Origin of the sequence: Abyssogena phaseoliformis symbiont OG214 (assembly GCF_016592595.1) — a bacterium.
Lineage (GTDB): Bacteria > Pseudomonadota > Gammaproteobacteria > PS1 > Pseudothioglobaceae > Ruthia.
In genome coordinates this window covers 115,344-223,185 of sequence record NZ_AP012977.1, presented here as the reverse complement: position 1 = coordinate 223,185, position 107,842 = coordinate 115,344, and the positions used below count along the sequence as shown (strand labels likewise).

The window sequence follows — 107,842 nt, the reverse complement described above, 5'->3', positions numbered from 1 at the left end:
TTAGAAAAATTAGGGATTGATTATATTCATGGCTTTGGCAAATTAGTGGATAAAAACACGGTGTCTGTCAATGGTGAAGAATATACCGCTGACCATATCGTGCTTTCTCCAGGTGGTGAGCCATCTATTCCGAATATTGAAGGTGCCAAATATGGCATTACTTCAGATGGTTTTTTTGAATTAGAAGCATTACCCAAAAAAGTAGCGGTTATCGGTGGTGGCTATATCGGCGTTGAACTAGCTGGCGTATTGAATGCACTCGGCAGCGAAGTTGAGATTTTCGGCAGAGCCGATACCTTATTGCGTGGTTTTGACCCGATGATTCAACAAGCCTTGGATAAAGACTATACCGCTCACGGTATTACCCTTCATCACAGCACTACGATTGATGAAGTTTCAGCCGATAAAACGATATTTACTAATCACGGTGAATTCAGTGGTTTTGACCAAATCATTTGGGCAGTTGGTAGAGACCCAATGACGCAACACCTTGGTTTAGAAAATACTGGCGTTAAGTCTGACCAGCACGGTTTTATTCCAACAGATAAATTTCAAGTGACCAATGTGGATAATATTTTTGCACTCGGCGATGCCACAGGCAGAACACCGCTCACACCTGTGGCGATTGCAGCAGGCAGAAGATTATCTGATAGGCTGTATAACAATATGACCGATAGGCATTTAGATTGCAGTAACATTTCCACTGTGGTTTTCTCACACCCACCGATTGGCACTATCGGTCTCACGGAGATTGAAGCCAATAAAGAATTTGATAAAGTCAAAATTTACAAATCAGAATTCACCCCAATGGCAGATGCTTTACTTAACCACAAAACCACCACAGCACTTAAATTAGTCTGTGTGGGTGATGATGAAAAAGTCGTCGGCTGTCATATTATGGGACACGGTGCTGATGAAATGTTGCAAGGATTTGCGGTCGCCATCAAAATGGGGGCGACTAAAAAGCAGTTTGATGATACTGTTGCTATTCATCCGACTAGTGCCGAAGAATTAGTAACTTTAAGATAGTTATCATTTGACAAGGTCGAACCTTGTCAATAAGCTGCTATAAAATGCTATTTTTTTTAACTTAAAATAAAAAATTGTTGATCTAGAGCAATTCAACTAAAGCACTATGAAAATCAGATTTTTTGCATTTTTGTTATTAGGATTATTCTCTTTTAATTCTTATTCCGTTCCTCTTCCAGATTATGTTGACAATATACTTTCTCAAACACCTCATTATGTTTCTTGTGTTACCTCTAGTTATTCTGGTGTGTACGGTTGTTCCGTCGCTGGTACCAGTTGTAAATCGAGTTTTACTGTATTTCCCGATGGTGCTTGGATGAGTCTTGTCTGTTTAAGAGGAACAGGAGGAACAAGTAATAATCAAAAAGGTAACATACAACAATTTTTTTCGTCTAACTATTCTAGAGCTTGCCCAGATGATTATTTTTATTCATCAAGATTAAATAAATGCTCTAACAAAGACTTAGGCCAACATCAAAAGCAAACTGAAAAACAAAAAGGTAAGCCTATCTGCCCTGCTGGCAATCCTTGTGATACACTAGTGGTAATAAATATCAAACTAAGGTTGATTTTGACTTAAGTATTGAACATATACCAAGTTTTACGCGCTATTACAACAGTTTAGATAGCCTCTTATAAAGCCGATGATGGCACTGGGGTATATCAGGCAAACTTTAATCTAGGACATGGCTGGAGTGCTAATATTATCAGTCGCTCTTTAGAGCTTGATATTGAAAATAACACTATTTATGCTATGCGTGGTGATAACAAAGGCTTTGTTTTTAGTAAAAATGATAGTAATAACTGGAATGCAGATACAGATATCACACTCAGCCTTGTTGGGAATAGTGATGGCTACTTGTTTACCGATGTAGATGGCACAACTAAGGGTTACGGGCTAACTGGACAATTATTACAAATTACCGCCAAAAAACTGGCAAAGCCACAACCTATGCTTATAATAGTGGTAACTTAATGGAGAATGTCACTGGACATTATGGACATACACTTGAGTTTAGTTATAATGACAACAACCAACTTACTACACTGATCACGCCTAATAGCCGAGTTTATATTTATGCTTACGATGCAAATAATAATTTTCTGAGTGTTGCTTACCCTAACAGCCCAATAAAAACTTATCACTATGAAAATACCAACTTCCCACATCATTTAACAGGCATTACCAGTAGCAATGGTGTACGCTTTGCGACTTATGCTTATAGTAGTAATGGGCTTGCCATTACTACGCAGCACGCTACCACCACCAACCCTACTGCCCAAGAAAAAATCACATTCAATTATAACAGTGAAACCAAAACCACCCTCACTGATGCTAAAGGCATACAAGAAGTTATTACCTTTATTGAGCAACACAACAGCAAAAAACCTATTAGCAAAATCAACTAAATTGACAATAAAAGCTGCAAAAGACTGGGGACTTTGGCACTGATAACGCACGCATCACGGCTTATGAATACTTAAATACCGCCACCAAAAATCTTTACACCAAAATTACCACGCCTTCCATTTACAGCTCTGCTAATAAAGAAGTGTTGATTAGCCACAATACCAACAACCAACCAACGTAAACAACTGAGCAAACAAACGCAAATGGACTTGTCACTACCTATGGTTATGATGGTAATGCCCGCTTAGTAAATATCAATGCTACTGATGGCGCAACTACACAAACTATCAGTTATAGTTATGATGCCAAACGCAATCAAATCACACAAAACACCTACAACCCAAGCAATACGCTAACAAGGCAACTACAACACAACTATGATATGCGTGACAAGGTTAGCCGAATTAATAGTGGTGGCATCATCACCAATCTTACTCATAATGCCATTGGCCAGCTAACCCAAGCAACGAATGGCAAAAGCAACAGTCAAAGTTTTACCCATGATGTCCTAATGCGTAACACTCACGATAATTTAGCACAAGTAACTGACTTCAACGATAATACCGCTACTTACACCTATGATGACTTGGGCAACCTCAACACGCAAATTAGCCCAGATACGGGTACAACGACTTATACCTATGACAATGGGCAGGCCAATCAACTCACTCAAACTGATGCTAGAAGCATTACCATCACCTACAGCTATGATGCACTTAACCACTTAACCACTTAACCAGTATTAGTCACCTCAATACAACGCTGAATACCAACTTTAACTATGATGATAATACTGATGGGGTCAATGCAATTGGCAGGCTTAACCGTAGCGTAGATAGTAGTGGTACAACAAATTATCGTTATGACAAGTATGGCAATATTACAAACACCACTCATACAATTGACGGTTATAACTTTATCACCCATTATCAGTATAACGCCAATAATGATATCACTCATACCACCTACCAAAGTGGCGTGATTGTTGATTATGTTTACAACAACATTGGGGAAGTGATTGAAGTTGGTTTAACCAATACAAATAACTCTAGAGAAATATTAGCCATAAATATTACCCACTAACCATTTTGTCCAGTAAAGTCCTATACTTTAAGTAATGGACTTGTGCAAACCAACACCTTTGATTTAGGCTATAAACTCAACACACCAACCACCCAAAACATATTTGATAAAAGCTACAGCTATGATTTAAATGCCAATGTTGAGAGCATCAGTGCTACAAGCCTAACACTTGAAAGCTTTAATTGTGACACACTGGATAGACTGATTAGTGCAAATGGCGACTATGGTGATATCAGTTATGGCTATGATGCCAACCATAATCGCCTAACCAAATCTATTCTCACTGACAACAGCAAAGAACAAACACTCAACTATCAAAGCACGAATAATCACATTGATACAGTATCAATAACCAATAGTACCGCACCAACGCTCAGCACTTATCAATATGACGCCCTTGGTAATGTCATTAACAATAAGCGAGTTTAGCTTTGATTATGCTGATAATAACAGACTAAGCACTGTTAGCACTCAAGATGGTGTAGTGGCAAGCTACACTTACAATGCTACTGGCGAGCGTATTAAGAAAACCCTAGGCAATCAAACTTATTATTATCACTACAACCTTGATGGCTTATTGCCTTGGGAGTTTAATACTCAGAATGCAAGCTATACACATTATGTTTACTTACGAGACACAATTCTTGCTAGATTAGTCATTACTAAGACAAACAAATAAACATGGATATTTAAATAATAAATCATGTGCATATTAACAAAAAACATTACTGTCTTTTAGCTTTCTTTTATTTGCTAGTTTATTTAGCATTGCATTTGCTGGTATTACAATTCGTGACAACGCAACCTTGAAGTCACTTAACAACAATCCTGAAAAACTCAAAGACTACATAAATGAACATCAACATGTTCATCTCAAAACTAGAAATGGCGCTTGGACAAAAAATATTGTTTTGCCTAGTGGTGTTGATGAAGGCAAAAAGCTAACATTTGAAGTGAAGTCTTCTTGGGGTGTTAAACTTAATGACGGCATTCAGACACACAACCTAAAAAAAGGCGATAAAACCTCATGGACTTTTACACAGGGTGTTTGGACATCAGATAATGTTACATACTAGTATCCAAGTATATTACTATCATAACAACCACCTAGGCACACCACAAGCATTAACCGATAAAGACCAAACCATCGTTTGGCAAGCCAACTACACCCTTTTGGCACAGCAAATATAACAACAGAGCAAATCACCAACAACATCCGCCTCCCAGGGCAATACTTCGACACAGAATTCGGCGCACCTAAAGTCAGCCATAGCCAAATAAAAGAACCTATAGCTGCTCTTGCAGATTTATGAGATCAAGAAAAATGTGATTTGATACCTACTTTATGCCTAAAACTCCCTTCAAATTTACCGCCGTACAAGGATAATAAGAACTCTTGTAGTCCTTTAACTTCTAATAACTAAAAAAATCATTATGGCCGATATAACAAAAAAATACAATCCTAATTTTTTAGAGTGTTAATTATTTTGTATTTAATCGCTTTATTGATACCTTTTTTTGATGATATGTGGCTTCCTCAAAAAGATTTAGATGTACTTTCTTGGATGGGTTATTGGAGCAATAATTGAGTTGCCATTAGTGACTAATTGGTTCATTTTAATAGCTTGGTCTTTAACATTAATAGGAATGTATTATTTTATATATTTTTCAAGATTGGTTTTTTTATTTTTAACTATTACACTTACTATACTAAGTATTGTAAGTGGACTATCTGTAGTGACAGAAATTGATTTTTTTTGTTTGATGTTAGTAATATTTTAGATGGAACGATATTAGCTATGGCATATGCCCCTGACATATCTTTAATAATTAGGGTCATAATAAAAAAAATTGATGAGTAAATTACACTCTGACCCTAATTATTCTTAAGACTAATATGATTTTCACTTGCCAGTATTGATAAACCCCTATGAACTTCAGGCAAAACTCTAACCATAAACTTACCACTATACTGCTTAGTTGATAAAGGCTCAGGAATTGCTTCATTAGCTTTTTTCACATTGTTATAATACTACTTTTGATATCAAAAATCAATTAATTTGCCATACTTATTTCCTAATCCAAAAATAGGAATAAAAAAATAAAACCCTGCTGGTATAACGGTTTCAAATAAGAAACTAATAGGGATTAGACTTGCGCCACTCATAGGGCTTGATAGGTGTTTTTGTAAGAATACGCCATACCCGACTCAACCATTAACTTGCCAATATTAATATCTCCTTTATAAACACGTACTAAAACACGATGATAATGGTCAATCTCGATAGGGGTAATTAATAATCTTCCGGGTGTTTTTCTTAACAGTTTTTTCAAATACCCTTTGGATAATTGACCACAGTCAGTAGTTTGGTGTTGTATTTTCTTGCAAGTTTGTGTAATTTCTGGTGTGTCAATACCTTTAATACGCATTTTCAAACTATCACTATCAACGATATACAAGGTTTTTTCACTATTTAGTACAAAGTCATCAATAGCAAAGACTCTGCCTATTAGTAACAAATAGAAAATAACTAATTTCATAGAATTAAAGCGGTAAAATTAGCTATTTTATAGCGTAGTAACACTACAATGAATGCATTGGAACAAGTTAGATTTGATGACAAAGGTTTAATTCCAGCAATCGCTCAAGACTTTCAAACAGGGGAGATTTTGATGTTTGCTTGGATGAATCAAGAATCTTTAGCGCTGAGTGTTGAAAGACAACAGGTGGTATATTACTCCCGATCACGTCAAAAGCTTTGGTTTAAAGGTGAGCAGTCAGAACACACACAACTCATTAAAGAAATCTTTACAGATTGCGACAATGACGTTATCCTACTCAAGGTTGAACAAGTTGGAGGGATTGCTTGCCATACAGGTAGAAAATCTTGTTTTTTCCAAAAGTTAGATGAAAATAACTGGAAAACCATTGCTAACATATTAAAATATCCGAAAGATATTTATGGATGATATACTAACAAAATTAGAACAGGTTTTAGAACAAAGAAAATCTGCTAAAGCAGATGAATCGTATGTCTCATCTTTATACAATAAAGGCATGGATGAAATTTTAAAAAAAATTGCTGAGGAGTCTGCTGAGGTGATTATGGCAGCTAAAGATGGTGCCAATGATAAAATCATCTATGAAGTGGCTGACCTTTGGTTTCACACGCTTGTACTGCTTCGTTCTAAAGAGATAAAAGTAGAACAAATAACGAATGAATTATCCAGACGATTTGGTCTGTCTGGTTTACAAGAAAAAGCCAATAGAAACAACTAAACAATAGGAGAAAAAACCATGCTGCCAGGACCGTTTGAACTGATTATCATTTTAGTAATCGTACTACTTCTTTTTGGCGGAAAACGCTTAAAAAACATTGGTGGTGATTTGGGCAATGCCATTAAAGGTTTTAAAAAATCTATAAAAGAAGAGCCAGCCGACCAAATTGACACAAAAGATGATATTGTTGAAGCCAAAATCATTAAAGAAGATACAAAACAAGAAAAATAAACCATGTTTGATGTTGGCTTTTGGGAATTTACCTTAATTGGTATTATTGCACTCATTATAGTTGGGCCAGAACGCATGCCCGCAATTGCTAGAAAAGCAGGCACTTATGTTGGTAAAGCCAAGCGTTTTATTGCCAATATTCAGGATGATATTAGTGATGAACTTGAGATTGACAAACTCAAAGAGCATCTAAATACTGTGGATAAAAAATCTAATATTTTAGAGATTTTTGATGACACGAAAAATACTTTGAGTGACACTAGAAACACCTTTAATGATATTAAAAACAACCCTGATCAAAAATAATGACCAATAAAGAAATGACTTTTGTTCAGCATTTGGTTGAACTTCGCAATGTTTTATTGCACTCGGTTATTGCTATTTTGATTATTTTTATTGGCATCTTCCCTTTTGCTAATGAAGTTTATGGTTTTATTGCAGCACCCATTATCAACGTACTACCTGAAGATACCAACATTATTGCCATTGGTGTCATATCACCATTTTTAACACCATTAAAAATGGCGCTCATTATTGCTGTCTACGTGGCCATGCCCTATCTTTTATACCAAATCTGGTCGTTTATTGCACCTGCACTTTACAAGCACGAAAAGCAAATGATTTTGCCATTGGTTGTCTCATCGACCATTTTATTTTACACAGGACTGTTGTTTTCTTTTTATGTGGTTTTTCCTGTTATATTTGGTTTTCTGTCTAGTGTTGGTCCTAATATTGTTGACTTTACCCCAGATATTCAATATTATCTAGACTTTGTACTCAAAGTTTCTTTTGCCTTTGGTGTGGCTTTTGAAGTACCCATTGCCACCATATTGTTGATTATGTTTGGCATAACAACGGTCGAAAAACTAAAGAGCAACCGACCTTATGTCATTATTGGTGCTTTTGTTTTAGGTATGTTGTTAACACCACCTGATATCATCTCTCAAACCTTAATTGCAATTCCAATGTGGTTGTTATTTGAAGCAGGTCTGATTTTTGCACCATTATTCAAACAAAACAAGCAAGAAACGCCTGATGGACCCTCTCCAAACCCTGGCAAAAATTCTTCAGAAAAAGAAGCGGCTTCAGATGATGACGATTGGAGTGATGATGAAATGGAGGCAGAGATGGAGAAAATTGATGCTGAAATGAAAAAAATTAGATAAAGAATAAAACCCTACTCTAGCAATTCAAAAGCATTAATCACACTTTCAGCCACATCAACAATACGCTTATTTTTATTCATAGCCATTTTACGTAACGACTGGTAGGCCTCTTCTTCATTAACACCCTTGTGTTGTATTAACAAGCCTTTGGCTTTTTCAACTGCTTTACGCTCTGAAAGCTGATTACGTATCGCATCCAGCTCGTCTTTAAGTGCTTGAAACTCTCTAAATCTAGCAATCGCTACATCAATAATGGGTTGCACTCTATTCTCTTCAAGTCCATCAACAATATAAGCATGAACGCCAGATTTAATAGCAGAGCTTGCCATTCCAGGACCTGATTCTTTAGTAAACATAACAATAGGTTTAGGTTTGGTTTTATTAATGTCTGTCAAATTTGCAAATACTTGTTCATCAGGAATATCTGCATTAACAATCACCACATCCGCATGCGTCATTTCATTACTATCTTGTAAGTTTGAGCTGTCACTCATGCGACAAATCACTTCATGACCCTTATCTTGCAAGGCTCTACGTAACATGGCTGAACGCCCTGTATTTTTATCAACTAAGATAATTTTTAAAGCGGTATTCACTTAATACGTGATTTAAAAATAGCTCTATGCACATCACCAATACTCACAATACCAACTAATTTATTGTTGTGAGTCACTGGAATTCTTCTAAAATTTCTAAGCCACATAGTGGATGCTGCTTTAAGGCATGGCATACTTAAATCAATGCTAGCAACAGCTTTAGTCATCAATTCGCCCACTTTAACATTCATGGTATCTTTGTAATTACGCTCCATATTTTCAAAGTCAAAATGCGTATCGCTCATCACCTCGTCTAATTTTGGAAACATATGTTGTAGAATATCTTTTTCAGAGATAATGCCGACTAAATTGTTATCATCATCCACCACTGGCGCGCCACTAATGTGATCCATCACCATAATAATAGCAACGTCTTTGACCAGCTGATCAGGAGTGACTGTTTTTACATTGGTTGACATAATATCTTGAACTTGCATGTTTATACCTCAGTATCTTTTATTAAAACTTTCATTCTACCTGATTTCTTCTAAATTCAAAAAAAAACATAAGGCATTCTGCCTTATGTTTTATTGATAAAAGTTATAACAATTTTTTTATATAAAACCAAACTTGACTAGTAACACAGAATCCTTTAATACATTAAAAACTTTTGCCAATACTAAAAACAACATGGTTCTCGCTATCATCATCTGTTGGTTTGGATTTATTCCAAGCAATGACATAATCAAGTTCGCCCATAGATTTGGCAAGTGTTATAGAATGGTATTTGTTACTATCTTTATAATCGCCATATACTAATGTGGTATCTATGCCTGACAATTCTAAATTATAAGACAATTCTAAATTATCATTTGCGCCATCAATACCCTTGTACTGAGTCAATCCAAAGCCCTTGTAAGATGCGCTCACATAAACTTCCTCAAAACTAGCAGCGGTTGCATTCGGATATTGATAACTGATATAGCCAACTTCATAAGCAACCTGCTTATAATTCATGGCATATGAACCATATAAATCCATTTCAATAGAGGTATCTTTTCCATTAGTGTCTTTAAAACTAACATTTGAACCCCATACCCCAAGTGCAAATCCATTGTTAAAATCATAATCCAATCCACCTGAGATAGTCACTTCTTTCTCATGATTGCTTGCACTATCAACATGTTGTGCCAGTCCTCTCCAAATGTAGTCATTAGCAATAGTAATATTGCCACTAATGGATGATTGTACTTCTTCAGCTAAAGATGAAAAACTCATTGTTGAGGTTAAACCAATTGCTAATAATATCTTTTTTGTCTTGTTTTTCATATTTTTCCTTGTTTTAATTTTAAAAATTTTATTTAAAGTAAGCGCCAAAAACGCTTACTTTTTTGTATTACTTATTATCTTTTATTTGGTAAATTCAGGGTAAGCCTCCAAGCCACATTCTGAAATATCAACACCTGAGAATTCTTCTTCTTCAGAAACTCGAATACCCATCACTTTTAAGTATTAACCACAACACTATTGAAGTGCCAAATACCCAGATAAAGATTGCTCCTGCTCCTTTTGCCCCCCAACTGGCCACTAAATGACACGCCAATATTGGTTAATGGCACTGCTAATAGACCCCATAAGCCAACCACACCATGAACAGAAATTGCACCCACTGGATCGTCAATTTTGAATACTTTATCTAGAGCATTAATCGAAAATACCGCCAAAATACCGCCAATTAATGTCGCTCCTAAAGTGCTCGACGTGTCTGGACCCGCGGTAATGGCCGCCAATCCAGCCAATGCGCCATTAAGTGCCATAGTTAAATCTGCCTTACCCCATAAAAGTAATTTACCCAATAACAATGCTGAGATTACGCCACCTGCTGGCTGCTGCGTTGGTGTTTAAAAATACCATTACTACTGCATTAACACTCTCTTCTCCTTGCTTGCCATTGGCATATTAGCACCAGGAATCGCTCTAGAATTACCTTGAGCATCATATTTACCCTTACGAATACCTAAACTAATACACCAGCCAAAACTGCTGCTGCACCTGCCATATGCACAATACCTGAACCTGCAAAATCAGCAAAACCCAAATCAGCCAATTTAAACAAACCAAAAACTACATCGCCATTCCAAGTCCAAGCGCCTTCCATTGGATAAATCACTGCTGTGAATACAACAGCAAAAGCAAAAAAAGCAAATAACTTCATTCTTTCTGCCACTGCACCTGAAACAATTGACATTGCTGTTGCAACAAAGACGACTTGAAAGTAAAAATCTGCTGCATTTGAATATTTATCGCCCGTACCGTTAATACCATCTAGCAGAATACCGCCCCATACATAATGTCATAACCAACCACCATATACATCATACAAGCAATCGCAAACAGCCCAATATTTTTGGTCAAAATTTCAGCTGTGTTTTTACTACGAACCAACCCCGCTTCTAGCATCGAAAAACCAGCAGCCATCCACATAACTAATGCGCCCATTACTAAAAAGTATCTAGGGCGAATTGCATTTCAATTAATGTATTTTCCATGTTGCCTCCTTATAGTGCTACTGAGCCAGTTTCACCCGTACGAATACGAAGTACTTGCTCTAATGATGAAACAAATATCTTTCCATCTCCAATTTTTCCTTCACCTTCTGATTTAGCAGCGGTGCTAATAGCTTCAACCACGCCATCGACTTGATCTACTGCAATGGCAATTTCTAGTTTAACTTTAGGTAAAAAATCCACCGTATATTCTGCACCACGATAAAGTTCTGTATGTCCTTTTTGACGACCAAAGCCTTTGACTTCTGTGGCTGTAATGCCTGAAACACCAATTTCAGAAAGTGCCTCTCTAACATCATCAAGCTTAAACGGCTTAATAATTGCTGTTACCATTTTCATTTAACTTCTCCTTTTTTAAAAACAAAAAAAGCCAGTCGTTATGCTTGTAAAAAAATACAAACTTAACGACTGGCTTCAATACCTTATTTTCAACTCCGTCATGAAACTGACAAAAAAATACGTTTATTTAAAACTCCTTTCGCAAGAAATCTAAATAAACGTCTGTGTTCTTTGCTAAATACCCGCCTTTAGGTATTAACTGCTGGTAATTATAACCATAAAAACAAAGCAATGCTATTTTTTTTATGAGTACTATTTATTACATAGTTAAATTTTAGATAAATAATCAGCTTCAGTCATCACTACTACGCCAAGATTTTCAGCATCTTGGATTTTATTTTGTCCAACTTTATCACCAATAACTAAGTAATCTATTTTGGCACTAATGGAAGTTGAAACTTTAATACCAATTGACTTAGCGTGTTTTTTCATGTCGCCTCTTGAATGGCTCATTTTGCCAGTAAAAACAACCTTTTTATTAAATAGTTCATGTGTTAATGTTTGCAAATCTTTGGTTAGTATGGTTGTTTCCAAATTAAAACCATATTGATATAATTGATTAAATTCATCAGCAATAGAAGCCAACCCTTGTACAATTATTTGCGCTGTTAACTCAGCAAAGCCATCAATATTAGCTACTTGTTCTAAATTTAAATCAAAAATATCATTCAAATGATGGGACTTTAAAAGGTTTTCACAATTACCCAAGCCCATTCGATGCACGCCAAATGCTGCTAAAAAACGCCAGTCTTCAACCTGCTCACTAACAGAGCGGTTTAGTTGGCTAATAAGATTCATACTGGTTTTTTCGCCAAACCCCATTGCCACTAAATACTCTACATTTAAGGCATAAATTTGTGAAACTGACCTAATATCATGCGCATATAGCTTTTCAATAGTAGCAATACCAAAACCGTCATTATTGGCCAATATCTTAAAAAAATAGGTCATTTTTCCAACAATTTGAGCGGGGCAACTTTTACGATTAGTACACATTAGAAAGTCTGATTCCCAGACAAGTGGCTTGTCGCAACTTGGACAATTATCAGGAATGTCAACAGGCATAGGTTTTAATACCGATATAATTTTAGGAATAACCAACCCAGAGCGAGTTAGCTCAACCACACTGCCCGCACCCAAGCCTTGCTCTTTCACCAACCCGTAATGATGCCCTGTTGCACGTACAATGGTTGCACCACTCAACAAGGTAGGTTCTAGCTCTGCTACTGGGGTTATTTTTCCACTACGCCCTACTTGAGGTGTCACGCTGAGCACTTGGACTTGTGCTTTGTCTTTGTTTTCTTTAAAGGCAATTTGCCAGCGATGGAATTTTCGATTAGCACCCATTTGAGTTTTTAAATCAGCATTAATTACCTCAAAAACCACGCCATCTACATCAAAATCTACCATCACCAACACCTGAGCAACAATTTGGTCAAATTTAGCAACTAATTCAGCTACAAGACCTGACCAAGTGGGCAATTGAACAAACGGAACAAATAAAGCGGCTTTATTTATAATGGCCTTTTGGGCTTGCTTATCTAAGGTTTTTTCTTTAATAAGACTGGCTTGAAAATTACGTGGATATTCAAAACTGTGTGCTAAATATTTTTCAAAATAGCTTTTTTTAATTACAATTTCACCCGCACCAAGTCCACGCTCAGCATCGTTAAAAACACACAAACCTCGCTCAAATACTCGGGAAATATCGCTGCCTTTTTTACCATCACCTCGCGTATAAAGTCGGTTACCATCATCAAATCCAGCAAAACCGTCTAGTTTAGGTGTGGCTTTGATTTGAATATTGCTCAAATCTAGTCCAATTTGCATGGCTGATTTTTCTAAGCGTTCTATCCATTTACTCACTTTATCCCATAAGTATGCCTTATCAATAGAAAGCATTACCTCTGGTAATAAGACTTTTTCCTCAGAAAAGACTTGCCCTTCTGGCTCTATAGATTTGAGTAGCGGATTGTTAGGGTCTCTATCTTTAAGTGCAGCAAGATAAATAAAATCATAATCTTGGTCACTAATAATAGGTTTTCCAGCTCGATAAGCTAGATTGGCTATTTGGCAAAATTGTGCTAATTCTTCATCTGATAACTCATCCACCAATACCTCTTGATGGATGAGTTTATCAACAATGTCTTGTGACAGCATCACCCTTTATTTAACTAAAACTGCTTGGCAATATCGCCTAAGAATTGATAACTAAAGTCAATTGTTGCTTGCTTATTCTCTTCAGATAAATCATTAAAGTAAACTTCTGTTATATTGCTGTCAACTTGCCTAACAACAATTTGAAAAGACTTTTTAATCGCGTCATCGCCAAACATTCTTGAGAATATACCCTTATCCTCTTCTTTAGCAATATTGATATAAAAACTACCTTCTTTAACGTCTTTATCCTCAACATCAATACCAAGTTGGTCCAACGCCCAGCCGATATTATTCCAAGTTTCATATTGCGTTAATGAGAACACCAGCTTGGCATAACCACCAATACTTTTAGCAACTTTCACCGTTAACTCTTGTTGCTCTCTAGCGGCCATAATTTTCTCTCTAGCAAGTGCGTGGTCACTACCTAAAAAGGTCATTAATCGGTATAACATTTCTGTTTCAAGCGTGTGGTCTTTAGCTTGAGATTGCCAAATGGTATTCTCATCATCACTACCCTTGTTGGTTAATACTTCTTGCATTGAAGTGAGTGATAAATAAACCTCAGTCTTGTTGCCATTGTCAGTGGGTTCGATACGAAGTCGATATTTATCAGCAATCGGTAGTGTGTATCTAGTTTTTGTCGCCTTTCTGAGCATAGAACGAATAAGACCCAAAGATTGGTCAGGAATTTCTGGGTGATTTTCTAAAAAATCAGTCTCCATCACTCCAATTTTTTTATTAGCTTTCTTGATAATAAAGCCATGAGACTTAAAGAAACCTTTAGCCAAACCCCACACTACATCTGGATTTTTATCAACCACCAGCCAACGAAGACTGCCAGATTTCATCACCTCAACATTAGAAGGTGTTCTTAAAACATTTGAAGCTTCCTTGATTGTACTGTCTTTTTCAGAAAAACTAATCAAGTCCTCTTGAATATTGGCAACATACTCACTTAACTTTAAGGCGTTTTGGGCACTGGGTTTGGTTAAATCTGGCGGAATTTCTAAAGAAGTTAATGTTTTATTTGAATAATATTTAATGTCTCTTTCGCCAAGTCCATCTTGTTTTTGTTTTTCTTTACCGCCTAAAGAAATACAACCACTTAAAGAAAACACCAAAAGCAGTGTTGTTAATTTTCTGATTACCATTATTATATAACTCCTAAATTGGATAAATCTTGCTCTAGCATTGCTTGAGCTTGTTGTGATAATGTCGTTAAAGGTAAGCGAATGCCATGATTGTACTTGCCCATTTTAAACATTGCCCATTTAACAGGGATTGGATTGGATTCAATGAACAAATGTTGATGCAAATTAGCCAGTGGTGCATTGGTTGATTCTGCTGATTCTCTGTTGCTCTCAAGCGCAAATTGATAAGCACAAGCCACCTGCTTTGGTACAACATTAGCCGTCACAGAAATACCGCCATGCCCACCCATTAAAATAAATTCAACTGCTGTTGCATCATCGCCACTATAAAGCAAAAAATCATCCGCGCATTGTTCAATCAATGCCTTTGCAACATTCAAATCACCTGTTGCGTCTTTAATGCCAATAATATTATCAATGCTGGACAAACGAAGTGCTGTTTCTACGCAGAGATCAACCGCCGTTCTACTAGGCACATTATATAAAATTTGGTCAATATCTACTGCTTCAGCAATCAACTTATAATGCTGATACAACCCCTCTTGGGTCGGCTTATTGTAATATGGTGTGACCAAAAGACAAGCATCCGCACCAATTGCTTTAGCAGCTTTAGTAAGCTCAATAGCTTCAGAAGTCGAATTTGCACCCGTGCCAGCAATGACTGGAATGCGCGAATTGGCAAACTCAACCGTTGCCCGCATTACCTCAATATGCTCATCCTGATTAAGCGTTGCGCTCTCGCCTGTAGTACCCATCGAGACGATCGCTTTAGTGCCAGCGTCAATATGAAACGCCACCAATGATTTTAGTACGCCAAAATCTATCGACCCATCATCAAACATTGGGGTGATTAGGGCGACCATTGAGCCAGTTAGTGGGTGATTTATGCGCACTTTGATTACTTAATAAAACTAATTAGTGTGAATTATATACGAATCCGTTTTTATCAACATAAAAAAACCTGCTAATGGTCTAACAATAAGCAGGTTCAATTAAGCTTAGTTTGGCTTACAAATCGTAGCCTTTTTCTTCATGAGAAACAATGTCCAAGCCTTGTTGTTCTTCCTCTTCACTCACTCTTAAGCCCGTTATAACATCCACCACTTTAAGAATAAGGTAAGTGGCAACAGCCGTGTAAATAACCGTTGCCACTACACCTGTGAATTGAATTTGTAATTGTTCAGCAATCACAATTGCCTCACGATCCCAGCCGCCTTGTCCAGAAAGAATACCCAACTCTTTAGAGGCAAAAAAACCTGCCATTAAGGTGCCAATAATACCGCCCACGCCATGCACAGGAAATACATCTAATGAATCATCAATTTTAAATTTTTGCTTGATGATAATCACCGCATTAAAACACACAATACCCGCAATAAAGCCAATCACTAAAGCACCTGCAGGACCTACAAAACCTGAGGCTGGTGTGATTGTCCCCAAACCTGCAACCATGCCTGTTACTGTGCCTAATGCAGTTGGTTTACCAAATTTAATCCACTCGTAAAACATCCACGTAACCGCGCCCGTTGCCGCTGAGATGTGCGTCACCAAAATAGCCATCGCCGCATCCCCGCCTGCTGCCAAAGCAGAACCACCATTAAAACCAAACCAACCAACCCACAACATCGCCGCACCCGTAATGGTCATGGTCATGTTGTGCGGTGGCATGGGGTTTTTTAAAAAACCCTTTCTAGGCCCTAAAACAATAGCCGCTACTAATGCCGCAATACCCGCAGTAATATGAACAACTGTACCACCAGCATAATCAAGCACATTGCCTAGCCAGCCACCACCCCACACCCAATGCGTAATAGGTGCATAAACCACTAATAACCAAATAGAGCTAAATAATAACACCGCTGAAAATTTCATTCTTTCTGCATAACCACCAATAATCAAAGCTGGGGTAATAATGGCAAATGTCATTTGAAACATGGCAAACAAAGATTCTGGAATTGAGCCATTGACCGTATTGATATTGACTTGCGCCAAAAGCACGTTAGAAAAATCACCAAAGTAAGGATTTTCACCTGAAAAAGCAATAGAATAACCCACCACAAACCACAAAATACTGACAATACCCGCAATGGCAAAACACTGCATTAGTATTGATAAGATATTTTTAGTGCGAACCAGCCCACCATAAAATAACGCCAAACCTGGCAATGTCATAAACAACACCAAAGCCGTTGATGTCATTATCCAAGCCGTATCAGCACCGTTAATCTCTTGTGCAAACACACCCATTGGCAAGCACGCCAATATTGCTAATATTTTCTTCACTGCCAACTCCTTAAAGCGCGTCTTTATCGGTTTCGCCTGTGCGAATACGAACCACTTTGTCTAAATTGGTCACAAAAATTTTACCATCACCCACCTTGCCAGAATTAGCCACATTACTAATCACCTCAATCACTTCATCAAGTCTTGAAGCCTCAATTGCAATTTCTAATTTAATTTTAGGCAAAAAGTCAATTTGATACTCCGCCCCTCGATACAACTCAGTGTGTCCTTTTTGACGACCAAAACCTTTCACCTCAGTGACCGTTACGCCAGACACACCAACCTCAGATAACGCCTCTCTAACATCGTCTAATTTATGTGGTCTTAAAATTGCTGTCACAAACTTCATATTTCTCTCCTATTTTCGTCATTAATCTAAATCATCATGCAATTTTCATTGCCATGCATCACCTGATTATAGAAATTATTTAGAAAAAAAGCAATAGCCCATAGCGGCCTTTTATAGATACTTGAAAACAAGTATTAGCTAATATTAAAAACCATTTGTAGCTGATATGTAATCATTGCCTTTAATTTGTTAACACTAAGAGCATAGTTAAAAAAACCATGGTTTGCATGGCTATTAGTATTACTATTAAAAACTGCTTAATTTAATACAATGCCATCAATCCCAAAATCATTTTGTCTTGCACTAGTTCCTAAGCTTTTTAGCTCAAAAATATGTGCGCCACTAGATTCACTCATAAAGCCAACACTTTCTTAAAGCCATCCTGCGCCGCCTGCCTGTGCTAAATAAACTGCGCCTGCCTTTTCTCCGTCAATATAAAGCTGTGTTTCAACTTTACGATTTGCATTAACCCAATAATCAAATTGATATTGCTGATTAGTATCTAACTTAATTTCTTGTTGCTAAAAAGCTTTAGCCTCTCCTAAGGTAGAGCCATCAACCATTAAAAACTTACCAAAACCTCCTAAGCCAAAAGTATCGCCCAAGCCCCAATTAGGTGGTGTGTCAACAATCGCTAAGGTGTCATGCCCTCATGCCTGAGTAAGGATTTGATAATCTGTTTGGAAGGCTTGATTACCTTGTTCAAAACCGCCATTTATTGCTAAATTATCCGAAACTTTCACATTAATATTAGCCCTTGCATTGCTTAATTCATGCCCGTCACTAATTTTATATTCAAGTACAATGCCGCCACGAAAATTGACATTTGGCGTAAATATCCATGTGGCATCATCATGTTTGGTTAAAACGCCATTATTACCCACAATACTAAGTTGCACGATACTTAAATCATCAATATTTAAATCTGCAGTACTCACACCTTCTAAATAAATTGCATTCACCCCATCAGTGGTTTGAACCTTACTATAAGAAACACCATTGTCATCATACTCACTAATGGTGGTATCACGCAAGGCGCGAATGCTTTTAAAATTGCTTAAATCAAGCGTATCAAGCCCTGTCTCAAAATCCTTAATCAAGTTTGTCAGGCCTGTATTACTACTCGCTTGGTGAGTGGCTAATTTAAAAACATCTGCACCACCATCAATATAACCTACCCAGCACCACTATTAATCACGTCATCACCCCCCATTATATGTAGCATAGATAACGTCTTTACCACCACAACCGATTCAATACCCAGTGCATCAGCATCAATATCCCTTGCACCACCTCCAACAATCACCAGCTTATCATAACCACTGCCACCTTGAATATGCATGCTGTCTAGCATATCTTCATTATCAACCGATAAAACATCATCATCCGCACCGCCTGAAAGCAATACTGCATAATCTGCTTGGCTGGCATCTTGTGTATCATCGCCATTATTGCCTGTGGCAATGTCATAATTGCCTTGAACAAGGTCAAGGTGCATGGGTTTGGTATTGCTATTATGAAAATAGCTTGTTCGTTCAGTACTGCCTGGCTCTAAGACAAATTTAAAACCATACTGAGTTTGTATCATTTTATAGCCATGAGTTTTATAGCTAAAACTAACATCTGCCACAATACCTGAAGTGCCATCTGTTTTGCTATATTGGGTTTGCCCATAAACAATATTGCCATCACTCAGGGTTTGCTGTGCACCATCAGTAGTAAGATTAATCGAGCTGATGCCTAATGAGGTAAGTGTTTGTAACTCCCCATCATCCACCACACCATTGGTATTTTTATCCTACCAAATGCGAAACTCACTAAAGCAAGTGTCTTGATTATCAAACACCCCATCCTTATTACTATCAAAGGCATCTTTTAGCCCTTCTAAATCAGTATTAGCCGCCTCAGACCAATTGCTAAACACAAACTCTTTGGTGCTTGATATTTTCCCATCAGCACCTGCATTGCCCGTCTCATCCAAATCAACATAAGTAGTTAGAGTTGTCTCTTGTGGTGATTTCAATACCGTCGCCATCAAGGTCTAAAATAATGGGGTTGGCATTGGTAAAGTACTCGCTCCAGTTTTGCTTTTGAACTAAGTACTCAGATGCCTCCACAATCCAAGTGTTTTCCTCTTCTGTCCATACAAGTTGTTCTTCAAGCCATTCTTCTTTAGTTTTAGATGCGTAAACATAATAAAAGCCATTTGGAAAATCAATATTAACTGGTGTATACTCATAATCTCCAAACACTAAATCAAATACCCACTGTGAAAAATCAGCATAACTATCGAAATATGGGCTACCTGATTCAAAATAACCCAAAGCTTCTTTCATGGTTTCAATTATTGTTATGCTATGATACCACCCCAACAAAGAAACAATATTAGTGGCACCAACCTCTTTAGCCTGAACATCAGATAAGTTTATTTTTCCAAAAGGGAGTTTAAAAGCGCCATCGCCAGTCTCACCTGCATGCCAAGTAGCGCCTTTATTAATTGAGTACAACCAACTAACATCATCACTAGCAACAACATTCACAACCATTTTTACAACAATATTTGTCGAATAGCCTGAGAACTAACCCCCAACCCCAAACTACTAGTAGTGAAAGCCACTTCATTTTTAAATGGAATGGCAAAACCATGTCCATATGTTTGCCTAAACGCTATATCACCAATCTCAAAATAGGCATCAGTAGGCAACAAAAAACCAAACGCATGATCATCTTTATTTGCATCAATAAAAGTGATACCGCCATCAAAAGAGTACTGCAAAGTTGCAAAAGCTGTAACCGAAGCTCTAATAAGATTGTGTGCCGTAACCCCATCATCTTGCATATCTATATATGTACACCACCAACTGGTTGATCGTTCCAATGATACTCATTCGTCCAATCATCATAGTTTACCAACCACTGCTGATAATCCCCAGCCTTTAGGTTATTACCACCAATACTGCCCTTACCTCTTCATCTATCCATATAGCTCCACCGCCACTAACAACTGGCTTGGCAGTGCCAAAGACGTCAATGTCATTTTTATCAAAACCATAAACATCAAAGCCTTCACTATCAAAGCCTTGTTGTTTATAGCTCCATTGGTCATAGCCTTCACCATCATAGGTTTTTCCTCAAGGTTGTGTTTGATTTGTTCAAGGGCACCTAATTTGGTATTGGGATTTTGCTGTTGGTGGGCTTGTTTGGCTTTTTCGAGTTGTTGGTCAAAGGTTTCCAAGTTATTTTTTGTTGGATTATTAAAATAATTGTCATACGCCTTCCTAAGAGAAAACCCAAGTGCTTGTGTATATGGGTTGTACATTAGCATTTAAACTAACCCCCCTAATCCTATATCAGTATCTGGTGTTAATGCTTTTGGAATGATGCTAGCCTTACCAAGGGCTTGTGCTGCCCATAACAGTTCATTGTGCACCTGAAAGTAAGTTGTAACTAGGTGGGTTAGCTTCAGACTTGGAAATAAAGTCTATTAGATTGTTGTATTGGGTATTGGTTATTGGGATAGATTAGGTTAAGGACTCATTATATGGATGTTTAGTGTCGTCCCATATTTTTCCAGCTCCAACAAGTCCAGTTTCTATTGGAGCAAAACCATAGCCCTTGCTATAAATCGCTGTTTAAAATGTACCTTCGCTTTTTCGGATTTGTAAGTTATTGATTTTAAAAGAATTTTACTTTTTGAAATTGGCTGAAAAAAGCCGAAAAATAGACCAACGCTCTACCAACGCCCCATTAAAAACCGCACTATATAGCGGTTTATGTCAAGTTTAGTAAAAATAAGAACACACCAAGACACCCCAACGCCCTAAATATGATTAGCTCACAATGATTTAAACAGGCTATAAATCGTGTTTAATGATGGTTTAAATCCAACTGTGTGCATGCCAAACAACAGCGCCTAAAATAGCGAAATCAGTAGGTGGTTTTTCTGGGTTGATCATTATGTTGTCATAGGCTTTGTTGCGGCTAACAAGAGACCATAGACCATCGCCCGTTCGCTGGATACTCTTAACCAACAAATCACCGTCTAACCTAATAGCGTATGGCATACCTTCGCTAGGCTTTGTTCTGCTTGCGTCTATCATGACAATATCTTTATCCTTGAGTAGCGGCTCCATAGAATCACCTATTATGCGCACTAGGCTAAGTTGGATAATATCTAAGCTTTTTTTGACAAGCCATTGTTTATCAAATGGACGAGCGCCAATGCTTAAAGCATGTTCTGACGGACAAGCACCCATACCAGCAGACAAAGTTACATCGTACTGAGATATTTGTACAGTGTCGGAATGGGCTGTTACCGCCTTACCTTGCAATGCTTTTGGGAATATTGACTCTCCTACTTGTTTGCCAGTCAGCAGATAACCTATGTCTATATTTTCACTTTGAGAGATTTTCTCACATTCAGGATAAGGAACTCTACCTCTAGTTTTCCACGTACTAATAGCACCGCTGCTTTTTAAACCTAGGTATATAGCCAGTTCTGTATTTGTTTTACAGCTCGTAGCACTTTTCATTCTCTCTATTATTGGATTTATTTCTCTCATATTATAAATAATAGTTTATTTTCTCTCAAAATGGATATATAATAACAACAACTTAACGATATAAGTAATTATACATTATGACTTTAAGAGAGAAAATAAAGGATGTTTACAGCACACTAAGACACTTTTGTAGGGAAAACAACGTGAACTATAACAGCCTAAGGCAAGTACTTGATGGGCTTCAAAAAAGTCGATTTGTTGTTGAAGCCCTGATGGCTGATGGTTTTATAAAGTGCGTTGAAGAGTTACAATATGCTAATGTTCAAGTAGACGGTAGAACGACGGTTAAGGTTAATGACCGTAAACGAAAGGGCGTGGTATGAAACAGTACTTATCTGAACTGTCCATATTCTTTATTAACCTTGACTTTACGCCGAGCGTGATATTTTTGTGTGTTGTGCTTGTGTTTACAATGATGGCGCTCTTGAGGGTGATTATTGGATGAATTGCACTCAAACACCTATTTGTCCGTTTTACAGCTATCAAGATATGGACGCTCTTGAAAACCAAGAGCAGTCTGCTTTTCAATGTGCCTACTGCAGTAATGAATATTCAGCGCGAAACAATAATGGCATTGTTATCTATACGCACGACACGACAGTTGCTTGTTTTTTACCATACGTGAGGTGTGCTTGATGAATAGTAAACAACTAGTTAAAGAGTTAAATGTTGGTCTCAGACATGTACAGAAATTAACTGCACGAGCAAAAGATAGTTGCACCCATGTGGTTGAATATGGTAACAAGCGCTACACTATTGCTGTAATAGAAGGAGTCGGCGGGTGTGGCAAGGTGTATGAATATGAAAAAGTAGTAACACTATCATGCAAACCTAAACGTCGTGTCAGTTCTGGTTTCAACATTAACCCTAGGGACTTGCCAGTCTTTTCAAATATTAATAAGCCAACCAGCACAGAGCGCTTAGATTTAGTGCGATTTATCAATACGACCAGACACCCAATCAGTCATATTGCTCAATTTTATTATTCAATATATGACACAACTGCCTCGCCACTTAGCCTAAGTTCAAAATTTAAGCGCTGGGTTAAGTTATTCAAAAAACAAGATGCTAGTGCGCTAAATGATAAGCACAGCAGTAAAGAATTTAAAACAGACTTAAACCTTGTTGAACAAGCTATAGTGGCCATGGCCACTAAGCATTACACAAATGCTTTTAGTGAGTATTGCCTTATTTATGCCGATAAACACGATTTAAATGTTGATTTTCGAAATCTTGGTGCTGATATTAGTGAAAGTAGTTTTAAGCGCAGTGTCCATTATCCGTTCAAAATCAAGCTTCTTTTAAAAGATTATTTGCATCTTAGCATGGAATATGCATTCACTTACGCCGAACCAAGCTTTGGGCGTAAGTGGGCATATGCAAATGAGCAATGGAAAATAGATGCAACACCGCTGGACATCATGTGCAAAGTGCCGCATATTGGCGGTGTACGTGATTATACAAATAAGATTATAAGCGATAACTATCACTTGGTGCACCCGCAACTCATTGCTATTGTTGACAACAAAACAGGCGCTAGAGTGTCGGCTGTATTTCAAAGTTCAAACACTTATTCTAACTTACGCCTACTTTATAAAGCTTTTCAAAAATTGGGTATTCCTGAGGTTATTAAAGGTGACAATGGTGCCGATTATGTATCTGAACACATACAGGGCGTATTGGAATATTTAAGCATTAACTACATCCGCACAGGCAAGGCTAAAGGTGACCAAAAGGCAAAATTGAGCGTGTATTTAGAAGTTTGCGGCACTGTGCTGCTTTTGAAAGTTTGGCAGGTTTTGTTGGCCACAATGTCAACCAACGTCAGCATTTAGAAAACGAAGCCTCTACAAAACTAGAAAGGTTATCAGGCGTACAAACCAACATCAAAGCTAACTTCATGTGATGGTGGAAAGTTGAGAACTGGATTGATAACTATCTCATGCACAAAGACGAAGAAAAGTACGCACAGCACTCAGCGTTAGATATTGATTTAGACATTATCTATCGAACACTTGGCAAAAAATCAAATAAGCGCGTATCAAAAGAAGGCATCCGCCATCGCAACACACACTTTTTATCACTTGAGATGTGGGAACAAATCACCATTGGTGATGAGGTTGAGGTGCGCGAGAATATTAATGACAGTAATAAGTTGTTTTTATTCAAAGATGGTGCATTTATCTGTGAGATACAAGACAAACAAGTAATGCACGTAATGATTGGATTAAGTGTTGAGGACATTAAAGCCAATAAAAAAGCTTACAAACAACGTGTTGTTAAGGCTGTTAAGCAGCGCACCAAACAAGCACAAAAAACTTATAAACAACATCAAGACGCTATGCCTGATGAGTATTTAGATATTGAGCAAGCACAGGTTGATTTACGCAAACAAACAAAACAGGAAAAGCAAAAGAGTTTAGAGCAAACAGATTTTCAGAAGTTGGTTTTAGAATTGGTTGCAAACGAGTGATTTAACCACAATATGCAATAGTTGCATATTGTGGTTAAGCCATTAAAACAAAGGAGTAATAACATGGCCTTTATCAACGATAAGGGTCTATCACAAGCAAGTGTAGCGTGTAGCATTGGTGCCAGTACTGGATGCTCTATTCCAATATTTAAAAGGTGTTTATAAGGGCAATACAAAGGACTTAAAAACCCGTGTTGATACTTATATTGCAAATTATCAAACCAAAACAATCAAAGCAGATACACTGATACAAACAAGGGACTTGGTGTCTATCCACTGGACGATTGACGAAGTTGTTATTAGAGAGCAGATGGGTGTTATTTATGGCAAAACGGGCACAGGCAAAACATTGGCTGTTAAAGCGTATGTTGCTAAACATCCTGAGGCTATCTTAATTCAAACCACGCCAATGATTAGTGGTAAAAGCCTACTACACAGCAAATACTAGACCAGCAAGGCAATAAAAATGTGTCTGGCTCTGCTGAAAGATGTTGTTTCATGAACGCGTGGCTAATTTCAAACGCTCAGAGCACGTGCTTATTATTGATGAGGCTGAAAATTTGACTACGAAAAGTTTAGAATTAATTAGGCGGCTTTTTGACTTTAGCCAAGTGCCTGTCGTACTGATAGGTACATATACACTGCTGTAGAACCTTAAAGGACGTAGCGGCGAGTTATTACAAATGCTTTATGAATATTTAATAAACAAGGAGTAAAAATAGGTAGAAGAGAACAAATGCAAAAAGCTGAAGAGGAAGTGCAAAAGCAACGTGCTAGAAAGTATGACAGCAAAAAATAAGGAGTAATTATGTCTAGAACAAGAATAAAAAGCGGCAATACAGATGCACCACAAACTCAAACGCAAGCAGAGCAGTGGTTGCAAGAATTAGCAACCAAGCAAGGGCGAGTATCAAGTATTGAGGATGCCATGAACGAGCAACTCACTCAAACTAAAAAGAGCTTTGAGCAACAAGCCAAGCCACTTAATGAAGAGATAGAGGACTTATTTTCAGGTATTAAATCATGGGCAAGCGCTAATCGTGAACAACTGTGCAAATGAGGGCTAAAGAGCGTTTCAATCGCCACAGGGCAAATCGGCTGGCGCAAAAATCCGCCAAGTGTTCGCATTAGTAAAGTTGCTGATGTGATTGAGCGCTTAAAGCTAACAAGTTTTGTGCGCACAAAAGAGACCGTAAATAAAGAGGCAATATTAAAAGACAGCGAACGTGCAGCAGACGTAGCGGGCATTAGTATCACTTCAGGGGTTGAGTTGTTTTTTGTTGAGCCTTTTGAGACCGAGATTGAAAAAGCCTCGGTGATTAAATAATGAACACTAGCACAAAGCTATACGCCACTCGCTTGTTGAAAAACACGAAAGTTTGCGATTAATGCCCTACCAATGCAGTGTTGGTAAGTTAACCATTGGCTATGGCCATAATCTAGATGCTAATGGTATTAGCGCCGAGTTGGCCAATAGTCTGCTTGAGAACGATGTGGACAAAACTTGTCGTGAACTACAAGCGCACAAATGGTTTAACACGCTTAGTGTTGCTCGTAAAGTAGCGCTGGTTGATATGTGTTTTAACCTCGGTTTGCCAAGACTACTAAAGTTTAAGTTGATGATTGTTGCGTTAAAAACGGGTAATTATGAGCTTGTTGCTAAAGAAATGCTAGACAGCAAGTGGGACAACACGCAACAACACTAGCATTTATGATGAAAAACAACGCTTTATAAGCAAAAAGTTGGCTGGTAACAGCTTGCTTTTGTAGAGTGCATTTGACTCCCCCAAGTGTGCTCTACAAAAGATAAATGGAGATTAAAAAAATGGCAAAACTAACACAGAAACAACAATAGTTTAGACGTAACTTGCTGGGCAAGATACACCAGTCTGAGCGTTATTTAGCATTTTATAAAGCCAACGGAGAGGATGTTTATCGCACAATGCTACAAGACAGCTTTAATAAGCACAGTGCTGTGGATTTAACCATTAATTAATTACTTTATTGGACTTTTTACTGGGTAAAACTAACGCCTTATTTGATGCAATAACCAGCAACCAAGCACACTTGGATGCAAGTATCTCGCGTGAAAAATATCCCTGCACTAATACGGTTTATCAACAATAACACAGGCGAAACTTTTTTAAACGTTGAAAGCTTAAAGTAAGCAACAAGTCAGCGGTATTTTAGCTGCGCTGAACAAAATGCGTCCAAAGAGTGGTCAACAAACAAAAACTAAACAAAAAAAAGACGGCGCTACGTATTTTACCCTAGTTGCTTAAATGAGAAAACTAAAGTCACTGGCACAACTAATGACGTAGTGGTTGAGCGTTATAGGAGATGCCCCGCTTGTGGTTACGGTTTTATGACGATTAAAGGGTTAAAAGCCGACCCAACTTGGAAAATAAATACGCAGTACTCAGATGCTAAAGTTGCGGTAATTTTAAAAAAGAGCCACCGTGGCGCAAAACAACAGAAGATGTTCTAATGATTGGAAGAATACGCCAAAAGCCAGCCTATTTTTTAAACTCCCATTGTGGCAAAGCACAGGGTGAAAACGACACTTACGCTCTTAGCACTAGTGCAGCAAGTGGCTCACCCATCGTGCAGAGTCAGAAAACAGGTAAAGCTTTCACACTGGAATGGCAAGAGATTTTAGAGCTAGCTGAAGAGGCTGGCATTAGCGATATAAAACAAGAGGTGCGCTAATGTTGTTATGTGATAACCGAAAATATGCACGCACAAGCCAGTGTGCACGAGCAGATAAAGACAAGCGTGGTGCTTTTAAGCAACACGGTGCGTTTAACGAGTTGGATTGTAGTTTTTTGTCCAGCGCAGAAAGCCACTAAGCACTAGATATTGGCAAGCAGAGCTAGCAATAGGGCTAATTGACAAACCATTTCACAAAAGAGGTCTTATGAGATATTTCACACTACAGAACCACCCAAAATTGCCAGAGTTTCATGGGCAAGAGTACCCTTATTGCCAAGGCTTGAAAACGGAAAAAGAAATCATCAACATATTTTATAGATTTCACAAAAAATCCAATGTAATGTGGTGGTGTGACTCCTTACCATTCAAACTACCTGCATTTTTTGATCTTAATTATATTACCGACCACTGGGCTGTTAAATTTGTAACTAGAAAAGAGGATTTTTAATATGAACATGGTAACCATCAACAATAAAGACTATACAGCGAAGCAATTGGCTTTGATGTTTGATTGTAGTATTTCTTTTACACATAGAAAATACAGGTAAGGGGCGTGTACATTATCTGAATTTGAATTGAAAAGGTCAAAAAGGCGCACGTATTTATTAGGTGGTAAGCGCCACACAATCATGCAGCTATGCAACAAGAGTTCAGACTACAAAGCGGCCACAGAACCTTTTTAAGCCTTTCAATGCCATTGAAAAAAGAAGATCCAAGCATAATCAAACTATTGATTACATGAGCACTAATGGCATTACGATGCAAGACGAGCTACTTAAACTAGCCCTGAGGACTATATGAACACACTAGACTTTTTAAATGGCACAAGCTTAGTAGTTGATGACTTTAACGCCAATACTAACTTCATCATTAGTGATTTTCTTGCCGAAGGCTTAATCACGCTTTTTTATGCCGATGGCGGCAATGGCAAAAGTTGGCTAGGCTTTGCCATTGCAAAGCACTGCACACAGCTATCAAAGCAAGTCATTTACCTTGATTTTGACAATCCGCTGAGCGTTCTCTTAAAGAACGCAATATTAATGATCTATTAGTTGCAAGCCATCCTACCTTGCAATACGTACAACGCTCTAAAAGCGTACTAACACCGCCCGACTTATTAGAGCGCTTAAGTGATGACGCTGTTTTCGTGACGCTTATGCTAATTGCGTGTTTGTATTTGACAGCTTGTGCAACTTTACAAATATCAATAATGATAATGATAATGTTACCATGCAGTGTTTCACGCAAATAATGAACTTACGCGAGGCAGGCGCAACCGTGGTAGTACCACATCATTCTAACAAAGACGGCAAGAATTACCAAGGATCCAACAACATTAGAAACTCAGTTGACAACATGTACCAATTAAGCAAACTACCCAGTGAAGATGGCAGGCTACACCTCCACCTTCAGGTTAAAAAAGAGCGCTGCGCTATTATACTGACCAAGCCTTAGTGATTGACCCAAAAACACTGGATATTGAAGTTACCGATGTGAGCAAAGCACTCATTTCTGACGAGAAAAATGCCTTCATAGAAGGTGTTAGCGCAAAACTTGCCCAAGGGAAAATGCAACAAAACAAAACTGCTCGCTGCATTGGGTAGAAATAAGGACGACAAGACCGCTAAAAATGGCTTGACGAGTTTGATGGCACGTACTGGATGAGTGAGAAAAAAGCAGGTATGTTCACTTGTCAACTTAAAGACAACAGTTGTAGCAGTAGTAATAATTGTACGACCGATGAAATTATCAAATATCGTGTTATGAAAAAGTTAGCTGGCTTTGACCGTTGGAAACCAGCGGGCGGTAGTTGTATCTTTGGCTCAGAACATGAAGCAGAAACGTTTATTACTGAAGAACAAAAAAAGATTTAGCGTCGACCACAGGCTTTCAAAACTGTACTTATAAAGCTGAAACTATTTTTTTAGAAAATGAGCTACTTATTGCAAAGACACAAGCCTCCCTTGCAGTTCTTACTAAGCAAGCTGCGAGCTATTAGTTATGCGCACAGTTGATGCCGCTGCACTTGTTTGTTTTTTCCAGTTTCTGCTGGTATTTCTCAAGCACCTCAACATGCGGGTGATTATTAGCAGCAAGGTTGCAAAGTCCATGATGATCACTTTCTTTATTCAGCTGAGTTGGCTGGTTAGCTCAGGGCTTGGTATTAAAGGTTTTTTAGAGGGTGATTTATTGATCGTTGCCGTTTTTCTACTCTCAGATGTGGCAGGTGTTTGGTTTAATTTTAAGTTTGATGCTTGAGTTATTATTTGAACTTCAAAGAACAACCAAAGGGCGAAAAAATACTCGTGGTGTTTACTTGTTTCAGTCTTGTGAGCTTACAGAAAATTACACGCAGATAAACGAAGTTACAAAAATCAAAGCCTCATTGAGCTATTTAGAGAAAAGACGTGGCTTATTGCCAACTACAAAGTGGAACGGCGAATCTGATAATCAGTACATCTGTAGGCTACGCAAACTACAAGCAATTGACAAAAAAGACTCACTGACAATTGAGTTGAACTAATAACGCTTAAATACTCTAAAGCAACTAACTGACAAGGGTTTAGGTGGTTATCCTTATTCTAACTATCAATTTTTTAAAAGTTGGTAGTTAGAATAAATAAGTTGTTTTGTCATTCATTTATGATGAATAAAACTATCTGTCTATCAAAATATGTAAAAAATGATTAATAAGACTGTATCCATCTCTAAATGATAGCTCTTTAACAACTTACTAGTTAAAAAATGCTGCTTTGTTTACTTGTCGCACCATGATTGTTTTTTGCCGCCAAAATAGCGAAAAGCGAGGTTTTGGTCAATAAGTGCATCTGCAACATCTACACCATCAGCAAATAAACGCCCAACAATGCGGGAAGCATTTACCTTGGCCGGTTTGTTTTAAAGTGATCACTTTAGCGGTTTTGAGTGTGGCTCTGGGTTTGTCACGGGCAATCTTGGCAAGACGTTTTTCACTTTGGCATTTGCTGCGTATCTCAAGGGTATCAATGCCATAGATACGGATACCAATGTTATTGTACAGCATCGGCTCGGTGCAGTTGACTAAATTAACACGAATGGTATCGCCATCGTAGACTTTAAGAACTTTGGTAACTTAAAAAGTACGATATATTTTTTGAGCTGCGTGAGTGGCGCTTATAATTGATAAACAAGCAGCAATTAATACAACCCTTGCCTGCGCGCTTTTATTTTTCAACGTTATATTTTTTACGTATCACACCATTGTTAGCAGCATCATAAGATATATTAAGTTTTTTGGCGATTAGGGTTAACTTCTCCTCAAAACCAGTAATGCCTTTTATGAGACCTTCTTTATCATTCAATAATGCCATTACTTTTAGATTTGTATCTTTAAATGTTCGTGATTCAACAGCCTCTACTTTCCACTCCCAACCTTGGTCGCCTGAGTTTCCACCGCCATCAGGTGCATAATCTGCCATTGCATACAGATAGTCAGAATTTTGAGTCAGACTTTCTGTCTGAATAGAGTTTGATGTAAATAACCTCTGCATCTGCTTCACCTTGCTTATCAATAGCCGCTTTCATCGCAGTTTGTGCTAGTTGCTCAAATGTATTTGCTTTTTGAGAGACGATTGTAAACCCAAGCCTGTCTCTACCGCCAAAGCCAATATCATCTGTATTGCCGACTACTTCATAGGCTTGGGCTTGTTTTAAGTTAAAAAGCAGTCTGTTTATCATCTCGCAAAACAGCGGGTATATCGCCTTTGTCGTCAAACGGCATAAAACTACGCTTTGAGGCTGTTTCAGAACCGAATTGGTGCGTGGCAGGATACGGATAGCCGTTGACGTGAGCATTAGTGCCAATCGTGACATTCGTGTTGTCGTGTATGGCTGCTGTGGTTTCTTGTAAGCGTCCGCTTTCATATAAAGGCTTGCCTTTTTAAACTTGAGTGTTGATGCTGCCAATGGCTGCCATGGTTTACCCCACGGGCTTGTTCCCCAATGGTATTGAGCAGTTGATTGGCTATTTCTGCCATAACGGGGCGTACTTCTTTGTAATTAATTTTCCCACCTCTTCTAAAAATTCGGTACGCCATTTCACTCACATCTAATAAGTCGTCATGTGCGCTGCTCGGATAAGTATCAAGCTCTTCGATAAGTAGTGCATCTTTTGCGCAAACTAAAAAATAGTACCATCATTAACTAAAGGTGCAATACTGTCAATCCTTAATACCTTGGGTGCAGTGTTGCGTAGTTCTTTAACGCTCAGCGGAATATCTATACTTTTTGCTTCTTTTTTTAACACATCTTTAAAAAATTCTTAGAACGCCGCCACTTCACAAGTGATGGTGGTGGGTGCGATGGCGCTGAGTTTTGAATATTGAGCGATAATGCGAGGGATGAGTTTAACGGGGCTCATGCGGTAACCTTTAACACTTAAGTAAAATTTATCATCTTTTTTACTTAGTGTAGCTACACTAAGGTAGTCACCTTTTTTCTTGCCCATTGCTGAATCTAAACCTATCCAGTATATGTCGCATACTGGCATTTTATCAAAAGTGGTATATTTATCAAATAATAGCCCCTCTTTTGATAACCGTGTATTTTGATACTCTGACATAAATGAATCTATATCCTCGAAATATTCATCCATAATCTCTTTAACATTAATCTCTGGGTCATCTAATACCCATTTTTTATGGGTTTAGCATATCAGTATCATCAGGAAACTTACGTACCGGTGGAAAATCAAAGCTTACAAAGTCTTTACGCGTACTTAAGTACGGCAATAGCTCATCATTGTGCAATACAGTGCCTACTACTAATGTGTACTCCTTCTTTAAACTCGGTAATTTCATTACCGCTTTCTTGAACCAGTTCTCAAGTTTTTTGCGCTGTTGTTTGCTTTCTACTTATTCATCATTTTCGATATCATCAACAATAATTAAATCGGGTCTGAATGCTAGAAATTTAATACCCCCTTAGTTTTTTACCTGAACCATAGCCTTTTATACGACACAAAAGCCCATCAACGCTAATGACTATGTTTTTCTCCCTCCATGTTTTTGGAAAGCTTAGGTTAAAATCATATCTAAAATTTGCATTGCCCTCGCATTCTGTTTTAAAAAACTCAAACAACTCTCCGACAGTATCCTCCGTTGCATCAATTACAACTACGCTCCTAACTTCTTGTTTTGCAACTTTCCAAAGCGTGAAAAGCTAACTTAGTGTTGTCGTTTTTGCGCTGTTTCGATAAGCTTTAAATACCAGCTTTTTGTGTTGCTTTGTTAATTACTCGATATTTTTATGTACGAACTTACGAAAATGCGAACTGTCGGTCTTTGCACCTTTGATGTGGTTCGGGAAGTATGTTTTTATAAACGTCAAAAAATCATCTTTGGCGCGTTTAATGCGCTTGTCTTTGCCCTTGTCTGCAAGCCTTGGCAAGGCTTTTAAGTAAAGGGAAAGTTCGCTGATATCTTTGGCATTCACTGAATTATTTGAGTATCTTGCTGACGATTGTGTCTGCATTTTGGCTTAGAAATCCAATCACACAGGTCGCTTATGCCTCTAGCGCCATTTGTGAAATATTGTGAATGATATCTTTTGCAACTGCCGCGGTGTTTACCTTAGGGTTGTCTTTTTGAGCTTATAGTAAGTGCCAATGTATTTACTGATTGTGTTGATCTGTTTCTCAGGCTTGGACGCATCTAAATCTTTAAGTGCTGACTCAAACGAGTGGATAAGCAGTGACACGAACTCTTGCTCTGAACCCTTGGTATCTGCACTGTCAATTGCTTTTAAAAAGCGTAAATTATCCCAGTCCACGCCTTTTTACCAAGTCTGTCGTTTTGTAGTTGTGTATCGTTGTTCTTGAGAGTGATAAAAGCGTTGCAATATCTTTAATCGTCATGTGCTTATCAACAAATAAGCGCCTTGCTTTACTGGTGCTTTACGTTCATTTTTTTAAAATTGTTTCTGCATGTCTATCGCTAAAAAGTAGTTGTAATAAGAAGTAGCCGAGCGTACCAGCAAGTGCCGCACTGGCAAGCCAATAATCAAAAGTATGTGTCCAACCGAACTTGTCAATAATAACAGGTGCTGAAATAAACCCAATAACTGCACCGATTATGAACCGCTGAAACATTAACAAATTATTACTCTCTTTAGAGTTAAATACGACCGCAATTGCACTGCCCATGACTGAGCCTAGAACTTTGGCTAGAAAAGTTTCATTTAACATACTCATCCCTTGTTTGTTCTAATCTAATTTGACAATCAACACAGTGCGTTGCCATTGGCTGTACACTTATAAATGCTCGTCGCTTAACACTTCAGCATACCCGTAACACACGACTTCTTCGCCGCGCCATTCGTCAAAACATTGGCTAAAAGTTTGCCCGCTTTGGCTTTGGTTTAGCCTTACTTGGTGTTCTCTAAGTGCGATATCGCGTGCCATTTCTTCATGTTTTGTCGCCGTGTCTGATTGATCCATGTGCTAGCCTTTATTGAATAATTTAGGTGTTATTTTCTCAGCGCTACGACCCACCACATAACCCCTAAGCCGATTTGTAATAATGTCCACGCTTGGAGTGCAAGTGGTGTACCGAGCCAGCTGAAGCTACCTGCCACCACTAATGCTAAAAATACCAACATTGTTATGATGGGTCGCCATGATTTTTGTAACCATGAGCCATCTTGGGCTTCAGCAACAATGATGTTTGATTGGGCTGAGAGTAGTTGCTTTTCATAATCCAGTAACTTGAGTCCCATTTTGCTTTCAATTTTTGCTAGCTCGTTTTTTAAAACTAATCGCTCTTCATCTGAAGTGTATAAGTCATCAACCAAATCAGTGACGGGCTTGATGGCACTTGTTAAAAATTTCCAGATCATGTCTATACCTCAAAAAAGCTGTAGCTGCCATCAGCGGCTTTAATTGTTGCAATTTCAAAATCAATAATACTAGTGTCAACTAATACACCGTAATTTTTATAGTCGTTTTCATCAGTGTATATCTCAAATAACGTTAAGCCTTTTTTAATTTTATTTGGTGAATTGTCAATGACTGCTTGTATGGTTGCACTCTCATCAGCTGAATAATCTTTAGCAATTGATTGAGGTAAGTCTATTTTTTCTAGCATTTTTATTTCTCCTTTGTTAAAAAAGTTTCAGGCTCAAAGCCCAATACAACTAACTCAATTTGATACACAATCAACCCTTTGATTGCGTATGGTCTTAATGTCGCCAATTTCTATTTTTGCGTTGTTTTTCCAGTCTTCAACTAATGGGTTTAACACTGCGTCTAGTGGCTGATACGCAAGTGCTTTATTAGCGCTTGCAGTTTTAATTGCTACAAAACACTTAAACACATAATCAAAATCACTAATACTGGCATTATTAACTTTGATATTGTCAAATATCAAGTATGTGCCACGTGTATTGATTGCATCTTGCAGCAAAGTAATTTTTGGCAACACTTGAGTGATGAGTTCTTGTGCTTTGTTAATTGCTATCATAAGTACGCGTTTATCCTTATTTTTACTTTTGTTGGCGTTAAATCAGTTATGCCTTCAGCATTCACTTTTGCCTTAGTGGTTTGAATGTGTTTAAGCGCAGCTTGATAGGCTTTAAAGACACTCTCAGTAATCCACTCGTGCATTGGTGGGATTGGGTGGCTGGTAAATCACCTAACCATGCGTAATCAATCGTGTGGTCTGCTGTGGTAATCTTTGTTGCAATATCTAAGTATTTACTCTCAGGCTTTTTCTTAAAGTTAGTAAACAGTTTATTAATGCCTTTTGTGAGTGCTCGTATGTTTGTTAAATTAAAATCAGCCATTATTCTTCTCCTTTGTTGTTGTTTAATCCGAGTTGTACCATGATGCTGTTGTCAACTGTGTCTTTAATATCGCCTTGTTCATCGGGTGTAAGATTGTTGTTGTCGGTTTTTGGTGTGGCTTCTGCCTCACCCTTTAAAAATGCAGTTAGTGAATTTTCATCCAGCGTTAAGGCAAACTCTTTTTTGGCGGGCAATAATTGCCCTAAGTTGATTGCTGTATCAATCTGTAGTGTGTTAAATTCGGCTTACAATTCTTCGCTTTTTTGTTGCAGCGCCGCTTTATCGTTTTATTGGTTTCTTTTAAAGCGTTGTTGTCTTGCTTGAGCTGCTTAAACTCTTGTTTTTCACTATCAGTCATTGTGTTCTCCTGTGGTTGACTTGTTGTTTGAGTCTCATTTAGAGCCTCGTTTAAAAGATTAGGTTTTGTAACCAACCCAACCCCATTCAAATTGAATACTTTTTTACTTTCGTAATCAATCAAAAATTCTGAGCTTAGGTATTTAAAAGCTTTGCGCTTGATTAAATCCCTCGCCCGCATCATTAAGTTCGAGTGTTGCATAAATACCGTCGTCCCTGAGTTCAAAATTACTAAACCAGCCTTGGGCTTCGCTGCGCCACTCGTGATTTTTGGTGAGTGGCAAATCTAGTGCATTTTTTTTAGGTCTTTTAAAAAAGCTTTGCCGTCAACGTTAAAATATCGTCCGTCAATACCCTTTATTTCTCCCACTGGTGTAATGCGTAATTTGTCTTTTAGCGCATCTAGTGAAACTGAGCATAACGCTTGAATTAATAATCTGTTCATTTGTTCCTTGGTTTTGTAAGTTAGTGCGAATTACTCTCTTTTGCTCTAAATGTCGCAATTCATATACCTCTATATGGATTAAACGTAATAATTTTGTATGGATAATTTGTACCGTCTTAATAAAAAACAAAGTGTATGACGCAGGTGGGCAAAATTTCACAAATCAAAAATAACGCGCAATCAACGGCGTGTGCTGATGTTTGTGGGCGTTTAACCCCTTTTTTGCCTGTCTTGCAAATAGCTAACTCATTTAAAAAACACTGGACACCTTTAAGGGCGGGTGAACAAGTCTTGGTGCTTGATGAAGCGTTTGTTATCCGCGGTATTTTTTGCCATGATTTATCAGAGCCAAGTGGCGCTAGTGCTGATATTGACATTACTGAGCATGAAGACGGTACGTGTATTGAATACAGCGTAGCGTCTAAAACAATGACGATTAACGCCGTAAACACTGTTAATGTTAATGTGACAATTATTAATGTATCTGGCTTGGGTGATGATGTGGTGGTGAATGGTATTAGCCTTGTTAATCACACACATCCGAAAAATTCAGGCAACCACTTCGGCGGCAATGCAAATACGAGTAAACCAAATTAATATGAGTACAACAATACAACCCTACAACTCAAAGATTTATCTTTTAAAGATATTGATTTTATTGGCGTGTCTGGCGTTCGTGAAACTAGCGTAAAGCAATATACATAGTATTGCCAACAACATATTACGCATTTTAATGACCCCGCCTTGGTGAGCGCGCTATGCGCCCTGATTTTAGCTCTAATTTGCACTTATTAAGCGACAGGGATTTTAACGGCGAGTGGCGCATATTCGCGACGCGTTGGATTTTTGAAGCGATTTCAAAATAGGAGAGCCAAGGGTTAAGTTTAAATATTGACGGCTTGACTGGGCGGCATAGTTTTTATATCGAGGTTGCAAATAGTTTGATATTAATAAATTGCCTGATTTTGATGTATTCGATATGCCTACTTTTGAGCAAGCATTGACCACTAATTTAGAACTTTTAAAAACACTAGACCTGACCTATATACCGATAGAGGGTGACGAGCGACTATTATTGCTTGAAGCTTTTAATTATCGTGAGGTTGATAAGTATCATAAGTTTGTCGCGCAGCTAAAAAGTTTGTTACTACTTTACGCCAAGAGTGATGCGCTAGATATTGTAGCTGTTGATTATGGTGTTAGCAGGCTTAGTGGTGAATCTGATGAAGCATTCAGACAGCGTGTTGCAGATAGTGTTTTTTGGCCATTCAACGGTGGGCTCTATTGAGGGCTATAAGTTTCATGCAAAGAGCGTAGATAGCTTGATTGATGGGGTGCATGCTTTTAGCCCGAAAATTGGATTTATTACGATCGTAATTACATCAAGTATCGGCGCTATTAGTAATGAATTATTGCTGCGTGTTGGTGAGACTGTAAGCAACAAAAAAGTACGCCAGCTGACTGATAATGTCAGCGTTGTTCGCGCGGTTAAAAACCAACGACTATTTTTTCATCTAAATTATTGAGCTCAATAATTTAGATGAAAAAATAGGTATTGAAGAAAATATTTTAAGCGGCTTTGCTACTCAACTCAAAATAGGGCAGAATTTAACGTACTCTGAAATCATCAATAAACTGCATATAAATGGTGTTTATAGAGTGCATTTAAAAAGCCAAGCTAAAGATGAGGATGTGCTTTGCTTGGATACTGAAATTATTAGCATCAGCAGTGTGCAATTAACTTTTAAGCGTGGAGGTTTAAATGCCTGATTTTCACATAATCTTACCGCCTGCTAGTGCTGGTATTGAAAAAGCATTAGACCAAGTTACTGACAAAATATTAAGCATTGATTTAACTGTGTTTGACATTAGCCCCAGAACTTGCGATAAAAAATTACTAAGGTTTTTAGCTCTGCAGCATAGCTTAAGCTTAAATGGTTTAGATGAATCTGAGCAAAGAGTATTGCTTGCTAATGCTAAACAAATACAGGGTACTGTTTATGCGGTAGAGACCGCACTACGTAGTGTCTTTAAAGATGCTCAAGTTAAAGAGTTTGATAAGCTTTTTATGTTTAGCTCCGTTGTGACCTTGGATAGTAATAAAGCGTATTCAGTGAACAAGTTTAATGCCTCCAAAGCACTTGCTAATTCAGTTAAGAACGCACGCAGCCGTTTTGGTGATTTTGAGGTACGTTTACCTGAAACAATTGCCAATATTAGTGTTCAGAGAGAAATGCAATGGATGCTTTAAATACTCAAGCAACTGATTATGGTTTTGCACAGCAATCTAAAAGCCAACGCAAAGAAATATCAGCTGATTGGCGCCACAAACGCATGACGCTGTAGATAGTGCATTACAAGTCTTTTTTGAAATGCAGATTGCAACTAGTTATTTTGATGCTGGGGGTGTTTTAACTTTTGTGCTTAATTTGCCTATTGCGCAAAACTTTAATCAATATCTTCATAAAATTACAATCATTGACACAGATAACAAGGTTGTTGTTAATTCTGACACCCCTAGGGTGGCTTTAGTTAAAGGTATTGGTGGTACGGTGACTATTAAAAAAGTAGCTATTGCTACAAGGCAGTACTGGCAAGGTTGTTTTTAAAGCTAGTGACTACGTTACCAATACTGAAATGAGCACCTTGTGGTTGCCAAAAATTGCAACTCAGTCTGCTCATTTAACTAATAAAAACAACCTGCACGGCGTAACAGCACAACAAGTGGGCCAGTAACACAAACACAATTAAACATTGCTTTAGCGAGTATTAATAATTTAGTCTGTGGCAATAATGGCAATAAATCAAGATTTTCGATGATTATTCCACCGGGCGACACTTATAGAGTGCCTGGATATGGCAAAGTATACGAGTTGAGGTAGCTTATGATTCACTGTATCAATACAAAAACAGCTGAGGTTTTTGGCTTTGAAACGCTAAAAAATTACAAAAAGTCGGGCAATAAATTAACCCTCCTTGATGATAATTTATCAACCGATTTGGCATTTTTGAAAGTTGAAAATGGCAATGTTTTTGTAAACGAAATTAAACGCAAAGAACAGTATAGGCAAAGAATAACATCCGCTACATCAAACCATCAAACCATCAAACCATCAAACCATCAAACCATCAAATAGAGCTAGCGCCATTTTCGCCGCGAAAATTAGCAGAATATACAACTAAAACCACTTTGTCTAAATTTGCACTCAAAAATGAGGCAACTGCTGTTAGAAAGTTACAAGCTGAAGCTGATGATAAGAATATCAGCGTAGAACAACTAACCAGCCTTATTTTATCAAAGCACTTTAATGTGTTTAGAGCTTCTCAGCAATTAAACATTGCTGAGAAAAAGGCACTTGCAGATATTAAAGCGGCGAATAGTAAAAATGAACTGGAAATAATAATAACTAACTTTGAAAAATGGAGCAAAAAAGATGAGTCACCTAACCTCAAAACGGTACAAATTATCCGCAGAATGGAAACCAATTTTAGAAAATGAGACAGGTACTATTCTGCCTATTATTCTTGGCGGTGTCATTATTTGTGTTGGTATTCTTGATGAGAGTAATGCGATACCACTGTCGCTAGAGGGTGTTTCATTTAATCAACCTGTCAGTCTATGGGTAAAGGACAGAAGCTCCAACTTCGGGCATACAGTTTTAGGAGTAATCAAGTGATCTATGTTGTTTCAAAAAACAAAATACCCCCACCCTTGTCTGTTGTCAACAGCCAGTCAAGAATTACAATAAATAGCAGCAATCCAGTCTTCATCATGCAAGGCGAGGTTGAAGTTTTGACACCATGCAAGCTTGAAATAAGTGGCACAATTGCGGGTACTTTTTACCACGTCTGTGGAATTGCAGTTTATGTTGACGACGTTGCAATCAACAAGGGCACGGGTAGGAATTTATGTCATATTGATTGTATGAATGTGTATTACAGCAATGGTAATAATGGTTGGTTAATGCACATGCCGTACAACACATCGTCTGTCGTTTTAAACGTTGGCATTCATACCATAAAAATTGGCGTGATTTGCAAGTGGAGTGGTACTAAAAGAACTACGCGCGTTAACGATCGTTCTAGTAATGACATGGCCAGTTCTAGCAATTTAATCGTAAGGGAGTTATAACAATGGATGATGTAGAAAGAGATTTAATTTTAAGTGAAGGTAAAAAAATAGGTGATTTCGAATTTAATGAACATAGGGCACATCAGTTTCTTAACATTATAAATACCATGATTAGCCTGGAAATTGAGAGCTTTCCTTGGAAAAAAGTGGCAGACGAAAATGGAGAAAGAGAGACGGTTAATCTTAGTATCGAATAAGCCAAAAAAATAGCGCTTGTTATAGTTAAAGAATTAAACAGGGGTAAGTTAGGCTCTAGTTTTACAACTGCTACAAAAAAACGCTGAGAAAAGGTTAGGCGCAATTAATAGTAGGCTTGGCAGTATTAAAACTCAGTTTTCTACCATGCGGAGGTGAGATGGTCGCAGCTGGTGGCGCGGCTTTTGCAATGGGTAAGTCGTACTCGTTGGCCACGGATGAACTGCAAGCACAAGGACAGCTTGCATCACTTGAAATATCTGAGCGAGGTATACAAGCAATCACTAAAGCTGGTAGTGGAATGGTGACTCAGTTTGGGCAAATAACAGCGCCGCAGTTTATCAAAGCGAGTTATGACATTAAGAGTGATATTGCTAGTTTGAGTGAGAGTGGCGTTAAAGACTTCACAAAAATGGCAGCAACTAACTACTGCAGTAGCAACTAAGGCATCGGTTGAGCAAATGACTAAGTTGTACGCTTTTAGGGTATGGTATTTTTCGCACAGATTTTGGTTCTGATATAGGTTTTGGCAAGTCTTTTAGTGGTTCCGTTGCTCAGTCTGTGCAATCGTTTAGAACGGATAGTTCTGATTTGTCACAAGGATTATCAAACATTGGTGCGTCGGCGAAAGCGATGGGGTATCATTGGCTGAAGAGTTGGCTATTACCGGCGTGAGCAAGTCTGCTTTTAGTTCTGCTAGTGAGTCAGCCACTGGATATAAAGCGTTTTTAAATGGTGTGGGCAAGGCACAGGAAAAACTCGGAATACAGTTCACAGACAGTAACGGTAAGATGTTGCCAATGGTTGACGTGTTGGATAATTTTAAGTCTGAGTTTAGTGATTTACAAAATGTAGAAGTTCAAGACAAAATTAAAGAAGCGTTCGGGTTTGATGACGCTAAAAAAATCATTATGGCATTGATTGATAAATCGGGTGATTTGGTTAAGGCTCAGAGTGATATTGAATATGCAATGGCAAACGGTATGGCAAAGTCTGATCAAATAGCAAAGGCGATGGACAGAGGTTACGGGTTTGCAAAAATTGGACATTCTGTAGAGTATCTAGGTTTACACCTTTGGCAAAATATTAGAGCCTGCTATTAATATGGTTACTGTTGGTTTTGGCGCTTTAGCAAAAGGAATAACTTGGGCAGATGAAAAACTACCTTGGTTAACAACAACTATCGTTAGTTTAGGTGTTGGTGTTTTAAAGGTTTCTATTGTTGCTATAAAGGCTGCGGAAGTTAGCTTGGTAACTTGTCACACTTAGTACATCTAAATCACTCTTAGGTTTAACCACTAAGTTAGGGATTCTAAACGTTAGTATGTTGGCTAGTAGCATTAAAACCAAAACAATTACTGCCGCACAAGCGCTGTGGTCAATTGGCGCTAAAGCTGCGACTACATCGCAGTGGCTGTTAAATACAGCACTTAATGCTAACCCAATTGGCGTAATAATTGCTGGTGTTGGAGCACTAACAGCAGGTGTTGTATATCTTTATAAAAACTTTGAACCCTTTACTAAGTTGATTGACGCGGTATGGGCTAAGATTAAAGGGGTTTTTAGTTTTATTGTAGATAGTGCTGGCATGGTTAGTGGTGTATTTTCGACTATTGGAAACTGGTTTGGTGATGATGGCGATAAAGAGCCAACTGCTACCACTGCTGCAACTAAAAAGACTTTAGCGGGTATAACCCGAGTAGTAAGCTAGATGTAGAGCGCGCTTTTGGAAAGGCACTGAACAATAGCAATACTTCTCTACTGGATGAGGACTTGTAATGCTGTGTTTGCTTAATGATTTTTTGTTTGAGTCTAATGGTGTTAATTTAGATAGCTTGAAACAATCTCACAGTTATAGATTTTGAACGCTTAGCGACGTTAAATCATTTCGACATTTGGCAAGCCGTGGGTCAATATGAGCAAGATATTACATTGAGTGGTGCGTTTGTTAAACAACCTAACTCAAGCCTTGAGAATTTAGAGGTGATTGCACGTGTTAAGGGTGTTGTAACTTTAGCGTTTGAAAATGGTAAAGCCTTTAAAAGTAGTTATTTAGAAAATAGAGACTGATAAGTCTTTATTTTTAAAGTATGGGGAGTTTTTAAAGCAAGACTTTTAAGTCTCTCTAGGTGTTGTTTATGGATAAGGTTACAGTTATTTATCAAGGCACTAGATTAGATACTCTGGTGCACGAACATTATGGTGACTTGTCTATGTATGATTTGGTGTTAGGTGCTAATCTTTTAATTGATGCTACGGCTTTAGATGTTGGTGATGTGGTTAATATGCCGCAAAGAAAAACCACCAGTGAAGAGGATGCGTTATGGTAACCCCAAACTTTAGAATTATAGTAAATAGCAAGGATGTGACTAACAATATTAGGCGTTATTTAATAAGTATTTCTGTTACTGACAATGAAAAAGACGAGGCTGATGAGTTGGTGATATCAGTGTCAAAGAAATTCAAGAGGCCTAGTTATAAAGATGAAATAAAGGTGTAGTCAGGTTATTTACTTTTGCTGGCTTGTTCTTTGTGTAAACAACTAATGTCAAAGACAATAAAGTGCTAACAATAAGTGCGGCAGGGGTTGATTTTAGTGGCGGTTTAAAAGAACGCTGAAATTTAAATTATGATGTGGGTACATTGTCGCAATTGGCTGATGTTATTGCACAGCAGCATGGTCTAAAAATAAGAGCTAATACTGATATTTTAACTGGCATTATTCAGCAATACAATAAGTCTGATACTGATTTGTTGAACCGTTTGGCGAAAGACAACAATCTAGTTTTTAACATAAAAAATAACTTGTTGTATTTAATGGATAAGTCTGCTGATATGCCCTACGTGTGTGTTGATATTGACCGTTGTATTGATAGTGATATTACTTACTCAAATAAAAAACTTTATAGGTCGTGTAAGGCTGTTTATCACAACACGAAAACAACTAAACAACTAAACAACTAAACAACTAAACAACTAAACAACTAAACAACTAAACAACTAAACAACTAAACAACTAAACAACTAAACAACTAAACAACTAAACAACTAAACAACTAAACAACTAAACAACACACTTTAATCGCAGGCAAGGGCTCACACCCGCGATTAGTGTTAAAAAACAATTTAGTAATGACACTGAGGCTTTGGCTTGTGCAGAAAATACGTTCCTCAAGGCTAATAAATCAACTGTAGTAAGTAGCTTAACAATGCGTGGACGTGTGGTCTTTGCTGGCAGTGAACTATCTTTAGATAATCATATTTATCAAATCATTAAGGTTGCCCATGTGCTGGACAAGGCTTGGAAAACCACACTAAGTTTTGAAAGCTTGAAAGGAGGCGGCTTTTAAGAAAAGAAGAGCGATGATTAGTAATGCGCCAACACTAACAAGCAACCTCACCCATACTACAACTATGAGTAAGCACGGCTCTCCACAGTTCGCGAACTGCAAGGGTTATTTTAAACGACTTTAAAAGGAACTCAAAAAATGAAACACAAACCAATAATCCCTTGGATGGGGGGAAGAAGACTAGCAAAAGAAATATTACCTTTAATACCAAAGCATACTTGTTATTGCGAGCCATTTGCAGGTGGCGCAGCGATATTGTTTTTAAAAGAGCCATCAAAAGCAGAGGGTTATAAATGATATAAATGGTGATTTAATTAATCTATATCGTGTCGTTAAACATCATTTAAACGAGTTTGTAACGCAGTTTAAATGGGTTTTAAGTTCTAGGCAGGTGTTTAAGTGGGAGAAAATGGCTAGTGTTGATACGTTGACTGATACCCAAAGAGCCGCACGGTTTTTTATCTTCAAAAGTTACGCTTTGGTGGCAAAGTAACTGGGCAAAGTTATGGTACATCAACTTTAGGTGCATCAAGGCTAAACTTACTACGTATTGAGGAAAGATTTAAGCCAAGCACATTTAAGGCTATCTAGTGTCAATATTGAGCACATGGCTTGGGATGACTGCGTCAAACGTTATGACCGCCCGCATTCATTCTTTCTTTCTTTTATCTTGACCGACCTTATTGGCTTACAGAAGGTTATACAGTTGATTTTGAATGGCTGCATTATGAAAAAATGGCAGAGCTTATGCAAAATTGTGAAGGCAAGTTCTTGCTTTCAATTAATGACCACAGTGATATTAAATCACTTTTTAAAGGTTTTACTATTAAGACTGTTGGAATTAAGTACACTGTAGGCAGCTCTAAATCAAGCACAAAGAAATCAAATGAACTGCTTATCATGAATTATTAACCCCAGTTCTTTCTAGCCTCACTGGGCTTTTGTGTGTAAAGTTCAGTGTTAAATTTCTCAAGGGAAAAGATTAAATCTATAAGTGCGTTCAAAATGAACCTTTAATCGCCCCAAGGGCCTATTGTTAAAACAAAAGCACTTAAATACCTAAAACAGCCTAGAGTTTACACTTAGAACACTTATTTACACTTACCTTGGTCTTCTTTGACTTTTTCATAGATATACAAAAATGTGTGTGGAATTAAATCTTCTCCTGCAAATATATCAGTTCTTATTTCTAATATTCTCATTTTCTCATTTTTTATTCCCCTTCTTTGCTTAATGTTAAATTTATAAATGACGATTTAAAAAGCCCTGTATTCTTATGTGATTTTTTATAAAAATAAATATCTGTTGTAATAGTATTTATTTTATTTATAATTTTTGCAGAAGTTATGCCATAAATAGTAGTGTTGAAACCATTAGAATTTTGCCAAAAAAAAATGTCCTTACTGCAATTATTCGTATCCGTGCAATAGCCATTTTGTACTAAAACTTCTTCCACTTTATCAATCATCTCGTATCCTTGTTTACTTAATCCAAGTCCAGCAAAACTAATTTCCACAATAGAAAGCAATAAGCTTTGGATTTGTACTGTTTTTTGATTTGTTCTAATGGTTGAGTTTCGTCTATTAGAATGATGTTTTTAAGTTTTTTTAGTATAGATATTTTATTTTAAATGTAGGTTACTAATAACAATTATTGTTCATTTTGTCAACAACTATTGTTTTCGTTTTATTTATTACAATAACTTTTTTTTAATTAGAGTTTGTAACATGGCACTTGGTAAAAGGATAAGAGACAGTCGTTCTTCTGAAAAAATCATTGATTTAGCCAAGGCTTTAAACACAACTGTTGAATGGCTAATGAGTGGAAAAAAGGAGGCAACCAAACAACTAAAAAACCAAGAACATCCAGAGAATAAAATAGTCATTAAGTTGTTCAACCAGTTATCAGACACTGATAAAAGAAAAATGATACAAACCATGGGAATACTTGCATTAAGTAATAAGTAGCTTCTTGGCTTGTGCTGTTTTGATGGTTGGACTAGGCTAATGCAAATTAGGCTTTTTATGGCCTTTGGTATGTTGTTTTACTAGGCTATTTTTAATAGATTGATTTTGATTATAAGACTTGTTGACAACAAACACAAACTCATTGCCACTCGCTAATATAGTGCTTTTATTCGCATTAGCCCTCCCTTCTTCATCTATCCATATCGCTCCACCGCTACTAACAACTGGCTTGAAGGAATAGGAGAAGGAATAGGGACAGGCTACTTTTATCATCATTTTTTACTCTACCTATCGCATTTAGTGTTGACAATAAACCATATTTTTTTGCTATTTTTGCTGCCCAGTTTTCCCCACCAAGTGGTGCTTGTCTATTGACGCTGTCTCTTATTTTATCTATTTCACTTTGAGATTGAGGTGTATTAACATAGGTCATCCAATCATCGAGTTGTGCATAAGGTTTGTGTAGTAATATTCTGTTATTAAAAACTCTTTCTGCCAATGAACCATACTGCCAATCTTGCGCTGTTTTGCTTAACGCCGCTCTTAATGCATTCGCCTCTATATAGCGTAACAATGTTAAGTAATAACCGTCCTTTTCAACTATAAAACTTGCCTTGCCAAACATGTCCTGAGGTTTTATTTTTCTTGTGATAATAGCGCACATGTGAGGTCATAACCTATTGTATAAATTTGCTCAAGCTATTTTCTTCTTGTGGCACAACTAATAAATGAAAATGATTAGGCAATAAGGCAATAAGGCAATAAGGCAATAAGGCAATAAGGCAATAAGGCAATAAGGCAATAAGGCAATAAGGCAATAAGGCAATAAGCATGTAATTCTATTTTTAGTCCTGTTTTTAACAAGGATAGAAAGAACTCATAATCATCCTCATCATCAAAAACTTGCATACGCATGTTACCTCTCTATTGATAATATGATAAATTCCGCCTTGGGCTTCTCCTCTTGGGAGGCGTAGCATTTTGATTTTTGATAATAAAAGATGGGGATTGTATCATAAAAAGTAGCCTGTTCCCATTACTCTCCCCATTACTTCTTCTTTACGAAGACATGAGCAATGTGTTTGTTTCGGTATATTTGTATCCCAAATCATCAGCAACAGTTTTGTAAGTAACCTTTCCTTGGCAAATATTCAATCCATTTAACAAATGTTTATCATTGCTTAGTGCTTTTTTCCAACCCTGATTGGCAATAGCAAGAGGCCCTGAAAGGATTGCATTATTAAGTACATAAGTAGAGGTAATTGGAACGGCACCTGGCATATTAGCAACACAATAGTGCACAACGCCATCTATAACATAGGTTGGGTCAACCGTACGTGGTCGCATGAGAGGTTTCAAAACAACCACCTTGGTCAATGGCAACATCAACCAAAACACTGCCTCGTTTCATAAAAGATAGCATGGTTTTATTAATGACCTTTGGCGCTTTCACCCCAGTAATTAAAACACCACCGATAATAAGATCAGCTCTAGTAATATACGCTTTTAATAAACTATCATTAGAATGCAAGACACGTGCCTTAGTGCCAAAATAATTACTAAGTTTTTCCACCGTATGGGCATTGGTATCAAGAATTGTTACATCTGCTTGTAAACCAACAGCCATTTGCGCTGCATTAAAGCCAACAATGCCTCCTCCAATAATCATCTTTTTATCCACCTATAAAAACAACAAGTTGTCGTAACTTAAACTGCATTTTTCCATAAAGAATACCAATTATTATGGATAGTTTTAATAAAAAAATGCTATTTTTAGCAGTTTTTATATAACAAATCCTTGCGTTTTTCTTGGGTTTTTTTGATGGATTGCTCTTTTCGCCAAGTATCAATATTAGCTTGATGCCCACTTAGTAATACTTCAGGCACTGCTTGATTGTCAATAACTTCAGGGTGTGTGTAGTGCGGATGGTCTAGTAAATTATTTGCAAAGGAGTCGTTTAATGAATCGGCATTACCAAGTACGTTTGGAATTTGCCGACCAATCGTATCAATAAGTACCATAGCTGCCAGCTCACCACCGCTAATAACGTAATCGCCAATGGAGATTTCCATATCAATATCGTGCTCAATAATTCGCTCGTCTACGCCTTCGTAGCGCCCACATAGTAGAGTAATTGAGTCAAGCGTAGATAATTCTTTAGCCAGTTTATGTTTGAGTGGTTGGCCTTGTGGTGATAGATAAATGACCTTAGTTTTTGGGTTTGATTGTTTGATTTTGTGAATGCAATCACGAATGGGCTTGACTTGCATCACCATACCAGCACCACCACCATAGGGTTTATCGTCAATATTTTTGTATTTATTGTTGCTAAACTCTCTGAGTTGCCAAGTGTGAATTGAGAGGTGTGATTTTTTGATGGCGCGCGCAATAACACCTTCATTCTCAATGGCATTAAACATATCAGGAAACAGAGTAATAACGTCAAAGCGCATGAACTAGGTGAGTATGTTTTTTAAAATGTGGTAATAGATATCGCTCAAATCTTCTAAATCCTGGATAGATACGCATTCATCAACTTGATGAATGGTGGCATTTAAAGGACCTAGTTCTACCACTTGAGCCTCTAAAATTGGCGCGATGAAACGTCCATCAGAAGTGCCGCCTGAGGTGGATAATTGGGTGTTAATATTTTTAACAGTTTTAATCGCATCAACACAGGCATTAACCAGTTCGCCCTTTGGAGTTAAAAATGAATAGCCAGAATGCTCCCAAGTGATTTGATATTCAAAATTGTGCTTATCTAAAATTACGCAAACTCGGCTTTTCAATTGCTCGTGAGTGTTTTGTGTGGAATAACGAAAGTTAAAAACAATATCGCCTTCACCCGGAATAACATTAGTCACCCCTGTGCCTGAGTGGATATTAGAGATTTGGAAACTGGTGGCTGGAAAATACTCATTACCCTCATCCCAAACCTCATTACACAAATCATTCAACGCTGGTATGACTAGGTGAATGGGATTATTTGCTAAATGTGGATAGGCAATGTGCCCTTGTTTGCCAATGACTTTTAAAGTACCATTTAAAGAGCCACGACGCCCATTTTTAATCACATCTCCTAACTCATTAGTAGCTGATGGCTCACCTACTAAGCAATAATCAACGGTTTGATTGATTTCTTTTAAATACTGCGCAACTTTAACAGTACCATCAATAGCAGGCCCTTCCTCGTCAGAGGTGATTAAATACCCAATTGAGCCTTTATGGTTAGGATAATCTTTAACAAATCTATCGGTTGCACTGAGCATGGCTGCCAAAGAGCCTTTCATGTCAGCTGTTCCACGACCATGCAACATACCCTCTTTAACTTGGGCAGAAAAAGGTGGCACATACCATTTTGACTCATCGCCCACAGGTACAACATCGGTGTGCCCTGCAAACACAAACACAGGAGATTGATGACCACGTACTGCCCAAAAATTATCAACCTCACCAAATTTTAAATCAGTGATTTCAAAATTAAGACGGCTCAAATGATTGGTCATAATAGACTGGCAACCCTTGTCTTGTGGGGTAATAGAGTCTATACTGACGAACTTTTTTGCTAATTCTAAGGTTTTACTCATGGGATTATTTTACTTCCAAGTGAATGGATGGATTGTCAGCCACATTAATGACTTTGCTAAGCACTTGTATATCGCCCACACCTCGCATGGCAGAGCCAGTTGCACTAATACGTACTACTGCAATCACCTGCTCGTGGGTTGACAGTTGATTACCTTGTATAACAGAATCTTGGTCGGTTAAAATCACCTGGCCTGTAAAATCTTTTAACTTGATTTTTTTAATCGCAATTGGCATCGGTCTGCCCTTGGTTGCTTTGACATAAATCATGATAAAATCTTCGCTAGATCTTGACTTTAGTACCTCGTTAGACACATCAACATGCACACTAATAGAATGCTCAAGCGTGTTCTTACCCCCTTCAACCGCTTTTAACTCAGATAGGATATTAACCAAAGCTACTCGGTCAATACTACTTTTTGGTAGGGCATTAAGTGCACGTTGCCAAAGCCCTTTGGCCAAAAAAAAGTCTCGTTGGCTCACGGCAAACATACCTGCCAAATACAAGGCGTCTGGTGCATTCGGCTCAATCTCTAGGGCTTGTTTGATTAGCTTAACAGATTTATCTGAAAATTGATTATCACTAGCACTAATCATCATAGAGGCATACTCAACTAACAATCTTGGGTCTTTGGGGTTGATTTGATAAGACTTCTCATAAGCCTCTATTGATAAATCTAATTTTCCCAACTCAAAATACGTAAGCCCGAGCATTTTCCAAGCTTCAGAATCATTTTCGTTAGTTTGTAAATACTGCACAATTTTGTTAGCACTTTGTTCTAAACTTAATGGCTTTTCTGCACTTTCAAGTGGCTGACTCATGTTACTTTTTGGTGTCAAATATTGATAAACACCAATGGACATGACAGGTAGTAATACCAATATTAATATCAAAACCCATGTCTTGTTATGGGCATTATTTTGAATGTTACTTACTTGTTGGAGTTCAATAGCCAGTGTTGTTGAAATCTCTTCTTTGGCTTGGTTGAATTGTTTTTCATCAATCAAATTCTGGTGTAAATCTTGCTCAAGTTCTAGTAATTTTTGTTTGCCTAAGGCAATATTAGATCTTTCAAGATTAATGTCATTAGATTTAAGAGGGCGATATAAAAACCAAATTATCCAAATAGAAGAAGCAATCACCATCAAAGCAAACCATAGATATAAACTCATCCTTTCACCCTTAATCGATATCTTCTGTCAAATGCAGCTAATAACGCGCCTAATGCAATCAATAACCCTCCTAGCCAAATCCAGCGTATGAGTGGCTTGTAATAAATTCTTAAACTCCATGAATCGTCCTCTAAAGACTCGCCCAGTGCAATATAAATATCACGATATAAAGATGGATCAATCGCCGCTTCGGTCATAGGCATACCTGTGACGTATTGGCGTTTTTCAGGTCTTAAATCTGCTATTTTTTCCTCCTTAAAATAAACCTCTACATGGCCTTTATTGCCTTGATAGTTTTGACCAGATAGGCGTGTCACGCCTTTAAAAATAAAGTCATAACCCGCTATGGCAATTGGTTTATCAATATCCATTTTTATATCTTTTTCAACGCCATACTGGGTTGTCACTGTAGCACCTAACAAGAATACAGCAATACCAATATGAGCAAAAATCATACCAATGAAAGCAAGACTTGTACTGCCTTTTTGGCTTAACCTTTGAAACAGAAGCACCAATGAGTGTGCAACTATCCAAATAAACAAAAAGACGGCCAATAAAACTGAGATATTATCAGCCAATAATACGCTAATAATAAACAACAAACCGACACCTACCCACACCCGCTTTAGTAAACCCGTTATCCTTTGTGTGGCATCTTTCTTCCAACGCAAAAAAGGAACAATCACCATGGCTAATACTGCTGGAATCATAATAGGCACAAACACTGCACCAAAATAAGGCGCGCCCACTGAGATTTTGCCTAGACCTAATGCATCTAACAATAGTGGATAGAGCGTGCCTAAAAAAACACTTAACATTGCTGCCACTAATAAGATATTGTTAACCAATAAACCACTTTCTCTTGATAAAAGAGAAAAGGTATTATTACTTTGCATGAGTGAAGCTCGCCAAGCATATAGTGCCAACGAGCCGCCAATCACAATCACTAGAAATATCAAAATAAACAAACCTCTAGCAGGGTCGGCAGCGAATGAGTGTACTGAAGTAAGAATGCCTGACCTGACTAGAAATGTGCCTAATAAACTTAACGAAAAACCAGAAATGGCTAATAGTACAGTCCAATGTTTAAATGCACCACACTTTTCACTCATGCTTAAAGAGTGCGCCAATGCTGTTGCCACTAGCCATGGCATAAATGAGGCATTTTCTACCGGATCCCAAAACCACCAACCACCCCAACCAAGCTCGTAATACGCCCACCAAGAACCAAGTGTGATGCCAAATGTTAAAAATGCCCATGCGATTAATGTCCAAGGACGTGACCACCGCAACCAAGTAGAATCTAACTGTCCACGGATGAGTGATGACAAAACAAAAGCAAAGGGAACTGCCATTCCTACATAACCCATATACAGCATGGGCGGGTGGATAATTAAGCCAAAATCTTGTAGCAAAGGATTAAGTTCTCGCCCTTGTGCTGGCACGATATCTAAACGTTCAAAAGGATTAGAAGTTAATAGCAAAAACAATAAAAACCCAATACTGATTAAACCAAGAATAATGAGAATATGGTTTAATACTTCAGCAGGTAAACGTCTAGAGAATACAGACACTGCCACACTCCAAGCGGCTAAAATAAAGGCCCATAGCAATAAAGAACCTTCGTGTGCGCCCCAAACAGCTGACATCTTAAAAATACTGGGCAGATTTGTATTTGAATTATTTGCCACATATTTAACAGAAAAATCATCAATCACAAAAGCATTCATAAGAATAGCAAAGGAGATTAAAATCCAAAAGAATTGCATCCATAACAGGGGCCTAGATAAGCCAGAGAGTATGGCATCGTGTTTAACCATACCTATGGTCGGTAAAACAACTTGTAACAACGCAAATACCAAGGCAAGCACTAATGCAAAATGCCCAATTTCAATTAACATAGATGGCTTAGGTTAAAATAAACCCCATTATAACGCAAAATGCCTAATTTCAATTAACATAGATGGTTATGGATTGAATAAATCTATTATTTTATTCAATCCACCGAAGTTAATGACAATATTGGCATGCTTTGTAACGCTAGGCTTGGCATGATAAGCAACGCTCAACCCAGCAATACGCATCATGTTTAAGTCATTAGCACCATCACCCGCTACAATAACCTGGCTATATGACAAGCCTTGTTTATCGCACAATTCCTTAATGAAATCTGCCTTAGCCTCTGCATTAATCATCAGGCCTTCTGTAACGCCAGTTAATTGGTTATTTTCAACCGCTAGCACATTAGCACGTGCATAATCTAGTGCTAAATCTTGAGCCAAACGATTGGCAAAATAAGTAAATCCGCCTGACACAACTGCCATTTGGATGGACTTGGTTTTAAAAAATAAGATAAGTGCCCTACCACCAGGATTGACTGATAAGCGTTGAGTGTAAACTTTATCTAGTACATCAACACTAAGCCCTTTTAACAAGGCAACACGCTTGATTAAAGAGTCATCAAAGTCCAATTTACCTTGCATAGCAAGCTTGGTAATGGCAGTTACTTGTGGTTTAATATTGGCAAAATCAGCAATTTCATCAATGCATTCAATATTAATCAAGGTTGAATCCATGTCACAGACAAACAACTTAATGTTAGAAGTATCAACCTTGGGTAAATGGTTAAAATCAGTTTGATATTGTTGTCTTAAATCATCAAGATTTATTAATGCTATTTGATGACGAATATGGGTGCTGAAAACTTGAAAATTACTTGAAATTTGCCTAGCAATATTCTCATCTAGACTGTGTTGAATAATAATTTGCATACTCAAATTAACAACCTAATTATTGGTGCGGAAGGAGAGACTCGAACTCTCACGTCTTTCAACACTGGAACCTAAATCCAGCGTGTCTACCAATTCCACCACTCCCGCATTTAAATCTAACACTCCTCTCAAGGAGTTTAAAGAATTTGAAATTATACCTAATTAATGTTATAGTAACGACTTTTAAAACATGAAGGAGAACGCATGACAGTTAATAACGTCGTATCAGCAATGGCTGGTGTTATTATTATGATTTCACTACTATTAGGTGCACAAGCAATCAGTCCATTTGCTTATAATTCTAATTGGTTGTGGTTAACTGCATTTGTTGGTTTTAACCTGTTTCAATCAGCGTTCACAGGGTTTTGCCCAGCAGCAATTATTGCAAAAAAATTGGGTGCTAAATAACCACACTTACGCGCAAGCTTTACTTACTAAATAAGTAAAGCTTGTAATTTCTATTATTTTTTAGATGGTACCGACTTGGCATCAAACCAATTCAGTTTTTCTCTTAATGTCACCACTTCGCCAATAATAATCAAAGTGGGGGCGTGAATGGTTTCATTTTCTACCAAGTCTGGCAATTCTTTTAGAGTTGTAGTGTAAACCCTTTGCTCAGGTGTTGTGCCTTTTTCAACCAATGCCACTGGCATATCTGGGCGCATACCATGTGTGATTAATTGCTCTGATAAATGTCTAGCACCATTAAGTGCCATATAAAATACAATGGTTTGTTGTTCAACCGCTAGCTCGTGCCAAGGCAGATTCATACTGCCATCTTTTAAGTGCCCCGTTACAAAACGACAAGATTGTGAATAATCTCTATGTGTTAATGGAATACCTGAATAAGTAGAACAGCCAGAAGCTGCTGTAATACCAGGCACTACTTGAAAAGGTATGCCGTTTTCAGCCAATGTTTCAATCTCTTCACCGCCACGGCCAAAAATAAAAGGATCCCCCCCTTTAAGACGACAAACTCTTCTGCCCTGTTTAGCCAAATCTACCAACAATTGATTAATATCGCCTTGTGGCACAGCATGATTATCGCGCTCTTTGCCAACATAAATCAGTTGCGCATCGCGCCTAACCAGCTCCATAACACCTTCTGAAACCAAACGGTCATACAAAACAACATCTGCCTGTTGCATAAGGCGCAAAGCTCTGAAGGTTAACAAATCAGGGTCACCAGGGCCGCCACCCACCAAGTAAACTTCACCCACTTGGGCTTTAGTGGCGCTATCAAGTTGTGCTTGTAAATCTACTTTGGCTTCCGATACTTTACCTGAGAATACTTTTTCAGCAATAATGCCAGAAAAGGCTTTTTCCCAAAAGTATCTCCTGTCTTCAATGTTGTTAAACTTTGCTTTAACTTTGTCTCTAAAATCGCCCGCTAATTCTGCCAATTTACCATACGCATGTGGCAATGTGCTTTCTAGTTTTGCACGGATTAGACGCGCCAATACTGGCGCTTTTCCTGCTGATGAGATGGCAATCACGATAGGAGACCTGTCCACAATTGAAGGCATAATAAACGTACATAAATCTGGGGAGTCAACCACATTAACAGGGATATTATTTTGGCTGGCTAATTCAGATACTTGTTTATTCAGACTGGCATTATCTGTGGCAGAAACAATTAAAACCTGCCCTTTAATATCAGATGGCTCAAAGCTTTTTTCAATATAAATAATTTTGTTGTCATTGGCTAGTTTAGTAATATTTTTACAACAACTTTTTGCCACGCAAGTAACTTGCCCATGGGCTTTCAACAATAGATTAATTTTCCGATAAGCAATATCACCACCACCAACAACCAGACAAGGTCTTTGCTTAATCTCAATAAAAATAGGCAAGTAATTCATAGATTGTTTGATGCTACTAACAAGCTAGCACAAGTAAAATAAAAGTTTATATTATAGTGTCTTTATAATCTATAAAGACACAAAACACTTATTATTATGCCCAGTAAACACTATACCTGTCCTTTTTCCCACCCGATACTTAGCGGTAGATGTGGTTGTAAATTTTGGACAAAAGATTGCATTGCAGAAAAAGAATTTGGCGCTTGTTTGGATGGCTCGTCTTCCAAGCAGTGCCAATCGTTGTATGCTCATTTACGCGATAATAGCGATTTTGTCTTAAACACGCACCATCAAAATAATTTGTCAGTCGGACAGCAATCAAAAATTAAAATGGGCGGACTGTTGGCTTTGCAAGAAATACTTGACATTGAAAATAGCAATCAAATCAAGGATATATCTAATTTAGTAAAAGTTGTTGAAGAAAAATATACAGATTTTGAATACATCCCTTTTTCAAAACTCATGCCTAGAATTGCACAATTCAAATTTAGAAAAAAACCTTAAATACCCAGTGTTTGTTTAACAAAGGGAATGGAAATATCACTCTTTTTCTGTAATGATGCTTCATCTAAAACACTAATTATGTTCAAAACATCATTCAAATCACGTGAAAAAACTTTGAACAAATAATGGTACACCTTGCTATTTATGTTAATATTCTTATCCGCCATTTTACGCTCAATAATAAGAATTTTTTGCTCATCATTAAGCGCCTCCAGTGTGAAAGCAACCGCCAAAGACAAGCGTGTTTTCAAATCCTTTAATAGGTTCAACTCACTAGGTAAACCGCTTGCAGAAACAATCAACTTAGTACTAGTTAACTTAATTCTGTTATGTAAATCGAATAACGCTTCTTGTTGGACGATACTCAAATAATCAACGTTGTCAATACAAATCCAATCAACAGGTGCTAAATCACTTATTACCTCCTTTGGTAGCTCTTGCTTTATATCAATAAAAACAATATTTAATCGCTTATCTAGCGCACTAAAAGCACAACCTTGCAATAGATGAGTTTTACCGCTAGATTTGACACCTGAAATAAAGACAACAACTGAGTCTTTTTGAATAAATAACTGATTAACAAAATCTAGGACTTGCTGATTTCTCTTACCAATAAAATTGGACAACAACATTTTTGAATTCAATGAAAGTGATAATCCAAGTTGATTCATTGAGGATTTTTTTTCTCTTGCAAAATGACTTGTTCAATCCAAATCCACACATAATCTGCACCGCTAAGGACGGTTGATGTGGCTGTAATAATAAAGAAAATAGTGCTATATTGTGGCAAGACTGGGTAAATTTGCGCCATCACCAAAAACAAAACTAGTGCGATTTGCAGCACGGTATTAATTTTTGAAAGTTTTGAGGGCGATAATAAATCATTTTTAGAGGCGCCTGAGCCAATAAAACACCCAACTGTGCCTGAAACAATCATAAGATCACGTAAAAAGACCAGCACCAATAGCCACAATGGCAATAATCCAATTACATATAAAGCCACAAAACTACTGATCAATAACAACTTATCCGCCATCGGATCTAAAATAGAACCCAATCTACTTTGAAAGGAAAAGCGTTTGGCAATCCATCCATCCAGCGCATCAGTAATGCCTGCAATAAAAAACAGCACCATTGCCAAAAAATATTGGTGATTTAACAAAGTCATGACAACTGGCACTGTTAAAATAATGCGTAAAATTGAAAGCGCATTAGGCAATGATGAAAAACTCATTTTTTATTTACTAAAAAGAATTTATAAAGAAATTAATTATACGGAAAAACTGTCATGTCATCACTCTCATACCTTGACTCAGGCGTTGACATTACCAAAGGTAATGCGCTGATTGAACAAATCAAACCGATTGCTAAATCAACCACTAGACCTGGGGTATTAGCTGGTCTTGGCGGCTTTAGTGCAATGTTTGAATTGCCTATTTTTAAATATAAAAACCCGGTTCTAATCTCAGGCACGGATGGCGTTGGCACCAAACTCAAAGTGGCGCAAATGTTAAACAAACATGATACGATTGGCATTGATCTAGTTGCCATGTGCGTGAATGACTTAATTGTCCAAGGTGCTGAGCCGTTATTTTTCCTAGATTATTATGCAACAGGCAAGTTAAATACCAAACTGGCCACATCCGTTATTTATGGCATTGGTGAAGGCTGTAAGCAATCAGGTTGTGCTTTAATTGGTGGCGAAACAGCTGAAATGCCAGGTTTGTATCAAGGTGAAGAATACGACCTTGCTGGTTTTTGCGTGGGTATTGCTGATAAAGACAAAATAATTGATGGCACAAAAGTCACTAAAGGCAATCACATCATTGCCTTGGCATCTTCAGGCCCACACTCTAACGGTTATTCACTAGTACGTAAAGTTCTGGCGCAATCAGACCCAACTGATGCGCAATTAAATGCACTAATTGAGCCTACTAAAATCTATGTAAAATCAGTATTGTCATTGATTGAAAAGTTCTCAGTACATGCTATTTCACATATTACAGGTGGTGGCTTGTTGGAAAATATTCCTAGAGTATTGCCTGAAAACTTGAGCGCAAAACTTGACATTGACTCTTGGCAACTACCCAGTATTTTTCAATTTTTACAAGACAATGGCAATATTGATATGATGGAGATGTATCGAGTATTTAACTGTGGCATAGGCATGGTTATTATTGTGCCAGCAGAACAAAGTTCTAATGCCATTCAACACTTAAATGAGCTGGACGAACATGCTTGGCTAGTGGGTGAAATTACAAACAATCAAGGCACTCAAGTTATTATTTAGCTTGCATATTGAGCATGAATGGCGTTGTTTTAATTTCTGGTAGTGGCTCAAACTTACAATCAATTATTAACCATTCTACTGCTATTGATTTAGACATCAAAGCAATTATTAGCAATCATAACAATGCCTATGGGCTTAAACGTGCTGAACGTGCAAACATTCCTACCCACATACTAAGCCATAAACAATTTTCTTCTAGAGAAGAGTTTGACCAAGCGTTAAGCAGCATTATTAATCAATACAATCCTGAAATTGTTATTCTTGCCGGCTTTATGCGCATACTAAGCGCTAAATTTACGCGCCAATATTCAGGAAAAATGCTCAATATTCACCCCTCGTTATTGCCAAAATTTCAAGGACTTAATACCCATCAAAGAGTCATAGAAGCTAAAGAAAGTCAGCATGGTGTTAGTATTCACTTTGTGACTGAGCAGCTTGATGGAGGTCCAATTATTGCCCAAGCTAGTGTTGAGGTCATTGATACAGATACAACAGAATCTTTGGCAAAACGTGTTCTGCTTGAGGAGCATAAATTATTCCTAAAAGTCATTCATTGGTTCACACAAGGCAGGCTAAAACTTGAAAAAAATCACGCCATGCTAGATGGAAAAATCTTATGAGATTGCTTACCTTAATTATACTCACAATCTTAATTAACCCCGTAGCACACGCCTTAAAAACACATACTGCCAACTACCAATTATCTATTAATGGTTTTAAGATAGCTGAAGAAGTTAGGACATTACACAAACTAGATAAACATTATTTTTATACTGCAAATGCTAGAACCTCAGGACTTACAGCCTTCATAAAAGACTATTCTATAGCGGCAAGTTCTACCTTTTTGGTTAGTCATCAAGGTGTTAATGCCATACATTACCAAATCATAGAGCTAGAAGACGGGGCATTGGTTAAAAATTATGCCATTGACATTTACTCAAAAAATCATGCTGTTGTGTCTATTCTCACTAAAACCCAGCCAAAAATTAGAACTTGGCAGTCTAAAGGTAGTAATATTGTTGACCCTCTAAGTTTGTTTTTAGCTTTATCAAATGATTTAGAGCATAGCCCTAACCAATCTATATTTACCTACCAAGTAGCCAATGGAAAATCAATCGAACAGCATCAATACAAAAGAGCCAACGAACGCCTGATTAAAATCAACAACCAATCTGTTAAAGCCATTAAAATTAGTAGAATCAACGCTAGCAATAATAATATAAAAGCCTATTTTTTACCCAAGTATGGGTATTTACCTGCATTGATAGAGCGAAATAAAAACGGCAAAAACTACACATACAAACTTACCAATTTACAAATTGAAAATGGAGTTAAAGGCAAACTACAAGTAAGCTTTTAAATATTGACCCGTATACGAGCCTTTAACTTTTGCCACCTCTTCTGGCGTACCAAACGCAATAATTTGTCCACCCTTATTACCCCCTTCAGGGCCTAAATCAACAATCCAATCTGCAGTTTTAATAACATCAAGGTTGTGCTCAATAATCACAATGGTATTGTTGCGCTCACGCAACCTATTAATAACTAACAACAAGAGTTTAATATCATGAAAATGCAAGCCTGTTGTTGGTTCGTCAAGAATGTAGAGCGTTTGTCCAGTATCCATTTTTGACAACTCTTTTGCTAATTTAATGCGTTGTGCCTCACCACCAGATAAGGTGGTTGCATTTTGTCCAAGCGTAATATAAGAAAGTCCAACATCCATTAAAGTTTGTAATTTTTGTTTAATCTTGGGCATGGGTTGAAAAAATTCACAAGCCTGTTCTACAGTCATATCAAGCACTTGTGCAATACTCTTTCCCTTGTAAAGTATTTCTAAAGTTTGTTGATTGTAACGTTGGCCTTGGCACACGTCACATGACACATAAACATCTGGCAAAAAATGCATTTCTACCTTAATTAGCCCATCACCCTTGCATGCTTCACATCTACCACCTTTAACATTAAAACTAAAACGCCCTGCTTTATAACCACGTGTTCTTGCCTCTAAAGTTTGTGAAAATAAATCACGTACTAATAAAAACACACCCGTATAAGTGGCTGGATTAGAGCGTGGCGTACGTCCAATTGGGCTTTGGTCAATATTGACAATCTTATCAAAATAATCCAAACCTTCAACTGATTCATACTCAGCAGGCGTTGTCTGTGCACGATTAAGTTCTCTAGCCGCTAAAGCATACAAGGTGTCGTTAATTAAGGTTGATTTTCCAGAGCCAGATACACCTGTCACACAAGTTAATACACCCACAGGGATAGATAAGTCAACCTTGTTAAGATTATTACCCCTAGCACCTTTAATGTGCAACCACTGACTGGCACTTTTACGTTTAGCAGGCACTTCAATACTTTGACGGCCACTTAAATAATCACCCGTTAAAGACTTAAGGTTGTTTTCAATGTCTTTAGGGCTACCCATTGCAACAATTTCACCGCCATGAATACCAGCACCAGGGCCAATATCAATCACGTAATCGGCTTGTTTAATCGCCTCTTCGTCGTGCTCTACCACAATCACTGTATTGCCAATATCACGCAAATAGGTCAGTGTATTTAATAACTTTTGATTGTCTCTTTGGTGCAAACCAATTGATGGCTCATCAAGCACATACAGCACGCCCATTAGTCCTGCACCAATCTGGCTGGCCAAGCGAATGCGCTGCGCTTCACCACCTGACAAACTATTTGCTCTACGGTCAAGACTTAAATATTCCAAACCTACGTTAATTAAAAATGCCAAACGCTGAACAATTTCTTTTAAAATCTTATCCGCAATTTGACCACGAGCGCCTTTCAACTTCAACTCTTTGAAAAAATCATAAATATCAGCAATAGAAAGTTTGGTGATGTTTGATAAGCTTTGCCCATCAATAAATACATTTCTAGCCGATTCATTCAACCTATCGCCATGGCATTGTCCGCAATCCTTACTCACTACATAACGAGAAAGCTCTTCTCTAACATTACGAATCTCACTTTCTTCATAACGTCGCATCATTCTTGGAATAATGCCTTCAAATGGCTTAGCCTTATTAGACCAGCCTTTACGCCCTTTTATTTTGGAAAAATCAATATCATCTACACCACTCCCATAAAGGACAATTTTTTTGTGCTTATCACTTAATTGTTCATAAGGGGTTTCAATACTAAAACCGTAATACTTGCCTACCAACATTAGCATTTGATAAAAATAAGCATTTGAGCGCCCCCAGCCATAAACAGCACCATCTGCCAAACTCATGCTAGGATTGGCCACGACTTTCTGCTCATCAAATGTATCTTTTACACCTAATCCATCACAAGTTTGACAAGCACCAACTGGATTGTTAAATGAGAAAAGTCTAGGCTCCAATTCACTCAATGAGTAGCCACACTCAACACAAGAAAATTTAGCAGAAAACACCTCGTCTTGCCAAGACGGCTCATCTTCCATAGATGCAACTCGCACCAAACCTGCACTTAGATTAAGTGCAGTTTCTAACGATTCAGACAAACGCGAAGCCATGTCTTCTCGTATTTTTAAACGATCAATGATAATTTCAATACTGTGGTTAACCTTACCATTAAGTGCTTCCATTTCATCTATATACACAACCACACCATCAACTCTAGCCCTTAAAAAACCTTGGTGATTTAATTCTTCCAATAGTTTTGTATGGCTACCTTTGCGATTTTGCACAATGGGTGCTAGCAACATGATTTTTTCACCCATTGGTAATTTGACAATACTATCCACCATTTGAGAAATGGTTTGAGATTCAAGATTAATTTGATGTTCTGGACACTTAGGAATGCCTGCACGAGCAAACAACAACCTTAAATAATCATAAATTTCTGTAATCGTACCGACCGTTGAGCGCGGATTATGCGAGGTGGCTTTTTGCTCAATAGAGATGGCTGGAGACAATCCTTCAATATGATCAACATCAGGTTTTTCCATGAGTGATAAAAATTGGCGTGCATAAGCCGATAAAGATTCTACATAGCGACGTTGCCCTTCTGCATAAATGGTATCAAAAGCCAGTGAAGATTTACCTGAACCAGACAAGCCAGTAATCACAACTAACTTGTTTCTAGGGATGTCAATATCGATATTTTTTAAATTGTGGACTCTGGCACCACGAATACTAATTTGATCCATATAAAATATGTCGGACAAAGGATTAATTATAACCACCAAGACAGGTAAAATCACCCCAATATTATGACTTTAGCGCACGTTAATGAGTAAATACAAACGCATCTTATTAAAACTCAGTGGTGAGGCCTTAGCCAGCACTGAAAATACAATTGACCCAGCAACATTAAACAAAGTGGTTGATATTATCAAATCAGTACTTAGTCAAAATGTTGAAATAGCAATTGTTGTTGGTGGCGGTAATATTTTTAGAGGTGCAGCACTCGCACAAGCTGGCATGAATCGTATTACTGGTGACCATATGGGTATGTTAGCAACAGTTATGAATGCACTCGCTATTGCAGATGCTTGTCAAAAAAATAAGGTTGATGCGCTGGTCATGTCTGGTTTTCCAATTGGTGGTGGTGTATGTGATTCGATTAACCACGTGCGTGCTAAACAAGCTTTAAACAAGGGCAAGGTCGTCATTTTTTGTGCAGGCACAGGCAGCCCATGTTTTACCACTGACACTGGCGCAGCATTACGCGCTATTGAAATTGATGCAGATATTGTATTTAAAGCCACCAAAGTAGATGGCGTTTATACTAGCGACCCTATCAAAAATCCTAATGCAAAACGCTATGATTCATTAAGTTTTGATGAAGCAATTGAGAAAAATCTTCAAATTATGGATATATCTGCATTTGCACTATGTCGTGAACATGATTTAGAAATTTGTGCATTCAGTATGCTAGAAAACACCAACACATTATCAGATATTTTAAAAGGTGAGCCTTTGGGCACCATCATAAGGAAATAAATTATGTTAAATGAAATACAACAAGACGCACAAAGCAGAATGAATAAAAGTGTCACCTCACTTGAAAGTGCTTTTAGTAAAATTAGAGCAGGTCGCGCACACCCATCACTACTTGAGCAAATTCATGTGGATTATTATGGCTCTATGGTACCACTGTCCCAAGTAGCCAATATCAGTGCAGAGGATTCACGTACGCTTAAAGTGTCTCCATGGGAAAAGGACATGGTTGCTGTGATTGAAAAAGCCATTATGACATCAGATTTAGGGCTTAACCCACAAACTATGGGACAAGTCATGCGTATTCCTTTACCGCCACTTACCCAAGAGCGCCGAGGTGAGTTGGTAAAAGTCGTCAAAGATGAAGCAGAGCAAGCTAAGGTTGCCATCCGCAATATTCGCCGAGACGCCAATTCTGATTTTAAAGAACTGTTAAAAGAAAAGGAAATTTCAGAGGATGAGGCTAGAAAAGCAGAGGATGATATTCAAAAAATTACTGATGCGCATATTAAAGAAATAGAAACCAAACTTGATGAAAAAGAAAATGCTCTATTAGAAATTTAATCTAGGTTTTAAACAGCTAGTCAATAAAAAGCCCGATATAAAACGGGCTTTTTATTGACTTAATAAGTGCTAATCTTGATGATTTTCTACACAGGTGGAATAATCTTCCCATCTCTTTGGTGAGAACAATGTACCCATTTCATCAAGCGGACCTGTATTATACAAAAACCCACTCGCAAATGCTTGTTTGAATCTTTCTATGTTGATATTAGATAAATCAAGTCTATCTTTACAAGCCTCATGTGCTGCTATTGTCACTGGAATACCGGTTGTAGTCTGGCCAATCACCGCCTTAGAGGTGTCAGTTAGTGTCATTGTGACAATATTATGCTCACCCTTCACCACAACTTTATCAAAAATTGGCTCAACAGGTCCCATATCACGATCGTCTCCACCAGCCATTACACTGCCTACTAATGCAAACGTTATGACAAGACTCAGTGTTTTATTTATCATTTTTATATCTCCAAATTATTCAAAAAAAGTTGACTTATTCCCCCTTTTGATTCTATATTTTATACTACTTATTATAGGATAGCCATCTTTACATAAATTTATGCTTAGTGATTTTTATAAATGTGCCACATCAACACAATTAGATTTGATATGCACACAACTTATCAACTTATCAACCCGTGCATTTAATGCAAATAACGGCAATATACCAAAATGGGAACAAGCCATTGAACAAATTAAAACTCAAAATACTGGCAGTCTTGATTTTATAACGCCTTATTTGAACATTAGCGCTCACCGTATTAATAATCCCACTTTGGAAAAATCTTTAAAACAGCTTATACCCTGGCGCAAAGGGCCTTATCAAATTGGCGATTTGCAACTTGATAGCGAATGGCGTGGTGATATGAAATGGCATAGAATCATTCCTCATATCAAGCCACTCAAAGATAAGGTTGTGCTTGATGTTGGTTCTGGCAATGGATACTTTACTTATCTCATGGCCATGTCAAATGCTAAAATTGCACTAGGCATTGAGCCATTCTTATTATTTAATTATCAATTTCAAGCCATTCACACCTTAATTAACAATCCACCAAATGCGTTTGTACTACCATTACGCCTAGAAGAAATACCCCAAAAACCTTTGTTTGATACGGTATTTTCAATGGGTGTTTTATATCACCAAAAAGATCATAGGTTGCATTTAAAACAACTAAAAGATGTTATGAGACTAGGTGGAGAGCTCATCTTAGAAACGCTCATTATTGATTTGGAAAAAGTTGAAAAAATCATTCCAAAAGGACGTTATGCTAAAATGCGAAACGTTTACTGCTTACCATCAGAAAATAAACTGCGCACTTGGCTTGAAGATGCAGAATTTAAAAACATTAAGTTGTTGAACATTACAAAAACCACATCAAAAGAACAACGAGCAACCTATTGGATTGGCAATAACACACAATCTCTTAAAGACTTTCTTGACCCAAACAATAGCGACTTAACCATCGAAGGGTTGCCAGCGCCTAAGCGTGCAATTTTTATTTGTCAAAAATAAATTGAGTAGTATAATTATTCTTTTTTAGAAAAAAATATTATGATTTTTCGTTCACCCTTAACAATAATAACGCTGTTACTTTCTGCAAATATCTTTGCGGCACTAAATATTGTAGTTAGTATTAAGCCCATTCACTCTATTGTTAGCAACCTAACTCAAGGAATAACAGAGCCAAAATTATTACTGAAGACCAATCAGTCAGCGCATCACACTCATCTCAAACCCTCCCAATTATCTTTATTGAATCATGCGGACTTAGCTATTTTTATTCACCCTACTTTTGAAGGCCGACTTAAAAAAGTATTGGCTAATCTTGATGCTAACAAAAAACTAATTATTGGCAATGTAAAAAATATTCATCTTATTCGCAATGAGGAACATAATGAAGAGCGTAAAGAACATGAGCATGACGAACATCAGGAGAAGGTCAATTATCACCTTTGGCTAGATGTAAATAATATGCAAATATTTGCAAAAAAATTAATTGAAAGATTGATTAAAATTGATCCTGATAACCAATCGAATTACACAACTAATTTAGACAAACTTAACAAAAATTTAGACAAACTCAAACAAGATATTAATCAAAAATTATCAGTCTATAAACCTAAAGTACTTGCAAGTTACTCCAATACTTTTGATTATTTTACCAATGCCAATCATTTAAATAAATCAATCAATATTATGAGTTACCACGGTGAAAGGTTGAGTATATTTAAAATGCTTGAGTCTAAAAAGATAATGAGAAATACACAAACAAAGTGTTTACTCACCACCATAGAAGTACCAAAAAAACGCACTAATTCATTAATCAAAGGTCTAAATATAAATTCAGCAAACATTGACATTATAGGTTTTAATATTCAGCAAGGATCTAGCCATTATTTTAAACTAATGCATAATATCACCAATAAAATTGTCCAATGTCTCAGGTAAGATTTGCCTTTAATAAAGCCTCAAATAATTATAATAATCATGCATTTTTACAAAAAGAAATTGCTGTTAGGTTGGATCAAAAACTTAATGCCATTTCATCCAAAGCTGACATCATTCTTGATCTTGGTGCTGGCACCGGTTTACTTAGCCAGCAACTAACTAAGCGCTTTTCAGACTCAAAAATTATTTGTCTAGACTTTGCCCAGCAGCCCTTAAAACACAACCCATCTAGCAGCAAGATTTGTGCTAATGCTAATCATTTGCCACTACTAGATAATAGTATTGATATGATCACTTCTAACTTGATGATGCAGTGGTGTCCAGACCTTAACATTTTGTTTTCAGAATGTTTTCGCGTGCTTAAAAACAATGGGTTATTTTTGTTCTCTACTTTTGGTCCAGACACACTTAAAGAGTTAAAAAAAAGTTGGTCAATTGTGGATGATAAAACACATGTTAATACTTTTATTGACATGCACGACATTGGTGATCAAATGTTACAAAACGGATTTCAAAATCCTGTGATGGAAATGGAAACTTTGACGCTCACTTATCAAACAGTCATTGATTTATTGCGCGATCTTAAAGCCATTGGCGCCCAAACAGTCACTAAAGGCTCAAAATCCCTAACTGGTAAAAACAAGTTTCAACTGATGATTAAAATGTATGAATCTTACAAAAATAATGGAAAATTACCAGCCACTTACGAAGTAATTTATGGACATGCGTGGAAAAAAACAACTAATATTGGTAATATCGCACTTGAAAGTCAATAAAAAAAATTAATTAAAGTATTTACTAATATACGCACGCAAGATAAATAATATTATTTGAAGTTTACAAAAAATAAACTATCTTGCATTTTATGCGTTAAAAATTACAAATAATCAGTTCTGTAGATTTTTTATACTTGTTCTTTCTGCTTAGCGTATATTTAGTCCTGATGTTGAACTTACTAAATGCCTTGCGCATCTCATCACAATCATTAAGTGTGATGATAATCTTGCCTTTAATTGACGTTGCAAAGAAATGAGGGACATATTTTCTGAATTCAATATTAGTACTACTGAACTGAAATATACGCCTAGTAGAAAAAAAGAAGGTAAGAAATTTGTAGAATTGATAATTACCAACTACTAAAGTAATAAAATTAGCGATTAATTGATGTTTAATAGATATTTATTTATTAATTAACTGATACTTTTTTGTATAAAAAAAGTATTGAAACTAACAATTATTTTTCAAAACAAACTTAAAACTTGATTGTTTCTAATCTCTGAAAGTCTTTACACTTAAAAGGATTTACTCAAATTTTAAGTTTCTCTACTTTTCAAAACTACCTATATCCCATAGTGGTTTATATCAAAAGGATCATTGCCATAGATATCTGTCAGCCCTGTTTTTTCTATTTTTAGACGAGCCACAGTAACATCAATGGCATTTGCACCTGAAGGCGGGATGACTGAAACAGTCCATTGTATGCCAGAACTTCCTGAAAACTCAGTAAGGGTACCTATGGTCCAGTTTTTGGTGTCTATTACTCCCCCCTTTTTTGAGGCATCTACTTAAACGACGTCGTTTAAGGTGAAACTGGAGGTTACACCGTGACTGAAAGTCAGGGTTTTATTTAAAACCCATATATTAATAGTATAATTTTTTTAAATTAAACAGAGTTATGATTTTAGAAAAATTATAGAAACTAACCACATAAGACTGAGAAAAGCGATAAATGGAAAAGTATAAATCATTAAAGAATGAATTATGTTATTAAACATAGGGAGTGATACGGGGAGTTTTTTTGATTTTTTAAGAAAATTAATCTAAAAAATTCTATTTTTGAGTATAAACAGGGAGTGAATATAGTTAGATTTTAACAAAGTGTTGATAGGGCGGCAGCGGCAATGGCAAATATAACAAGTGCAAAATTAAACAATGTGAAGCGGGGTAAAATTTCAGAAAAAGGTGGTGCTAGAGGAGCTGGTGCACTTTTGTTTGAATGTAATACTCGAGGTGTTAAAGAGGCATATTATAGGTATAGAATGGAAGGCAGAGATATTAGAGTCAAAATTGGTAGCTATATCTATAAAGGTGTGGGTTTGTCCCTCAAAGAAATCAGGGCTAAGGCAATTAAACTGGCTAACCTAAAAGTATCTTACCCAATCTTAAGGAACGTCTCTTACAAGAAAAAGTTCGAATTAAGGACATTGAAATACAGCAAGAAGAAAAGGCTAAGCAAGGCACACTTGAAGACTTGCTGTAAGTTTACGTTGCTTATCTTAAAAATCAAAAGAAAACAAGCGCAAATAATGTTGAGTATCATTTAGATTTATATGTATTGAGACCCCTTCCTCAACTGGCAGAAAAGTTAGCCAAAAAAGTAGTACCTGAAGATTTTGTTAAAGTGCTTCGTTGCATGATAAACAAAGATATTACTACTGACGTTAATCGCATGAAATCATATTTATGCGCTGCGTTTAACTATGTACTCCGAAGCCAGAATGACCCTCGTCAACGTTATGGGCATACCAAACACTTTGATTTAAAAACCAACCCTGTTGATTGATGAAATTCCACTACAGCGTGATTATGAGCGTGTACACGAACGAGCTTTAACAGATGACGAGGTGACGAAATTATGTCAAAATATTGACGCCATTCCTAATGTGGGTTTGTTAACTTCCCATGCAATCAAACTAGTTATTGCTTGCGGTGATCAGCGCCCTAAACAACTTTTGGCTTGTTGCTGGTCTGATTATGATTTTCAACGTTGCACAGTTACTCTTTATAGATTGTAAGGAAAATCGGACTAAAAAAACATGTTGTGCCTTTGACCAAAATAGCACTTGCTATTTTAGAAGAAGTGCGAAAAACCACACAAAATTTAAACTAGCTATTTACTTATACAGGCAGAGCACCATTGACTGTCAATGCCGTTTCTACAGCTATTAGAAAATACATTAAGCACAATGAAGGGCACGAGCATTTTGTATTGAAGGATTTACGTAGAACATGCAAACGCTTAATGGTAGATGCTATGATTAGTAGAGAAACCCGAAATTTAATTCAAGGTCATGGATTAACAAGCATTGATTTAAGCATTGATTTAAGCATTATGACCATAGCAAACATCTGTCAGAAAAGCAACAAGGCTTGCAAACATTTACAGAGCACTTTCAAAAAGTTATGGTAGAGAGTAAGGCTGATGGCTGATGGCTGATGGCTGATGGCTGATGGCTGATGGCTGATGGCTGATGGCTGATGGCTGATGGCTGATGGCTGATGGCTGATGGCTGATGGCTGATGGCTGATGTGAGAGAGACCCAATACTATTTTCTATTATAACTTTATTTATATAATTTTTTTACATATATATGTAAATATTTTTTGTTAATGTTGGTTAAATGTTAATACTTTAAGTTATTTGCAATACTATACAAGTAATCATTTTTATCAAAGGCGACTTTGTCGAGTTTAGCAATTCATGGGAAAAATAAACTTTTGATTGTGTATAATGCTGAAATTTAGTATCTTACTAAGTTTTTGGCGCATAATTCTAATGAAGTTAATACTTTCTAATAGAACATCCAAAGTTTTTATAAGGAAAATATGGTGGAAAATAAACAACAAATTAAAGCACAACAAGCAATTAATTCTGGTGCTTTAAAGCAGAAAAATATTGTTGTTAATCAGGTTCAAGATAAGCACAGCAAAGCTTATAAAATTATTTTTCAACAAAATAATAAAGTATTAGATGTGGATTTTGATGTTATTGCCAAGAAGGTGGATGATGATTTATCTTTATTATTAGATGACTCTACCATGGTTGTTTTTCAGCCTGTATTGATTTGAGCTGCGTGATTTCTTTGCCTGCTTTAGGAATGTTGCATCATATTGTTGGCAATCAGTCTATGGTTTTGGCCGATAGTACTGAGGTTGTTTATACTTATGGTGATAAGTCCGTACTTCAAGAAATAGCCTCTGGCGATAACGCGTTGTTGCAATTTTTAGGTCAATCACACGTGAGTCCAGACTCTTCGTGGTCATTGTCAACTTTGGGTACAGGTACTCTAGGTGCGCTTAGGTTGGCAGGTGGTGGTTCGGGCTCTGGTTCTGGTGGTGATACAACTATATTTACTATTTTAGATAGTATTAGTGCAGGGCAGATTTTTGATACGAGTGCTTATACAATTGAGGTTTATGGCAAGGATGGAGAAATATTAAAAACAACAATTAGTTTTAAAGATGCTGGCTCGTTTACGATAAAAGTCAACGAAGCTTACACGGGTAATATTCTTATTCGCTTGAAAGATGCAGGAACAGGCGCAGATTATTTAGATGAAGGCACAGGCCAAAACAAAGATTTACGCGTTATTGCTAGTTCAAATGGTGGCGACATGACTGTTAATCTTAATATGTTAACTGAAATAGCCACACGTCAATTATTTCAAGATAGTAGTAATGTAGACACTGATTTATCAGATTTTACGTCTGCTCAAATTAGCGCTACTAATGGGAATATTGCTACGGCATTTGGTTTGAATGGCGATAACGATATTATTACGGAAAAAAGCGATAGAATTCAGGTGATGAAAGATAACGGTACAGGTTACACGCATTCTAAATATGTAAGGCTGAGTGAAGCTGATATTGAGAAAGGTTGGAAAGATGTGGCATTGTCAGCTTTGACTACAGGTGATAATAAGGCTAATAAAGATTATAATTTTAAGGTAAGAATTATTGATCAAGCGGGTAATCAAAGTGCGTTATCAGATGCGTATTTAATCACTTTTGATGGTAATGTTGAGGAATTAACGCTCAACTTAAAGGAGGACACTGGTGCAAATAGTGCGGACGGCATTACCAGTAATGAGACGACAATAATCGGCAACATTGAAAAAGGCGCTAAAGTAGAATATATTTTGGATGGTGGCGATGGGTGCATAACGCTAACAAGCGCTGTTGTTTATGATAGTGATGATAAAGCAGCCATCCATAAGCCAGATGGCGATTTAGATTTTGTCAGAATTTTTGAAGACAATAGCGATACAGTTAAAGAAAGCCAAATTACACTTACGTTTGATGAAGATATCGTAAAACCTGCTACTTTTGACAATAACTCCTTTGCCATTACTATTAATGGCACTAACCAAACAATCGGCAGAGTTGAAACCAATGGTAAAAAAGTATTGATTTATATCTCAGGCAATGTGATATCAGCATCAGCTGAAATTAGTGTAGCATACAATCAAAGTGATAATGTTAAGGCCTTGGCAGGAAATAGCATTAGCGGTATAGCAAGCAAAGCTTATAGTGTTAATAATACACCCCCTTCACAGCCAACCATTAGTAGTATTTTTGACGACAAAGGAGATGTTACAGGCGAAGTGGGAAACAACGTACTAACAGATGATAATGTGCTAAGTATTATCGTTGATATTAGTGGCGCTAGTGCTATTGCAGGAGGCGGGTTGTTCTTTTACAATAAAGGAGAAAAATTAGCCAACTCTTTTACACTTGACAGCCAAGATATCGCCAAAGGAAGTAAGACAGTAACATTAAGCCTTGATAATTCAGCCGATAGAAAAGCTTACGAATTAGGCGTTAAAATTATTGACAAGTCGGATAATGTGAGTGTTATGTCGGATTTAAAAAACTTCAGCGTTGATGCTACGGTCAATGCACCCACTATTAAATTAATAGATAAAAGCTTACCTACCTCAGATCACACTACCAGTATTGCCACTGTTGAGGTGAGCAATATAGAGACGAGCGCTACTTGGGAGTATTCACTAAATAGTGGTGAAGATTGGACAGCAGACAATAATGGTAATTCTAGCGATACTAAGTATTCTTTCAGCCTGACGGCAAACACCGCCTATGAGGCACAAGACATTAAAATACGTCAAACCGACAAGGCTGGAAATAAGGCTATTTTAAGCATTAATTATAAAGTTATTGTTGATAGTATTGCGCCTGAATATCAATCAACAGAAGGTAGTGGTAACACGATTATTCTAATTTTTAGCGAAGACTTATCTTCTATTAATGCAACAACCAGCACTGCAACAGGTGCATTTACTGTTGAGGGTAACACAGTTACTAAAGTGAAAACTGATGGTAACAAGGCATATCTTTCTATTCAGAATACAGTTGATGATGCTAGTGCTATTGATGTAAGCTACACCAGACCTAGTAGCGATAGCTATCATCTAAAAGACAAGGCAGGTAATTTGGTTAATAACTTGAAAATTGGCACAAAAGATGCTGATACTCCATTAGCTGGCATAAGTTCTAACGACACTTTTATAGGAGGTTTAGGCGATGATACGCTTACAGGAAATGATGGTGTTGATACTTTTCTTTTGATTACAACGCTACAACCGACGGCAATGATACCATCACTGATTTTGTCATAGGCAGGGTAATAATAGCGATAGACTAAGTCTTAAAGACTTGCTAAGTTATCAAGCAGGAGATACTTTGAGTAACTTTTTAAGCATCACAGATGCTAGTTCTAGTGGGGATGTTGTGATTAATATTGATACTAATGATAGATAATAGTGGCACAGATTTAAGTATCACCTTATCTGGTATTGGCACAGGTGCGTTGACTTTATCTGATTTTGAGGTGAACAACTTAATTGTGTTGTAGACTTAAAATGATTAAAGGAACAGTTCTATTATTATTTTTTGGCTTTTTCCTTGGCGGTGTGAGCGCACAAGAGCAATCAAAAGGTGGGTTTAATTTATCTGATTTAATCAATAAGGCAATTGCCTATCACCCTTCTATTAAAAGTAATGTTTTTTTAGAGGAAGCTGCTAAAAATGAGATTACCAGTGCTAAATGGCAATATTTTCCAACCCCTAAGTTTTCAGTAAGCCAAGTTGATAGTTCTAGTACAGACCTTAGTTATAAAAATGGTGATAGTCGTGTTTTAGTTATCAGTTTAACGCAACCACTTTGGGCGGGTGGATCTATTGATGCAGGCTTGGCAAAATCAAGAGCTCAGCTTTTATCAGCTCAGGCATTAACCAAGGTTGCACAGCAAGATTTGGCTTTAAAAGTAATCAATGCTTATAGTAAATGGTATGACAGTTATTTAAAAAAAAAGTCGTATAGTAAGAGTCAAGAGGAGCATGACATATTACGCGCCCGTTTAAGGCGTCGCATTAAACAAGGTTTGTCTTCTAGTAGTGATTTAAATTTGGCAAATTCACGTTCAACCCAGGCAGAAGCAGGCCTTAATTCGGCTATTATTCAACATGAAAATAGTCTGCTTAATTTGGAAGAGCTATTGGGCACTTCGCTAGATCCAAAAGATTTAATTAGAGACTTTAGTATTGTTAAGTTTAAAACTAGTCAAGCCAAATTAAGTAAAAAGGCATTACTAACCAATCCTAGAGTTAAGCAAATTAGAGCGGAAAGTTTGGTGATTGAGGCTGAACTAGATCAAAGTCGTGCCAAACTTTATCCAGGTGTTAATCTTAAATTGGAACGCCAATGGGGTAGTTTTATTGATAAAGATGCCAAGACTGAAAATCGTGTTTTTATTGAATTTAACAGTAGTTTTGGTGCAGGCTTGTCTAATTTTTCACAAACTAGACAAATTAAGAGTCGCTATCAGTCTCTACAAGCAAAAATTAAAGACGAAGAAAGTAAAGTCGCGCAGCAAATTGAACTAGATTGGATGTCCTCCATCTCTTTGAAAAAACAAAAAGCGTTGCTTGAGTCATCACTGGCCAATACAGAAAAAGTACGAAAGTCCTATTATCGACAATTCTTGGCAGGTAGAAAAACATGGCAAGATGTTATGAACTCCATTCGTGAGGTTTCTCAATTGGAGTCTCAATTGGCTAGTGTTTACGGCGAGATAATACTAGCGAATTGGCGTATTTTTGTTTATGTTGAAGATATTGGCGCTGTTGTGACAACTTTTAATGAAAGTTTGGCACTTAATCGAACAGATAAGATATTGTGGCATCCAACAATGAGCCCTAAAGAAGAGCAAAGTGTCATTGATAAAATACTAAATTTTGTCATACCTGATGAAAAGCCAGTAGAAAAAATTATCTGGTACTTTGATATTGATAGTACTAAAAACTTTAAATCGTCTTTAAAGAAAAGAGATTTCGTAACATTTGTAGAGTTTTTTGATAAAGAAGAAAAGCCTAGTCGTGAAAAATTAACTAAAGCTGCTATTCAAAAAAGACAACAAAAATTAATCCAGTAGAGGACATTACGCAAAAAGAGCAGATAAGTATTAAGCAAGAGTAGGATAAAAAACAAAGCAATGCCATACAAAAACCAATCAAAAGAAAAGAAGTGTTAGTTACAAGAAAAAAACAAAATGAAGTAGTTAAAGTCATATCCAATGCCTTGGGTAAAAGTGTGCGGCGTAAAAATAATGTTAACTCTCAGCATCAATACCTTAATAAAATTGCTGAATTTAAAAGTGCTAAAAGTACGCAAGACAAAACATACAATGTTAAGAAAGATGAAGAAAATCAAAAAGCCTTAGTGAAAAAATATTTAAAATTAAATTAAATACAAAAACCCTTCTTAACAACGAGCAATCCACTAAAAAGATTATATGGCGTAAGAAGCAGCACTAATAAAGAAACTTATTTTTGAAGTGAATGTAAAAAGTGAAAAAATACACTAAACGAGTGTTATAGCGTTATAATTCATCTCTCATTTTGGCGACTTTATTTATAAAAAATATGGATAAGAATATGAGTTTAGTTAAATATATTTTAGCGTTGGGTATAGTTATTACGATGCTTTCAGGGTGCTCTTTTGGTAAAATTTAGCCCAACCAAAGCAATCAATTAAAATCAAGTAGTGAGAAAGAATTGTTTTTTGCTGCTGATAGTGGCAAGCAGAAAAAGAATGGCTTAAATAAAGAAGTAGTAGCAGCCTCTCCAGCCGCTAAAAACACCCCAGTTGTTAAGCGTGTTTCAACACCCAAAATTACATCTTTTCGATATACAGAATTAACCATTCAAGCACAAGAGTGCTTACAAAAGTATTATGTTGGCTATGAATACGCATTGTGTTTATATAATAGTGGCGACATATCAAGTGCTGAGAGTTATTTAAGTAATTTTTCTGATAACAATTCAGGCAATAAATTAGCCTCTCAACTGCTTAAAAAAATAACAACGCCTTAACAACGCCTTTAGAGTATATTGTAGAAGAGGCTAGTTTTAAGTTAAAAAAATGGCTCTCAAGAAAATCAAACGTGCCATTATTTAATATGAAACCACCTGAAAATATAAAGTACAATCCGCGAGCATTATCTTTAATCAAGCGTGAATTTGAAACCAGTAAAGCTTTTGATAAAAGAGTTATTTCAGTCCAGAAAGAAACTGAGGTTAAAGACTATCTTGTAGAACAGAGACATAAGGAAAAAACGGTTATTTATAATCAAGCATTGGAGTCTGATACCTCTCTTTCTGATGAGAAAAAACAAAGACAAAGTCGTAGTGAAGATGTTTATTTAGACTTTGTTAACACGAGCATTATTAACGTGCTCGGAGCTCTTTATTTTTCTAATCCAACATACAATGCTGATACTCAAAAAATGTTTGTATATCTATCCTCTAAGAAAAGTAATTTTAATAAATTAGTTGCAATTGATTTGCCAATTGAAGAGGCCAAGTTATTTAAAGCTAATATTACTCAAACCTTTCCTGTGTTAGAATTTAACACAAGTAGAAAAGCGTTATCTATTGCTAAAATTAGTGCGGACTTTTTAAATAAAGTCTATCCAGCACAACTTTTAAAGAATAATAATTCCTTACCCGTGTTAGGTGCTGTGCAAAAAAACATTACTTCTAAATTTTCTAAGTAACCCTTGATAGTACATATATGGAGCAAAGTTTATTATCCAGTTTGCAGCGTTTATCACAGTTGCAAAGGTCTCGTTTTGATGCTTTAGAATTACAACAAGTTGTTGAGGATGAATACAGTGACTCAATTGAAAAAATGGCAATGTTGCGCAATGTATGCCATGCATTATTAATTCCTAATCCTAAAGCATTAAAATCTATTAATGACCCCTCTTTGTTGCCTTTATTGATTTTTGATGAATTCCAGCAATGGGGCATCCTTAAAAGTTTTAATGCCAAAGGCGAATGGGTGTCAGAATGGTTCTCTAAAGAGAAAAATACCTGGTTAGAAGTAATACTTGATGATTTGAGCAAGTATGAGATTTTTGCCATAAAAATGAAAAAAAAGTTCGATACAGGTAATAGTCGAATTTTTAAAATGGTTAAAACCGAATTAATTACTCATAAGAAATGGCTAATTGACGCTTCTTTAGCAGGAGTTTTGATTAATATTGTGGCTGTAGTTAGTGCTTTTTATTCTATGCAGATTTATGATCGCGTTGTGCCAACAGGCGCTCAACAAACTTTATTAGTACTGACAATAGGCGTGTTAGCAATAACGATATTAGATTTTATTGCTAAGTTAGTGCGTGCAGGGTTATACGAAAAGTTAATTGATAATATAGATAGACGCCTATCTAGAGATGTGTACAAGCGGTTTTTGGCATTACGCATGGATCAATTGCCAAAAAGTGTGGGTAGTTTGGCTTCGCAAATGCGGGGCTATGAGTCGGTACGTAGTTTTTTATCCGCCATCACGACTTATCTGGTAGTTGATGTTCCATTTGTTCTGTTTTATGTTTTATTGATTGCTGCTATTGGTGGTTATTTAGCCTTGGTGCCTATGACATTTTTTGTTATAGCAACTTTGACAGGATTATATTTCCATAAGAAGATAGAAGCGCTAGCAGTTAATATTAACGAATCTGTTAATCTTAAAGTGGGTTTATTGGTAGAATCAGTTGAAGGCGCTGAAACAATTAAATCGGGCCAAGGTGGTTGGCGTATGCTTTCTAATTGGATGAATGTCACCGACGAAGGCCGTGGTTATGATTTAGAGATGAAGCGAATGACTGATCAGTCTCAGTATATGGTGGCATTTTTTCAACAATCTTCGTTTGTGCTGATGGTGGCATCAGGTGCATTGTTGATTGGTGATGGCTTAACAATGGGTGGCTTGATCGCTTGCTCTATTTTGTCAGGTCGAATTTTGGCACCTGTTGCACAAATTCCATCTCACCTAGTTCAATGGGCAAATACTAAGTCAGCAATTAGATCGCTAGATGTGATTTGGGATTTAAAATGTGACCATGATGGCATAGACTCACCTATTGTGCCTGAAAATCTACGTGGTGAATTCTATATTGAAGCAAAAACACAAATAAATTATGGCGAAAAGGCGGCTTTAGCTTTGCCAGAAATGAGAATCAACCCAGGTGAAAAAATTGGTGTTTTAGGTCCTATTGGCTCTGGAAAAACATCATTATTACGCCTGTTAAGTGGCATGTACAAGCCTAATATTGGCCGAATTTTATTAGATGACATTGATTTGGCCCATATTTCAAAACCTGTTTTAGCTGAAAAAATTGGTTTTTTACAACAAGAAGGGCGACTATTCAAAGGCACACTTAGAGAAAATTTAATTTTAGGTTTAGTCGATCCGGGTGATGATAAAATTTTAGAGGTATCTAAATTAACAGGCTTATTAGATAGTGTTATCTCTACTACTGAAAAAGGGCTAGAGCAGGAAATATTTGAAGGTGGAATGGGCTTATCTGGTGGACAAAAGCAATTACTTAATTTAACTCGGGTAGTTTTGCGAGCACCAAAAATATGGTTATTAGACGAACCAACTGCATCTGTTGATCGCAACTTAGAAACATTGTTAATCAACATGTTTAAGAAAACAATAAAGGCAGAAGATACATTGGTATTGGTAACGCACAAGATGGAAATGATAGGATTGGTTGACCGTTTAATTGTGGTTAATAAAAATCAAATAGTGATGGATGGGCCAAAGGCTGATGTAATTGCCCAACTTTCTGGCAAAGCACAAGAGACCAAGTCATGAATTTAGAGAAAATTTTATTAAAAATTGAGCATTCATTTTCGATTGTTTATGTTTTATTGGGTGGCTTCATTGCTTTTATACTGTGGGCATCACTATTTGATATTGATGAAACGGTTCGCTCTCAAGGTAAAGTGGTTGCTAATGGTAGTAGCCAAATTATTCAAGTGGCTGATGGTGGTGTTTTATCTAAATTACTAGTCAGTGAAGGTGAGCATGTTAAGCAGGGACAGCTGCTAGCAACACTTGAAAAAGATCGCGCACAAGCAGGCTATTACGAGGTGCGGTCTCAAGTGGCACACTTGAAGTCAGCACTAGCAAGAGCCAATGCAGAGATTTTAGAAAAACCCATTGTATTTGATGAGTTAACTCAAGATTATCCTGATTTTATGAGTGCACAAAAAGCTTTGTATGTTCAGAAGAAACGCTCTTTAAATCAAGAGGTGTCCATGCTAGAGGAAAGTCTTGCAATGAGTACTGAGGAGTGGGAAATTACTCAAGGTTTAGAAAAAACAGGCGATGTTAGTCAATTAGAGGTTTTAAGAGCTAAACAAAAAGTATTATATTTTAAGCGTAAAGTGGTAGATACTAAAAACAAATATTACGAAAAAACCAGTGCTGAAATTGAAAAGCTGGAAGGCGAGTTGGCTAAAAATATATATAAACTTAAAAAACAAAAAAGCGTTTTAGAATATACCAATATTCATTCACCTGTATCAGGCATTGTTAAAGAGTTAAAAGTAACTACTGTTGGCGGTGTTTTACGTGCTGGAGAGCAATTGATGGAAGTGTCCCCCTCTCAGGGCGGTGTTATTTTAGAGGCAAAAATTAATCCTGTTGATATTGGCAGACTAAAATTAGGCATGCCAGTGGTAATCAAACTCGATGCATTTGATTATACTATTTTTGGTGCCTTAAAGGGCACACTAAATTACATCAGTTCGGACACTTTATTGGACAAAGACCCTTTAGGAAGACAAACAACCTTTTATCAAGTAAATGTCAAAATTGAAGGCCCAGAACATGAAGATAATGTTAAATCCAAAGCGATTAAGGTTAAATTAGGTATGTCAGGTACGATTGATGTTAAAGTTGGAAGACGTTCTTTGTTTACTTATTTAACCAAGCCAATTAGCCGCGGCTTTAGTGGCGCTCTTAACGAGAAGTAATCAAATGTCGCTTTTGAGCGGAGTGTGGATATTATTAGTTGGTTTTTACTCAAGTATTGTATGTACTGAGTTATTAGCACCATGGCAATCTAAGAGTTATATCAAAAAAGCATTCTTTGGGGTTGCTTATAAAAACGAGTACCAATTAAGGACAAACAAAATTAAGACGTTGGCAACAACCTATTAGATATCGGATCGATTATTTCAATTTAAATGCGCCTGGTGATATTGCCGAAACGCTTATTCAAGACCATCTTCAAGATCTACCTAAAATTACAAGAGTAGCCATTAACAAAGACGACAAAAACCCAATTTTAAAATATTGTTAACCAAAAAATCGTATTATAAATTAGCGATTAGTCGTTATACCAACACCAAAATAAAAGATCTTGGCACTCAAAGCAACTGCTTGTTACATTTTAAGCATAATAAGAAGTTCAAATTAACCAATGCACTGGTTATTATTCCTGTTGACCACGCAATGCGTTATGGCTTATTGCCTGCTTGTGTTGTTGAAGAATTAACACAAGCAATGGGACTTCCAAATGATTCAGATTGGGTTAGCCCTTCCATTACAAATGACAAAAGTGTACTAGATTTATTAACAGATTTAGATTATTTGTTGTTAAAAATTCTTTATGACAATCACCTTCATGCAGGCATGAGTGCAAAAATAAGTAGTCCTTTAGTGGATAAAATATTAATTGACTTTGAGCGTCGGGACATGATTGAATCTTCCATACTAAGAGCGCAAGAACTTAGTATTAATTATTACAAGAAGAGATAAATAATAGGGCTGACGCAAGATAAATGCGGGTGACAATGGAAAATCTATGGATTACGTGGGATTAGTTTTTTTAAACTAAGTTTCAAAAAAAGAAACTATTTTTTAATCGTGAAATTACAGAGTTTACACTTATTTTATTAAAGCGTATAATTGGAATTAGGCACTTGTTGCAGCTTGCTACATTGAAACTAGGTTCGGTAATATGGAAAAATATGCTAGTCAACGCTTAGTTAAGTTGGCTAAGCCCACAGCAAGTGCTACTTTTTTATATGATGAAAAATACCTATTCTACTATTATTGGTATATCTCGCATTTACAGGTATTACGTCCCAAACCAGTTGTCCATCCTTGGCAATCTTAACAATAACAACCATAAGTAAGTGATATAGTTAGGACAAATACTGCCACCGCTATATTGTGGTAACCACACTTCATTTGGATTTTCTAGCGTTGGAATAATTAAAGAACCAAACTGATACCTTTCCTTATCTCTACTGTGTTCCGTTAGATAGTTGACAATAGCGCTATCAATAATCACATCATCTACTGGCGTGATGATAATCCGTGAGTCTTTATCGCCTAACAGAGCTTGCTTTAAATCAGTTGGTTTTTTCAGGAGTGCAGGTATTTTGGGTTTGAAACTATTTGGTATGAGTACTGCTGACATTAATCCTAATGTTTTCCAATTCGGCTGGTCAGGTAGCTTCTTAGCACAAGCGCCTTTGTTAAACGTGTTGAGCGCAATGCCGTTACAATCAGATAAGTGTCCATATTTATCCCAACTGCTGCGATTTTTGCCAACATTGTAATTCCCAACCAGGGTCAATGCCAATTGGCAGGTTTTCAATCTTCCCTGTGCGTTTATTTATCTATTGCTTCGTAGTGCCATAAGATTTGTAAACAGTCTTGCCATCTTTGTTTGTTTTACCTGTTCAATGGCTAATTTTTTTGTATCTGTAACACTGTCATTTTTAAGCTGCTGATATTCTGCTTTGCTTACTGAACGAACATGACATGCAACCGTAGGCATTTTTCGGATAGTGCTTTTACCAGAACGGATCGTCTACAGATAGTAATAATTGACTAAAAGATTGGTGTTCGGGCCGGTGTTCAGCGTTAGGTCCTAACTGATAAAGTAAGTATGGGTGTGAGTCTTTAGTTTGTTGAATGCGTTGCCATTGCCCTGCTGCATATGCGGTGCTTTTGTTAGTATCATAAATAGTATACAAACTCCGTGGTAAACCCAATTGAGCCATTTTAGTTTTGCCAGTGAGCGAGTCTGTCATGGACGCTTTACCCTACCAGCCTTTGTCTTGTAATAAAGGCTTTAGTTCTTTTTTAAATTGCGCTAAAGTTGCACCATTCTTAAGACTATCATGCACCGCAGATTGAATACCACTTAAGATATCCATCCTCATCACTTTAGCAACAGTGAAGCTGTAGATGTGTTCATCACGCCAAATATCGCGATAATCAAAACTGACTTTTAGTTTCTTAGTATTGAAGTAATCTTAATACTTCTTTTAATGGCGGTGCTGGCTCGTATTTCATAGCAAACAGTGGGGAATCTCTAAAGCCTCTTGCTTTAAAAATTCTTGCTGGATATTGACACGATTTTGATAGTTTTTTTCCGACTCAAATGGCTTTTTTACAATCAACGCATAAGTCTTTTTTTCAATAAAAGTCATTCTTTTAATTCGTCTACAAACTGGCATGAGGCTGTTCATAGTTTATGGTTAGCCCCCAATGCTTGTAATTATAAATACAAGCATCAACTGCTTTCTCAGGATACTTATGGTTGCCAGAGACACAACGATAAAGAGAACTATTAGCCCCAAATGTCTTGATAATATTCAAGCGTACAAGACCAGCTACTACCTTGGGTTGTTATTCCGGCATGCCTTTTCGATATAAATACTTTAATTTGTCATTAAGGTTTTTAAAATCACTCATTTTCCTAGCCCGTCAGTTTTCGCTTTAAACGCTGACTCTGTCAATAGTTTTATTAGTTTGTTGAGGATCTTACGTTTGTAACAATTCAGGTAAGTGTGCCTCAAATTCTGCCAAGTCCTTGCACTCTTGTAAGAGCTCATCAATCGGGTTAATCATTGGTACCATCACCTCTTAGTCTGATAATTCATCAGCCCCAATCTGGCCTTGTGCCACATTCATTGTCACCATTTTGCTAGCATCAGAGAAATGGTTTTAGGCAGTATTAGACAACATCAAAATATCATCTTCATCCTTAGGCTTATCTAGTCCAAACTTTTGTCTAATTTGGCTTTGGCTGACCTTAAAGCCAAAGGGGATTAATTCAGACAAGCTTTTACTGAGCTGTGCCAAATCCTCTGGCTCTGGCACAGGCAGGATAATGGTCGGATACGTTTCTTACACCCCAAAATTTAAATCAATAAACGGCTTAACCAAGTCACGATTAAGCGTATTTGCTAGTGCTTTAGCATCAGCGCGCAAAATATCAGCACGCACTTCGTTATGCACACACGCCTGCGCATTTGACGAGCCATTGTCGGTCGTCATTGTTTGCCCTAAAACAGTCTTTGATATCTCCCACTTGTTGCTATATGTAAAAAAAGGCTGGGCACATGCCGATAACTTAGCACAAAGACTGTGGTGTGTTGATGAAGTCAAGCAACTAAAACCTTATCAATTGACAGCGGTTATTAATGAATTTCGAGCTCAAAACAAAGACGCAGGTGTACCGTTATGAAGCCGAATTTCAAACTACTAGCTGACAATCAAGACATTACTGATGCTATTAGGTCAAGATTTGTATCATTGACGCTGTCTAACGATGGTATTAAAAATGACACACTAAGTATTGTCATTGACGATAGAGGTAACGAGGTGGTGCTCCCACGCACAGACGTTGAGATTGAGTGCTGGTTAGGTTATGGTGATGATCTGTACAACAAAGGTAGCTTTGAAGTTGATGAGGTGATTACATCGGGCATATCAGTATTATTGCAAAAGGCTCTAGGATTAACAAGTCACTCAAATCAATCACGCACGCACGCGAACATACAATAACACAACACTAAGTGATTTAATCAACACTATCGTCAAGCGTAATGTGCTAGATTCTAAAGTTAGCGAATTCTTAACAGACATGCCCATTAATCAATTAAATCAAAACAACGAAACTGACTTAAACTTGCTCACTAGATTGAGTGGCAATTACGATGCAAAATTTAAGTCTATCAGCTCTACTTTGCTAGGCTATTCAAAAGATGATTTTAAAAAAGTAAGCGGTGAAGCACTGAAGCCTATTTTCATAAGTAAAGGTGATTGCTCTCGTTGGAACTTTAGTCAAACTGACAGACCCAAATATGATGCAGTTATTACTAAGTGACGGGATAACGAGACTGGAGAGACTAAATAAGTACAATTAGCTCAGGTGAGAACATCTACTCGCTTAAAACAATCTTTGCATCGCGAGAGGAGGCAAATGACAAGGCGACAACTAAATATAACGACTTAATGCATGGACGCATTAGCGGTAGTTTGACAACCGTTGGCAATCCAAAAATAGCCAGTGAGTTTGAGATTCAATTGATTGGCTTTAGATTTAATGATTTTAAGTGCGAAAGCTGCGCACATGTGCTTGACGAACAAGGTTATAAAACATCGATTAAATTGCTTAATAAGAAATGATTAATCATTGATTAAGTACAAATTAAAATTACTTTATTTTATGTATCATTTTTTTTATTTTTTTATTTTTTTGATAGACAAGTAGTTTTGTTGATAATTTTTGATAGACAAGGAAGATAGTTAAAAATAATTTTGCAAAACAAACTTAAAACTTTTGTAAAATCAAACGCGGCTTACACTATGTTCTGGCATTATAGCTATTCAATAGGCACAAACGCAATAATGATTCCTTTGCTTTTAAAACAGGATTAATAACACCATTAACCAAAACAGTTTGCCCCTTCTTGCCCATCATTCTATCTGGTATGGAGCGAATATAGGCAAATGCACCATTTTTCTTAAAGTCCTTATCCTGAATAATGACTGGAAAATCATCCACACCATATTCCATAGGTAGATTTAAGTTCTTAGCGGACTCATCATTAATAATAAACATCCCTGCTAATCCTTGGTAAACCTGCCTACCTGTTTGATGAATTTGATGAGAGTGATACCACAATATTGCTGCATCCTGAACAATATCAAACTCACTTAGCCAAGTGCCACTCGGCTGGATTGGTTGATGAGGCCCGCCATCTGTCTTGGCAGGCAGTTTCATCCCATGCCGATGTAGCGTAGTGGTTTTATCAAGGCTATTTTTAACCTTAATGTGCGCTCGTTCACCTTTATTAGCCCTCAAAGTCACGCTTAAAAAAGGCTGATTAATGCCTAATATTGGGGTTAATTGATTGGGTAAAATGGGACTGTATCCAAATTGGATATTTAAATCACAATACACATCTTTGCCAATCCTTTTGCCTGTTTCTAGTATCAGCACTTGAAAACGATTTTTAAATAATCGCCCACTTGCCAAAACCATTTGCTTGGGTAAGGTTATCAAAGCCAAACTTGCTTGAAGGAATCGTCTTCTACTAATCATTTTGAAAACCTTGCGTCATATTTTTGCTGTATATCTTTAGACTACAGACTATGAATATAATTAAGTAAGGCTTGTTTTTAAACCCTGGCATTTGCTCACCAAATTGTACGCCACCGTTATTAATAGTACGTAATAATTGTACGGGTGAGTGATGCTAAGTGTGCACTGTACCATTCACAGGTGGTGCTGGAAAATTGCCATCCAGCTTGCCTCTTTTTCCAATCTTTGACAAGACCACCACCTGCTTTCCCGTGGCACACTAGACAATTTTTATCAAAAGTTGTTTTGCCTAATTGCACCTTGTCTGCTTCTTTTGCTTGCACATCACCACTATCAAAACAACTGCTTAAAAACAACGCGCTTGATAATATTATTAATATTTTCATCTTTTCATCTTTTTTATGTTAAATAAATGCAAGTGTCCATCCTCTTGATGGTCATTGTTACTCTTAGGGGCAATTGGTTTTTCTATACACACAGTATTTTTATGCGTATATACACCATATCGCCAACCAATTGTGTGTATTCAGAAGCAGACATGTCATTAAGTTTTTCTAAAAAAGCCACCATTTCCCATATTTGTTAATCAATATGGGAATCTCCCCCCATGCTGGCATACCAGTCATCTTAAGTCCATTTTTAATAGTCCAGAATATATTTCCTGAGCCATGACCTGTATGGTTTTGTTGATAAAATACAGGTACCTTAGGGTTAAAGCCCAAGGCTTAATTCTGTCGATTCTTTTGTAGGAGATAAATGACATTGAGCGCACATTGCATCAAAGTTCTTGGCGCCACTCTTAATCATATCGGGTTTTGATAAATTAGGCGCCTTAATATCATACGCATACACTGTAATAGAACGCTCTTTTACAAATATCAATAACTTTGTTGTAATACCCCAGTGTTTCTTTTGGCAGAAATATTAAACGCCCCAAACCAAACTAATAAGAACAACAATATACTGATAATAAACAATACTTTTAATAAATTTTTCATTCTTTATGCTCCAAAATAAAACCACCATACCAAGCTATCAGCCTATTAGTTAAACACCATGCACAAAACCCCAATAAACTCTTTTGATTTTTGTTGTAAATTTTACTCATAACTAGCAAGCCACATCTTAACCAAAATGCCTTTATTTGAATCTTGGGTGCATAGTATTTAATTGTCAGATTAATAATCTTATATTGTCAGACTAAAACCAAAAACGCACACCAACTACAATTTGTGTACCTTCAATATCTTCGCCTTCAGCAATAGAAAAATCAGCCGTATTACCATATTTTTTCTCCCAGTTAATGCCAATATAAGGTGCAAATTCACGTGTAACTTCATAACGCAGCCTCAATCCTGTCTCAACACTAGACAAACCTTTCCTTGTACCTGTTAATTCATCGTCTTTGCTAAATGCATTAATCTCTACTTCTGGCGATAAAATCAATTTTTGACTAAGCATATACTCATGCTCAGCATTCAAACGTATACCTAATCTGCCAAATTCACCCACAAATAACGAAGCATCAACTTCGAATAAATAAGGTGCCAAGCCCTTGGCAGCAATCACTCCCTAATTGCGTTGCGTTTTAGGCTGAAAGTCTTTTTTCACCCCGAGTTGCAAATCCAAAAAGGTGCTATTGCTTTTGAGCAAAGTAATTATAACTCAAACTTTTCGGTCTTCCCTGCAACTTTTTCGCCCTTGGTTTTAACCCAAAATTTATTTAAATCTCAGCCCATCCAATCCAAGCCTCAATATTCCAAGCCCTAGGATTAGCACCATCTGTACTTCGCAACTCCACTTCACCTATCACCTTAATTAAAATAGGGTCGTCTTCTATGCCCCCTGAAAATGACTGTGATGTCAAAGCAAATAAGCAGCTGATTGTTATTACTTTTAAATATTTCATTATTTTCTCCTCTAATTAAACCACATCCACACGACGAAACATGCCCAACATGTGATATAACAAATGACAATGATATGCCCCACGAGCCTTTAGCATCAACTTTAACTCGATAACTAATTTTTGCTCCTGGTTAAACAATCACAGTATGCTTGCGAGGAATGTACATATTATCTCCAGTTTCTAAATCACTCCACATACCGTGTAAATGCATTGGATGGTTCATCACCGTATCATTAACAAAAATGATACGAACAACCTCACCAAATTTAAATTTAAGTGGCTCGGCATCGGCGAACTTCACACCATTAATAGACCACATATAGCGACTCATATTGCCAGTTAAATGCAATTGAATTTCTCTATCTGGATCAGGATAATTATGAGTCATATGTAAATTACGTAGGTCTGCATAAGTCAAGACTTTTCTGCCATCATTACGTAGTCCAACACCTGGATTATCAAGACGATATTGAAGATTAGCAGAACGCATGTCTACATGAGTTACCATTGAATCCATGATTGGCATTTTTTTTACCGCTGTCCATATTCATCTTGGTATCCATACCTTGTGCAAATTTAGACATGTCCATTGAACCGTAATTCATGTGCGACATGTCCATCCCCATATCACTGTGAGTCAGGTTTGGTACTTTATCTAACTTTAGCACTTCACCAGTCATAGAAACATCAGGTGTTAATGTGCCACGTGCATAACCAGAACGTACAATATCTTGTGCAAAAATGGTATACGCTCTACCATCTTTTGGTTCAACAATCACATCATAAGTTTCAGCCACACCAATGCGAAATTCATCGATTGAAACGGGTTGAATGTTTTGCCCATCAGCAGACACCACGATCATTTTTAAACCAGGAATACGTACGTCAAAAAATGTCATTGCTGAGCCGTTGATAAATCTCAGCCTGATTTTTTCACCTTTTTTAAACAAGCCAACCCAGCCCTTATCTGGCGTTACGCCGTTAGTGAAATAAGTGTAGGTATATCCTGTTACATCAGACAAATCACGCTGACTCATGCTCATTTGATTCCACGTTTTTCTATCATTCCAAGTGTTTTCCAGTCTTTTTTTCTCAAAATCATTCATTAAATCCGAGTGTGTACGCTCTTTAAAATTATAATAATGTGAGAGCTTTTTAAGCTTATGATAAATATCAATCGGATTCTCATCCGTCCAATCAGACAACATAATCTTTATCATAAATTACTGGATCTTTTTCAACTGGCTCTATCACAATCGGACCATATAAGCCTGTTTGTTCTTGGAAACCAGAATACGAGTGATACCAACAGGTGCCGCTTTGTTTAGCTTTAAAACGATAAGTAAAGGTTTCGCCTGATTTAATACCATGAAAGTCATTACTAATATCAGGCACACCATCCATATTTGATGGCAAAATCAAACCATACCAATGAATAGAAGTGCTTTCTTTAAGATTATTTTTAACATGTAAGGTAATCATTTCACCTTCTTTAAATCTTAATAAAGGTGCTGGAAGTGAGTTATTTCCTGTAGTGGCAGTACGCATTATACCGGTAAAGTTCGCACTTTGTCCTCCAATACTTAGATTAAAAGTGTTGCCTGTTAAAGTTGTTATATTGTTGCACATACCTGTAAATAAAATACTTGGGTTAATCGCTAATGTCGCAGCGCCTATTGTTACACCAGTAACAGATTGCCTACGTGATAATGTTTTGTTATTCATTCTATTCTCCTTAATCAATAACTATTTGAATTGATAAACAATCCTTAAATACCACTAAAAAAAACTTAGATTGATTGATGATAATAAAAATTTGTTTTATAAAAAACAAATTTGTGTCAATACGCTAGAAAATTTAAACGATTGGAGGAGGAATGTTTACTTTTGAGGAGAAAGAAGTATAAAAGGCATTAAAAATGAAAGCCACTGAAAGTGACTGAGGAGTGTAGCGCTCAAGAAACACAATTTTTTTATCAAAAGCCAAACATTAAACGCAGGTTATATTATATCATTCTGATAAATGTTCTACAGCGGACATATTCATCGATTTATCATCCACTGAGCAATACTCAATATTATCAGACATAGAAACATCACCAGCCAATGACATAAATACAAGCAAAACTAATGACAACAAAACTTTTATAATTTAATTATATCACAAAAAAATAGCTTGTAAGTCATTCAGAAAATCAAAGCCTTTTTCACTAGGTTGAATGCGTCTATCATTCAATTCAAGTAGTCCCAATGCTTGGGCCTTGTTTAATTGACACTCAATTGCTTGTATTGATTGTCCTGTTCTTAATGTAAATAAAGCCAAATCAAACCCATGCTTTAGCCTAAGCGCATTGAGCATAAAATCAAAGCTTAAATTTTCAATGGATTTGACTTGATTTTGCCTATTTTTTAGATAATCCTTTGGTGAGCGCGCCTTTGTCGTTCTAAATGAATAAGGCTCGTTTGAGCAGGTAATTTTTCCATGAGCACCAGCGCCTATACCAATATAATCACCAAATTGCCAATAATTTAGATTGTGCCTCGATGGTGTCTTTCCAAAAGCAGATACTTCGTAGCGTATATAACCATTTTTCTCTAATAAATTCACACCTCTATTGCCCATTTTAAAAATGTCATTATCATTTGGTAAAGTCGGTGGAAATTTGGCAAAATAAGTATTGGGCTCAATGGTTAATTGATAAAAAGAAATATGCTCAGGGTTTAAATTCACAGCTTGATTGATATCAGACAGGTAGTCGTCTAATGTTTGGTTTTCCAAGCCATACATAATATCAATATTAAAATGCTCAAAACCTACCTGCTTGGCTTTCTCACAAGCATAAATTGCTTCATCGGCATTATGAATACGACCCAATGATTTGAGATGCTGATCATTAAAAGACTGCACGCCAATTGAAAGTCGATTAATACCAATACGTTTAAATGCCTTGAACTTTTCAATCTCAAAAGTACCCGGATTAGTTTCTAGCGTAATTTCAATATCATCTGCAAATTTTAGTCTCGTTTTTAAACCAGAAAATAACTCAAAAAGCGCCTGCTCATTCATCAAACTGGGTGTGCCACCACCTAAGAAAATAGACTGAATGGAACGACCCTGGACATAATCTAAATCCTCATCAAGGTCTTTTAACAACGCCGTAATATAGCCACTTTGTTGATTGCCCTCATGCGAGTTGAAATCACAATAAGGACACTTTTTAACACACCACGGATAATGAATATACAACGCCAATGGTGGCAATTCTAATGCGCAACCCACTGATTTTTTTTGAGCGTTTTAAGTAGCGCTGATAAAGCCCTGCCTCGGTGAGAAATTTTGTTTTTTTCTACAGATGAGAGCTCAGCAGAAGTGCAATTACGGGTCGGCAAATAAAAAATTGGGTCATAACCAAAACCATTATCACCCATCCTTTCACGCAGTATTTCGCCCTCCCAGCTACGTTGGATGATAACGGGTGTTGGGTCATTTTCATGCTTAATAAAAACAATTGCGCACCAAAATCGTCCAGTTCTCTCACCCTCTGGCACATCCTTCATATCAGTTAATACTTTTTGAGTATTCGCCTCATCATCCCTATGACAATTCGCATAACGTGCAGAATAAATACCAGGGCTACCACCCCCCAGTGCATCTATCACAATACCTGAGTCATCAGCCAGTACTGGTAGTCCAGATTGTTCACTGGCATTTCGTGCTTTAATCAGTGCATTTTCAACAAAGGTTAGCCCTGTTTCTGGCACTTCTGCAACCTGCATATCTTGCATAGATACAACTTGGTAAATACTGCTTAACATGGCGTTAAACTCTTTGATTTTGCCTTGATTATTACTGGCAAGAATGATTTTTTTCATCGTGTATAATTTGACCTAATATTTAGATTGTATGGAACTCATTATGACTCAAGACGAAATGAAATTCGCTGTTGCACAAGCCACACTCAAGTACGTAGTAAAAAATACCATTATAGGCGTAGGCACTGGCTCTACTGCTAATTTTTTCATTGATGCACTGGCAAAAATAAAAAACGACATTAAAGGCGCTGTTGCAAGTTCTAAAGCAACTGCACAGCGATTAGAAGGCTATGGCATTAAAGTATTTGATCTTAATGAGGTAGAAGCTATTTCAGTTTATATTGATGGTGCAGATGAATCAGACGGTAGTCTAAATCTTATCAAAGGTGGTGGTGGTGCGCTCACGCGCGAAAAAATTGTAGCGGCGGCGGCTGATCAATTTATTTGTATTGCTGATGAATCAAAGTTAGTGACAATGTTGGGTAGCTTTCCACTACCTGTTGAAGTTATTCCAATGGCATCTAACTATGTCAAACATCAAATTAGTCAAAGAATTGGTGGAACACCTAAAGTTAGAGAAAATTTTGTCAGTGACAATGGTAACTCAATCCTTGATATTAAAAATTTGAAAATTACCAACCCCAAAGTAATGGAAACAGAATTAAACAGCATTACTGGAGTGGTGACTAATGGGCTTTTTGCTAATCGTGGTGCAGATGTTTTATTATTAGGCACGCCTAATGGCGTGAAAGTCGTAACTGTCTAATTGGATAAATTCTGATACAGATTTATCAACTGCTTTAAGCGCTCAATTCTGACTGTTAAGACATCAAACAAATCTCGCGACTGAGTGACAGATTTTGCTCGCTGATAACGAGTAACACCTTCGCTTAACTTACCTTGCAATACCAATGCTTTGGCGTTGTGAATATGTACGCGGTCTAACTTGCCAGCATTTACATATAAATATGAAAGCAACTTATGAGAATGATAAGTACCTATATTAAGTTTTAAATAGCGCTTTAATATACTAATACCCTTAGTGATTTTATTATTAGCTGCATAAGCTTTAGCTGCATAATATATGCTAGTTTCGTTGTCATTCGCTTTGGAGAAATATACTTGTGCCTTATCTATTTGTGTAAGTTTTGAATATATTCTACCTGCCAGAATATAAGTTGGATTGTCGTTATTTAGTTTCAAAAGTTGGTCAATATGATTTTTAGCCTGTCGATACTTTTGTTTTTCTAAAGCATCGTAAGCGTACATATACAAGTTGAGCGCTTTGTTTGTTTCCAATTTAACGCGCTTGTGTTGATGGTAATACAACTTGGCCTTAATGGTTAAATACTCAAATGAATCAGCTCGATAATCACCATGTTCTCTAGCAGAGCGTTGTATAGAATCAGAAATTCTGTTGATACTGAGTGGGTGGGTACGTAAAAATTCATTTGCACCTGAATTGTCTTTAAGTTTTTTAAAAAATTGCGCCATACCTTTAGGATCAAAGCCAGATTTTAATAGTATTTTAGTACCTATTCGATCCGCCTCCCACTCATGTGCACGGGTAAAATTAATACTTTGCTGTGCAATTGCTGCAACGCCAGAAACTGCAATAGTGGAATTATTCGCCAATACTGCAGCTAGCATACTGGCTAGCATTATATAAGTTTGTTTGCCCGTCTTCTCACTAAAACGAGCCAGATGGTTTTGAGTAACATGTGATATTTCATGAGAAAGAACACCTGCAAGCTCAGATTCAGAATCAGAACTGAGCAACATACCAGTATGCACACCAATATAACCATATGGGCCTGAAAAAGCATTAATACTATCATCATTCAGCATAAAAAAATCAAGATGCTTAGATGGATTTTCACTATAAGCAGACAATTCATGGCCTAACTTTTTTAAATAAACTTGGGTTTCAATATCGGCCACCACAGAACTGGTATCCCAAATAATTTTTAAAAATTCATTGCCTTGCTTTTGCTCCTGTAACGATTCAAATAAGACCAACTCAGGCACTTCTAATGCAGACGCAGGTAGAGCAATCAATGCCCACATTACTAAAAGTTTAATCATACACTTATTATATTTGACTCTTTACCGATGAACGACTAAAATAGCAAACTTATTAGTTATTTCTAATATATTAATTAAACTTTAAAAAATATTAAGGAGTCCACAAATGGCTGACGAAACTTTAGACGCATCAGGCTTAAACTGCCCACTACCAATTTTAAAAACTAAGAAAGCATTATCTAAGATGGATACTGGTAAGATCTTAGACGTAATTTCAACTGATACTGGTTCAGTAAAAGACATTGAAGCTTTTTGTAATCAAACAGGTAACAAACTTATATCCACCGTTGAAGAAAGTGGCAAATACATCTTCACCATTGAAAGGGCTTAAGTACTAATTATTTAACAGGAGAATCATTATGTCAAACAATAAAAAAATGACTATTATTGCCACTAAAGGAGCTTTTGATTGGGCTTTTCCGCCTTTCATTATTGCCTCTACTGGTGTTGCAATGGATAAAGAAGTCACCATCTTTTTTACCTTTTACGGGCTTAATCTTTTATTAAAAGACACCTCTAAATTGCGTGTCTCCCCTATAGGTAATCCAGCCATGCCAATGAAACTACCTTTTGGCCCTGAATGGCTACAAAAAATTGATTTCGGTCCAAAAATTCCAAATATCTTTTGGTCTTTGCCATTCACAGAATACTTAGCTACTTTTTTAATGAAAAAAACCATGAAGAAAAATGGCGTTGCCACGCTTGATGAGTTACGCTCTATGTGTCAGGAATTTGATGTTAAATTTATCGCTTGCGAAATGACCGTTGATTTATTTGGCTATAGTAAAGACGACTTCATTGATGGTGTTGAATTTGCAGGTGCGGCGACTTACTTTGAAGAATGTGATGGCTCAAATCATAACCTCTATATGTAATATATAGTTATTATTATCCATCAATAAAAAAAGAAACGGTATTATGTCCAATCTAAGCGCTGCCAGTCTCGCTCAATTGCAAGGGCATTTAGCTTGTCATCACCATGAACAACAATTGGATAATCTACCAATTCTAACATGGGTAAATCATTATACGAATCTGAATAAAAACTTGCGCCTTTGATGTTTTCGCCAGTCTCTTTCAGCCATTTATTAAGATGATTAATTTTGCCAGATTGAAAGCACGGCTCACCCTCAACTTTACCTGTATATTGACCTTCTTTAATTTCAGGGTTAGTGGCTAGTAAATGTTCAATCCCATATCTAGCCACAATGGGCGCAGTGACAAAGTGATTGGTGGCAGTAATCACCATTACAATGTCACCCTTAGCTTTATGTGCATCAACTGCTGCTTGAGCTTTAGGCAATAAAATTTGCTCAATCTTCTGGCTCATAAACTGCTGATGCCATTGATTTAATGTCTGTATAGAATATTGAGACAAAGGCATTAAGCAAAATTCTAAATACTCATTAATGTCTAATTTTCCAAGTGCATATTGGTCAAAAAAATACTGATTTTTGCTTTGATAAATACCTGCATCAACAGCACCAATTTCACTTAAAAACTTCCCCCAAAGAAAATCACTGTCTCCTTTAATCAGTGTTTTGTCTAAGTCAAAAATTGCAAGTGCCATTACGCCTCCTTAATACTAGCTAATATTTGCTCTATCCCATCAAACAAGGCAAAATAAATTTAAATCTTGTTGACTACTCTAATATAGCCTTGCTGTGCAAGCGGTTTAAACCAAGTGATGAGGGGCGACTAAAATGACACGCCCAGCAAAAAATTTAATGTGCTTGCCTTTTCTTGTTTGCACCAAAGTCAATACTTCCATCAGTTCATCAGCTGTGCCAAAACCGCCAGGAAAAAAGACACAAGCATCTGCATACTTAATCAAGATGACTTTGCGGGTAAAAAAATGCTCAAATAGCAAGCATTCGTCCAAATATGGATTGGGGGTTTGTTCCTTGGGTAATTAATATTAAGCCCGATACTACTTGATTTTCCATCAAATACGCCTTGATTTGTAGCTTGCATAATGCCAGGACCAGCACCCGTTAGTATATTAAACCCACTATCAGATAATAATTTACCCAATTGATACGCTTTTTTTGCTAAATCATGCTCTTGGTTAATTCTTGCAGAGCCAAAAATAGTGATATTTTTGCTAAAATTACCCAACAACTTAGCAGCATTAATCAGCTCTGATTTAACCACATCAATCTTCATAAGAATTTATTCCAATTTTGCAAATGCACGTCCAGCCGCATCAATGGTATTTTGAATGTCTGTATCACTATGAGCACTGGAAACAAAACCCGCTTCATAAACAGAGGGTGCCATATACACACTCTCTGCCAACATTAGGTGGTAGAATTTTTTAAACAATTCAACATTACATTGTGAAGTTTCTTTAAAGTTAGTCACTGATTGAGAATCGGTAAAAAACAGGCCAAACATACCGCCCACAACATTAGCAGTCATACCAATATTGCTTTCTTTGGCCTTGGCTAAAATACCCTTTGTTAACTTCTGAACTTTGGCATTTAAGGTGGTATAAAAATCCTCATCTTTTGACAATGCATTTAACATTGCCAAGCCTGCTGACATTGATATTGGATTGCCCGAAAGTGTTCCTGCTTGATAAACAGGCCCTAGTGGTGCAATCGATTGCATAATGTCACGCTTACCACCAAACGCACCCACTGGCAAGCCACCGCCAATCACCTTGCCCAATGTTGTTAAATCAGGTTTTACGTTATAAAATGCTTGTGCACCACCAAGCGCGACACGAAAACCTGTCATTACTTCATCAAAAATTAAAATAACCCCATGCTCATCACATAATTCACGTAATCCTTGCAAAAAACCGTCAGTGGGTGGAATGCAGTTCATATTGCCTGCCACAGGTTCAACGATAATACAAGCCGCTTCAGCGCCCACTTCACTTAGCACTTCGCGTACTTGGTCAATATTGTTGTATTCTAAAGTTAGTGTGTACTTTGCAAAATCTTCAGGCACGCCAGGTGAGGTTGGTACACCCAATGTCAAAGCACCAGAACCTGCTTTAACCAGTAATGAGTCAGAATGGCCATGATAACAACCTTCAAATTTGATAATTTTGTCTCTGCCCGTATGACCACGCGCTAAACGAATGGCACTCATGGTTGCTTCTGTGCCTGAACTGACCATACGAACCAGTTCAATTGAAGGCATTAACTCGCATACTTTTTCTGCCAATATTGTTTCAATCTGAGTAGGCGCACCAAAACCAAGGCCATTTTCCAAGGTGGCTTTAACAGCGCCAATAACCGCTTGATTGGCATGACCTAAAATCATTGGACCCCAAGAGGCAACATAGTCAATATACCTTTTACCATCCGCATCAAAAAGATAAGCACCCTCGCCACGGGTAAAAAAAATAGGGCTACCACCTACACCATTAAACGCCCTAACTGGTGAGTTCACCCCACCAGGAATGACATTTTTTGCTTGTGCAAATAAAGTTTCTGATTGATTCATGTCTTCTCCTGTTTTGTTAATAAACGAGCCTTATGCATTTTGGGTAATTTGTGGATATTGTTTTAAATGAACAATATGCGACCATACAATTAAAATACTATCCAATAATAACTTAATATTAACGGTGGTTTTTGACAGTTTAATGGCATGATAAATATCATCAAGTAGTTTAAATAAAAACTCAAATTTTACTGCCTTGATGACTTGATTAAGCTCAATCAGTCCGCCTTCTTGATGGATGGTTTTTAACCTGATTCCTTCAATAATAATATTTTGCAAACAATTTAAAACCACCAACTCATCACCTTCAAAATCTTTAATCTGTGTCACCATTAATGGATTAATGGCAATATTAAGTAACTGGTTTTGATAATTTTGATAATGGATAAAACTGCCATCAGACAACTCAGACAACACCTTAAATGGAACGCCATGTGTATTTTCTAATAACTGCGGAATATCAAAATCTGCATTTTGAGTTTTACCAATATGTTCAATTAACCACTGGCAAGTTTGCTGACCATACGCCGGTGCAATATGTATATTTTGACACCTTGATACAATCGTGGCTGGCAAATTTTCAACATGGTGCGCCAAAATAATAATGAGCGTATTTTCTCTAGGCTCTTCAAGGGTTTTTAACAAACCATTGGCGGCATTCATATTCATTTGATCGCCATAAAAAACAACCCCAATTTGTAATTGATCAGCAGTTTTGTTCAAAGCATCACAAAAAACACGCACTTGGTCAATACGAATATCCTTAGACCTGTTTTTGCTTTTTTCAACCATCTCTCCTGCGCGACAATAAACCATATTAGGATAATTTGAACGCCTGATTAATACAGGATAATCCAAATCCTCTCTAATATTGTCTTTTCTAATAATAACGTTATCTTTTAACAACACGCCCACTAATTGTTGCATGAGTTCAAATTTGCCAATTTTTTCAGCACCCGTAATCAATAATGCATGAGGCAGATGATCTTGATCAATCATCTTTTGTAGTTTAGACCATGCATTTGCGTGCCAAGGAAGATTCATAATGTTTGTAAAATGGTTTTGATTTGTTGAGTGGTCTGTTCAAGTGTTTTTGAAGCGTCAATGAGCTTAATCCGCTTGGGAAATTGCTTAGACCTCTCAATATAGCCATTTCTCACACGATTAAAAAAGTCATGTGTTTCAAGTTCAATTCTATCCTTGCGGCTTCTAGATTCAACCCGTGACATGCCTAGTGCAACTGGTACATCTAATAGTAAAGTCACATCAGGGGTAAAATCTTGCAACACCCATTTTTCCAAAAGTGTAATGAGCTCAACACTCAAACCTCTACCGCCGCCTTGATAAGCATACGAAGCGTCCGTAAAACGATCGCTCAACACCCAATCACCTTTTTCAAGCGCTGGCGTAATTTTAGTCTTAATATGCTCATTTCTAGCAGCAAACATTAATAATAATTCAGTATCAGCATGCATTGATTGGGTGTCAGTGCTTATTAATAATGTCCTGATTTTTTCACCTAACTCTGTGCCACCCGGTTCACGCGTTAAAATAACATTGATATTTTTTTTGGCTAAATAGTCACAAATAAAATCAATTTGTGTACTTTTCCCAGCACCATCAACGCCATCAATAGTGATAAATTTTCCTCTTTGCATGTCAGATATTTTATATAGATATTTATTGGTTTTTTAGGTACTTGTTGATATTGTCTTTATGCTGTTGATAGGTATTTGCAAAAGCGTGAGTGCCGTCCTTTTTAGCAACAAAATAAAGCGCATCACTCATGTATGGGTACCTGGCTACATATAACGAATCCGCACCTACTGAGGAGATTGGCCCTGGTAGCAAGCCTTTATTTCTATAGGTATTGTAAGGGCTTTTAAGTTTTAAATCTCGTTTTTTGAGTGGTTCTTGGTAATGTTCACCCAGTGCATAAACCGCACTTGGATCGGTTTGTAGGCGCATGATTTTTTGTAAGCGACGAATGAATACACCTGCAATTTTGAGTTTTTCTTGTGCATTAGCCGTTTCTTTTTCAATTAAAAAAGCAAGTACTAACGCTTGTTTAGAATTTTCCAAGGGAAGAGCGTCAGCCCTATTACGCCAAGCAAGTTCAAGTTTTTGACGCATTATCTGATGGGCTCTTTTAAACACACTAAGCATACTATCACCATAATTAATTTGATAAGTATCTGGCCAAAAATAGCCATCATGCGGATGGCTATGCTTAATTTCAATCATGATTTCTGTTAAAGTTTAACTAGATCTTAGCGCTCTCATATTAACCAGCTTTTGATAATAGTCATCAATAGTATTGCCCTCAATTAAGCTGGTACTTCTGGTCGCCACTTTTGCAGATATAAAATGATTCAACAAATTAATCACGCTCATATCCGCATTAATATCATAATAACCCGATTTAATTTTTAACTCAAGATTGAACGATTTGGCAAGTAGCCGCATAAAAATACTAGAGTTGATATAACCCAGATGCTCTAGATTATTTGCAGTTGAATAAAGGCTGGTCCCTTAAGGTATTTAGTACACACCTAAATTATTTGCCCAATACATCCAAAATAGCAAAAAAATTGCTACAAATACAACAATAAGCTTCAAATAAGATCGTTTTGATTTAAGCAAAACTGATGATGAGTGGTTATTTTTAGAGCGAGCAAAAGCACTGATTAATTGATTTGTGACTTGATGATGGCTAAATAGTTGCTGATTAATTTTAGCCACGGGCTTGATACCCATCACACTATTAGTAATAAATACTTCATCCGCTTCAAGTAGTTCAGTCAATGACAAAGAACAAGTTTCAAGTTGCAGACCTAATGCTTGTGCCAAATCAAAAACCACGGATCTTCGAGTGCCTTCAATACCACAATCAGTCAAACTGGGTGTAAAAATCACCTGATTGCGAATGGCAAAAATATTACCCTGAGTCACTGAAATGACCTGAGAATTTTCATCCAACATAATGCACTCTTGCACTTGCAATTCTGACCTTGCAAGGATTTGCTCCAAGCGGTTACAATGCTTAATCTCAGACAATAATTGATTACTTACGTAGCCACTAGAACACACACCCAACTCATATTGCCAAGGCAAATCAGGCATAGGAGAAACAATCACAATACGAGTTGGCTTAATGTTTTTCTCATAGCCATAGCCTCTTGTACTCTCACCACGAGAAAGTATGATTTTAACCACCGCCTGATCTAATTTGGAAATGCCAAGCGCTTTAGCAATTTCTTTAAGCCAAATAGCTTCACTCACTTGATGAATTTTTAACTTATCACAGCCTTTTTGTAGCCTTGAAAAATGCTTGGACCAAAATAACAATCTAGTATCTTCAATTAAACAAGTTTCAAACAAACCATCGCCAAATTGAACAAGGCGATTAAGCACATTGAGCTTGGTTTGTTTTTTCCCATTAATTAATAAGGCACTATTCATAAAATAACATTATAATTCAATGTATAAGGTTGCTATCTTGAGATATGAAAATCACTTAAAAATAAATTTTCATCATTTAACTCAATATCCTCATCAAAAAAAATAACGCAAGCCCAAAGTATTCATGAAAAAAACTGCTCGACAGTTTATTAACAATCTAACTGACAGTGCTAAAGATTTAGCCCCTATTATAGGTGTAATTGCTTTTTTCCAAATTGTTGTGCTTCAACAAAGCATTCCTAACTTAATGGATATTATAATTGGCACAGGGTTTGTTTTATTGGGTTTAACTTTATTCGTCTACGGACTCAAACTAGGACTGTTTCCTATTGGTGAAACACTGGCTTACAGTTTTGTCAAAAAAGGGTCAATTTTTTGGTTGCTTTTATTTGCCTTTGCCTTAGGGTTTGGCACCACAATAGCAGAACCTGCTCTTATAGCGGTGGCCAATGAAGCGGCTAAAGTGGCTCAACTGGGCGGCATTGTCAATACACAAATAGAACTCAATAGTTATGCGCAAACATTACGCTTTACTGTGGCTACCTCTGTGGGTCTAGCTGTGGTGATTGGCGTACTCAGAATTTTAAAAGGTTGGCCAATACAGTACTTAATTATTGGCGGCTATCTCCTAGTAATTGCTACGACTTTTTTTGCGCCAGACTTTATCATTGGCATTGCTTATGACTCGGGTGGTGTGACTACTAGTACCATTACTGTACCGCTACTCACTGCACTTGGCGTTGGCTTGGCAAGTTCAATTAGTGGCAGAAACCCGTTAACCGATGGCTTTGGCATGATTGCCATTGCCTCACTATTGCCCATTATTGCGGTGATGTTATTTGGTATATTGCTATGAGCCTAGTGGATAACTTTATCAGCATGTTTTGGGATGTGGCTCCTATTGCGGTGGTGTTATTTGGTTTTCAAATCATCATTCTTAGACAAAAAATACCACATTTAAAGAAGATTATTATTGGGTTTATTTTGGTGTGGATTGGACTCACTTTATTTATTGTTGGCTTAGAAAAAGCACTATTCCCCCTAGGAAAATTAATGGCAAACCAGCTTACATCAAGTAGTTTTATCGGTAGTGGTACACTTGGCTGGGGTGATTATTATTGGGTTTATATCTTTGCAGCCAGCATTGGTTTTGCCACAACCATTGCTGAACCGTCCTTATTAGCGGTTGCCATTAAGGCCAATCAAGTCTCTGGTGGTTTTATCAAAGTATGGCCCTTACGAATTACAGTTGCCGTTGGTGTGGCTGTGGGTATTGCCATCGGCAGTTTTCGCATTGTAGCTGGATTACCACTACATTATTTTATTATTGCTGGCTACGTTATTGTACTGATACAAACCTATTTTGCACCTAAAAATATTATTGCACTTGCTTATGATTCTGGTGGTGTCACCACATCCACCGTAACTGTACCACTGGTTGCAGCCCTTGGACTTGGACTTGCGAGTACAATTGATGGACGTTCTGCACTCATTGATGGTTTTGGTTTAATCGCCTTTGCCTCATTATTTCCCATTATGAGTGTAATGGCTTACGTACAAATTATGAAATTTTTAAAACAAGATAAAAAATAGGAGAGATTATGCACTTTAAACTGATTATCGCTTTTGTTGATTCTGACAAAACTGACAAAATACTTGAGGCTGCTAGAACAAAAGGCGCCACAGGCTCAACCATTATTTCTCAAGCACGAGGAGAGGGTCTCAAGCACAACAAAACATTTTTAGGACTCAATATTGAAACACCTAGAGACGTCTTATTATTACTCGTAGAACAGCACCTTTCTAGGGATATACTAGAAATAATTGCTGATACAGGTCACTTTGAATCCAACCCACAGGAAGGGATTGCGTTTCAAATCGATGTCGAGGATGCTGTTGGTGTCATACATCAAATTCATGCACTAGAACACACTATAGAGGAGAAAATATAATGACTAACAATACAACACCAACCCTAGTAAAAGATGTTATGTGGACACAAGTCGATATTGTTGATTCAAAATGCACCGTACAAAATGCACTTAATGACATGCAATATAAGAAAACTAAAATGCTTTTGGTTGATAAATCTCATGAATATGACGAATACGGCGTAGTACTGATTGCTGACATTGCCTCTAAAGTCATTGCCAAAGACCGAGCCCTTGACCGAGTAAATGTGTATGAAATTATGAATAAACCTGCCATCTCAGTTCGACCTGATATGGACATTCGCTATTGCGCAAAACTATTGACAAATTTTGGCTTGTCTCGTTGCCCGGTTTTAGATAATGGAAAAATTGTTGGCGTGGTTAGTTTAACCAGTATTGTCTTTAATGGTTTACGGGTTGTATAGTAAAAAAAATTTGCTAATTTAGCTAATTAGCTAAATTAGCAAATAATGATATATTCACTATTTTATTTTAACCTGCTAGAATGCAGAAATATTTTAATTTTAACAATAGGAAAGAGAAATGAGCAGAATTGTCAATCTAGTCAAATGGCTATTAATTATCATCGGCGCTATTACAACTTATTATGCTGTGTCATTACAAATTAAATATGATGGCGTGACTGGAAAGATTATTAGTGAAATGATTTCACCAAAACTACACCCCGATTCGATGGCCAAAGTCTATATGCCAATGGCAAATACTTTATTAGATACAGGTGATATTACCATGGCATCTGTTGTGCGTGTTAAAGTAGCTGATGATGTTTCAAATGAGGATGTAGAAGAGGCGATGGAAAGTATCGCAACTGCTGAAAGTGTTCGCTCTGTTGGTATGCTGCCACTTTCAGAAATGGTTGAAATTCAAACCAATTCAGAGGGCGTCACCAAAGGTCATCCAGATTTTAAAAGACAACGTTTCTTAAAAATTTACCAATATTGTTCACCGCGCACAGCCATGACTATGGTTGATCACTCAGATGCATTTTCAGCCTACTTGCCTTGCCGTATCGCACTTATTGAAGACAAGTCTGGGCAAAGATGGCTCTATACGCTAGACATGAATGCCATGATTTATGGGGGTGCGCCACTACCAAAGTACTTACTTGAAAAAGCACTAGCAGTTCAAGAAACCATGAATGCTATTCAAAATGGCGGCGCAGAGGGGGATTTTTAAAAACTATTGCAATACATAAAAACTTAAACTGACTTAAACATATAAAAAATGAAACCCGTTTATCACGAATTAGATTTTAATGTCACTTGCATTGACACGCAACACATACGCAAAGACTTTGTTGCTAGCTATTTAATCGAAGACAATGGACGGGCTGCTTTTATTGATACAGGCTGCTATCTTTCAGTGCCAAGCCTTTTAGCCACACTAGATGAAAAAAATATTAGCCGTAAAAGTGTCGACTATATTCTATTAACCCACATTCACCTAGACCATGCAGGTGGTGCAGGTGAACTTATCAAGCATTTACCTAATGCCATGGTTTATGTGCACGAATATGGCTATAAGCATTTAATTGACCCGTCAAAATTACGCGCAGGTGTTGTGCAGGTTTATGGCGAATTGTTTTTTAAGCAATTTTTAGGCAATTTAATCCCCATATCAAAACAACGCATCATCTTTGCCAAAGATAGTGATGAAATAACTCTAGGCAAGCGAATATTAAGATTTATCGACACACCAGGACATGCACGCCACCACGTCTGTATTTGGGATGAAAAATCACGTGGCATTTTTTCTGGTGATACACTTGGTGTGAGTTATCGAGAACTTGACACCAGCCAAAGTAAACTCATTTTCCCACCCACTACTCCCATACAATTTGACCCAGAAGTGTGGAAAAAAACCATCAATCAGATCATGGGTCTTAAGCCAAAATACGCTTATTTAACGCACTTTAACCGTATTGATTTTAGCCAAGATTCAGCCAATATGCTCATTGAACATATTAATGGATTTGTTAATATTGCCAACACCTTAAAAACACAACCTAATCGAGTTAAAGCTATTAAAGAAGCCCTTCTTAATTATCTATTAGCACTTGCTAGTAAACAAGGTGTAACGCTTGATGAACAACAACAAATCAAACTCTTTAAGGGTGATTTAGGAATTTGCGCCCAAGGTCTCAATGTTTGGCTTGAGCATCAAAACTAAATTAGAAAAAATAATTTTGTCGTATAATATAACCAATGATTTTTATAGAAACAACAATATTTAGCAAACTATTGAGAGAATATCTAAATGTTGATGAGTATCAACTACTAAAAAACATTTAATGCCAAATCCCAAAGATGGAAAAATAATCGTTGGCAGTGGTGGTGTGCGAAAATTGCGCTGGGGATTGAGTAACAAAGGTAAAAGTGGCGGTGTTCGAGTTATTTATTATTTTAAAGATACTCACTATCAAATTTGGCTTTTGACAATGTATGCTAAAAATAGACAAGCGAGTATTAGTGCCCGACGTGCTCAAAAAAATTAAACAGGGGGTAGACAATGAAAAATCGTGATCTAGGTTTAGAAATTTTGCAAGGTATTAAAGAAATTAAAGATTTCAACAAAGAAAAAAAGACGCTTAAAACTAGAGAGTTTAAGAAGGTGCCACCTGTGCATATTATTCGAAAAAAGCTAAACCTATCTCAATTTAACTTTGCTAATTTAATCGGCATTAGCGTTCGCACCATACAAGATTGGGAGCAAGGAAAAAGAAACCCAACAGGGTCTGCAAAATCCTTACTCAGAATTACTGAACAAAAACCAGAAATATTTACACAAACACACTAAAAAAGCACTTGCAATAAGCAACCATTTGTAAAAATTTAAGTACTAAACACTGGCTTTATCCAAAATAAATTGCGTTAATAGCGATACTGGACGACCTGTTGCACCTTTTTTATCACCACTTAGCCACGCCGTACCTGCAATGTCTAAATGTGCCCAGCAATAATCTTGGGTAAATCTGGATAAAAAACACCCGGCAGTAATAGAGCCTGCTTCACGCCCGCCAATATTTGCCATATCGGCAAAATTTGATTTCAGCAATTCATCATACTCATCTTCAATGGGTAGTTGCCACACGCCATCAAGCGCAGTTTTAGAAGCGTTGATAATATCAACAGCCAAATCTTGGTCATTACTCATAAGCCCAGAATTATGCTTACCTAATGCAATAATCACCGCACCTGTAAGCGTAGCAACGTCAATCACCACTTTTGGATCAAACTTCTTAACGTAAGTCAGTGCATCGCACAAAATCAAGCGCCCTTCTGCATCTGTGTTCAAAATTTCAATCGTTTGCCCTGACATAGACTTAACCACATCGCCAGGTTTGGAGGCATTGTGTGCTGGCATATTCTCAACTGCTGGCACCACAACAACTAAATTAATGTTTGGCTTAATTTGTGCAATAGCGCGCATTGTACCTAATACGCAAGCTGCGCCACACATGTCATATTTCATCTCATCCATGCTTGCACCAGGTTTAAGTGAGATACCGCCACTATCAAAAGTAACGCCTTTACCCACTAGTACAATCGGCTTTTCATTGCCATTACCTTGATAACTTAAACTAATGAGTTTTGGCAGCTCAATCGAGCCCTTAGAAACTGATAATAACGACCCCATGCCAAGTTTATCCATATCCGCCTCTTCTAAGACTTCACATTCAAGGTTAAACTCTTCAGCTAAGGACATGGCCGTATCTGCCAAATAGCTAGGTGTACAGACATTGGGTGGTAAATCCCCTAAATGGCGTGTTAAAGACATACCATCAGCAATTGCCTGACCTTGCATTAAGGCCTGTGTATTGTCTATACTAGATTGAACAGCAATGTGCTCAATGCTACTATTTAGCTTACTATCATCACCTATTTTTTGAACTTCATAAGTTGCATTACGCATTACCTTAGCAGTTGTTTTATGCACCCACGATTCATCAAAACCTTTAATTTCAATATTCTGAATCATTAAATTTTTAGCCTTAATCTCAGCAAGTACAACACTCACAGCGTTCAACGCTTTAACATAGTCCTTGGCATCTACAGGTGTATCACCAAGCCCAGCAACAATCACCTGTTTAGATTTAAAACCAGCAGCCAAACTTAACAACAGCACCTTTCCAGATTTAGACTCAAAATGATTAAGTTCAATTAATTTTTGAACATTTTCATCATCAAAAACCGTATCAGCATTAGAAAATACAACCACGCCATCACCCTCAAAATGCTGAATTGTTTCATTAATTAGTGAAAATTCCATCTCATTGCCTCATCAAAAAATATAATGTTCGTATTTTACCCAAAAAGGTAAAATTAATTGATTTATTTAACCAATTATTCATTATGTTTAAATTGCTACTTATCACAATTATCTTATTTGCTAACAGTGCTTTTGCAAACAAAGACACAATCATCAATAGTCTGTATCCATTTTTTGGCGCAATTGACAAACAAGATATTGTCAAAACGCCGTTTGGCGGTATTTTTGAAATCATTGTCCATGACCCTATTGCTTCTCTTTTAGTATCTGAAGATGGCCGTTATTTAATCCAAAACGATGTTGTTGATCTAACCACTAGACAATTAATGCCAATGAGTGGCAAGGTTAAATTGATTAAACAAAGCTTAATTAACACAATTAATGATACTGATAAAATCATTTACCCAGCAAAAAATGAAAAATACATCATTCATGTATTTACTGATGTTGATTGTCTATTTTGTAAAAAACTTCATTATGGTATAGGGCAGATGAATGATTTGGGTATTACCGTTAAATACCTCGCTTCGCCACTTACATCCTTGCATCCAACAGCACAAGGAAAAATGGAAAAAATTTGGTGTGCTGATGATCCAGCTAAAGCGATGGATGATTATAAGAAAAATAATATTATGCCCAACTCAAAAGCTTGTAATAACCCAGTGGCTGACCAATTGGCAATTTCTAAGCAACTTGGTGTGAATGGCACGCCTGCTATCTTCTTGAGTGATGGTACGCACTTACCTGGTTATGTACCACCTGCCATCTTATTACAAAAAATTAAAGCAACGATTGGCAAATAACACCACTAGAACTGTTGCACTGGAGGCGATTTATTCTGTCATTATCAACAAAAAATCGCTCAGTGCTTTTAACTACTCAGAAGATAGTGATATAGCCTTAATTAAATCTTTAGTTTTTGGTACGATTCGCTTTTATCATCAACTGAACGATATTGTCTCCAAACAATTAAAACATTCACTCAAAAAAGAAGACCTTGATATTCACTGCCTAATGCTCTTGGGTGCTTACCAACTACTTTATTCAAAGAATGCTACACATACCAGTATTTTTAAAACTGTTAATGTTGTTAATACACTCAGAACAAAAGCTTTAATGAACGCCACATTCAGGCAAGTTGACCGAGACAAAAAAATACTTCAACAACAAGTGCATTACTCACACCCAAGCTGGTTAGTTAAAAAAGTTAAGCGCGATTACCCAAATGACTTTGAAACAATTTTTAAACAAAACAACACCCAAGCACCTATGACCATTCGCGTGCACGTCTCGCTTAATTTAGACCATTATCAACAATAACTACAAGAAGACATCTCGTCTCAAAAACTCACCACAACACCACAAGCTTTAGTGCTGGATAAAGCCACTGCAGTATTCAACCTAACAAAGTTTGAACAAAGGGCTTGTTACGTCCAAGATGCATCAGCCCAATTATCTGCACCACTATTAAACCTAAAAAATACTGACTTAATCTTAGAGACTTGCAGTGTACCAGGCGGTAAAGCCACACACCTATGCGGGTTGGCACCACAATGAAAAGTTATTGCGCTTGATAATAATGATAAGCGACTCACAAAAGTCAGCCAAAATGCACAACGTCTTAAAATAACAAACATCCAAACAAAACTGGGCAGTGCACAGAACCAAGATTGGTGGGATGGTAACTGTTTGACAAAATTTTACTTGACGCACCTTGCTCAGCCACAGGCGTTATCCTGATATTAAACTTCTGCGCAAACCTAAAGACATCACCGCTTTAGTTGCTCTACAAAAAAATATTCTTGAAAACCTATGCCACCTGCTCAATCTTAAAGGCTGAAAATGAACAACAAATCAGCCATTTTTTAGACACTCATCATGATGCCAAAGAGGTAAAAATAAAACTAGATTGGGGTATTGATGCCACAATAGGCAGGCAACAACTGCCCACTAATAATTTTGATGGCTTTTATTACGCCAAAACCATAAAACTAACGTAAAACGAATTCAATTTACAAAAAAATCACTCTGCTTCGCAGACATTATCAACCTAGTTTATATCTTTACTTTTTCATCATTGTATAAGACCAAGCAAGTAGCTCACAGCACATGAATAAACTCACTTAGTTTCTGCTATTTAAGCGTCATTAGTTATACCTTTAATCCTTTAGGCACCGAACACTAAAGCCGAAACCCTTACTATCCAAATTACGAAGCACTTGGGCAAAGCTACTAAACAGATAACGGTACTAAGCATTAGCCCCAACCTCAGTAGAGCTCCACAAGTACGCACCCGAGTCTCGATTGAAAGAGCCGCCACCAGTTTGTCTCGGTCGTCCGCTAAGCGCACCTCAAATCCACTACCACCTCCTGACTGAAGTTTCGTGCCTGGGTTGGTTACCCACTGCACCTTCTAAAGTCGTCCAATCGCCATCCGAAGGAATATGCCAACCAGTGACACAAATGCCTTGCACTCCTTCCCGGTGTAGTTGAACCATTCATAGCACCTGCCCAATCGTACAATTTGCCATAGCTATTGGCATCGTTATTAACATCATCGTCATAACTCCAAGCGTTGCCAGTAGTGACTGCGTGTCTCATGTTTTCAACAGTCCAGGTTTGGCTGCCAATGGTGACAAT

General features: G+C 37.1%; 161 protein-coding genes, 1 tRNA gene and 8 pseudogenes (2 of these 170 only partly in view). 94 read left to right on the top strand and 76 right to left on the bottom strand.

Annotation, left to right across the window (positions count from 1 at the left end; translation table 11 throughout):
• From gorA to CVPH_RS01470, 5 genes are all read left to right on the top strand, one after another.
• A protein-coding gene (gene gorA / locus CVPH_RS01495) for a glutathione-disulfide reductase (RefSeq protein WP_201341779.1) crosses the window boundary here: on the top strand, window positions 1-1,029 show its 3' portion. Its footprint begins 303 nt before the window's first position; the window shows 1,029 of its 1,332 coding nt (coding positions 304-1,332); the start codon falls outside the window, past its left edge; its stop codon occupies window positions 1,027-1,029.
• Window positions 1,030-1,135: 106 nt separating this feature from the next.
• On the top strand, window positions 1,136-1,609 hold the full coding sequence (locus CVPH_RS01490; RefSeq protein WP_201341778.1) for a hypothetical protein: 474 nt from the start codon (window positions 1,136-1,138) through the stop codon (window positions 1,607-1,609).
• 174 nt (window positions 1,610-1,783) lie between these two features.
• Window positions 1,784-2,005 carry a hypothetical protein gene (locus CVPH_RS01485; protein WP_201341777.1) on the top strand — a complete coding sequence of 74 codons (222 nt, stop codon included), beginning with the start codon at window positions 1,784-1,786 and terminating at the stop codon, window positions 2,003-2,005.
• Window positions 2,005-2,439 (top strand): RHS repeat domain-containing protein, encoded by a 435-nt coding sequence (locus CVPH_RS01480; protein WP_201341776.1) that lies wholly within the window; start codon window positions 2,005-2,007, stop codon window positions 2,437-2,439. The genes CVPH_RS01485 and CVPH_RS01480 overlap by 1 nt, the downstream gene beginning before the upstream one ends.
• A 383-nt stretch (window positions 2,440-2,822) precedes the next feature.
• Window positions 2,823-3,176, top strand: a complete 354-nt coding sequence (locus tag CVPH_RS01470) for a hypothetical protein (RefSeq protein ID WP_201341775.1) — start codon at window positions 2,823-2,825, stop codon at window positions 3,174-3,176.
• Here CVPH_RS01470 and CVPH_RS10435 read toward each other — a convergent pair.
• The gene (locus CVPH_RS10435; protein ID WP_245396170.1) at window positions 3,173-3,400 is read right to left on the bottom strand and encodes a hypothetical protein; all 228 of its coding nucleotides are present in this window, start codon (window positions 3,398-3,400) and stop codon (window positions 3,173-3,175) included. The two genes, CVPH_RS01470 and CVPH_RS10435, sit on opposite strands and share 4 nt — an antisense overlap.
• A gap of 165 nt (window positions 3,401-3,565) precedes the next feature.
• Between CVPH_RS10435 and CVPH_RS01460 the strand changes: the two genes are divergently transcribed.
• The 4 genes from CVPH_RS01460 (at window position 3,566) to CVPH_RS01445 (ending at window position 4,714) form a co-directional block, all read left to right on the top strand.
• Window positions 3,566-3,952 (top strand): hypothetical protein, encoded by a 387-nt coding sequence (locus tag CVPH_RS01460; protein WP_201341774.1) that lies wholly within the window; start codon window positions 3,566-3,568, stop codon window positions 3,950-3,952.
• The gene (locus tag CVPH_RS01455; RefSeq protein ID WP_201341773.1) at window positions 3,927-4,202 is read left to right on the top strand and encodes a hypothetical protein; all 276 of its coding nucleotides are present in this window, start codon (window positions 3,927-3,929) and stop codon (window positions 4,200-4,202) included. Before CVPH_RS01460 ends, CVPH_RS01455 begins: the two co-directional genes overlap by 26 nt.
• Before the next feature lie 127 nt (window positions 4,203-4,329).
• Entirely contained in the window at window positions 4,330-4,599 is a 270-nt protein-coding gene (locus tag CVPH_RS01450) for a hypothetical protein (protein WP_201341772.1), read from the top strand.
• Complete coding sequence (locus tag CVPH_RS01445; protein ID WP_201341771.1) at window positions 4,586-4,714, top strand: RHS domain-containing protein; 129 nt, start codon at window positions 4,586-4,588, stop codon at window positions 4,712-4,714. Before CVPH_RS01450 ends, CVPH_RS01445 begins: the two co-directional genes overlap by 14 nt.
• A 685-nt stretch (window positions 4,715-5,399) precedes the next feature.
• Here the strand turns inward: CVPH_RS01445 and CVPH_RS01440 are convergent.
• Both CVPH_RS01440 and CVPH_RS01435 read right to left on the bottom strand, forming a co-directional pair.
• Window positions 5,400-5,543, bottom strand: a complete 144-nt coding sequence (locus tag CVPH_RS01440; RefSeq protein ID WP_201341770.1) for a toxin-antitoxin system HicB family antitoxin — start codon at window positions 5,541-5,543, stop codon at window positions 5,400-5,402.
• A 143-nt stretch (window positions 5,544-5,686) separates the two neighbouring features.
• The gene (locus tag CVPH_RS01435; RefSeq protein ID WP_201341769.1) at window positions 5,687-6,064 is read right to left on the bottom strand and encodes a thermonuclease family protein; all 378 of its coding nucleotides are present in this window, start codon (window positions 6,062-6,064) and stop codon (window positions 5,687-5,689) included.
• Between the two features lie 48 nt (window positions 6,065-6,112).
• Here CVPH_RS01435 and hisI point away from each other — a divergent pair, with 48 nt between their 5' ends.
• Genes hisI through tatC form a run of 5 tightly spaced genes read left to right on the top strand, consistent with a single transcriptional unit; the run spans window position 6,113 to window position 8,200 of the window.
• Complete coding sequence (hisI, locus tag CVPH_RS01430) at window positions 6,113-6,493, top strand: phosphoribosyl-AMP cyclohydrolase (RefSeq protein WP_201341768.1); 381 nt, start codon at window positions 6,113-6,115, stop codon at window positions 6,491-6,493.
• The gene (locus CVPH_RS01425) at window positions 6,486-6,803 is read left to right on the top strand and encodes a phosphoribosyl-ATP diphosphatase (protein WP_201341767.1); all 318 of its coding nucleotides are present in this window, start codon (window positions 6,486-6,488) and stop codon (window positions 6,801-6,803) included. Before hisI ends, CVPH_RS01425 begins: the two co-directional genes overlap by 8 nt.
• Before the next feature lie 18 nt (window positions 6,804-6,821).
• A complete protein-coding gene (gene tatA / locus CVPH_RS01420) occupies window positions 6,822-7,034 on the top strand; it encodes a twin-arginine translocase TatA/TatE family subunit (protein WP_201341766.1) in 213 nt (70 codons plus the stop codon).
• Window positions 7,035-7,037: 3 nt separating this feature from the next.
• The gene (tatB, locus tag CVPH_RS01415) at window positions 7,038-7,340 is read left to right on the top strand and encodes a Sec-independent protein translocase protein TatB (protein ID WP_201341765.1); all 303 of its coding nucleotides are present in this window, start codon (window positions 7,038-7,040) and stop codon (window positions 7,338-7,340) included.
• Window positions 7,340-8,200 (top strand): twin-arginine translocase subunit TatC, encoded by an 861-nt coding sequence (gene tatC, locus CVPH_RS01410; RefSeq protein WP_201341764.1) that lies wholly within the window; start codon window positions 7,340-7,342, stop codon window positions 8,198-8,200. The genes tatB and tatC overlap by 1 nt, the downstream gene beginning before the upstream one ends.
• Window positions 8,201-8,211: 11 nt before the next feature.
• On the opposite strand, the gene CVPH_RS01405 is transcribed toward tatC, so the two are convergent.
• The 16 genes and pseudogenes from CVPH_RS01405 to CVPH_RS01325 all read right to left on the bottom strand — a co-directional run bounded on the left by CVPH_RS01405 (window position 8,212) and on the right by CVPH_RS01325 (window position 22,117).
• A complete protein-coding gene (locus CVPH_RS01405) occupies window positions 8,212-8,796 on the bottom strand; it encodes an ANTAR domain-containing response regulator (protein WP_201341763.1) in 585 nt (194 codons plus the stop codon).
• Entirely contained in the window at window positions 8,793-9,233 is a 441-nt protein-coding gene (locus tag CVPH_RS01400) for a CBS domain-containing protein (RefSeq protein WP_201341762.1), read from the bottom strand. The genes CVPH_RS01405 and CVPH_RS01400 overlap by 4 nt, the downstream gene beginning before the upstream one ends.
• A gap of 163 nt (window positions 9,234-9,396) precedes the next feature.
• Window positions 9,397-10,065 (bottom strand): TorF family putative porin, encoded by a 669-nt coding sequence (locus CVPH_RS01395; RefSeq protein WP_201341761.1) that lies wholly within the window; start codon window positions 10,063-10,065, stop codon window positions 9,397-9,399.
• An 81-nt stretch (window positions 10,066-10,146) separates the two neighbouring features.
• Window positions 10,147-11,235 (bottom strand): annotated as a pseudogene (locus tag CVPH_RS01390) (ammonium transporter family protein).
• Between the two features lie 59 nt (window positions 11,236-11,294).
• Window positions 11,295-11,642, bottom strand: a complete 348-nt coding sequence (locus CVPH_RS01385; RefSeq protein WP_201341760.1) for a P-II family nitrogen regulator — start codon at window positions 11,640-11,642, stop codon at window positions 11,295-11,297.
• A 267-nt stretch (window positions 11,643-11,909) separates the two neighbouring features.
• On the bottom strand, window positions 11,910-13,802 hold the full coding sequence (locus tag CVPH_RS01380; RefSeq protein ID WP_201341759.1) for a helix-hairpin-helix domain-containing protein: 1,893 nt from the start codon (window positions 13,800-13,802) through the stop codon (window positions 11,910-11,912).
• Window positions 13,803-13,816: 14 nt separating this feature from the next.
• On the bottom strand, window positions 13,817-14,953 hold the full coding sequence (locus CVPH_RS01375; protein ID WP_201341758.1) for an NlpB/DapX family lipoprotein: 1,137 nt from the start codon (window positions 14,951-14,953) through the stop codon (window positions 13,817-13,819).
• 2 nt (window positions 14,954-14,955) lie between these two features.
• A complete protein-coding gene (gene dapA / locus CVPH_RS01370) occupies window positions 14,956-15,846 on the bottom strand; it encodes a 4-hydroxy-tetrahydrodipicolinate synthase (protein WP_225879748.1) in 891 nt (296 codons plus the stop codon).
• A 115-nt stretch (window positions 15,847-15,961) separates the two neighbouring features.
• Window positions 15,962-17,200, bottom strand: coding sequence for an ammonium transporter (locus CVPH_RS01365; protein ID WP_201342388.1), 1,239 nt, complete (start codon window positions 17,198-17,200; stop codon window positions 15,962-15,964).
• A 46-nt stretch (window positions 17,201-17,246) separates the two neighbouring features.
• Window positions 17,247-17,585, bottom strand: coding sequence for a P-II family nitrogen regulator (locus CVPH_RS01360; protein WP_201338952.1), 339 nt, complete (start codon window positions 17,583-17,585; stop codon window positions 17,247-17,249).
• 650 nt (window positions 17,586-18,235) lie between these two features.
• Window positions 18,236-18,754: a cadherin-like domain-containing protein gene (locus tag CVPH_RS01355; RefSeq protein ID WP_425353137.1), complete on the bottom strand. Its 519-nt coding sequence runs from the start codon at window positions 18,752-18,754 to the stop codon at window positions 18,236-18,238.
• 5 nt (window positions 18,755-18,759) lie between these two features.
• Window positions 18,760-19,566, bottom strand: a pseudogene (locus CVPH_RS01350) (SPM autocatalytic domain-containing protein).
• A 1-nt stretch (window position 19,567) separates the two neighbouring features.
• Window positions 19,568-20,131 carry a hypothetical protein gene (locus CVPH_RS01340; RefSeq protein ID WP_225879747.1) on the bottom strand — a complete coding sequence of 188 codons (564 nt, stop codon included), beginning with the start codon at window positions 20,129-20,131 and terminating at the stop codon, window positions 19,568-19,570.
• Window positions 20,132-20,133: 2 nt separating this feature from the next.
• Entirely contained in the window at window positions 20,134-20,424 is a 291-nt protein-coding gene (locus CVPH_RS01335) for a hypothetical protein (RefSeq protein WP_201341753.1), read from the bottom strand.
• A 135-nt stretch (window positions 20,425-20,559) separates the two neighbouring features.
• Entirely contained in the window at window positions 20,560-20,820 is a 261-nt protein-coding gene (locus CVPH_RS01330) for a hypothetical protein (RefSeq protein WP_225879746.1), read from the bottom strand.
• A gap of 643 nt (window positions 20,821-21,463) precedes the next feature.
• Window positions 21,464-22,117 (bottom strand): LexA family transcriptional regulator, encoded by a 654-nt coding sequence (locus CVPH_RS01325; protein WP_201341751.1) that lies wholly within the window; start codon window positions 22,115-22,117, stop codon window positions 21,464-21,466.
• Between the two features lie 173 nt (window positions 22,118-22,290).
• Between CVPH_RS01325 and CVPH_RS01320 the strand changes: the two genes are divergently transcribed.
• The 16 genes and pseudogenes from CVPH_RS01320 (at window position 22,291) to CVPH_RS01245 (ending at window position 29,856) form a co-directional block, all read left to right on the top strand.
• Window positions 22,291-22,470: a hypothetical protein gene (locus CVPH_RS01320; protein ID WP_201341750.1), complete on the top strand. Its 180-nt coding sequence runs from the start codon at window positions 22,291-22,293 to the stop codon at window positions 22,468-22,470.
• Between the two features lie 312 nt (window positions 22,471-22,782).
• Entirely contained in the window at window positions 22,783-23,982 is a 1,200-nt protein-coding gene (locus CVPH_RS01315; RefSeq protein WP_201341749.1) for a DDE-type integrase/transposase/recombinase, read from the top strand.
• 107 nt (window positions 23,983-24,089) lie between these two features.
• Window positions 24,090-24,620 carry a Mu transposase C-terminal domain-containing protein gene (locus tag CVPH_RS01310; protein ID WP_201341748.1) on the top strand — a complete coding sequence of 177 codons (531 nt, stop codon included), beginning with the start codon at window positions 24,090-24,092 and terminating at the stop codon, window positions 24,618-24,620.
• Window positions 24,621-24,738: 118 nt separating this feature from the next.
• On the top strand, window positions 24,739-25,068 hold the full coding sequence (locus CVPH_RS01305) for a TniB family NTP-binding protein (protein WP_225879844.1): 330 nt from the start codon (window positions 24,739-24,741) through the stop codon (window positions 25,066-25,068).
• Window positions 25,069-25,108: 40 nt separating this feature from the next.
• The gene (locus CVPH_RS11070) at window positions 25,109-25,270 is read left to right on the top strand and encodes an AAA family ATPase (RefSeq protein WP_201341746.1); all 162 of its coding nucleotides are present in this window, start codon (window positions 25,109-25,111) and stop codon (window positions 25,268-25,270) included.
• A 158-nt stretch (window positions 25,271-25,428) separates the two neighbouring features.
• Window positions 25,429-25,947: pseudogene (locus CVPH_RS09920) on the top strand (host-nuclease inhibitor Gam family protein).
• A gap of 52 nt (window positions 25,948-25,999) precedes the next feature.
• Window positions 26,000-26,326 carry a glycoside hydrolase family protein gene (locus CVPH_RS01285; RefSeq protein WP_425353121.1) on the top strand — a complete coding sequence of 109 codons (327 nt, stop codon included), beginning with the start codon at window positions 26,000-26,002 and terminating at the stop codon, window positions 26,324-26,326.
• Window positions 26,327-26,487: 161 nt separating this feature from the next.
• Entirely contained in the window at window positions 26,488-26,616 is a 129-nt protein-coding gene (locus CVPH_RS10615; RefSeq protein WP_281064653.1) for a hypothetical protein, read from the top strand.
• A gap of 491 nt (window positions 26,617-27,107) precedes the next feature.
• A complete protein-coding gene (locus CVPH_RS01280) occupies window positions 27,108-27,329 on the top strand; it encodes a hypothetical protein (RefSeq protein ID WP_201341743.1) in 222 nt (73 codons plus the stop codon).
• Window positions 27,329-27,469: a hypothetical protein gene (locus CVPH_RS01275; protein ID WP_201341742.1), complete on the top strand. Its 141-nt coding sequence runs from the start codon at window positions 27,329-27,331 to the stop codon at window positions 27,467-27,469. Before CVPH_RS01280 ends, CVPH_RS01275 begins: the two co-directional genes overlap by 1 nt.
• Before the next feature lie 660 nt (window positions 27,470-28,129).
• A complete protein-coding gene (locus CVPH_RS01270) occupies window positions 28,130-28,384 on the top strand; it encodes a P-loop NTPase family protein (protein ID WP_201341741.1) in 255 nt (84 codons plus the stop codon).
• A 199-nt stretch (window positions 28,385-28,583) separates the two neighbouring features.
• Entirely contained in the window at window positions 28,584-28,787 is a 204-nt protein-coding gene (locus CVPH_RS01265; protein ID WP_201341740.1) for a P-loop NTPase family protein, read from the top strand.
• Window positions 28,787-28,936 carry a hypothetical protein gene (locus CVPH_RS01260; RefSeq protein ID WP_201341739.1) on the top strand — a complete coding sequence of 50 codons (150 nt, stop codon included), beginning with the start codon at window positions 28,787-28,789 and terminating at the stop codon, window positions 28,934-28,936. The genes CVPH_RS01265 and CVPH_RS01260 overlap by 1 nt, the downstream gene beginning before the upstream one ends.
• Window positions 28,937-28,993: 57 nt before the next feature.
• The gene (locus CVPH_RS01255) at window positions 28,994-29,206 is read left to right on the top strand and encodes a hypothetical protein (protein ID WP_201341738.1); all 213 of its coding nucleotides are present in this window, start codon (window positions 28,994-28,996) and stop codon (window positions 29,204-29,206) included.
• A 127-nt stretch (window positions 29,207-29,333) separates the two neighbouring features.
• Window positions 29,334-29,591: a hypothetical protein gene (locus CVPH_RS01250; protein ID WP_201341737.1), complete on the top strand. Its 258-nt coding sequence runs from the start codon at window positions 29,334-29,336 to the stop codon at window positions 29,589-29,591.
• Window positions 29,560-29,856, top strand: coding sequence for a hypothetical protein (locus CVPH_RS01245; protein WP_201341736.1), 297 nt, complete (start codon window positions 29,560-29,562; stop codon window positions 29,854-29,856). Before CVPH_RS01250 ends, CVPH_RS01245 begins: the two co-directional genes overlap by 32 nt.
• A 679-nt stretch (window positions 29,857-30,535) precedes the next feature.
• On the opposite strand, the gene CVPH_RS01240 is transcribed toward CVPH_RS01245, so the two are convergent.
• The 17 genes from CVPH_RS01240 to CVPH_RS01170 form a co-directional block, all read right to left on the bottom strand.
• A complete protein-coding gene (locus CVPH_RS01240; RefSeq protein ID WP_201341735.1) occupies window positions 30,536-30,790 on the bottom strand; it encodes a DUF4875 domain-containing protein in 255 nt (84 codons plus the stop codon).
• Between the two features lie 13 nt (window positions 30,791-30,803).
• Window positions 30,804-31,049, bottom strand: coding sequence for a DUF4875 domain-containing protein (locus CVPH_RS01235; protein WP_201341734.1), 246 nt, complete (start codon window positions 31,047-31,049; stop codon window positions 30,804-30,806).
• Between the two features lie 442 nt (window positions 31,050-31,491).
• Window positions 31,492-31,617, bottom strand: a complete 126-nt coding sequence (locus CVPH_RS10610) for a hypothetical protein (RefSeq protein ID WP_281064652.1) — start codon at window positions 31,615-31,617, stop codon at window positions 31,492-31,494.
• 15 nt (window positions 31,618-31,632) lie between these two features.
• On the bottom strand, window positions 31,633-31,965 hold the full coding sequence (locus tag CVPH_RS01230) for a hypothetical protein (RefSeq protein ID WP_201341733.1): 333 nt from the start codon (window positions 31,963-31,965) through the stop codon (window positions 31,633-31,635).
• A 43-nt stretch (window positions 31,966-32,008) separates the two neighbouring features.
• Window positions 32,009-32,170, bottom strand: coding sequence for a hypothetical protein (locus CVPH_RS01225; RefSeq protein ID WP_201341732.1), 162 nt, complete (start codon window positions 32,168-32,170; stop codon window positions 32,009-32,011).
• 433 nt (window positions 32,171-32,603) lie between these two features.
• Complete coding sequence (locus CVPH_RS01220; protein WP_201341731.1) at window positions 32,604-32,843, bottom strand: hypothetical protein; 240 nt, start codon at window positions 32,841-32,843, stop codon at window positions 32,604-32,606.
• A 93-nt stretch (window positions 32,844-32,936) separates the two neighbouring features.
• Entirely contained in the window at window positions 32,937-33,140 is a 204-nt protein-coding gene (locus CVPH_RS01215) for a hypothetical protein (protein WP_201341730.1), read from the bottom strand.
• Window positions 33,141-33,270: 130 nt separating this feature from the next.
• Window positions 33,271-33,555: a hypothetical protein gene (locus CVPH_RS01210; protein ID WP_201341729.1), complete on the bottom strand. Its 285-nt coding sequence runs from the start codon at window positions 33,553-33,555 to the stop codon at window positions 33,271-33,273.
• A 66-nt stretch (window positions 33,556-33,621) separates the two neighbouring features.
• Window positions 33,622-33,807 (bottom strand): hypothetical protein, encoded by a 186-nt coding sequence (locus CVPH_RS01205; RefSeq protein ID WP_201341728.1) that lies wholly within the window; start codon window positions 33,805-33,807, stop codon window positions 33,622-33,624.
• Window positions 33,808-33,836: 29 nt separating this feature from the next.
• Window positions 33,837-34,205: a 3TM-type holin gene (locus CVPH_RS01200; RefSeq protein WP_342590448.1), complete on the bottom strand. Its 369-nt coding sequence runs from the start codon at window positions 34,203-34,205 to the stop codon at window positions 33,837-33,839.
• A 2-nt stretch (window positions 34,206-34,207) separates the two neighbouring features.
• Window positions 34,208-34,453, bottom strand: coding sequence for a hypothetical protein (locus CVPH_RS01195; protein WP_201341727.1), 246 nt, complete (start codon window positions 34,451-34,453; stop codon window positions 34,208-34,210).
• Between the two features lie 54 nt (window positions 34,454-34,507).
• On the bottom strand, window positions 34,508-34,828 hold the full coding sequence (locus CVPH_RS01190; protein ID WP_201341726.1) for a hypothetical protein: 321 nt from the start codon (window positions 34,826-34,828) through the stop codon (window positions 34,508-34,510).
• A 61-nt stretch (window positions 34,829-34,889) separates the two neighbouring features.
• On the bottom strand, window positions 34,890-35,150 hold the full coding sequence (locus tag CVPH_RS01185) for a Mu-like prophage major head subunit gpT family protein (RefSeq protein ID WP_201341725.1): 261 nt from the start codon (window positions 35,148-35,150) through the stop codon (window positions 34,890-34,892).
• Complete coding sequence (locus CVPH_RS01180; protein WP_201341724.1) at window positions 35,150-35,344, bottom strand: hypothetical protein; 195 nt, start codon at window positions 35,342-35,344, stop codon at window positions 35,150-35,152. The genes CVPH_RS01185 and CVPH_RS01180 overlap by 1 nt, the downstream gene beginning before the upstream one ends.
• Before the next feature lie 8 nt (window positions 35,345-35,352).
• Window positions 35,353-35,688 carry a phage protease gene (locus tag CVPH_RS11380; protein WP_225879843.1) on the bottom strand — a complete coding sequence of 112 codons (336 nt, stop codon included), beginning with the start codon at window positions 35,686-35,688 and terminating at the stop codon, window positions 35,353-35,355.
• A complete protein-coding gene (locus CVPH_RS09915; protein WP_225879862.1) occupies window positions 35,651-35,791 on the bottom strand; it encodes a hypothetical protein in 141 nt (46 codons plus the stop codon). Before CVPH_RS09915 ends, CVPH_RS11380 begins: the two co-directional genes overlap by 38 nt.
• A 2-nt stretch (window positions 35,792-35,793) precedes the next feature.
• On the bottom strand, window positions 35,794-35,952 hold the full coding sequence (locus tag CVPH_RS01170; RefSeq protein WP_201341722.1) for a hypothetical protein: 159 nt from the start codon (window positions 35,950-35,952) through the stop codon (window positions 35,794-35,796).
• 135 nt (window positions 35,953-36,087) lie between these two features.
• On the opposite strand from CVPH_RS01170, the gene CVPH_RS01165 reads away from it, so the two are divergent.
• From CVPH_RS01165 to CVPH_RS01075, 20 genes and pseudogenes are all read left to right on the top strand, one after another.
• A complete protein-coding gene (locus CVPH_RS01165; RefSeq protein WP_225879745.1) occupies window positions 36,088-36,549 on the top strand; it encodes a hypothetical protein in 462 nt (153 codons plus the stop codon).
• Window positions 36,550-36,907: 358 nt separating this feature from the next.
• Window positions 36,908-37,240 carry a baseplate J/gp47 family protein gene (locus CVPH_RS01160; protein WP_201341720.1) on the top strand — a complete coding sequence of 111 codons (333 nt, stop codon included), beginning with the start codon at window positions 36,908-36,910 and terminating at the stop codon, window positions 37,238-37,240.
• A complete protein-coding gene (locus CVPH_RS01155) occupies window positions 37,227-37,478 on the top strand; it encodes a baseplate J/gp47 family protein (RefSeq protein ID WP_201341719.1) in 252 nt (83 codons plus the stop codon). Before CVPH_RS01160 ends, CVPH_RS01155 begins: the two co-directional genes overlap by 14 nt.
• A 236-nt stretch (window positions 37,479-37,714) precedes the next feature.
• Window positions 37,715-38,203 (top strand): phage tail protein, encoded by a 489-nt coding sequence (locus CVPH_RS01150; protein ID WP_201341718.1) that lies wholly within the window; start codon window positions 37,715-37,717, stop codon window positions 38,201-38,203.
• Window positions 38,204-38,270: 67 nt separating this feature from the next.
• The gene (locus tag CVPH_RS01145; RefSeq protein ID WP_201341717.1) at window positions 38,271-38,561 is read left to right on the top strand and encodes a hypothetical protein; all 291 of its coding nucleotides are present in this window, start codon (window positions 38,271-38,273) and stop codon (window positions 38,559-38,561) included.
• Entirely contained in the window at window positions 38,527-38,688 is a 162-nt protein-coding gene (locus CVPH_RS09910; protein WP_225879744.1) for a hypothetical protein, read from the top strand. The genes CVPH_RS01145 and CVPH_RS09910 overlap by 35 nt, the downstream gene beginning before the upstream one ends.
• Window positions 38,689-38,837: 149 nt before the next feature.
• Complete coding sequence (locus tag CVPH_RS01140; protein WP_201341716.1) at window positions 38,838-39,089, top strand: hypothetical protein; 252 nt, start codon at window positions 38,838-38,840, stop codon at window positions 39,087-39,089.
• A gap of 53 nt (window positions 39,090-39,142) precedes the next feature.
• Complete coding sequence (locus CVPH_RS01135; protein ID WP_201341715.1) at window positions 39,143-39,451, top strand: hypothetical protein; 309 nt, start codon at window positions 39,143-39,145, stop codon at window positions 39,449-39,451.
• A 174-nt stretch (window positions 39,452-39,625) separates the two neighbouring features.
• Window positions 39,626-40,084 carry a hypothetical protein gene (locus tag CVPH_RS01130; protein WP_201341714.1) on the top strand — a complete coding sequence of 153 codons (459 nt, stop codon included), beginning with the start codon at window positions 39,626-39,628 and terminating at the stop codon, window positions 40,082-40,084.
• A 2-nt stretch (window positions 40,085-40,086) separates the two neighbouring features.
• A complete protein-coding gene (locus CVPH_RS01125; protein WP_201341713.1) occupies window positions 40,087-40,281 on the top strand; it encodes a hypothetical protein in 195 nt (64 codons plus the stop codon).
• A gap of 158 nt (window positions 40,282-40,439) precedes the next feature.
• Window positions 40,440-40,724 (top strand): hypothetical protein, encoded by a 285-nt coding sequence (locus CVPH_RS01120; protein WP_201341712.1) that lies wholly within the window; start codon window positions 40,440-40,442, stop codon window positions 40,722-40,724.
• A gap of 157 nt (window positions 40,725-40,881) precedes the next feature.
• Window positions 40,882-41,382 carry a phage tail tape measure protein gene (locus tag CVPH_RS01115; protein ID WP_342590480.1) on the top strand — a complete coding sequence of 167 codons (501 nt, stop codon included), beginning with the start codon at window positions 40,882-40,884 and terminating at the stop codon, window positions 41,380-41,382.
• A 1-nt stretch (window position 41,383) separates the two neighbouring features.
• Entirely contained in the window at window positions 41,384-41,548 is a 165-nt protein-coding gene (locus CVPH_RS01110) for a hypothetical protein (protein WP_201341710.1), read from the top strand.
• Between the two features lie 55 nt (window positions 41,549-41,603).
• A complete protein-coding gene (locus CVPH_RS01105) occupies window positions 41,604-41,990 on the top strand; it encodes a hypothetical protein (protein ID WP_201341709.1) in 387 nt (128 codons plus the stop codon).
• Window positions 41,991-42,184: 194 nt separating this feature from the next.
• Window positions 42,185-42,349 carry a hypothetical protein gene (locus CVPH_RS01100; RefSeq protein WP_201341708.1) on the top strand — a complete coding sequence of 55 codons (165 nt, stop codon included), beginning with the start codon at window positions 42,185-42,187 and terminating at the stop codon, window positions 42,347-42,349.
• A 68-nt stretch (window positions 42,350-42,417) separates the two neighbouring features.
• Window positions 42,418-42,609: a hypothetical protein gene (locus tag CVPH_RS01095; RefSeq protein WP_201341707.1), complete on the top strand. Its 192-nt coding sequence runs from the start codon at window positions 42,418-42,420 to the stop codon at window positions 42,607-42,609.
• On the top strand, window positions 42,603-42,779 hold the full coding sequence (locus CVPH_RS01090; RefSeq protein ID WP_201341706.1) for a hypothetical protein: 177 nt from the start codon (window positions 42,603-42,605) through the stop codon (window positions 42,777-42,779). Before CVPH_RS01095 ends, CVPH_RS01090 begins: the two co-directional genes overlap by 7 nt.
• Window positions 42,780-42,913: 134 nt before the next feature.
• The gene (locus tag CVPH_RS01085) at window positions 42,914-43,243 is read left to right on the top strand and encodes a phage late control D family tail protein (RefSeq protein ID WP_201341705.1); all 330 of its coding nucleotides are present in this window, start codon (window positions 42,914-42,916) and stop codon (window positions 43,241-43,243) included.
• 245 nt (window positions 43,244-43,488) lie between these two features.
• Window positions 43,489-43,629, top strand: a complete 141-nt coding sequence (locus CVPH_RS01080) for a hypothetical protein (protein WP_201341704.1) — start codon at window positions 43,489-43,491, stop codon at window positions 43,627-43,629.
• Window positions 43,630-43,767: 138 nt separating this feature from the next.
• Window positions 43,768-44,541 (top strand): annotated as a pseudogene (locus CVPH_RS01075) (DNA adenine methylase).
• Window positions 44,542-44,842: 301 nt separating this feature from the next.
• On the opposite strand, the gene CVPH_RS01070 reads toward CVPH_RS01075, so the two are convergent.
• Window positions 44,843-45,145, bottom strand: coding sequence for a hypothetical protein (locus CVPH_RS01070; RefSeq protein WP_201341703.1), 303 nt, complete (start codon window positions 45,143-45,145; stop codon window positions 44,843-44,845).
• 211 nt (window positions 45,146-45,356) lie between these two features.
• On the opposite strand from CVPH_RS01070, the gene CVPH_RS01065 reads away from it, so the two are divergent.
• Window positions 45,357-45,596 carry a hypothetical protein gene (locus tag CVPH_RS01065; protein WP_201341702.1) on the top strand — a complete coding sequence of 80 codons (240 nt, stop codon included), beginning with the start codon at window positions 45,357-45,359 and terminating at the stop codon, window positions 45,594-45,596.
• 217 nt (window positions 45,597-45,813) lie between these two features.
• Here the strand turns inward: CVPH_RS01065 and CVPH_RS01060 are convergent, their stop codons facing one another.
• The 10 genes from CVPH_RS01060 to CVPH_RS01020 all read right to left on the bottom strand — a co-directional run bounded on the left by CVPH_RS01060 (window position 45,814) and on the right by CVPH_RS01020 (window position 53,234).
• Window positions 45,814-46,260 (bottom strand): hypothetical protein, encoded by a 447-nt coding sequence (locus CVPH_RS01060; protein WP_201341701.1) that lies wholly within the window; start codon window positions 46,258-46,260, stop codon window positions 45,814-45,816.
• Window positions 46,261-46,334: 74 nt separating this feature from the next.
• Window positions 46,335-46,511 (bottom strand): hypothetical protein, encoded by a 177-nt coding sequence (locus tag CVPH_RS01055; RefSeq protein ID WP_201341700.1) that lies wholly within the window; start codon window positions 46,509-46,511, stop codon window positions 46,335-46,337.
• Between the two features lie 144 nt (window positions 46,512-46,655).
• A complete protein-coding gene (locus CVPH_RS10605; protein WP_281064651.1) occupies window positions 46,656-46,943 on the bottom strand; it encodes a Rossmann-fold NAD(P)-binding domain-containing protein in 288 nt (95 codons plus the stop codon).
• Complete coding sequence (locus tag CVPH_RS10600; protein WP_281064650.1) at window positions 46,924-47,265, bottom strand: NAD-binding protein; 342 nt, start codon at window positions 47,263-47,265, stop codon at window positions 46,924-46,926. Before CVPH_RS10600 ends, CVPH_RS10605 begins: the two co-directional genes overlap by 20 nt.
• 104 nt (window positions 47,266-47,369) lie before the next feature.
• On the bottom strand, window positions 47,370-48,050 hold the full coding sequence (gene trmD / locus CVPH_RS01045; RefSeq protein ID WP_201341699.1) for a tRNA (guanosine(37)-N1)-methyltransferase TrmD: 681 nt from the start codon (window positions 48,048-48,050) through the stop codon (window positions 47,370-47,372).
• A 3-nt stretch (window positions 48,051-48,053) separates the two neighbouring features.
• Complete coding sequence (dapE, locus tag CVPH_RS01040) at window positions 48,054-49,184, bottom strand: succinyl-diaminopimelate desuccinylase (RefSeq protein ID WP_201341698.1); 1,131 nt, start codon at window positions 49,182-49,184, stop codon at window positions 48,054-48,056.
• Between the two features lie 4 nt (window positions 49,185-49,188).
• A complete protein-coding gene (gene ccmI, locus CVPH_RS01035) occupies window positions 49,189-50,355 on the bottom strand; it encodes a c-type cytochrome biogenesis protein CcmI (RefSeq protein ID WP_201341697.1) in 1,167 nt (388 codons plus the stop codon).
• Entirely contained in the window at window positions 50,352-52,256 is a 1,905-nt protein-coding gene (locus CVPH_RS01030) for a heme lyase CcmF/NrfE family subunit (RefSeq protein ID WP_201341696.1), read from the bottom strand. Before CVPH_RS01030 ends, ccmI begins: the two co-directional genes overlap by 4 nt.
• 66 nt (window positions 52,257-52,322) lie before the next feature.
• Window positions 52,323-53,126 (bottom strand): phosphoserine phosphatase SerB, encoded by an 804-nt coding sequence (gene serB / locus CVPH_RS01025; RefSeq protein ID WP_225879841.1) that lies wholly within the window; start codon window positions 53,124-53,126, stop codon window positions 52,323-52,325.
• Between the two features lie 23 nt (window positions 53,127-53,149).
• A tRNA-Leu gene (locus CVPH_RS01020) sits at window positions 53,150-53,234 on the bottom strand.
• A 96-nt stretch (window positions 53,235-53,330) separates the two neighbouring features.
• Here CVPH_RS01020 and CVPH_RS01015 point away from each other — a divergent pair.
• Window positions 53,331-53,534 carry a YgaP family membrane protein gene (locus tag CVPH_RS01015; RefSeq protein WP_201338994.1) on the top strand — a complete coding sequence of 68 codons (204 nt, stop codon included), beginning with the start codon at window positions 53,331-53,333 and terminating at the stop codon, window positions 53,532-53,534.
• A 53-nt stretch (window positions 53,535-53,587) separates the two neighbouring features.
• Here CVPH_RS01015 and cysG read toward each other — a convergent pair whose 3' ends face one another.
• Entirely contained in the window at window positions 53,588-54,988 is a 1,401-nt protein-coding gene (gene cysG, locus CVPH_RS01010) for a siroheme synthase CysG (protein WP_201341694.1), read from the bottom strand.
• A gap of 96 nt (window positions 54,989-55,084) precedes the next feature.
• Here cysG and CVPH_RS01005 point away from each other — a divergent pair, with 96 nt between their 5' ends.
• Window positions 55,085-55,492 (top strand): hypothetical protein, encoded by a 408-nt coding sequence (locus CVPH_RS01005; RefSeq protein WP_201341693.1) that lies wholly within the window; start codon window positions 55,085-55,087, stop codon window positions 55,490-55,492.
• On the opposite strand, the gene CVPH_RS01000 is transcribed toward CVPH_RS01005, so the two are convergent.
• Window positions 55,489-56,163 carry an HdaA/DnaA family protein gene (locus tag CVPH_RS01000; protein ID WP_201341692.1) on the bottom strand — a complete coding sequence of 225 codons (675 nt, stop codon included), beginning with the start codon at window positions 56,161-56,163 and terminating at the stop codon, window positions 55,489-55,491. The two genes, CVPH_RS01005 and CVPH_RS01000, sit on opposite strands and share 4 nt — an antisense overlap.
• Window positions 56,160-56,726, bottom strand: a complete 567-nt coding sequence (locus CVPH_RS00995; RefSeq protein WP_201341691.1) for a CDP-alcohol phosphatidyltransferase family protein — start codon at window positions 56,724-56,726, stop codon at window positions 56,160-56,162. Before CVPH_RS00995 ends, CVPH_RS01000 begins: the two co-directional genes overlap by 4 nt.
• Before the next feature lie 54 nt (window positions 56,727-56,780).
• On the opposite strand from CVPH_RS00995, the gene purM reads away from it, so the two are divergent.
• Genes purM through CVPH_RS00980 form a run of 3 tightly spaced genes read left to right on the top strand, consistent with a single transcriptional unit; the run spans window position 56,781 to window position 59,142 of the window.
• A complete protein-coding gene (gene purM, locus CVPH_RS00990; protein WP_201341690.1) occupies window positions 56,781-57,782 on the top strand; it encodes a phosphoribosylformylglycinamidine cyclo-ligase in 1,002 nt (333 codons plus the stop codon).
• A gap of 14 nt (window positions 57,783-57,796) precedes the next feature.
• Window positions 57,797-58,402, top strand: a complete 606-nt coding sequence (purN, locus tag CVPH_RS00985; RefSeq protein ID WP_201341689.1) for a phosphoribosylglycinamide formyltransferase — start codon at window positions 57,797-57,799, stop codon at window positions 58,400-58,402.
• A complete protein-coding gene (locus tag CVPH_RS00980) occupies window positions 58,399-59,142 on the top strand; it encodes a DUF3108 domain-containing protein (protein ID WP_201341688.1) in 744 nt (247 codons plus the stop codon). The genes purN and CVPH_RS00980 overlap by 4 nt, the downstream gene beginning before the upstream one ends.
• On the opposite strand, the gene uvrA is transcribed toward CVPH_RS00980, so the two are convergent.
• The gene (gene uvrA, locus CVPH_RS00975) at window positions 59,125-61,941 is read right to left on the bottom strand and encodes an excinuclease ABC subunit UvrA (RefSeq protein ID WP_201341687.1); all 2,817 of its coding nucleotides are present in this window, start codon (window positions 61,939-61,941) and stop codon (window positions 59,125-59,127) included. The two genes, CVPH_RS00980 and uvrA, sit on opposite strands and share 18 nt — an antisense overlap.
• Before the next feature lie 82 nt (window positions 61,942-62,023).
• On the opposite strand from uvrA, the gene pyrH reads away from it, so the two are divergent.
• Both pyrH and frr read left to right on the top strand, forming a co-directional pair.
• Entirely contained in the window at window positions 62,024-62,737 is a 714-nt protein-coding gene (gene pyrH / locus CVPH_RS00970) for a UMP kinase (protein WP_201341686.1), read from the top strand.
• A 3-nt stretch (window positions 62,738-62,740) separates the two neighbouring features.
• Window positions 62,741-63,298: a ribosome recycling factor gene (frr, locus tag CVPH_RS00965; RefSeq protein ID WP_201341685.1), complete on the top strand. Its 558-nt coding sequence runs from the start codon at window positions 62,741-62,743 to the stop codon at window positions 63,296-63,298.
• A 69-nt stretch (window positions 63,299-63,367) separates the two neighbouring features.
• On the opposite strand, the gene CVPH_RS00960 is transcribed toward frr, so the two are convergent.
• Window positions 63,368-63,754 carry a hypothetical protein gene (locus CVPH_RS00960; RefSeq protein ID WP_201341684.1) on the bottom strand — a complete coding sequence of 129 codons (387 nt, stop codon included), beginning with the start codon at window positions 63,752-63,754 and terminating at the stop codon, window positions 63,368-63,370.
• 100 nt (window positions 63,755-63,854) lie between these two features.
• On the opposite strand from CVPH_RS00960, the gene cmoB reads away from it, so the two are divergent.
• The 17 genes and pseudogenes from cmoB to CVPH_RS00875 all read left to right on the top strand — a co-directional run.
• Window positions 63,855-64,811: a tRNA 5-methoxyuridine(34)/uridine 5-oxyacetic acid(34) synthase CmoB gene (cmoB, locus tag CVPH_RS00955; RefSeq protein ID WP_201341683.1), complete on the top strand. Its 957-nt coding sequence runs from the start codon at window positions 63,855-63,857 to the stop codon at window positions 64,809-64,811.
• A gap of 39 nt (window positions 64,812-64,850) precedes the next feature.
• A complete protein-coding gene (locus CVPH_RS00950; protein WP_201341682.1) occupies window positions 64,851-65,747 on the top strand; it encodes a metal ABC transporter solute-binding protein, Zn/Mn family in 897 nt (298 codons plus the stop codon).
• Window positions 65,735-66,523 (top strand): malonyl-ACP O-methyltransferase BioC, encoded by a 789-nt coding sequence (gene bioC / locus CVPH_RS00945; protein ID WP_201341681.1) that lies wholly within the window; start codon window positions 65,735-65,737, stop codon window positions 66,521-66,523. The genes CVPH_RS00950 and bioC overlap by 13 nt, the downstream gene beginning before the upstream one ends.
• A 1,125-nt stretch (window positions 66,524-67,648) precedes the next feature.
• Entirely contained in the window at window positions 67,649-68,071 is a 423-nt protein-coding gene (locus tag CVPH_RS00940) for a hypothetical protein (protein WP_201341680.1), read from the top strand.
• Between the two features lie 11 nt (window positions 68,072-68,082).
• Window positions 68,083-68,310, top strand: coding sequence for a hypothetical protein (locus CVPH_RS00935; RefSeq protein WP_201341679.1), 228 nt, complete (start codon window positions 68,083-68,085; stop codon window positions 68,308-68,310).
• Complete coding sequence (locus CVPH_RS00930) at window positions 68,303-68,542, top strand: hypothetical protein (RefSeq protein WP_201341678.1); 240 nt, start codon at window positions 68,303-68,305, stop codon at window positions 68,540-68,542. Before CVPH_RS00935 ends, CVPH_RS00930 begins: the two co-directional genes overlap by 8 nt.
• A gap of 122 nt (window positions 68,543-68,664) precedes the next feature.
• Window positions 68,665-68,937 (top strand): site-specific integrase, encoded by a 273-nt coding sequence (locus CVPH_RS00925; RefSeq protein WP_201341677.1) that lies wholly within the window; start codon window positions 68,665-68,667, stop codon window positions 68,935-68,937.
• A 416-nt stretch (window positions 68,938-69,353) separates the two neighbouring features.
• A complete protein-coding gene (locus CVPH_RS00920) occupies window positions 69,354-69,596 on the top strand; it encodes a hypothetical protein (protein WP_201341676.1) in 243 nt (80 codons plus the stop codon).
• Between the two features lie 29 nt (window positions 69,597-69,625).
• A complete protein-coding gene (locus tag CVPH_RS00915; protein ID WP_201341675.1) occupies window positions 69,626-72,163 on the top strand; it encodes a SwmB domain-containing protein in 2,538 nt (845 codons plus the stop codon).
• A gap of 37 nt (window positions 72,164-72,200) precedes the next feature.
• Window positions 72,201-72,305, top strand: coding sequence for a hypothetical protein (locus tag CVPH_RS00910; RefSeq protein WP_201341674.1), 105 nt, complete (start codon window positions 72,201-72,203; stop codon window positions 72,303-72,305).
• Window positions 72,306-72,406: 101 nt separating this feature from the next.
• On the top strand, window positions 72,407-73,978 hold the full coding sequence (locus tag CVPH_RS00905; protein WP_201341673.1) for a TolC family protein: 1,572 nt from the start codon (window positions 72,407-72,409) through the stop codon (window positions 73,976-73,978).
• A 92-nt stretch (window positions 73,979-74,070) separates the two neighbouring features.
• Complete coding sequence (locus tag CVPH_RS00900; RefSeq protein WP_201341672.1) at window positions 74,071-74,292, top strand: hypothetical protein; 222 nt, start codon at window positions 74,071-74,073, stop codon at window positions 74,290-74,292.
• A 308-nt stretch (window positions 74,293-74,600) separates the two neighbouring features.
• The gene (locus CVPH_RS00895; RefSeq protein WP_201341671.1) at window positions 74,601-74,918 is read left to right on the top strand and encodes a hypothetical protein; all 318 of its coding nucleotides are present in this window, start codon (window positions 74,601-74,603) and stop codon (window positions 74,916-74,918) included.
• A gap of 86 nt (window positions 74,919-75,004) precedes the next feature.
• Complete coding sequence (locus CVPH_RS00890) at window positions 75,005-75,601, top strand: hypothetical protein (protein WP_225879743.1); 597 nt, start codon at window positions 75,005-75,007, stop codon at window positions 75,599-75,601.
• Window positions 75,602-75,618: 17 nt separating this feature from the next.
• On the top strand, window positions 75,619-77,709 hold the full coding sequence (locus CVPH_RS00885; protein ID WP_201341669.1) for an ATP-binding cassette domain-containing protein: 2,091 nt from the start codon (window positions 75,619-75,621) through the stop codon (window positions 77,707-77,709).
• Window positions 77,706-78,875, top strand: coding sequence for a beta-barrel domain-containing protein (locus tag CVPH_RS00880; RefSeq protein ID WP_201341668.1), 1,170 nt, complete (start codon window positions 77,706-77,708; stop codon window positions 78,873-78,875). The genes CVPH_RS00885 and CVPH_RS00880 overlap by 4 nt, the downstream gene beginning before the upstream one ends.
• A 310-nt stretch (window positions 78,876-79,185) precedes the next feature.
• Window positions 79,186-79,662 (top strand): annotated as a pseudogene (locus tag CVPH_RS00875) (DUF2927 domain-containing protein); the annotation flags it as partial.
• A gap of 322 nt (window positions 79,663-79,984) precedes the next feature.
• Here CVPH_RS00875 and CVPH_RS00870 read toward each other — a convergent pair.
• The 4 genes and pseudogenes from CVPH_RS00870 to CVPH_RS09905 all read right to left on the bottom strand — a co-directional run bounded on the left by CVPH_RS00870 (window position 79,985) and on the right by CVPH_RS09905 (window position 82,227).
• On the bottom strand, window positions 79,985-80,509 hold the full coding sequence (locus CVPH_RS00870; RefSeq protein WP_201341666.1) for a hypothetical protein: 525 nt from the start codon (window positions 80,507-80,509) through the stop codon (window positions 79,985-79,987).
• Between the two features lie 18 nt (window positions 80,510-80,527).
• The gene (locus tag CVPH_RS00865) at window positions 80,528-80,692 is read right to left on the bottom strand and encodes a hypothetical protein (RefSeq protein ID WP_201341665.1); all 165 of its coding nucleotides are present in this window, start codon (window positions 80,690-80,692) and stop codon (window positions 80,528-80,530) included.
• Between the two features lie 16 nt (window positions 80,693-80,708).
• Window positions 80,709-80,948 carry a putative phage head morphogenesis protein gene (locus CVPH_RS00860; protein WP_201341664.1) on the bottom strand — a complete coding sequence of 80 codons (240 nt, stop codon included), beginning with the start codon at window positions 80,946-80,948 and terminating at the stop codon, window positions 80,709-80,711.
• 919 nt (window positions 80,949-81,867) lie between these two features.
• Window positions 81,868-82,227: pseudogene (locus tag CVPH_RS09905) on the bottom strand (phage portal protein family protein).
• A 7-nt stretch (window positions 82,228-82,234) separates the two neighbouring features.
• Between CVPH_RS09905 and CVPH_RS00845 the strand changes: the two are divergent.
• The 4 genes from CVPH_RS00845 to CVPH_RS00830 all read left to right on the top strand — a co-directional run bounded on the left by CVPH_RS00845 (window position 82,235) and on the right by CVPH_RS00830 (window position 83,334).
• Window positions 82,235-82,390, top strand: a complete 156-nt coding sequence (locus CVPH_RS00845) for a hypothetical protein (RefSeq protein ID WP_201341298.1) — start codon at window positions 82,235-82,237, stop codon at window positions 82,388-82,390.
• Window positions 82,387-82,710 (top strand): phage late control D family tail protein, encoded by a 324-nt coding sequence (locus tag CVPH_RS00840; protein WP_201341299.1) that lies wholly within the window; start codon window positions 82,387-82,389, stop codon window positions 82,708-82,710. The genes CVPH_RS00845 and CVPH_RS00840 overlap by 4 nt, the downstream gene beginning before the upstream one ends.
• Window positions 82,711-82,753: 43 nt before the next feature.
• Window positions 82,754-83,032, top strand: coding sequence for a phage late control D family tail protein (locus CVPH_RS00835; protein ID WP_201341300.1), 279 nt, complete (start codon window positions 82,754-82,756; stop codon window positions 83,030-83,032).
• Window positions 83,033-83,160: 128 nt separating this feature from the next.
• Window positions 83,161-83,334: a hypothetical protein gene (locus CVPH_RS00830; protein WP_201341301.1), complete on the top strand. Its 174-nt coding sequence runs from the start codon at window positions 83,161-83,163 to the stop codon at window positions 83,332-83,334.
• Between the two features lie 178 nt (window positions 83,335-83,512).
• On the opposite strand, the gene CVPH_RS00825 is transcribed toward CVPH_RS00830, so the two are convergent.
• The 8 genes and pseudogenes from CVPH_RS00825 to rdgB all read right to left on the bottom strand — a co-directional run bounded on the left by CVPH_RS00825 (window position 83,513) and on the right by rdgB (window position 90,035).
• Window positions 83,513-84,253, bottom strand: a complete 741-nt coding sequence (locus CVPH_RS00825) for a multicopper oxidase family protein (protein WP_201341661.1) — start codon at window positions 84,251-84,253, stop codon at window positions 83,513-83,515.
• Window positions 84,254-84,372: 119 nt separating this feature from the next.
• Window positions 84,373-84,639, bottom strand: a complete 267-nt coding sequence (locus CVPH_RS00820) for a c-type cytochrome (RefSeq protein WP_201341660.1) — start codon at window positions 84,637-84,639, stop codon at window positions 84,373-84,375.
• Between the two features lie 814 nt (window positions 84,640-85,453).
• Window positions 85,454-85,822 carry a copper resistance protein B gene (locus CVPH_RS09900; RefSeq protein WP_225879742.1) on the bottom strand — a complete coding sequence of 123 codons (369 nt, stop codon included), beginning with the start codon at window positions 85,820-85,822 and terminating at the stop codon, window positions 85,454-85,456.
• 154 nt (window positions 85,823-85,976) lie between these two features.
• Window positions 85,977-86,162: a hypothetical protein gene (locus CVPH_RS09895; protein WP_225879741.1), complete on the bottom strand. Its 186-nt coding sequence runs from the start codon at window positions 86,160-86,162 to the stop codon at window positions 85,977-85,979.
• Between the two features lie 15 nt (window positions 86,163-86,177).
• Window positions 86,178-87,887 (bottom strand): annotated as a pseudogene (locus tag CVPH_RS00810) (copper resistance system multicopper oxidase).
• 286 nt (window positions 87,888-88,173) lie between these two features.
• Window positions 88,174-88,302: a hypothetical protein gene (locus CVPH_RS10595; protein WP_281064649.1), complete on the bottom strand. Its 129-nt coding sequence runs from the start codon at window positions 88,300-88,302 to the stop codon at window positions 88,174-88,176.
• Between the two features lie 21 nt (window positions 88,303-88,323).
• The gene (hemW, locus tag CVPH_RS00805; protein ID WP_201341659.1) at window positions 88,324-89,442 is read right to left on the bottom strand and encodes a radical SAM family heme chaperone HemW; all 1,119 of its coding nucleotides are present in this window, start codon (window positions 89,440-89,442) and stop codon (window positions 88,324-88,326) included.
• Complete coding sequence (rdgB, locus tag CVPH_RS00800; protein WP_201341658.1) at window positions 89,427-90,035, bottom strand: RdgB/HAM1 family non-canonical purine NTP pyrophosphatase; 609 nt, start codon at window positions 90,033-90,035, stop codon at window positions 89,427-89,429. Before rdgB ends, hemW begins: the two co-directional genes overlap by 16 nt.
• A gap of 43 nt (window positions 90,036-90,078) precedes the next feature.
• Here rdgB and rpiA point away from each other — a divergent pair, with 43 nt between their 5' ends.
• Window positions 90,079-90,741: a ribose-5-phosphate isomerase RpiA gene (gene rpiA, locus CVPH_RS00795; RefSeq protein WP_201341657.1), complete on the top strand. Its 663-nt coding sequence runs from the start codon at window positions 90,079-90,081 to the stop codon at window positions 90,739-90,741.
• Here the strand turns inward: rpiA and CVPH_RS00790 are convergent.
• Window positions 90,738-92,060, bottom strand: a complete 1,323-nt coding sequence (locus CVPH_RS00790; protein WP_201341656.1) for a M48 family metalloprotease — start codon at window positions 92,058-92,060, stop codon at window positions 90,738-90,740. The genes rpiA and CVPH_RS00790 overlap by 4 nt on opposite strands.
• 106 nt (window positions 92,061-92,166) lie before the next feature.
• On the opposite strand from CVPH_RS00790, the gene CVPH_RS00785 reads away from it, so the two are divergent.
• Both CVPH_RS00785 and CVPH_RS00780 read left to right on the top strand, forming a co-directional pair.
• Window positions 92,167-92,391, top strand: coding sequence for a sulfurtransferase TusA family protein (locus CVPH_RS00785; RefSeq protein WP_201341655.1), 225 nt, complete (start codon window positions 92,167-92,169; stop codon window positions 92,389-92,391).
• Window positions 92,392-92,419: 28 nt separating this feature from the next.
• Window positions 92,420-92,935: a DsrE/DsrF/DrsH-like family protein gene (locus CVPH_RS00780; protein WP_201341654.1), complete on the top strand. Its 516-nt coding sequence runs from the start codon at window positions 92,420-92,422 to the stop codon at window positions 92,933-92,935.
• A gap of 41 nt (window positions 92,936-92,976) precedes the next feature.
• On the opposite strand, the gene CVPH_RS00775 is transcribed toward CVPH_RS00780, so the two are convergent.
• From CVPH_RS00775 to pabC, 8 genes and pseudogenes are all read right to left on the bottom strand, one after another.
• Window positions 92,977-93,630, bottom strand: a complete 654-nt coding sequence (locus CVPH_RS00775; RefSeq protein ID WP_201341653.1) for a histidinol-phosphatase — start codon at window positions 93,628-93,630, stop codon at window positions 92,977-92,979.
• 105 nt (window positions 93,631-93,735) lie between these two features.
• A complete protein-coding gene (locus CVPH_RS09890) occupies window positions 93,736-93,930 on the bottom strand; it encodes an LOG family protein (RefSeq protein ID WP_245396169.1) in 195 nt (64 codons plus the stop codon).
• The gene (locus CVPH_RS00770; protein ID WP_225879739.1) at window positions 93,891-94,226 is read right to left on the bottom strand and encodes an SLOG cluster 4 domain-containing protein; all 336 of its coding nucleotides are present in this window, start codon (window positions 94,224-94,226) and stop codon (window positions 93,891-93,893) included. The genes CVPH_RS09890 and CVPH_RS00770 overlap by 40 nt, the downstream gene beginning before the upstream one ends.
• A 6-nt stretch (window positions 94,227-94,232) precedes the next feature.
• Window positions 94,233-95,519 carry a glutamate-1-semialdehyde 2,1-aminomutase gene (gene hemL / locus CVPH_RS00765; protein ID WP_201341652.1) on the bottom strand — a complete coding sequence of 429 codons (1,287 nt, stop codon included), beginning with the start codon at window positions 95,517-95,519 and terminating at the stop codon, window positions 94,233-94,235.
• 30 nt (window positions 95,520-95,549) lie between these two features.
• Window positions 95,550-96,563: a DNA polymerase III delta subunit-related protein gene (locus CVPH_RS00760; protein WP_201341651.1), complete on the bottom strand. Its 1,014-nt coding sequence runs from the start codon at window positions 96,561-96,563 to the stop codon at window positions 95,550-95,552.
• Window positions 96,560-97,177 (bottom strand): dTMP kinase, encoded by a 618-nt coding sequence (gene tmk / locus CVPH_RS00755; protein WP_201341650.1) that lies wholly within the window; start codon window positions 97,175-97,177, stop codon window positions 96,560-96,562. Before tmk ends, CVPH_RS00760 begins: the two co-directional genes overlap by 4 nt.
• 22 nt (window positions 97,178-97,199) lie before the next feature.
• Window positions 97,200-98,039: pseudogene (gene mltG / locus CVPH_RS00750) on the bottom strand (endolytic transglycosylase MltG); the annotation flags it as partial.
• Between the two features lie 21 nt (window positions 98,040-98,060).
• Window positions 98,061-98,981, bottom strand: a complete 921-nt coding sequence (gene pabC / locus CVPH_RS00740; RefSeq protein ID WP_201341648.1) for an aminodeoxychorismate lyase — start codon at window positions 98,979-98,981, stop codon at window positions 98,061-98,063.
• Between the two features lie 124 nt (window positions 98,982-99,105).
• On the opposite strand from pabC, the gene CVPH_RS00735 reads away from it, so the two are divergent.
• The 8 genes from CVPH_RS00735 to relB all read left to right on the top strand — a co-directional run bounded on the left by CVPH_RS00735 (window position 99,106) and on the right by relB (window position 103,729).
• Window positions 99,106-99,837 (top strand): DUF1538 domain-containing protein, encoded by a 732-nt coding sequence (locus CVPH_RS00735; protein ID WP_201341647.1) that lies wholly within the window; start codon window positions 99,106-99,108, stop codon window positions 99,835-99,837.
• The gene (locus tag CVPH_RS00730; protein ID WP_201341646.1) at window positions 99,834-100,574 is read left to right on the top strand and encodes a DUF1538 domain-containing protein; all 741 of its coding nucleotides are present in this window, start codon (window positions 99,834-99,836) and stop codon (window positions 100,572-100,574) included. Before CVPH_RS00735 ends, CVPH_RS00730 begins: the two co-directional genes overlap by 4 nt.
• A gap of 8 nt (window positions 100,575-100,582) precedes the next feature.
• Window positions 100,583-100,933: a P-II family nitrogen regulator gene (locus CVPH_RS00725; protein WP_201341645.1), complete on the top strand. Its 351-nt coding sequence runs from the start codon at window positions 100,583-100,585 to the stop codon at window positions 100,931-100,933.
• Window positions 100,933-101,337, top strand: a complete 405-nt coding sequence (locus tag CVPH_RS00720; protein WP_201341644.1) for a CBS domain-containing protein — start codon at window positions 100,933-100,935, stop codon at window positions 101,335-101,337. Before CVPH_RS00725 ends, CVPH_RS00720 begins: the two co-directional genes overlap by 1 nt.
• A 118-nt stretch (window positions 101,338-101,455) precedes the next feature.
• The gene (locus CVPH_RS00715) at window positions 101,456-102,109 is read left to right on the top strand and encodes a DUF302 domain-containing protein (protein ID WP_201341643.1); all 654 of its coding nucleotides are present in this window, start codon (window positions 101,456-101,458) and stop codon (window positions 102,107-102,109) included.
• 48 nt (window positions 102,110-102,157) lie between these two features.
• Window positions 102,158-103,102 carry an MBL fold metallo-hydrolase gene (locus CVPH_RS00710; RefSeq protein ID WP_201341642.1) on the top strand — a complete coding sequence of 315 codons (945 nt, stop codon included), beginning with the start codon at window positions 102,158-102,160 and terminating at the stop codon, window positions 103,100-103,102.
• A gap of 121 nt (window positions 103,103-103,223) precedes the next feature.
• Window positions 103,224-103,427 (top strand): type II toxin-antitoxin system RelE/ParE family toxin, encoded by a 204-nt coding sequence (locus tag CVPH_RS09885; RefSeq protein ID WP_225879738.1) that lies wholly within the window; start codon window positions 103,224-103,226, stop codon window positions 103,425-103,427.
• A gap of 14 nt (window positions 103,428-103,441) precedes the next feature.
• Entirely contained in the window at window positions 103,442-103,729 is a 288-nt protein-coding gene (gene relB, locus CVPH_RS00700; RefSeq protein ID WP_201341641.1) for a type II toxin-antitoxin system RelB family anti-toxin transcriptional regulator, read from the top strand.
• A 42-nt stretch (window positions 103,730-103,771) separates the two neighbouring features.
• Here the strand turns inward: relB and CVPH_RS00695 are convergent, their stop codons facing one another.
• Window positions 103,772-105,202, bottom strand: coding sequence for a leucyl aminopeptidase (locus CVPH_RS00695; protein WP_201341640.1), 1,431 nt, complete (start codon window positions 105,200-105,202; stop codon window positions 103,772-103,774).
• A gap of 83 nt (window positions 105,203-105,285) precedes the next feature.
• Between CVPH_RS00695 and CVPH_RS00690 the strand changes: the two genes are divergently transcribed.
• The 4 genes from CVPH_RS00690 to CVPH_RS09865 all read left to right on the top strand — a co-directional run bounded on the left by CVPH_RS00690 (window position 105,286) and on the right by CVPH_RS09865 (window position 107,202).
• Window positions 105,286-106,005 carry a DsbC family protein gene (locus CVPH_RS00690; RefSeq protein WP_201341639.1) on the top strand — a complete coding sequence of 240 codons (720 nt, stop codon included), beginning with the start codon at window positions 105,286-105,288 and terminating at the stop codon, window positions 106,003-106,005.
• Window positions 105,995-106,522: a transcription antitermination factor NusB gene (locus CVPH_RS09880; RefSeq protein WP_225879737.1), complete on the top strand. Its 528-nt coding sequence runs from the start codon at window positions 105,995-105,997 to the stop codon at window positions 106,520-106,522. The genes CVPH_RS00690 and CVPH_RS09880 overlap by 11 nt, the downstream gene beginning before the upstream one ends.
• A 51-nt stretch (window positions 106,523-106,573) precedes the next feature.
• Window positions 106,574-106,759, top strand: coding sequence for a hypothetical protein (locus CVPH_RS09875; protein WP_225879736.1), 186 nt, complete (start codon window positions 106,574-106,576; stop codon window positions 106,757-106,759).
• A gap of 245 nt (window positions 106,760-107,004) precedes the next feature.
• A complete protein-coding gene (locus CVPH_RS09865) occupies window positions 107,005-107,202 on the top strand; it encodes a hypothetical protein (protein WP_225879735.1) in 198 nt (65 codons plus the stop codon).
• Between the two features lie 360 nt (window positions 107,203-107,562).
• On the opposite strand, the gene CVPH_RS00680 is transcribed toward CVPH_RS09865, so the two are convergent.
• Both CVPH_RS00680 and CVPH_RS00675 read right to left on the bottom strand, forming a co-directional pair.
• Complete coding sequence (locus tag CVPH_RS00680; RefSeq protein WP_201340796.1) at window positions 107,563-107,700, bottom strand: hypothetical protein; 138 nt, start codon at window positions 107,698-107,700, stop codon at window positions 107,563-107,565.
• 107 nt (window positions 107,701-107,807) lie between these two features.
• A protein-coding gene (locus tag CVPH_RS00675; protein ID WP_201340797.1) for a hypothetical protein crosses the window boundary here: on the bottom strand, window positions 107,808-107,842 show its end. Its footprint extends 187 nt past the window's final position; only the last 35 of its 222 coding nucleotides appear in the window; its start codon lies off the right edge, out of view — the gene reads right to left on this strand; it ends in the stop codon at window positions 107,808-107,810.

What these genes read in the sequence shown, in the direction of transcription:
- bioC (WP_201341681.1), top strand. Translation starts at nt 65,735, where the DNA reads ATGTCTCAGGTAAGATTTGCCTTTAATAAAGCCTCAAATAATTATAAT.
- CVPH_RS01105 (WP_201341709.1), top strand. Translation starts at nt 41,604, where the DNA reads ATGTTGGCTAGTAGCATTAAAACCAAAACAATTACTGCCGCACAAGCG.
- CVPH_RS00915 (WP_201341675.1), top strand. Translation starts at nt 69,626, where the DNA reads ATGTTGCATCATATTGTTGGCAATCAGTCTATGGTTTTGGCCGATAGT.
- CVPH_RS00710 (WP_201341642.1), top strand. Translation starts at nt 102,158, where the DNA reads ATGAAACCCGTTTATCACGAATTAGATTTTAATGTCACTTGCATTGAC.
- CVPH_RS00730 (WP_201341646.1), top strand. Translation starts at nt 99,834, where the DNA reads ATGAGCCTAGTGGATAACTTTATCAGCATGTTTTGGGATGTGGCTCCT.
- pyrH (WP_201341686.1), top strand. Translation starts at nt 62,024, where the DNA reads ATGAGTAAATACAAACGCATCTTATTAAAACTCAGTGGTGAGGCCTTA.
- ccmI (WP_201341697.1), bottom strand. Translation starts at nt 50,355, where the DNA reads ATGAGTTTATATCTATGGTTTGCTTTGATGGTGATTGCTTCTTCTATT.
- CVPH_RS01090 (WP_201341706.1), top strand. Translation starts at nt 42,603, where the DNA reads ATGGTAACCCCAAACTTTAGAATTATAGTAAATAGCAAGGATGTGACT.
- CVPH_RS01255 (WP_201341738.1), top strand. Translation starts at nt 28,994, where the DNA reads ATGAGTGAGAAAAAAGCAGGTATGTTCACTTGTCAACTTAAAGACAAC.
- CVPH_RS00690 (WP_201341639.1), top strand. Translation starts at nt 105,286, where the DNA reads ATGTTTAAATTGCTACTTATCACAATTATCTTATTTGCTAACAGTGCT.
- trmD (WP_201341699.1), bottom strand. Translation starts at nt 48,050, where the DNA reads ATGCGCTTTGACGTTATTACTCTGTTTCCTGATATGTTTAATGCCATT.
- CVPH_RS01280 (WP_201341743.1), top strand. Translation starts at nt 27,108, where the DNA reads ATGATTGGAAGAATACGCCAAAAGCCAGCCTATTTTTTAAACTCCCAT.
- CVPH_RS01250 (WP_201341737.1), top strand. Translation starts at nt 29,334, where the DNA reads ATGCGCACAGTTGATGCCGCTGCACTTGTTTGTTTTTTCCAGTTTCTG.
- CVPH_RS00960 (WP_201341684.1), bottom strand. Translation starts at nt 63,754, where the DNA reads ATGATAAATAAAACACTGAGTCTTGTCATAACGTTTGCATTAGTAGGC.
- CVPH_RS01125 (WP_201341713.1), top strand. Translation starts at nt 40,087, where the DNA reads ATGGATGATGTAGAAAGAGATTTAATTTTAAGTGAAGGTAAAAAAATA.
- CVPH_RS01150 (WP_201341718.1), top strand. Translation starts at nt 37,715, where the DNA reads ATGCCTGATTTTCACATAATCTTACCGCCTGCTAGTGCTGGTATTGAA.
- rdgB (WP_201341658.1), bottom strand. Translation starts at nt 90,035, where the DNA reads ATGAAAAAAATCATTCTTGCCAGTAATAATCAAGGCAAAATCAAAGAG.
- CVPH_RS01270 (WP_201341741.1), top strand. Translation starts at nt 28,130, where the DNA reads ATGAACACACTAGACTTTTTAAATGGCACAAGCTTAGTAGTTGATGAC.
- tatC (WP_201341764.1), top strand. Translation starts at nt 7,340, where the DNA reads ATGACCAATAAAGAAATGACTTTTGTTCAGCATTTGGTTGAACTTCGC.
- CVPH_RS01220 (WP_201341731.1), bottom strand. Translation starts at nt 32,843, where the DNA reads ATGCAGACACAATCGTCAGCAAGATACTCAAATAATTCAGTGAATGCC.
- CVPH_RS01235 (WP_201341734.1), bottom strand. Translation starts at nt 31,049, where the DNA reads ATGATAAACAGACTGCTTTTTAACTTAAAACAAGCCCAAGCCTATGAA.
- CVPH_RS01190 (WP_201341726.1), bottom strand. Translation starts at nt 34,828, where the DNA reads ATGATAGCAATTAACAAAGCACAAGAACTCATCACTCAAGTGTTGCCA.
- CVPH_RS01030 (WP_201341696.1), bottom strand. Translation starts at nt 52,256, where the DNA reads ATGTTAATTGAAATTGGGCATTTTGCATTAGTGCTTGCCTTGGTATTT.
- CVPH_RS00775 (WP_201341653.1), bottom strand. Translation starts at nt 93,630, where the DNA reads ATGGCACTTGCAATTTTTGACTTAGACAAAACACTGATTAAAGGAGAC.
- cmoB (WP_201341683.1), top strand. Translation starts at nt 63,855, where the DNA reads ATGCTTAGTGATTTTTATAAATGTGCCACATCAACACAATTAGATTTG.
- CVPH_RS01375 (WP_201341758.1), bottom strand. Translation starts at nt 14,953, where the DNA reads ATGGTAATCAGAAAATTAACAACACTGCTTTTGGTGTTTTCTTTAAGT.
- CVPH_RS01395 (WP_201341761.1), bottom strand. Translation starts at nt 10,065, where the DNA reads ATGAAAAACAAGACAAAAAAGATATTATTAGCAATTGGTTTAACCTCA.
- CVPH_RS01470 (WP_201341775.1), top strand. Translation starts at nt 2,823, where the DNA reads ATGCGTGACAAGGTTAGCCGAATTAATAGTGGTGGCATCATCACCAAT.
- CVPH_RS01425 (WP_201341767.1), top strand. Translation starts at nt 6,486, where the DNA reads ATGGATGATATACTAACAAAATTAGAACAGGTTTTAGAACAAAGAAAA.
- CVPH_RS09895 (WP_225879741.1), bottom strand. Translation starts at nt 86,162, where the DNA reads ATGAAATATTTAAAAGTAATAACAATCAGCTGCTTATTTGCTTTGACA.
- CVPH_RS01205 (WP_201341728.1), bottom strand. Translation starts at nt 33,807, where the DNA reads ATGGATCAATCAGACACGGCGACAAAACATGAAGAAATGGCACGCGAT.
- CVPH_RS01265 (WP_201341740.1), top strand. Translation starts at nt 28,584, where the DNA reads ATGAACTTACGCGAGGCAGGCGCAACCGTGGTAGTACCACATCATTCT.
- CVPH_RS00890 (WP_225879743.1), top strand. Translation starts at nt 75,005, where the DNA reads ATGAAACCACCTGAAAATATAAAGTACAATCCGCGAGCATTATCTTTA.
- CVPH_RS01055 (WP_201341700.1), bottom strand. Translation starts at nt 46,511, where the DNA reads ATGCGTATGCAAGTTTTTGATGATGAGGATGATTATGAGTTCTTTCTA.
- hemL (WP_201341652.1), bottom strand. Translation starts at nt 95,519, where the DNA reads ATGAATCAATCAGAAACTTTATTTGCACAAGCAAAAAATGTCATTCCT.
- CVPH_RS01310 (WP_201341748.1), top strand. Translation starts at nt 24,090, where the DNA reads ATGCACAAAGACGAAGAAAAGTACGCACAGCACTCAGCGTTAGATATT.
- CVPH_RS00860 (WP_201341664.1), bottom strand. Translation starts at nt 80,948, where the DNA reads ATGACAGACTCGCTCACTGGCAAAACTAAAATGGCTCAATTGGGTTTA.
- CVPH_RS00680 (WP_201340796.1), bottom strand. Translation starts at nt 107,700, where the DNA reads ATGGTTCAACTACACCGGGAAGGAGTGCAAGGCATTTGTGTCACTGGT.
- CVPH_RS01325 (WP_201341751.1), bottom strand. Translation starts at nt 22,117, where the DNA reads ATGAAAAGTGCTACGAGCTGTAAAACAAATACAGAACTGGCTATATAC.
- CVPH_RS01095 (WP_201341707.1), top strand. Translation starts at nt 42,418, where the DNA reads ATGGATAAGGTTACAGTTATTTATCAAGGCACTAGATTAGATACTCTG.
- purN (WP_201341689.1), top strand. Translation starts at nt 57,797, where the DNA reads ATGAATGGCGTTGTTTTAATTTCTGGTAGTGGCTCAAACTTACAATCA.
- dapE (WP_201341698.1), bottom strand. Translation starts at nt 49,184, where the DNA reads ATGAGTAAAACCTTAGAATTAGCAAAAAAGTTCGTCAGTATAGACTCT.
- CVPH_RS01360 (WP_201338952.1), bottom strand. Translation starts at nt 17,585, where the DNA reads ATGAAGTTTGTGACAGCAATTTTAAGACCACATAAATTAGACGATGTT.
- CVPH_RS01110 (WP_201341710.1), top strand. Translation starts at nt 41,384, where the DNA reads ATGGTTACTGTTGGTTTTGGCGCTTTAGCAAAAGGAATAACTTGGGCA.
- CVPH_RS09885 (WP_225879738.1), top strand. Translation starts at nt 103,224, where the DNA reads ATGCCAAATCCCAAAGATGGAAAAATAATCGTTGGCAGTGGTGGTGTG.
- CVPH_RS00695 (WP_201341640.1), bottom strand. Translation starts at nt 105,202, where the DNA reads ATGGAATTTTCACTAATTAATGAAACAATTCAGCATTTTGAGGGTGAT.
- CVPH_RS00995 (WP_201341691.1), bottom strand. Translation starts at nt 56,726, where the DNA reads ATGAGTTTTTCATCATTGCCTAATGCGCTTTCAATTTTACGCATTATT.
- serB (WP_225879841.1), bottom strand. Translation starts at nt 53,126, where the DNA reads ATGCAAATTATTATTCAACACAGTCTAGATGAGAATATTGCTAGGCAA.
- CVPH_RS01015 (WP_201338994.1), top strand. Translation starts at nt 53,331, where the DNA reads ATGACAGTTAATAACGTCGTATCAGCAATGGCTGGTGTTATTATTATG.
- CVPH_RS00725 (WP_201341645.1), top strand. Translation starts at nt 100,583, where the DNA reads ATGCACTTTAAACTGATTATCGCTTTTGTTGATTCTGACAAAACTGAC.
- CVPH_RS01385 (WP_201341760.1), bottom strand. Translation starts at nt 11,642, where the DNA reads ATGAAAATGGTAACAGCAATTATTAAGCCGTTTAAGCTTGATGATGTT.
- CVPH_RS01240 (WP_201341735.1), bottom strand. Translation starts at nt 30,790, where the DNA reads ATGGCAGATTATGCACCTGATGGCGGTGGAAACTCAGGCGACCAAGGT.
- CVPH_RS01480 (WP_201341776.1), top strand. Translation starts at nt 2,005, where the DNA reads ATGGAGAATGTCACTGGACATTATGGACATACACTTGAGTTTAGTTAT.
- CVPH_RS01005 (WP_201341693.1), top strand. Translation starts at nt 55,085, where the DNA reads ATGCCCAGTAAACACTATACCTGTCCTTTTTCCCACCCGATACTTAGC.
- CVPH_RS00830 (WP_201341301.1), top strand. Translation starts at nt 83,161, where the DNA reads ATGCATGGACGCATTAGCGGTAGTTTGACAACCGTTGGCAATCCAAAA.
- CVPH_RS00950 (WP_201341682.1), top strand. Translation starts at nt 64,851, where the DNA reads ATGATTTTTCGTTCACCCTTAACAATAATAACGCTGTTACTTTCTGCA.
- CVPH_RS01435 (WP_201341769.1), bottom strand. Translation starts at nt 6,064, where the DNA reads ATGAAATTAGTTATTTTCTATTTGTTACTAATAGGCAGAGTCTTTGCT.
- CVPH_RS01365 (WP_201342388.1), bottom strand. Translation starts at nt 17,200, where the DNA reads ATGGGTGTGTTTGCACAAGAGATTAACGGTGCTGATACGGCTTGGATA.
- CVPH_RS01400 (WP_201341762.1), bottom strand. Translation starts at nt 9,233, where the DNA reads ATGCAAGTTCAAGATATTATGTCAACCAATGTAAAAACAGTCACTCCT.
- CVPH_RS00905 (WP_201341673.1), top strand. Translation starts at nt 72,407, where the DNA reads ATGATTAAAGGAACAGTTCTATTATTATTTTTTGGCTTTTTCCTTGGC.
- CVPH_RS11070 (WP_201341746.1), top strand. Translation starts at nt 25,109, where the DNA reads ATGTTGTTTCATGAACGCGTGGCTAATTTCAAACGCTCAGAGCACGTG.
- CVPH_RS01185 (WP_201341725.1), bottom strand. Translation starts at nt 35,150, where the DNA reads ATGGCTGATTTTAATTTAACAAACATACGAGCACTCACAAAAGGCATT.
- CVPH_RS01120 (WP_201341712.1), top strand. Translation starts at nt 40,440, where the DNA reads ATGGTCGCAGCTGGTGGCGCGGCTTTTGCAATGGGTAAGTCGTACTCG.
- CVPH_RS00940 (WP_201341680.1), top strand. Translation starts at nt 67,649, where the DNA reads ATGGCAAATATAACAAGTGCAAAATTAAACAATGTGAAGCGGGGTAAA.
- CVPH_RS01060 (WP_201341701.1), bottom strand. Translation starts at nt 46,260, where the DNA reads ATGTGCGCTATTATCACAAGAAAAATAAAACCTCAGGACATGTTTGGC.
- CVPH_RS01065 (WP_201341702.1), top strand. Translation starts at nt 45,357, where the DNA reads ATGGCACTTGGTAAAAGGATAAGAGACAGTCGTTCTTCTGAAAAAATC.
- CVPH_RS00865 (WP_201341665.1), bottom strand. Translation starts at nt 80,692, where the DNA reads ATGCCTACGGTTGCATGTCATGTTCGTTCAGTAAGCAAAGCAGAATAT.
- CVPH_RS00720 (WP_201341644.1), top strand. Translation starts at nt 100,933, where the DNA reads ATGACTAACAATACAACACCAACCCTAGTAAAAGATGTTATGTGGACA.
- CVPH_RS01200 (WP_342590448.1), bottom strand. Translation starts at nt 34,205, where the DNA reads ATGATCTGGAAATTTTTAACAAGTGCCATCAAGCCCGTCACTGATTTG.
- uvrA (WP_201341687.1), bottom strand. Translation starts at nt 61,941, where the DNA reads ATGGATCAAATTAGTATTCGTGGTGCCAGAGTCCACAATTTAAAAAAT.
- CVPH_RS01485 (WP_201341777.1), top strand. Translation starts at nt 1,784, where the DNA reads ATGCGTGGTGATAACAAAGGCTTTGTTTTTAGTAAAAATGATAGTAAT.
- tmk (WP_201341650.1), bottom strand. Translation starts at nt 97,177, where the DNA reads ATGCAAAGAGGAAAATTTATCACTATTGATGGCGTTGATGGTGCTGGG.
- CVPH_RS01230 (WP_201341733.1), bottom strand. Translation starts at nt 31,965, where the DNA reads ATGGATGAATATTTCGAGGATATAGATTCATTTATGTCAGAGTATCAA.
- hisI (WP_201341768.1), top strand. Translation starts at nt 6,113, where the DNA reads ATGAATGCATTGGAACAAGTTAGATTTGATGACAAAGGTTTAATTCCA.
- CVPH_RS00840 (WP_201341299.1), top strand. Translation starts at nt 82,387, where the DNA reads ATGAAGCCGAATTTCAAACTACTAGCTGACAATCAAGACATTACTGAT.
- CVPH_RS00770 (WP_225879739.1), bottom strand. Translation starts at nt 94,226, where the DNA reads ATGAAGATTGATGTGGTTAAATCAGAGCTGATTAATGCTGCTAAGTTG.
- CVPH_RS01335 (WP_201341753.1), bottom strand. Translation starts at nt 20,424, where the DNA reads ATGCAAGATGATGGGGTTACGGCACACAATCTTATTAGAGCTTCGGTT.
- CVPH_RS10435 (WP_245396170.1), bottom strand. Translation starts at nt 3,400, where the DNA reads ATGAGTGATATCATTATTGGCGTTATACTGATAATGGGTGATAAAGTT.
- CVPH_RS01080 (WP_201341704.1), top strand. Translation starts at nt 43,489, where the DNA reads ATGCGTGGACGTGTGGTCTTTGCTGGCAGTGAACTATCTTTAGATAAT.
- pabC (WP_201341648.1), bottom strand. Translation starts at nt 98,981, where the DNA reads ATGAATAGTGCCTTATTAATTAATGGGAAAAAACAAACCAAGCTCAAT.
- CVPH_RS01210 (WP_201341729.1), bottom strand. Translation starts at nt 33,555, where the DNA reads ATGTTAAATGAAACTTTTCTAGCCAAAGTTCTAGGCTCAGTCATGGGC.
- CVPH_RS01315 (WP_201341749.1), top strand. Translation starts at nt 22,783, where the DNA reads ATGAATAGTAAACAACTAGTTAAAGAGTTAAATGTTGGTCTCAGACAT.
- CVPH_RS01170 (WP_201341722.1), bottom strand. Translation starts at nt 35,952, where the DNA reads ATGAACAGATTATTAATTCAAGCGTTATGCTCAGTTTCACTAGATGCG.
- CVPH_RS00780 (WP_201341654.1), top strand. Translation starts at nt 92,420, where the DNA reads ATGTCAAACAATAAAAAAATGACTATTATTGCCACTAAAGGAGCTTTT.
- CVPH_RS11380 (WP_225879843.1), bottom strand. Translation starts at nt 35,688, where the DNA reads ATGCGGGCGAGGGATTTAATCAAGCGCAAAGCTTTTAAATACCTAAGC.
- CVPH_RS01275 (WP_201341742.1), top strand. Translation starts at nt 27,329, where the DNA reads ATGTTGTTATGTGATAACCGAAAATATGCACGCACAAGCCAGTGTGCA.
- CVPH_RS10600 (WP_281064650.1), bottom strand. Translation starts at nt 47,265, where the DNA reads ATGATTATTGGAGGAGGCATTGTTGGCTTTAATGCAGCGCAAATGGCT.
- rpiA (WP_201341657.1), top strand. Translation starts at nt 90,079, where the DNA reads ATGACTCAAGACGAAATGAAATTCGCTGTTGCACAAGCCACACTCAAG.
- CVPH_RS00885 (WP_201341669.1), top strand. Translation starts at nt 75,619, where the DNA reads ATGGAGCAAAGTTTATTATCCAGTTTGCAGCGTTTATCACAGTTGCAA.
- CVPH_RS00825 (WP_201341661.1), bottom strand. Translation starts at nt 84,253, where the DNA reads ATGATTAGTAGAAGACGATTCCTTCAAGCAAGTTTGGCTTTGATAACC.
- CVPH_RS00785 (WP_201341655.1), top strand. Translation starts at nt 92,167, where the DNA reads ATGGCTGACGAAACTTTAGACGCATCAGGCTTAAACTGCCCACTACCA.
- CVPH_RS00790 (WP_201341656.1), bottom strand. Translation starts at nt 92,060, where the DNA reads ATGATTAAACTTTTAGTAATGTGGGCATTGATTGCTCTACCTGCGTCT.
- CVPH_RS01490 (WP_201341778.1), top strand. Translation starts at nt 1,136, where the DNA reads ATGAAAATCAGATTTTTTGCATTTTTGTTATTAGGATTATTCTCTTTT.
- CVPH_RS01445 (WP_201341771.1), top strand. Translation starts at nt 4,586, where the DNA reads ATGTTACATACTAGTATCCAAGTATATTACTATCATAACAACCACCTA.
- CVPH_RS00715 (WP_201341643.1), top strand. Translation starts at nt 101,456, where the DNA reads ATGAGCAGAATTGTCAATCTAGTCAAATGGCTATTAATTATCATCGGC.
- CVPH_RS01380 (WP_201341759.1), bottom strand. Translation starts at nt 13,802, where the DNA reads ATGCTGTCACAAGACATTGTTGATAAACTCATCCATCAAGAGGTATTG.
- CVPH_RS00820 (WP_201341660.1), bottom strand. Translation starts at nt 84,639, where the DNA reads ATGAAAATATTAATAATATTATCAAGCGCGTTGTTTTTAAGCAGTTGT.
- CVPH_RS00880 (WP_201341668.1), top strand. Translation starts at nt 77,706, where the DNA reads ATGAATTTAGAGAAAATTTTATTAAAAATTGAGCATTCATTTTCGATT.
- tatB (WP_201341765.1), top strand. Translation starts at nt 7,038, where the DNA reads ATGTTTGATGTTGGCTTTTGGGAATTTACCTTAATTGGTATTATTGCA.
- frr (WP_201341685.1), top strand. Translation starts at nt 62,741, where the DNA reads ATGTTAAATGAAATACAACAAGACGCACAAAGCAGAATGAATAAAAGT.
- CVPH_RS01225 (WP_201341732.1), bottom strand. Translation starts at nt 32,170, where the DNA reads ATGAAATTACCGAGTTTAAAGAAGGAGTACACATTAGTAGTAGGCACT.
- CVPH_RS00980 (WP_201341688.1), top strand. Translation starts at nt 58,399, where the DNA reads ATGAGATTGCTTACCTTAATTATACTCACAATCTTAATTAACCCCGTA.
- CVPH_RS01195 (WP_201341727.1), bottom strand. Translation starts at nt 34,453, where the DNA reads ATGCTAGAAAAAATAGACTTACCTCAATCAATTGCTAAAGATTATTCA.
- CVPH_RS00920 (WP_201341676.1), top strand. Translation starts at nt 69,354, where the DNA reads ATGGTGGAAAATAAACAACAAATTAAAGCACAACAAGCAATTAATTCT.
- CVPH_RS00735 (WP_201341647.1), top strand. Translation starts at nt 99,106, where the DNA reads ATGAAAAAAACTGCTCGACAGTTTATTAACAATCTAACTGACAGTGCT.
- CVPH_RS01455 (WP_201341773.1), top strand. Translation starts at nt 3,927, where the DNA reads ATGTCATTAACAATAAGCGAGTTTAGCTTTGATTATGCTGATAATAAC.
- cysG (WP_201341694.1), bottom strand. Translation starts at nt 54,988, where the DNA reads ATGAATTACTTGCCTATTTTTATTGAGATTAAGCAAAGACCTTGTCTG.
- CVPH_RS01140 (WP_201341716.1), top strand. Translation starts at nt 38,838, where the DNA reads ATGATTCACTGTATCAATACAAAAACAGCTGAGGTTTTTGGCTTTGAA.
- CVPH_RS01000 (WP_201341692.1), bottom strand. Translation starts at nt 56,163, where the DNA reads ATGAATCAACTTGGATTATCACTTTCATTGAATTCAAAAATGTTGTTG.
- CVPH_RS10605 (WP_281064651.1), bottom strand. Translation starts at nt 46,943, where the DNA reads ATGCGACCACGTACGGTTGACCCAACCTATGTTATAGATGGCGTTGTG.
- relB (WP_201341641.1), top strand. Translation starts at nt 103,442, where the DNA reads ATGAAAAATCGTGATCTAGGTTTAGAAATTTTGCAAGGTATTAAAGAA.
- CVPH_RS01340 (WP_225879747.1), bottom strand. Translation starts at nt 20,131, where the DNA reads ATGGTTGTGAATGTTGTTGCTAGTGATGATGTTAGTTGGTTGTACTCA.
- CVPH_RS01165 (WP_225879745.1), top strand. Translation starts at nt 36,088, where the DNA reads ATGACGCAGGTGGGCAAAATTTCACAAATCAAAAATAACGCGCAATCA.
- tatA (WP_201341766.1), top strand. Translation starts at nt 6,822, where the DNA reads ATGCTGCCAGGACCGTTTGAACTGATTATCATTTTAGTAATCGTACTA.
- CVPH_RS00760 (WP_201341651.1), bottom strand. Translation starts at nt 96,563, where the DNA reads ATGAATCTTCCTTGGCACGCAAATGCATGGTCTAAACTACAAAAGATG.
- purM (WP_201341690.1), top strand. Translation starts at nt 56,781, where the DNA reads ATGTCATCACTCTCATACCTTGACTCAGGCGTTGACATTACCAAAGGT.